This window comes from Sinanaerobacter sp. ZZT-01 (assembly GCF_035621135.1).
In the GTDB taxonomy this organism is placed as follows: Bacteria; Bacillota; Clostridia; order Peptostreptococcales; family Anaerovoracaceae; genus IOR16.
The window spans coordinates 633,064-748,406 of sequence record NZ_CP141728.1 but is presented as its reverse complement, the minus strand read 5'-3'; the positions used below and the strand labels follow the sequence as shown (position 1 = coordinate 748,406).

The window sequence follows — 115,343 nt, the reverse complement described above, 5'->3', positions numbered from 1 at the left end:
AAATGATAAAAGAACGCATTCGTTTTAAAGAATTCTGTTTTATACCAAGTGGCATTGAATGGCATTCAAAGTGGAAGAAATTAACGCCATCACAAAAAGCCTTTTGGGGGCTCAAGCATCGCAGAGCAAGATTCTCAACGCTCTTTGGCTTATGGCTTCATGCTATGTCAGGTACAAAGGAGTTCCATTTGAAAAAGGTATCCCCTTCGCAACGAAAGGGGTATAAAAGTAAATATGAATATCAAATTAAAGAGCTGACAGAACAGCTTTTTTTTGTACAGAAAAATAATATATCTTCTAGGAGTGATGTGAATGAAAGACTGGTTTTTTTGATGGAGCAGTTGAACCGGACAACCGACTGGAAGCAGAAAAAGGAAATTGAAAAGGAGATGGGGCCTTATCAAAAATTACTAAAGAACTTAAATAAAATAAGAGAACGGACTATTATACCAGATGTGAATTTTGATAGGAGTTCACAAGAGGAAATGTCGTCTAAGTCGTCTAAGGTGAAGCATACCGATAGGCGATTGTAAAAAAGGAGGAGCTAAGATGCAAGATCATGGTGCAGATGCAGCTACTGTCGTTGCCAATGCGTCGGTAGATATGAGCAAGGAAGCGTTGCATATAACAGCAGAGCTAATGAAATTTTTATTCTTGAAGGCACGTGAGGGCTCACGGATTAAAGCTGGAGAAACAAATATTGACAAGTTAATTCAGTCACTGGATGAAGGAGATCGAATTAAAAGTGCCGTAATTGATCCAAGCCATGCAAATGAGATCGCGAAATTGTCTAAACAACATGGAGTGGTTTACGCTATGGTGGAAAATCAGGAAGGACAAATGATTGTCTACTATAAAGAAAGTGAAGCAGAACGGATGCAGCATATCTTTGAAGATATTCTTCAGGATAATGTAAAGGAAGAAACGGATTCAAAGCAAGAAACTTCTTCTGAAGAACCTGGCACACAAAAGGAAGATGAGAGCAAAACGGTAGAATCAGAAAAGAGTAAGAGCAAACAGGAAACTAACAAAGAAATGGGCGTAGTGGAGCCAGATGATCAGCCTATACGTAGTGCAGACGAATTGTTCCAAGTTGGAGTAAGTCAGCAAGAGTTTACTACTGTTATTTTTAATCAAGATAATCCAATGGATTTTGTGGAAATTTTTTTTGATGTAGATGGGAATGCCCAATTTGCCATTTACCAAAATGGAGAGCTGCTATCAAAAGATGGACTGCCAACGCAGGAGCAGGCACGCCATGAAGTGGATTCGTATGTGCAACATGGAAGCTTTCAAATAAAAGGTTCATCTTATAAAGAAAAAGAATTACTACAGATGATACAGCAAGTGACTGAAAAACAGAAGGAAAAACAGCAGTTGCAAATGAAGCAGGAGGAGAGAGCTTCCTTCATGGATAAACTGATGCAACAGCCCGCTTGGATGGATGGGAGCTTACACGTGGTATCTGATGCACAAAATCCCAACAATTTCATTGCTGTGTACAAGGAGCTGGAGACCAATGAAGCCGGCATTGCTACGAAGAATACGGTACAGGTATATACAGATGGTATAGAGCAGATAGGGGCTGATCCAGTTAAAGCATTTGCTGGATATGAAGAATATAAGCATACGGAGCAAACTGGACGAAGTGCAGCAAAGCATTTTAATAAGCTACAACAACAAAGTCAGCAACTCATGAACGCAAAGATAGAAAAGATAGAGCGGGAAGCTGTGCCAAAGAAATTACCTCCAGAAACTCATGTTATTTTTGATGCAGGAAAGTCCAATCACTTTGTGGAACTAAGGCAGAGTGATGAGACAGTGCAGACATTTTTGCATAAAGGGAAAAGTGTGCTGCAGGTATCCGCTGTGCAGGCGGCAAAGCAAATTAAGGAATATCAGGATCCAATGACTATGGTTGCAAAAGGCCATTATGATCATGATACACTGTATCAAAAAGTAGATGGCATTGCCAAAGAGCAGATAGCAGAGCAGCAATTAGTTGCAGTAGCGGCGGCCAAAGAGGAGAAGCTAAAGGATATATTTGCGGAAATGGCTGGGTTAGATGGTACACTGCATACCTTTATTGATGCAAAAAACACCAATAATCGGATATACATATATAAAGACATTCAGCAAGTAAATGGAGAATTGAAAACAGTCAATCAGAGTCTAGTATTTTTAGATGGACAGAAAGCAAAGGTGCGGCCAGAGGCAGCGTTACAGCAGATGGAAAAGTATCGACATACAGAAAAATCTGGAAAAGGTGTGACTGGTCAATTTGAAAAATTGCTGCAATCAGATGAGATGAATTGGACAAGGAAAAAAAGCAAAGGTGACGTTGAGCTAGGAACAGAGGGGGATGGCGCAGAAAAGAAACCGCTGGCAGAGTATGAAAAGGCAGTAGCAAAAATTAAAGCTACAAGGGAAGCAAATATGGTACCAGAGGTAAAACTTTCAATAGGCTCCAAGGAAGCTTCAGTAAGGGGTGAGCGGTAATGGCAATTACAGAACAAGAGCGGCGACGTAAGAAACGGCGGTCGGATTACATCTTGATGGCAGTCAGCTACGTGCTGGGCAGTTATCTGATGCTGCACATAGGCGTGTGCTGGCCAGCATATCTAGAGTTCAATTTTCTGTCAGATTTGAATGCATTGCTGTATGATGCCACTACGCACATGCAGCTCTATCCACTGTCCTTTGCTGGTGCCAGCTTAGAGCCGTTCAAGTGGTTTACATTTATTGCGTTCATGGGAGTCGTGTGGTATATCAGTAGCAGGAAAAAGCTAATGCCCGGTAAAGAGCATGGCACGGCAAGGTGGGCAGAAAAAGAGGAAGGCAAGCGGTTGGCGGATAAGGTGTTTAAAAACAATATTATTTTGACGCTTACGGAGTGCCTCAGTTTAAACTCAAGGAAGATTCGTAAGAATGCCAATGTACTTGTCATAGGAGATTCCGGTGCTGGAAAAACCAGATCCTATGTAAAACCTAATCTCATGCAACTGCACACCTCTTATGTAATCACAGATCCCAAAGGAGAGATTTTGCAGGACACCGGGAAAATGTTAGAGAAAAATGGCTATGAAATTCGTGTCTTCAATTTAGTAGATATGGCACATAGTTACTGCTACAGTCCATTTCACTATATCGAAAAAGAGGAAGACGTGATGAAGGTAATCTCTTGTCTTATCCGTAATACCACACCATCCAACAGCAGCGTCAATGATCCTTTTTGGGAAAAGGCAGAAACAGCGTTATTACAAGCGCTGTTTTTCTTTATTTGGTATAAACTACCAAAGGATGAACAAAATTTTAACACTGTTTTACGTTTGATTCGAATGGCGGTGGTGGATGAAGAAGATAGCAGCTTTGAATCAGATCTAGATATTTTATTTGAACAGCTACGAAAGGAGGATCCCGATAACGTAGCGATTTGCCAATATGACATCTTTAAAAAGGCAGCAGGAAAAACAGCTAAGAGTATCATTATCTCTGCGGGTGTCCGTTTAGCGATCTTTAATATTCCGGCAGTGGCAAATTTAACACAGCAAGATACGCTGGATATTCGACAGCTGCCAGAGAGAAAGATGGCATTATTTCTTATCATTCCCGATTCGGATAAGACTTTTAACTTTATTGTGGCCATGATGTACACGCAAATGTTTTTGTTGTTTTCCAACATTGCATTTCGTAGCAAAGGCCGAAGGCTGAAGAATCATGTACGATTTATTTTGGATGAATTTGCAAACATCGGAGAGATACCGGACTTTTCAGAGCAGGCATCTACTATGAGAAGCAAAAATTTTAGTGTGACTATTATTTTGCAGCATCTGGCACAGCTAGAGGAGTTGTATAAAAAAAGTTGGAAAGCTATCGTCAATTGCTGTAACACCAAGTTGTATCTAGGCGGTGATGAGCAAAGCACTACAGAGTATTTTTCCAAGATGCTTGGAAAGGAGACCATTGACGTACAGACTGGAAACCTTACTAGAGGTAGGCATCGGTCGGCAACTCAAAATTACAACAAACAGGCCAGAGAACTCATGATGCCAGATGAGATTGGTCAGATGCCAGATACGGATTGCTTCGTATTGATCAAGGGAGTACATCCGTTTTATTCACAGAAGTATGACTTGACCAAGCATCCCAATTACAAGCTGCTGTATGATGAAGAGGAGCATCCAGAAAATTTCTTTGACTATAAAAGCATTGTTACACCAGTGCTGCAAAAAAAGGATACTATGCGAGAGACAGTGAAGCAGCAGAAAGTGAAGAAAGCAGATCCAAGTATTAATTTAAAGGAATTACAAGTTAGTGTGGAAGGCATACAACAAATGCGATATGCCTTAGAATATGAATTTTAGTATATGCATATATGGAGGAAGAACATGAATAAGGGACAAGTAAAAAAGAAGTGGAAGAATGAAGTAATCAGTTTTTTTCTGTTAGCAGGATGTGGAATTGTCAGCGTATGCAGCAACCCAACTGTAGTTTTTGCAGCTGCGAACACTTCAGGCTTTGATAACTTTATTAGTTTCATTTGTGAGTGGTTGGTAAAGATTGGTGTGGTAATTGCGATGATTGGAGGCATTCAAATGGCCATCGGATTTAAACAAGAAGATCCAGATGCTAAGGTAAGAGGGCTGCAGACTTTAGCCGCTGGATTTATGGTGGCAGCCATTGGACAGGGTGGTACCAGCCTGTTTGGATAAGGAGGAGTGATGCTATGTTTGGTCTTGACGATCCAATGGAAAGTTTCAAAAGGACATATGGAAATCTCAATGACATCGTGCAAAATATCATTGACATTCTGACCATGTCCCCAGAGTCCAATCACGCGGTTTGGGCTAGTATTGAGAATGTATTTAATGTGTTGCTACCGGTGGGATACTCAGTAGCAACTATTTTTATTTTGATGACCTTTGTGAACCAAGCGATGCTTTTTAAGCTAAATAACTATGAGCGAATTGTAAAGCTCTTTTTAGTATTTACCATTGGAAAGGTCATTTTGGAAAACAGCTTTGATTTGATGGGATGGCTATATAGTGAAACTGCCAATTTGATGCTGCAGGCGGGTAAGATTACACCTATGGAAAATTTAGTGGATATGAATGAGCTGGAAGCACATATGAGCCAGATGAATAGATTAGACCGTTTTATCTTCTGGACACAGAGTTTACCGACAACGGCCATTGTGAGCCTCATCAATACTACGGTTAACGTATTTGCATACGGCAGGTTAATTGAATTGTATGTGTATATGGCACTGGCTCCATTGCCCCTTAGTACGGCGGTATCGGAAGACCATCGCAGCATTGCCAAGTCCTTTTTCCAGTCGTACATTGGTGTATGTATCCAGGGCTTTATTATGCTGCTCTGCTGTATTATCTACACGGGACTTGCCATAGAGTTTAAGGATCCTACGCAGAATGCATCAATGATGGGAGGGTTTGGCGGCTATTTGTTAGCGTCTATGGTATTGCTTCTTGTGCTGGCCAAATCAGGAAATTGGGCGAAAGAAATTGTTGGTTTAAGGTAAGGAGGACTGGATGATTGAAATTAAAATACCAAAAGAGATACGGAAATACAAAGAAACATTTTGGATGGGGATGACATTGCGGCAGACCATCTGTGCCGTGGCGGCTTGTGCGATGAATATACCGTTGTACCTATGGCTAAGTGATTATATAGGAAGAGACTTAGCTGGATGGATTGTGATGTTTACCACCACGCCGTTGGCCTTAATCGGCTTTTTTACCTATAACGGTATGAAATTTGAAAAGTTGGCCTGGTGTGTGTTTCGGTTTAATTTCCTGCCACAAAAGCGGAAATACCAAACAGAAAATTTATTTGCATACCTGATCCAAGAAACGGAGGATGAGGATGATGAAATGGAAAGAAAGTAAGCAAAGAGCCGTGCAGCACAAAACTAAGAAATCGACCAAGAAGAAAATATATACAGCACAGAAGAGTATTCCGTATATGGAGTCCTTTGAAGACGGTATCTTGCAAATTGGAAAAGAACAATATTCAAAAACTTTCTTGTGTAGGGATATTGATTATCAAACGGCACAGCAGGAAGAGCAAGAGAGCTTATTTCTGAAGCACTGTGCCTTTTTAAATGGATTTGATGCTGCAGTAGATGTGCAGATTACTATCAATAATAAATCCATTAACAAAGTAACATTAGAACAGGAAATTTTGCTGGCAGATCGTAATGATAAATTGCAAAATTACCGGGAGGAATATAATGGTGTACTACGAAAGAAAATGACTGCAGGGAAGAATAACATTCGAAAGGAAATTTATATGACCTGTAGCAGCCAAGCCGAAAAGCAAGAAAAAGCCAGAGATTACTTTACACGCCTAGAAGCAGAAATGAGCGGAAGCCTTAAGAAGATGGGCAGCCAAATGTGGGATTTGGATGAGCAGCAGCGGTTGGAGATATTACATGATGTGTATCGCAATGGCAAGGAAGGCGAGTTTGGTCTAAACCCTGCAGTGGTGCAAAAACGCAGAGGAATTTCCAGCAAGGACATCATTGCTCCAGATGGGATAGAATTTAAGAGAGATCATATCCTCTTGGGAGATAAATATGCACAGGTATTGTTCTTAAAAGATTTTCCGTCCTATCTTACAGATCGCGTCTTAGCAGATCTTACCGATCATCGGTTTAACATGATGTTGTCTATGCACATAAAACCCATGAATCCAGAAAATGCATTGAAGCTGGTACGTAAAAAACTGGTTGGTATGGAGGCAAACAAGATGCAGAAGCAGAAAAAAAGCTTAATGGCAGGTTATATGGAAGCCTTTATCCCATACCATCTGCGAAATGCATTGAAGGAAGCACAAGAGCTTTTGGATGACATCGTCAGTAAAGACCAAAAGCTTTTTTTTGTATCCATTGTGATGCTGCATATTGCGGACACCCAGGAACAGCTAAAACAACAGCGTGAGGCAATCGAAGCTGCAGCTAGAAGAAATCTGTGTCAAATCGGGGTATTGAATTATCAACAAGAGGATGGCCTCACAGCAGCGTTGCCAGTAGGCAAAAATAACTTAGAGATTAGCCGGTGTTTAACTACAGAGAGCACCGGTGTTTTTATGCCCTATTCCAGTCAGGAACTGTGGCATAAGGATGGCATACACTACGGAATCAATGCAGTGTCTGGTAATTTAATTCATTGCAATCGCAAGCTCTTAAAAACACCTTCCGGCTTTTTCTTTGGAACACCAGGTTCGGGAAAAAGCTTTTTGGCCAAGCTGGAAATGATTCACGTGCTGTTAAACACCGATGACGACATCATCATCATTGATCCAGAGCGAGAGTATACCAAGCTGGTGCAAAACTTTGGTGGCGAAGTCGTCCTGATTTCTGCAGCCTCTAAAAATTATATTAACCCGATGGATCTAAATGAAAACTATGGAGACGATGAGGATCCATTGCTATTAAAGTCAGACTTTGTGTTATCCCTGTGTGAAGTATTGGTAGGCGGCAGGGATGGCCTGTCTCCAGGACAGAAATCCATCATTGACCGTTGTATGCGGCTGACCTATATGGAGATGATTCAGCATGACTATGACTCAGCCTATACACCTACCTTAGAGGATTTCTACTGCAAGATGAAGGAGCAAAAAGAGGAAGAAGCACAGGATATGGCTACTGCACTGGAATTGTATGCGCAAGGCAATTTGAAGGTATTTAGTCATAAAACAAATGTTAACGTGAATAACCGGCTGGTCTGTTACGATACAAAGGATTTGGGCAAGCAGTTGAAATCCATGGGCATGTTGATTGTTCTGGATGCCATTTGGAACCGAGTTGCAGCCAACAGAGAAAAAGGGAAACGAACCTGGCTGTATGTGGATGAAATGTATATTTTCTTTTCCAGTGAGTATTTAGCCATTTTCTTTGACGAAGTGTACCGACGCTTCCGAAAATGGGGAGGAATCCCTACAGGAATTACGCAAAACATAGCTCCAATGATGAAGTCTACCATCGCGCAAACGATGATTTCGAACTCTGAATTTATTGTCATGCTGAATCAGGCTGCTTCGGATAGAGAAGCCTTATCGGAGTTATTGAAGATTTCCGATTCTCAGCTCTCTTATGTGACCAATTCGGATCCAGGGGAAGGGCTTTTATACACAGGAGGAAGCATTGTGCCGTTTATCAATAAATTTCCGAAAAATACTCAACTATATCGCATGATGACTACAAAGGTGGAAGAGGTGAACCAGCCAGATACCGAGCAAGTTTGGACGGTGTAGCAAATGGCAGCAATTAAGGGAGGAAAAGTTAGAAAAGAGCAAACCTTTCATTGTCATGGAGAGGCAAAGCGGAAAGATATTCGGACTGCCAGTAAAACCATTAGTCGCAAATCGACCTTTTGGAACCGAAAGAACAACCAAAAGAAAAAAGACAATACGCTGCATCGACATGCCATAAGGTCTGAATTACGGCGTGCATTGAATACCGACAGTGGCACCACAAACACTTCTATGGGGGCAGTATTACAAGGAACAGCAGCAGTTAGGGAAACCTTTGTGGGTGGCCGTGGTGTCATTCGGACAGCAAAGCGTGTGAGAGATATAACAAAACAGGTCAAGCATTATAAGATGTTGCATCCCAAAGAGAAGTTGTTGCAAGTGAATTTTCGAAAAAGACAGCTTAAGGTATTGGGAAAGGATCAAAAGAAACAACTGGTGAAAGGAGGCATCGGTCTTACAAAAGAATTTGGCAAAAACACTAAGGAAGCCATTGTTGCATCTTTGGATTCTTCTGGGACTACCAATACAGGCGCAGGGAGTATCCATATGACTGTGAGAGCCACGGAAGTCACAGTTGATACCATACGCACAGGAAAAAAGGTATATAAAACAGCAAAGCGCATTCGAGAATTTCACCAAAAATCCAAGGCTAAGAAAAAGGCTGCAAAAGTGGCTGCCTCAAAGCTTCAGCAAGGGACAAAAAGAAAGCTGTGGAAAGTGGCCGGAGATGCGGTTAAAAATGTCCTTATGCGGCAACCAGTGGTAATTGCAGCAATTTTGACAGGGGGAATTTTATTTAGCTTATTAATATCCGTGATGGCTTCGTCTACCTTTAGTATGGCGACCATGAATTTCATCCTAATGGATGAAAAAACAGCAGCAAAATATCAAGTAGAAATGCAGAAATTAGAGGATTCATTTCAGAAAAAAATTAATGACTATCAAAAGAAACCAGGATATGATGATGTTCGCATTGATTATATGTGTGAATCAGGAGAATTGAAACCAAACTGGGCAGAACTGTTAGCTATTATGGCAGTGGAATTTGAGCAGGATTTATCTTTCTTACCGGAGGAGCAGCGGCGCATGAGCGAGCTGTTTAATATGATGAATGTGATAAAAACCAGAACAGAGCATTTTTTTTGTTCTGGCTGCTGTACATGTGGACAATCTGCATTGCATTGTCATGGGAATCATGTGCGACTCATCGTAGAGGTATATGCATACGGTATGGATGAGATACCGCTGAATCTAGACGAGGATGAAATGGAATGGGCGAGAAACCTTGCCACTTCTGATTTATCGGATCTGTTTCCTGCTATTTGCCCACCCAATGAGACCATACCACCAGAGATTTTGGCAGACTTAATTGCCAATGCACCTAGCAGTTGTGTTACAAGAGAGGAAATTCGACAGACCGCATTAAGTTTAGTAGGGCGCGTCAAGTATTTTTGGGGTGGTAAGTCTGCGGCCGGATGGAATAAAAGCTGGGGTAAAAGTGTCAAGGTAACGTCACCAGGAGATTCAACGACAGGGACGTATCAGCCATATGGTTTGGATTGTTCTGGATTTACGGATTGGGTGTATAAGACTGCAGGAGTTGGTAATTTACTTTCCGGAGGTTCTGCTCATCAATGGAATGTCAGTTATCCAATATCTGAGAAAGATTTACAGGTAGGTGATTTAGTATTTAAACAGCCGCCTGGAACAGGCAAAAATCATGTAGGAATCTACGTGGGAAAGAATGAAAGTGGAAAAAAATTCTATTGTCACTGTGCCTGGACTCAGGGCGTGACGGTAGACAGCTACAAGGGGTTTAAATATTTCAGGAGGCCCTATGTAAAATTTGATGAGCCAAAAGGAAAGGGGTTGTAAATTGAAATTTATAAGAATTAGTATTTTGGTATTACTTCTATCTTTATCCTTTTTCTGTCTAAGTTTTGCGGATAGTATGGGAACCGTCATATTAAATGTAGAAGCATATCCGGAATTCGATAGATCAATTATGGTAAATTTGATTGGAAAAGAGGGAGATAATTATTTGATGGTTGCTGAACCGGTGAATGATTGGGAATACGATATGGAACTTCCTGAAGGAAGCTATATTGTGGAGTATGTAGGGGTAGATGACATAAAGGAAGATGCGTATAAATTAGAATATGAAGAAAAGATAAGTGTCAAATCTGGCTTAGCAACAGATTTTAAAGTGGAAATTTCTCAGGCTAAGATAAAAACAGAAAAAGGAAATCAGGAACAAAAGATTGAGGGACGTAAAAATTTAAAACAAATTATAAAAGGCAGTACACCAAGTCTAATTTTTATAGGCGTTGCAGCACTGCTATTAGGTTTGATTAAATATGGGAAGGAGAAGAAAGAATATGGCGGTTAAATCAAGAGAGCAGCAAGTTGCAGATGCAAAAAACCGATTGGATAAACTATTTTTGAAAAAGGAACAAATAAGCCGGCAAATTAAGAAAGAAGAAAATTTCATTAGACGACTTATTACTGAACAGCAGGAAGAAAAAGCAAGGGCAGTGATAAAGCGCATTGAAATCAGCGGTATTGACTTAGATGATGTTTTAAATGAATTGCAGCGAAGAAGCAATAAGGAGGGATAGCAAATGTATGGAAATTTAATGCGTTTGGTGAATGATGTGATTTTAACCACTGCAAATGTGAAAGGAGAACCCCGCAGTGTTTTAAACAACCGTGTGGCAATTAAGGTTAAGGATAAGACGACCTTTATTGACATTGTTGCATGGGGAAGCCTTGCAGAAGTAATCGGAGCATATCTTGCTAAGGGTGATGAATTTTACGGGGAGGGCGAGCTTCGCAATGCTGCATATAAAATTAAGCTGCCGGAAGGAACGGAAAAGGAGATCCAAGCCGTATATCTGTTGCTGGATGAAATTCAGTTCACGCACGGGAATAAAAGAAATAAATCTGAGATTAAGGAGGAACCGGGTGAAATACAGTGAAAGTCGGCTTTACCGCTTTTTCTCTCATTGAATAAGAAAAAATGCCACAGTATAGGCGTGCTGTGGCATTCTTTTTCTCAAGTTTCAGCCATGCCGACAATTTGATGGCTTACGCATGGACATAAATCGGGCGGCTGCGCAATCGCTGATTGCTTTCGTCCGTTTTATGATTTGTTATTTCTTCAAGTACCTACATTGTACACCGAATGAAAGGTTTGTCAATGTTTTATGAAAGGAATGGTTTATTTATGGCAAATGCAATCTTTGAATCTGGGCGTTTTTATGCTGGAAATGCAATTTTTGATACAGAGCTTTCCGCGAATGCAAAGCTAGTATATTTATATTTAGTAAAATGTGCTGATTGTTTCGGAAAGAGCTGGCCGGCACATAAAACAATCGCAGATTCATGCAGCTTAAGCGTTACATCCGTCAAATCTGCATTGCAGGAGCTAAAGGATGCAAAGAAACTCACGGTATCGTTTCGATACCGTGAGCAGGGTGGAAAGAGCTCCAACCTTTATATGATTATGGATCTCAGCAAAGAAAAGAACTTTGCTGCAAGTCCTCTGATTTTTACCAAAGCGATTTCATCTAAAGCAAAGCTGATCTATTTTTATCTTTGTCGTTGCGCGGGTAAGGAGGGAACTTGTTTTCCAGCTCACAAAACAACTGCTATGAAGTGCTCTCTTGGCTTCAGCACGGTTCGAAAGGCAATTAAGGAATTAATTGATTGTGCAATCATTGCTGTTAAAACTCAATTTCGTAAAGACAATGGACAAACCAGTAATTTATATACTCTAATAAAAATGGCAGTAGAGAAGGTATCATCTGGGTGCAATGTTGTAGGAAAGAAAACTGCAAAAAAGATTCAAAAGAAATCCTCAAAAAAGGAAAAAAGACGAAACAAAGGCTTATATTTTTGGCTAAAAAATCACGTTAGCTTTTTTAGAGCAGGGAGCATAGAAAATATAAAGCAGGGGGGCTGCTATAATGCGTCTATGAAAGAACTTAACCCAAATTAAGTCTACTAAGAACGAAGGTATTAAAGAATAAAGGTAAGAAAATTAAAATTTTCTACTATGAAATATTATTGACAGAGAAAGAAAATAATGTTGAATATTGGAAATATTTAGGGTATAATTAATTTGAATTTTTATAATAATTTTAGATATTCGACAAAGGAGAACAGAAGGGTGAAGTATTATTTAGTGGAGAGAGAGGGGCTTGGATGTTTTAATTTAATAATTTGGGACGTGCTATTTACCGTGGCAGTTATCTATGCAATCTTTAAAGAAGTTTTCCCCAATATTCATCCTATCGTAGGGTTGTTCCTGGGAATCATTGTTTGTATCATATTGATTGTTTTGATGAAAAGACGTATTATAGGGAAGATAATAAGATAATACAAGTGATATTTGGAGTAGGATGGGGATATTTATTTTATAGCATTGCCGATAGTTTTATTGAATGGAGCAAGACAGACAAAGTATGGAACACATTTTTTATAATTTTGTTTTGTCTTATAGGAATTCTTTTGCATTTTGTTTCTCACACAGAGATGATCGGAGATGACCATGAAGATAACACAGCAAAGTATGCGTATAAAAACCAATCATCATATAAGGAGACTGTAGGAAATTATTATACGGGTAATTCTTATAGAACGGAAAATTCTAATGAAAAGAGTGATACTTCCGATTACCAATCAACTTCAAACAGCCAATCCAAGAGTCAATTTAATCCGTTTGCAGGATGCACGACAAAAGAGGAACTAAAAATTAGATATAAACAATTAATAAAAAGCTTTCATCCAGATTTGGAAATGGGGGATGAAGAAGCAGCTAAATTTTTAAATAACGAATATGAGAGGTTAATGGAAGAGTTTGAAATGTAGCTGTGTAGCAGGCCTGAAGATATTTTCCTACATAGCTGAGTAGTAAATTGAAAGACAACGTTGAAAGCGCTGTCTTTTTTTTGTTGTTAAAAAGAAAAGCGTGATGGAGAGAATTTCGGATCAACTCGTTCTTAGCTCCATTGCTTCATCCACCCTAGTAAAATCAACTTTCCATTTCTTTCTTTAAATTTGATCATAAAGATTTGTAAAAAATAAAATGGCATTTTAGTTTCTTTCTTAAGCGTTCCTTTTGAAATCAAGTATATCATCATGTGCATCCACTTGATCTAGTCTCTTTAGCATTTCAATGTATTCGGTTGCTTTCTTTTTTGCTTCTGGAGACAATTCATCAAATGTGGATTTTTCGGGTTGCGGGTGCCTCTCAGAATCCATACCTAGTATATAGTCAATTGATACGTTAAAGATTTTAGATAATACACGAAGTGTCTCTGCAGTTAAAGGGATTTTTTCACTCTCATATTTTGATATTGCGGAATCTTTAACGTGTAATATTTTTCCGAGCTCAGATTGCGTTAACCCTTTTTTTTCTCGCAGCATTTTTATTCGGTTCAATGGATCACCTCCAATTATGATTATAAATTATAACAATTTCCATATGGGAAATATATAGATTTTCCTATATGGAAGAATATACATAAAAATCACTTGACACTTTCTCGACAGGAAACTATAATAAAACTAACAGCTTTCCTGGCAGGAAAGTAAAAAATAAAAGGAGTGAGTATATCATTGAATACAGTTCTGAAGGAATTGAGGCTGAATAGCCATTTGTCACATAAAGAAATGGGACAAGTGATAGGAAAAACTGCCTCGGCATATTACAAAAAAGAGCAAGGCTCCATTCCTTTTTCTTTAAAGGAAGCAAAACTAATTGCCGATTTTTATAAAAAAAGTATTGAGGATACTTTTTTTAATAAAATAAACGGCATATCTAAGACTTATTCATCTTTGGATTGCTCATCTAAGTGATGAAACAGATTACTTATTCACTTCCGGATTATCCGTCCGGCCGAGCAAGTAGTCAACGGATACATCGAAGTAATCGGCAAAAAGAATCAATTTATCCGAAGTTGTATTACGGCGACCATGCTCTATACCGTTAATGGCTTGTTTGCTTAATCCGACTAGCTCTCCTAGCTGCACTTGTGTAAGGTTGTGTGAGCTGCGAAGCATTTTTAATCTTTGAGACAAATTATTATCTGACATAAAATAAATCCTCTTGACTGTATTCTAAAAGGATACTATAATAAAAATGAAAAAGTATTCTTTTAGGATACTAAAAGAGGAGAAAGGAGAAATCATGAATACGGAAACAAGATTAAAACAAGAACGCTTGAATCGCAGATGGACCCAAGAAGACATTGCTAGAAAGCTTGGTATATCAAAACAGACTGTCTGCAATTGGGAAAAGGGAAGACGATTCCCACGCAGACCCGTTCTTGATAATCTTGAAAAATTATTCGGTTTAAATTATCGGGAACTGTTTGCACCAGTTTCCGATGAAGATCCTTGCTCCTCGACCAATTAATTAGATTTTAACACAGCATTAAAAAAATGTCATAAAAAAATAACGACAAAGTCCCCTTTGAGTAATATATACCCTGAACCGTGGAGCTCTCTTGCAGCTCCCCGATTGAAGGTATATGTAGGGATACATATGGCATGCTCAGGTAGGCTGAACCTTGGAAACTGAATAAAGAGAATGCAGACCGTACCGGCAATGCGATGACCGAGAGGGAGCGTAGCCAAGTTGACCTGGACAACAGAGTACATAGATGCGGAGCATTGATATAAATAAGAAAATGTTTTAATTAACAGTAGATAATTTGCGGCGAAAGAGATTTCGCCGTACCAATGTGCTGTTAGTAATAAAAGGGAGGGGTAGTATGGGATACCAAGAAAGCTTGTTATTTATTGAACCACAAGAATATTTTGATTTAATGATTAAAGCATATAAAGAAGCACGTGGGAAAAAATATTATGATATTTTTAAGGCAGAGCCCAAATCTGTAATTACTTTAAGACGACCACTGATGGGCATGCTAGAGGGAACGAAATTACTATGGGTGTGTGGATCTCGTTGCTTTCATTCTGAAAGTGGTATTTTTGGAAAACCGATTATTCAAAATCCGCTGCAATCATACGTTATAAAGATTATTCCTGTTGAAAAAATGTTTCAATATGATGATGAAAAACTGAATGGAATTGTGCTTTCTGATATTTCAAAAAGTAGCGAGAACCTTTACCTGAAACGTGAGAGTATTGATTTTTATGTGGAAAAATTGAATTGAATTGTTCTTGACATATTTTTTAGTTTTACATATAATAATAGTATTAGGTGGGTGACCACCGATAAGTAGCTCGCTACCGGCGAGGAGAATAAATACACCGTGAATAATTCTACTTTTATAAGTTCCACCGCGCGCCGTTTAGCGGGATACAAGAGTGGCGGACAATGTAGTGCAGCCGCGCGCCGTTTAGCGGGATATAAGAGTGGCGGACTTATAAGTTTTTTAGAAATCCTCTAATTTAGGGGATTTTCTTTTTTTGTTCTGATAGGAGGTGGTACATTGGAATTAGTTTTGGGACGATTATACTTTTTACCAGATTCTTTTTTCAATGAAGCTAAAGATCCTTATTTAAAGCATAATAAGATAAGTGGAGCAAGGCCTCACTATCTTGCACTTTTAGATCAGAATGGATTGTGTTGGATGGTACCTTGTAGTAGTCAAATAGATAAGTATAAAGCCATTATACATAAGAAAGAAGAACAACACAAAGAGCCATTAGGTATACAAATTGTAAAGATTAAAGGTATATCAACAGTTTTGTTGTTTCAGGATATGTTTCCCGTACGTCCGGAAGAAATCAAGGACTACTATCATCGTAAGGACAGAGGCCCGATGGAACTGACGAACAGGAAGCTAGTAGAGAAGTTACATAGAAATGCAGAAAAAGTAATATCGATGTTACGATCCGGTATACATTTTACCCCAACACAACCGGACGTAATTAAAATTGAGAAACACTTATTATTAGAAATACAAAGGGAGAAAGAAGAAGGACAAAAACGTCCTTCTCTGGATCAACAAATAGAAAGAGCCTTTAGGGAAAATCGGAAAACGGAAAAGAAATACAAGCAAGAGAAAGAAACAACGAGGCAAAGGTGAGCAGAAATGCTCTTTTTTTATTGTGGTCAAGCAGAAAAAGTAGATATGCAGCATAAGTTACTAAATAAACAGTATTTGTAGGGGGTGTTAAGGATGGCAAAGGATACAACAATCATTTGTAAAAGCATTTTCAAAAGCGGCAGCAACAAAACTTTGAAAACGGAATTTACCGGAAAATGGATTGAACTGATCAATCAGATGGAAAAGAATAAGGCCAGCGCCGCAGGGACAAGGTGATTTGCAAACCATTTTGAATCGTGTATAATCATGATGTAAAAATGGTTTGTTTTTTATCGCCTAGTAATAGGGAGATAAAACAATGAAAGTTGCGATATATTGCCGGTTGTCGGAGGAAGACAGAAACAAGCAATTGGAGACCGATGACAGCGAAAGCATTCAAAACCAAAAATCCATGTTGATTCAGTATGCCATGGAACAGGGCTGGGAAATTTATAATATTTACAGTGACGATGATTATGCCGGCTCCGATCGCAATCGTCCGGAGTTCAATCGACTTTTGGATGACGCTAAAAAACATAAGTTTGATATTGTGCTTTGCAAGACACAATCAAGATTTACAAGAGAACTGGAATTGGTGGAAAAATACATACATGGGCTTTTTCCGCTCTGGGGAATTCGCTTCGTGAGCATTGTTGATAATGCGGACACGGCGAATAAGGGAAATAAAAAGTCCAGGCAGATCAATGGACTTGTAAATGAATGGTACCTAGAAGACATGTCCGAGAATATTAGGAGTGTTTTCACAGTAAAACGGAAAAAGGGATACCACATTGGATCATTTGCTTTATATGGGTATAAAAAGGATCCTGATCAAAAGGGGCATCTGATGATTGATGAAGAAGCTGCCGAGGTTGTTCGGGAAGTCTTCACTCTGTTTTCGCAAGGGTATGGGAAAACTGCGATTGCACGGCTTCTAAATGATAGAGGCATTCCTAATCCGACAGAATACAAACGCCTGCACGGTTTGCGTTATCAGCAGCCGAAGAATCAAAACAGTACCTTATGGAAATACTTCGCGATTGCGGATATGCTGGAAAATGAAATTTATATTGGCAATATGGTACAAGGCAAATATGGAAGTGTATCATATAAGACCAAGCGGAACAAACCTCGGCCGAAAGAGCAGTGGTATCGGGTTGAGGGAACACATGAAGCAATTATTGAACGTGCATTATGGGATCGAGTGCAGGCTCTATTAAAACAGAAAGCCAAACCGTTTCTTATCGGAAAAATTGGCTTGTTTGCTCGTAAAGCACGCTGCATGTATTGCGGATACACCATGCGTTCTACGAAGAATCATGACAGACATTATTTGAAATGCAGCAGCCGGCATGTGGCAAAAGATGCTTGTATTGGTTCCTTTATTTCGGTTGATCGATTGGAAAAGGCTGTGATTGCAGAGCTGAATCAGTTATCAAAGGAATACTTGGATAAAGATGAACTGGAACGTAAGGTAGAATTTAATCATAATCTCAATGAAAAGAAAGCCAAGTTAGAAAAAGAGAGTGAGAACTATAAGAAAAAAATAGCAGAGTATATAAAAGGTACAAAAGAGCTTTATTTGGATAAGGTAAAGGGTGTTATTTCCGAGTCGGATTACATAGAGTTTTCAAAGGAATTTTCAAATGATAAGGAGCGACTTGAAAAGCTGATTGCAGATTCGGAATATAAAATAGCTGTCATTGAAAGCAAATTAAAAGTCGGTGACAACCGCCGGCAGCTTATCGAAAGATACACCAATCTTGAAAAGCTGGATCGGGAAACCGTTGAGAAATTGATTGACTATATTTTAGTCGGCAAGCGAGATCCAAAAACAAAGCAAGTACCGATAGAAATACATTGGAATTTTTAAAAGCTCCTTGCATACGGCGCAAAGAGCTTTCTTTTTGAAGCTGTGGTTGTTCTTGTAAGATTGCACCATCTGCTGCCATATCCTCTACTAAATCAGTAATTGCATCTCCCTTGGAAGCAAAAGCGCAGGCACTAAATGGTGTGCCAGCAGCGGATTGCGGATAAATTCCAACTGTATGATCTACGAAATAAGGTTCAAAACCTTGCTCTTTAATTTCTTCAATCGTTAAATCGCGCGTCAGCTGATGTACAATTGTGCTGACCATTTCTAAGTGAGCTAATTCTTCGGTGCATCGATGGTGTACGTGAACTATTATTTTGGCAGTAATGGGTATAATTCAAGGGAGAAGGCACGTTCTTTGCCAGAATATCGACCGCCTTCATTTTTTATATAAATAACTTTTTTTAATACACTTTTTAATAATTGATTTTTTTCATGAGCACTGGGTAGCGCATTATATAGTTGTAAGATATTTTCAATCTTAACAATCATATCTTTATAATCTATTTTCTTATCTTTCTGTTTTAATTCTGAGTTTAATGCAGCTATAGTTTGTATAATCTTTTGCTGCTTCTCTGCTAATTTCTTGGAACGTTCTAAAAATATATCTATTGTGTAAATTTCTTGTTCAAGCAGGTCATGTAAATTTTCTATTTGCTTATTTATTATGACTTTTTCTGACTCTGCTTTTTTTATCGCTCTGTAAATCACCTCATTAGAATCGGGATTTGATGCATTAGGACTGTTACTATCAAAGTTGATTTTTAATTCCTCTAACCAGCTGCTAAGGGAGTCAAGAAGCTTTTCTTCAACAATGTATAAGTAGCTGCTTACATTATTACAATTTGAATCTCTGCAAATAAGGGTATCTGCTTGACCATTCAAATATGGTCTGCGTACCATTTTTTTGCCGCAGACACCGCATTCGATTAGACCTGCCAATGGATTTTTAATAATAGCATTATTTGAATTTAATCGGGGACGGATATGATTTTCTCTAATTCTTTGGGCTGCTTCCCATACTTCTTCATTGATAATCGGTTTATGCAGGCCTTTTATGAGTATCGCCTCTTTGTTGCGGGGGCGACTTTTTACAATCTTTCCAGCAATAACATTTTTAACCTGCATTCGACCATTCCAGCGTACAAGGCCTATGTATACAGGGTTTTCCAATATACCGCGAATGGTTGCAGGAGACCAGTATTCTGTAGTGAGTGGCTTGTATCCCAGGTGATCTAATCTTTTTGCGATTAAGTCGGGACCCATACTGTTATTTACATAAAGATCATACATAAGTCGTACAGCTGCACTTTGATCCTCAACTGCTTCTAAAGTGAACCCTTTGTCATGTTCTAATTTTTTTCTTTCATATCCATAAGGAGGAATATTTCCTACATATTTGCCTTCTTTAATGGAGGCAACTCGGCCAGATTGCAACCGGCGATTAATTGTTTTATACTCCCGCCGACTCATAAATAATCCAAATTCAAAGTATTCTTCGTCAAATTCATTGTTTGGATCATATGTTTTCATTGGAGTATAAATTTTTGTTCCCGAATATTTAAAGGCTTGGGCAACGAATCCTTGATCTAGGGTGTTGCCTCTGGCAAGACGTTCTATTTCCATTACGAGCACACCAGCCCAAAGGCCTTGTTCTACTTCGCCTAAGAGATGCTGCATTACAGGTCGGCTTGCAATTGTTTCCCCAGAGACTATCTCGGAATAAATTTTCGTTATAGTTATATTCAAGCGTTTAGAAAGGCTCAATAATATTTTTTGATGCCTTGCTAATGTTTCCCCTTCCCCATGCGCCTCCGCTTCTGCGTCCGCTCTTGATTTTCTGAGATACATACAATAATCCATTTAAGTTCTCCTGTGTTTGACAATTGATATAGTTTCTTTATGTAATATAAACTAGAAAAAAGTTGTAATGCAACTACAACTTTTTTAATTAATTATCTCTACTGAAATATGATTTTTAGTTAATTTTCTGCTGTTTCTCTAAAAGATAAGTTGCTCTTTCTAAAAGAACCCCTCGATTAAAATTATTCAGAAAATTAAATAAGCGAAGCAAATAATATTGTTGCTTTGATAAAGAAATTGTTCTTGTATTAGAATTACGATTATTGCTACAGCCAAGAAGATAATCAGTGGATACATGGAAAAACTTAGAGATAGCGATCAATATCATATATTCGGGTTCTCGGCCTTCTTTTTCGTAACCTGCTATAGTAGAACGAGTAACCTTTAAAAGGTTTCCAAGTTCTTGTTGAGTTAATCTTTTTTCCTTCCTAAGTGCAATCAAACGTTCAGCAAAAACACTGCGATTTTTTTCCATATAATTTCTCCAGATTATTAAGTTTAATTATAAAATTTATTATAAAATAAAACTTTTTTTTAAAAGTTCCTTTTGAAATCAATTACGTCATCATGAGCACCTACTTCATCTAACTTCTTAAGCATTTCAATATACTCATTCGCTTTTTTTTTCGCCTCCGGAGATAATTCATCCAAAGCGGATTTTAATTCCGTAACTTGTGGATGCCTTTCTGTTTCCATTCCCAATATATAGTCAATTGAGACATCAAAGATTTTAGAAAGTGTGCGCAGCGTTTCTGCCGTTAAAGGTATTTTTTCACTTTCATATTTTGATATTGCTGAATCTTTAACATGCAGTATTTCTCCAAGCTCTGACTGCGTTAATCCTTTTTCTTCGCGAAGTCTTTTTATGCGATTCAATGGATCACCTCCAATTATAATGACATATTGGGTTTCTATTAAAAGCTAACATATAACAAATTTCCACATTTTTCTACTAAACCTCTTGCTTTTTATATATACCGGATTCTTTTTCAATATCTAAAAGTGTCCGGCCGCGTTCTAACCATGCAATTCTATTTTGCATTGATAATCCATTATATATCTTTATAAGTTCATGTATCTCGGGAGATAATTCGTTTTTTGTTACCGATAGATTTTTTTTTATATTTGTTTGGCCTAGAAGATAATCAACAGAAACATTAAAAAAATTGGCAATAAGGCAAAGCATCTCATGATCAGGTTTTCTAGTACCTTGTTCATAATTGCCTATTAAACCTCTAGATACACCAAGTTTCTCTGCGAATTTTTGTTGTGATTCAAATCCCTTTTCTTTTCTAAGTGCTATTAATCGTTCAGCAAAAACCCCACGGTTTTTCTCCATATTATCACCCCATAGTGAACATTATAAAAGATTCCCTACAATATTTCGATAAATGAAACGAAAAGTTTCTTTTTGCTATTGACAGAAACAAAACGTTTCTATATATTAATACTTATGAAACGAAATGTTTCAATTGGAGGAGGAAATGAGGACTAAGTTGATTCAGTTACGAGGTAAGAATTCCCGGAATTTAATATCTAAAAGACTTGGGATATCTCCTCAAATGTTAGGGGCAATAGAAAATGGAAAAAGAAATCCATCTCTAAATATTATTTTGAAAATGTCAGAAACATATGATGTCACATGTGATGATATTATTAAAATTCTTAAAGATAATAAATAATGGCGATAGTAGCATTGGAATGACAGGAAACTGCTTCAGCATATTTCAAAAAGGAGCAAGGGACCATTCCATTTTCCTTACAGGAAGCGAGAAGCATTGCTCTTTATTTTAATATGAATATTGAGGATATATTTTTTAAGAATAGGTAGCTATTTATTCACTTCCGGATTATCCGTCCGGCCGAGTAAATAATCAGTAGACACATTAAAATAATCAGCTATAATTGCTAATTTATCAATTCGAGTAGTAGTTCGACCTTTTTCAATTTCATTAACTCCTTGTTTTGATAAATTTATAATTTCACCCAATTGCGCTTGACTAAGATTATGTTCTTTACGAAGAAAAATTAATCTTTGTATAAATAAGTTTTGATTAAACATAGTTAGAAATACCTCTTGACAGTACAATTAGAATGTACTAAACTATAAAACAAGGTACAATTAGAATGTACCGAAAAGAGGAGAAGGGAGATACCAACGTGACTTTGAGATTAACACAAGAGAGATTAAAAAGAAACTGGACACAGCAAGAAGTTGCAGAAATGGTAGGTACAACAAAACAAGCTGTCTGCAATTGGGAAAAAAATAGAAGCTTTCCACGTAGACAAGTTCTTAATAATCTCGAAAACTTATTTGGACTAAGTTACAAACAGCTATTTGCGGTAGCTGATGATATCTTTTTCTCCTCGACCAATTGATTAGATTCTACCACATTTTCAATGAATATAAAAACTATCTTTTTCTCCTTTATATACCCTGAACCGTGGAGCTGCTTTTGCAGCTTCGTGATTGAAGGTATATGTAGGAATACATATGGGTTTTGCTTAGTATCGCTTTGGATCATCCGTCCGGCCAAGTAAGTAATCAACAGATACGTTGAAATAGTCGGCAAGCTTTATTAATTTTTCCGCAGTAGTGGAACGATATTCACGTTCAATATTGTTTATTGCTTGCATAGATAAGCCGACTTTATCACCTAAAGCTTTCTGACTTAAATTATGTAATAAACGTAATTCTTTTAAGCGAGTCGCTAAACTTGAAATCATAATAAAAAAACCTCTTGACTACTACACTAATTGTGTAGTAGTATAAAAATGAAAATACACTTATAGTGTAGTTTTGAATAAGGAGAAAGGAGTAAATATGAATAGGCTAAAACAAGAACGGAAAAGGCTGGGATTAACACAAAACGATTTAGCTAAAAAAATCGGTGTGTCGCCACAGGCGATATGCGAATGGGAAAAGGGAAGAAAATTTCCTCGCAGACCTGCTCTTGACCGTCTTGAAAATCTATTTGGTTTAAATTATCGTGAGCTGTTCGCAGCAGCTTCCAATGATGATCCTTTCTCCTCGACCAATTAATTTAATTTTAACATAGTATGAAGGAATTTCCATAAAAAAATAACGACAAATAACTTATTTATATATAAATGACGAATAATGGCAAGCCATGAGAGCGTACTGTGTTGCAGGGAGGTGAGACAATGGCAGTAGTGATGGAATATACAACAAGTGATGGCACGACAATCAAAATTAACGATGAGGCATATAGGGATAAAACGGAAGAAGAATTGCAGCGGGTACGAGAAAACATACATAGGGTTGCCAGTCGATTGTTTTACGATTCCATGTGCAGTGAAAGAGAAGGCAACGTACGGGGATAATTATGGTTCATATTTAAGTTTTCTCCTTTTATATATCCTGAACCATAGAGCTGTGAGAGCAGCTCTGTGATTGAAGATATATGTAGGGATACATATGGCTAGTGGCAGATCTGGCATAGTACGGTTGAGAAATAGGACTTGCCATCTCAAGTAGGCTGTACCTTGAAAATTTAATAAGCAGCATCTTAAATGAAGTGTTTAAGAGATACCGCGAGGATCTAGCTGTAGGCTATGCCTATAAACACATCATGATTTTTAAGGTTGTGATGAAGCTAAGGAGCGGCGGTAGCGTTTGTATTGTCTTAGACATGGAGATACACAGAAGTCCACCCCGGGAGGGTGATGGGTTACATATAAATCGGGTCCGTAAAACAGCTGTGTACAATAGTTTACACCATAGTTCTTGAGGGACTATTGTGCGATGATATGAGCCGGTAAAAGAATTGTGGAAACGACCGAGGCTATGTATGTAGTGTGAATGTTTGAGATGTTCCCATGTTGGGGGTGTGGGTGTGTACAAATACAACAATTTTATAGGAAATAACGTGGGAGGCATATTGTTATGTCTTCCACGCAATATTATTTCTATTTTTCCAAATAAATGTTATTATTGGAAAGAGAGGTGCCGCATGAAGAATTATGAAGTAACATACAATCTTAAAGATATAAAATCAGAAGGCGATAACCAATGGGAAAATGCATCACCTTTGTTTCGAATAAATAATATCCGAAATAATTTAATATTTTTAGAAAATAGGTTTGCAAATGTTCTTATTTTGTATATAATATAGAAAAGCGGTGATCCTCTACCAGATAATGAGGGACGAAAAAAGCGGTGATCCTCTACCAGATAATGAGGGACGAAAAAAGCGGTGATCCTCTACCAGATAATGAGGGACGAAAAAGGTTAGGAAGGGTAGATTCCCTTCCTTTTTCCATAGAGGTAGAAAAGTGAATAAGTTAAAAATATATAATGTAACGGATAAGTACATAGACTTTCTTCGACAATATGACATTAGAATTCCTTATAATAAAAAGGGCAGAAGACCATATATAGGAGTGGTACTTCAAATAAAAGAATTTAATTATTTTGCACCATTATCTTCACCAAAGCCAAAACATTTAATAATGAAAAATAAAGCCGATTTTATTAAAATTAAGAGTGGGGAACTTGGAATTATTAATCTTAATAACATGATTCCAGTTCCAAAAGAAGAAATAATACTGTACAATATCATGGATGAAGAAGATACAAGATATCAAAATCTACTTATTAAACAAGTTTTTAGTATAAATAAAATGATTAATACAATATTAAATAAAGCTACAAAGTTACATGATAACGTTGTAAGAGACACGAATTTTCTTGATGGTCGTTGCTGTAATTTTAAATTACTTGAAGAAAAATATATAGAGTATTGTAGAAGTAAGTTCTAACCATTTCTTCTAAATATTTATATAAAATCAATCTTACCAAAGGGTAAGATTTTTTTATTACAATTAAAAAAGACTCACAGATAACTTTTGCCGGTTGATGTGAGCCTTTTACACAATCTCCACTCAATAAATTAAATTTAAAGAGCAGCTTTCGTTCATTATAGCAAAGCTGTTTTTTAATTACAAGTAAAAAATAATTAAAAGGAGGATTTGCTAATGAATTTATGGGGGATTTTTTTTACATTTATCTTTTGCCCACTTTTATTTGGGCTTACCTGCTTACTGGATACGTTAGATACGGAGTTTTCTGTAAGCAAGGCTTCAAAGGAAGGAGCTGTGATTGGAAATGATTAATAGAAACACAAGATTGTATGCTGCATATGGCAGCAATACAAATTTAGAACAAATGGCGATGCGATGCCCGAACGCTGAAGTTCTTTGCATAGGTACATTAAAAGGTTATCGCTTAACTTTTTGTGGGAATAAGCACGGATCAGGTGTCGCAAATATTGAATTGGATGAGCACAGCTCAGTGCCAATTGTTTTATGGATAATTACGCCGTCTTGTGAAAAAGTCTTGGACATTTATGAATGTTATCCAAGAATATATAAAAAAGAGATAATAGATATTGAGACGGAATATGGAACTGTTAAAGCAATGATATATGTAATGAGCAAAGATTACGCAAACAAGCCGGCGACACCAGGAGGTCGGTATTATGGAGTTATACAAAAGGGTTATGAGGATCATGAATTAGACATTGTGCCACTTATTACGAGCTTATATCGTGTTTCGCAGGTGGCTTTAAAACTTAGTAACAAAAAAGGAAATATATTATTTTAATTGAAAAAAATGTAATATAAAGAACTTTGCGCTCATTGGGCGCAAAGTGGGGAGGAAAGGAAAATGGGAAAAGTATATGCGATTATTAATCAAAAGGGTGGCGTAGGAAAGACGACGACGGTATTTAATATGGCAGCAGAAATGGCAGAGCAAGGGAAAAAGGTTCTAACCATCGATATGGACCCGCAAGGATCATTGACGACTTCTATGGGACAAGTACCGTCAGAGCTGGAATATACTATTGGTGATTTGTTTATGGAACTGATTGATCGGAAACCGTTACCGGATATTAAGGACTATATATTAAGCCGGGGAAAGGTGGAATATATTCCAGCAAATCTAGCACTTTCGGTTGCAGATGCCTCTATCCAGAGAGTTATTGTAGCAAGAGAATATCTACTTAAGAAAATCATTGCTCCGCTTCGATCACTGTACGATTACATTATCATTGATTGTCCACCTACTCTTGGATCTTTGGTGGTCAATGCACTGACAGCAAGTGATGCCTTAATCGTTCCAATTAAAGCAAATGATATGGACACCAAAGGTTTTGACTCTTTAATTGACACTGTTGAAATGATTAAAATCGAAACTAATCCGAGTTTAAAGATTGAGGGTGTTTTGCTTACCATGTTTGATGAACGGTTGCTGGAAGCAAGAGATGTACTTAAAACATTAGAGGGAAGCTGTGAATATTTCAGTATTCCGATTTATAGAGCGAAAATAGGAACAAGTACCAAAGCAGCAAGAGCGTTTCGTCAGAGAAAGACCATTGCGGAATTTGATATAAATTCTAAAATATCATTGAGTTATAAAGAATTTGTAAGGGAGGTATTGGCTGATGAATAACAGTAACAGCATTCGGCCTAAATGCCTTGGTGATACAAAACAAAGCTTTGAGGAAAATTCAAAAAAAAGAGTACAGGCCTTAAGAGGGATTATGAGCCCTGGTGCACAGACGGCAAATACAGACAATTATACTATGCTGCCTATTTCCCAATTGCAAGAATTTAAGAATCATCCTTTTCAGGTAAGACAAGATGATGAGATGATAGAATTGGTAGAATCCATTAAGCAGGTTGGGGTAGTAGAACCAATCCTTGTTCGATGTACTAGCGAAGAAAATTACGAAATATTAGCTGGGCATCGAAGAACGGCTGCCGGAAAGATGGCAGGGCTAACAGATATACCAGCAAAAATCATGAATGTGGATGATGATACTGCAACCATTATTATGACGGATACTAATTTAAAGCAGAGAGAAAAAATATTACCTAGTGAAAAGGCGAAGGCTTATGCGATGCAGATAGAAATCTATAAAAGACAGGGAAAGAGGACAGATCTAACTTCGTGCCAAGTTGGCACTAAGTTAGATGCTGGGAAAATTGTTGCAGATAATAATGGAGATAAGAAGCGAAATGTGTATCGATATATTCGCTTAAATCAATTGATTCCTGATTTGTTGGAAATGGTTGATGAGGAAGATATTTCATTTGGTGCTGCCTATGAACTTTCTTTTTTAAATCAAGAAGAACAAGGTATTGTATTAGATGGTATTTGTAATGCACGAATTAAGAAGGTGTCTATAGAAATGGCTGAGATATTACGAAAGCTGTCTGAAAATAGTGAGTTAACAGAGCAAACACCTTTTGAGACATTATTAAAGGAAGAAAAAACGGAGACACCAGCTTTTGATCCAATAAAGCTTTTTAAAAAAGCGACTGCCAGTGTGAACAAAGCAATCAAAAAGGAAAAGATTCTGCAAGATTGTTCTGTGGATACGAATGAACTGGAACAAGTAATTATGACCGCAATTAAGGCTTACGTTGTGCAGAAAAAGGCAGGAAAAGAAGCTGAAAATACCGGTAATGAGTTTTAAATGTCATAAGTTTAATATTACCGCCTTGTAAGTGTAAAGATATTGTTATTCTTTTCTTGTTACAATAGTAAAAGTAATATATATATTACCAGTAAGAGTCTATAAGAGGAAATATGTGAGTATGACCGGTAACGGGCAAGCGAATATATTTCCTCGGAGTAATGCATAAATTAAAGGTAAGCAATTAGAGGACACGACGGGAATCCGTCGTAGGAGGGTGGGTACGCACTCCGTGTCCTCTAATTGCATGAACGGGAGAAATGAGTTTAATGGCTGAATTAAAATGCAAAAAATGTGAGCACATGAGTTTTGAGAATCATAATGGAAATCCAAATAGATATTATTGTAATGCTGCTAGAACAGAGTGTACACCGTTCAAACTAATTTGTAAGACTGAAAGACACGGCACTGAGTTTACTAGAAAAACAACTCCCAAATGGTGTCCGTTAAATAAGCCAAACTAAAGATTATTTGATAAGGAAAAGAATATGAAATATATATTTATAATTATACTCCCTTTAATAGTAATATATTTAGCTTTGCGTATCAAAGAAAAAAAGAACAGAAATAAATACTTACCTATAGTAGATAAAATAAAAAGTGATGAACAGAAAAAATATATTATTCAGCAATTAGCCCTAGGAGAGGAAATCGCAAGGCGACAATTTATGTATGAATGGACAGCAGATCTGATGAAACTAAAAGAAAAAGTTATTACTGAATCAGAATCGTTATCTATTCAGGACATTAATTCTATAAATGATAATATAGGACAAATATTTATTGTGAGAGGAGATTAAAGAATGTTCGCCTTTTTAATAAAAGTTTACATGGATCAGCCGGAACTACAGCTTGCATCCAGGACAAAAAGTAAATAAAAGTAGTGCAGAAAAGGCATATATGAAGTTTGGGAATGTAGTTTGAAGAAAGTAGGAGGAAAATTTATATTGAGAAAAATAGCAAGCGAGTTAGACAATGTGTCACTATTACAACGATATACAAATATTAGTCAGAGCATAGAACATATTATTCCAAAAATTAACTTTCAAGAGTTAAGAGAATTTAAACCATCAGACCTACCAACTTTTACGCAAGACAAATATGCAGGCACATATGCTGAGATATTATGCAGGATGGGTGAAAATGAAGAAAATATTGCGGTTGCTTTAAGAGCTAACCCTTTGCTTAAATACAAAAATGGGGAAGAATTATACTTCTGCAAGGATAAATGCAAAGTTTGTAATAAAGAGTTTTATCCACAAGATTTACAAGATGGAATATGTACTAAGTGTCAGAAAACTAAAAGATAGTGTATCTGACTGGTAAATAGAATTTATCGAAAAGGTAAGCAATTAGAGGACACGACGGAAATCCGTCGTAGGAGGGCGGGTACGCACTCCGTGTCCTTTAATTGCGTAAGGAGGAGAGCCTATTGGATAATAGACACGACGACGTGAGTCTTGAACGTCTTGCGCAGGTTTATATTGAGCTTATAGATAAACTAAGTATAGTGAAAGATTCTCCATCTAGAGCTATTGAACTTGATACTGGAAAAAAGCTCTGTGTTGTTACAAATAATGGACGTTTTATGAATTTTCGTTCCAATGATTTTAAAAAGGTACTTTTAATGCTAATTGAATCAAGTCAACTTCCGAAATACATGTCTACATTTCGTACATTAGAATGGATTGTATGCAAGTCTGGTCGATTTACTAATGTGCAGTTTATTGATGGCAAATCAGTCAGAGTAATTACAGTGGATTGTGACAAGTATAAGTTATTAAAGAAAATGGAGAAGAAGAAATAACCAAAGATTAACTTTGCACCCCTTGGTGTAAAGTATGAAGAAATTTGGATTCTGATAATTATAAGCACATCACGTTATAAAATTGTTATAGAGATTTAACTTCATGCCAAGTTGGCACGAAGTTAAACAATATGGAGTGAAGGGAAAATGGATAATAAAATAAGAGTGAAGAGGGAAAAAGCATGAAAGAAAGTAATCATGAGAAGAAAGGTGGGAAGCTGCCTGAAAAGGTAATAAGAATTGATATTGTTAAGGTGGATCATGGAAGAAAAAAGCTATGTCAATGCAAAGAGCCTCACTATACAATTGACTATGTAAATAAAATTGTATGGTGTGATGATTGCGGTGCCATAGTAGATCCACTCGACGCATTACATTATTTAGCAACGCATTATGAACGTTTAGTGCAGCAGACAGAGAATTTGTTAAAACAAAGGCAGGAAATTGCTAATTATAAACCGCATCTTGTAGTAATAAAAGAATTAGAACGATATTACAGAAAAAATAAATTTAGCATGGTTCCTTGTTGCCCTAGATGTGGAGAGCCTTTCGATTTATCAGAGATTCATAGTTGGTCAAATAGAAGATTTTTAAAGTCAATAGATTAAATTAGGAGCAAATAAAAAATATAAAGACATCGCGCCCATTGGACGCGATGTGAAAATTGAGATAAATTCTAAGTTCTTAATCTAATGATAATTTGGTTCTTTTCTGTATCAATGACTTTTTCAATTTCAAGTGGAGTACCTGTTTCATCAAGAAAATTACATGCTACAACTTCCTTGATGCCAAGATTAACGGAATAACTAGAAACATAACCATTTCCACCTTTCTTTGGAGATAACTTAATTGGCTTTGTTTCCACGACTTGACCTCCATTCTTTCCATGCAAGGAGAGTTGCAGCAATGGATAATGCGATTATCGCTATGGTATAATATTTACCAAAGTCGAAAAATAAGTTGGCTGTGTTCATGGTAGTAATTAGTATGAGTAACATAATCAGCATATTGACTTAATGAGTAAGATTTTATATAGTGGGATTAGAGGGGAGTGGATTTCCCCTCTATAGAGCTTTTACCTAAAATCTCTTATCAAAGTGATTATTGCGATAATCAGGTTGATGGTTGCTGTCAGAAGCAATATTGTTGGTAAAGGCTCTTTTTTCTTTGATTTTTTCTTACTCATTTTTACCCCCTTTCTATAATATTATTATACATTTACGTAACGTAAATGTCAATATAAAAAGAAAAATAATTCCAAATATTTTAACAAGAACCTCAAAGTTAATGCCTTTGAGGTTTTGTATTTACAAATCAAAATTTTAGAGGTGAAAAATATGAACGAAGAAACAATAAAAAAATATGACAAGGTAAAAATGAATGATAAATACTATGTGCCTGAAAAAAATAGAGATAAGACGTTTAGTGTAATAACAGAGCCGCAGGAAGTATGCGGAACGTTGTCAGTATGGCTGGAAGGTTATAGAGGCTGCTACGCAGTTGATGGATTAACAGTTGTGAGCAGACCTATTATAAGTGCAGCGGGAACACCTCTTCAGGATGATGTTTCAGTTATAGAGTTTAGCAGATAAATTAGAATTTGTAGGTGAATTATGAAAAGAATTATAAGAGTATTTCCGGAGCGTACAAGCTACACACCTGATGATGATTATGTATTCATTGGAATGCCGCCTTTCATCATTCCTGAACATGATGAAATACATATCTCATGTGCTTTTTCATGGGACAAGCAATATGCCGCAGAACTGGCTTTTCAATGGGAAGGAAGAACGAACAAGCCTGTGAAGTTAGGCGGTCCGGCTTTCGGTGGCCCTGTGGAAGGATTTACACAAGGTCTTTATTTGAAAAGCAATATCATATTTACAACAAGAGGCTGCAACAATAACTGCCCATGGTGCATAGTGCCAAGCCTAGAAGGTAGGATAAGGGAGCTGCCGATATGTCAAGGAAGTATTATTCAGGATAACAATTTTCTTCAAGCTTCAAAAGTACACAAAGATAAAGTATTTGAGATGCTAAGAAGTCAAAAACAGATATGTTTTAAGGGAGGACTTCAAGCGGATTTACTTGACGATCACTTTATAAACGGAATAACGAGCCTGCGAATACAAGAATTATGGCTTGCTTGTGATACAGATAATTCATTACCTAAATTTAAAAAAGCATGTAGAAAATTAGCAAAAGCGGGGTTTAACCGTAACAAGATTTATTGTTATGCGCTATCTTACGGTAAGAATATGGATGCAGACGAAGCACGCTGCCGTCAGATATGGGAAGCAGGAGCAATGCCGTTCATGCAATTGTTTAGAGATTTCACTGATGAGAAAACAGAGTATAGCAAAGAGTGGAACGCCTTTCAGCGATCATGGAGCAGACCGGCTGCTATAAATGCTCATATGACTAGGGGCACAGATTTTAGAAATTATGGAACGTAGTTAAATGCGGATTGAATGGATGAAAGGAGGCAAAGGAGAATGTTAGTAGAAATTATTATCATCTTATCAGGCATAGTAGTTTTTTTAGCTATGTTTTTTTATATAAAACAGCAAGACGAAAGTATTCTATTTAAAGAGCAAGAAATAGAATTTTTAAGAGCTGAGGTGCAGCATTTAAAAGAAAGGGAGAGACCTATTATCAATACTCTTGAACAAGCTGAAAGTGCATCAGAAGTTTTCTTAGGAACTTTAGGCGATTGGTATAAAAACAATATTATTCCTGTAGAGAACTTTGACATTCATTTTACTCCAAATGTTTGCAGAATAGAAAAGTTTATAGATATAAACGGTAAGGTTATGGTAAATATGTGGTACGGCAGCGAAATATGATGAGGAATTAAATATGAGAGAAAATGAATTTAGAGGTAAGCATATTCACGCAATGGATGTAAACAAGCATTTAGACGGCACGTGGGTGTATGGGTATTTATCAGCAGATAATTACATAAATTCATCAGTTTACATAGGCGAAATAATGGTTGCACCTGAAACAGTAGGGCGATATACATGCAAATGTGATATATCTGGCCAAGAAGTATTTGAAGGAGATATTATTGAAAGTCATATAGGAGGACAAGTCCTTACTAATAACTTAGTTATAAGGTATGGGGTATATCAAGCTTATTGTCCAATAGACAAATGCTTTATGGACAGTGTAGGCTTTTACGCTTCCGGAAAAAACTTGCCGGATATGCCCATTGGACGGCTGGAGGAGTATGCCAAAGTAATTGGAAATATCATTGATAATCCAGAATTAGTGAACTGGTAAGTTAGAATTTACAGGGGAAGTGAAATGGCAAAACGTAAAGAGACGTTGGAAATAGAAAAAGCACTAAATGAAATGTGCAGGGATAAAAGAATTTATGGTTGTGAAGAAATTACCATAGGTTTTGTAAATAATGGTTATGGTGATGAAATAGTGGATTTTATGACAATGGATAGCAAAGGCATTATACGTTGTTATGAAATTAAAGTCACCATACAAGACTTGAAATCAAGTGCTAAAAAATCATGGTATGGACATTATAATTATCTTGTAGTATCAGATGCTTTATTAAATAAGATTGGTGATTGGGAAAAATATAAGCCTAACCACGTAGGGCTTATTAGGGCATATGAATTAAGATATCACGGTGCATGGCAGATGGTAACAGTCTTTAATCCAAAACGACAAGAAATAGACCAAGAAACTAACAATATACTTAAAGAAAGTATTATACGCAGTATGTTTTATAAAATGCTTAAATATAAGGATTCATCTGATATGGATAAAGCTAATGCTTTAAAAAAAGAAGTGATACGTGCAAATGAAGAACGAAAAAAAGCGGAAAAACAATATGTTGAACTTAGAAAAAATGTAAAAAGATATGAAAGAGCAATGAGAAAAATAGAGGGAAAACGAGTTTATTTTGAGGATGTTGTAATTAATAAAATGAAAATAGCAGGAATGGAACTTCCTCAAGAAAACTAAAAATTTAGTGGAGGTAAATAAGGATGATTATAACGGCAAAGATAGATATTGACGTAGAAGAAAGTGGTTTAAGTTTGAATAAGATTAAAGATAATCTTATAGCTTTTACTAGAAACTTAATAGTTAATGGTGCTGAAAATGAAGAGATAGGATTAACTTTACTCGAAGTGTCTTATACAGAATTTTCGAGAAAATGCACAGGAAAACATGATGTTAACGGAGAACTGTTGTATGAAGGTGATATATTAGAAAGTCTTGCAGGTGGACAAATAATAGAAATAAGATATGGAAAATATAGTGCTTATTGTCCTGCTGATAAAAGCGTTATGGATGGAGTTGGGTTTTATGCAATAGCAGAAGGGTACCCTGAAATGCCGATTGGAGACACTGAAACGTATGCTAAGAAAATTGGTGATATTTACAGTAATCCTGAACTGGCAGTACATATGGAAGCGGACATTTAAAAATATAATTTAAGGAGTTGCTGTTGAGATGAGTGATATTTTAGAGAAAATCAAGAAGCTTCAGGTACTTGCTGAGCGTGGTCTTGACGGTGAAAGGGAAAATGCTGAGAAAATGGTAGAAATTCTTATGAAAAAACATGGAATTTCTACAGTAGATTTAGAAGAAGAAAAAGAAAATTACTACTTATTTGCATATAACGGTAAAACTGAAAGACAACTACTTATTCAGGTAAGTAATGATTAAGGTACTTGGAAGAGATTCTAAGATGTATAAGACACGTCATACAAGGCAGAAATTAGGTGTGTACTGTACTCCGGCTCAGAAGTTAGAGTTGGAATTGGAATATGATTTTTATAAAAGAAAATTCAATGAAGATATGGAGCTTTTTCTTGAAGCATTTATTCAGAGAAATAAAATCTTTCCTGTAGATGTATTAAAGGCTCCGATTGATAAAGAACTGACTGCAAAAGAAATGCAAATGCTTTGGATAGCAGAAGTTCTAGAACGACATGAAAGAAAGTGTCTCTTAGAATAAAATTAGAGGAGTGTACAAATGGAAAAGTTTTTTAAGATATTAGAGGAAAGTTGTTTTCATAAGGAATGTGTTGAATGGGATGAAAGCTTAAAAAAAGCCAATAAGATTTTCAATGAAATGTGTGATGTGTTTGGGATTGAAGCACAACAATATGTGCCTTATAAAGATGCAATTGCAATTCTTCCGACCGAAAAAGATGAAGACAAATTTGGTAAAGTTTTAAAGAAAGATTTTGATGGCATTAGATACTTTAAGAAAAATAGTGAATTACATAAATGGTGGTGTGAAAAGATAAAACAAGAAAAAGTTGAATGCTTGAAAAGACCATCTCCAGGATCTTGGATATCATGTGGTGGTGGCAGATTTTCTACAAGATTGTTTGATATAAAAGAGATTTGGTATGGATCATATTCTTGTAATACAGACTTTAAATTACCGGATGGATTAAAAGAAATGAAAGCCAGTGAATTTTATAAAATGATTGAAGATCATAACGAATCCTTAGAGAATTAAGCCGGAAGAGAGAAAACTAAAAATTTAAAAAAAGAAAGGGAAAAACTCATGGATGGTTTTCAAAAAGGAATTATACAAGAATTTTGGAAGTGGATATTGGCACATCAGGATAATGAAACTGTTGTAGAATATGACGGAAATAGGGAATTATGTATATGGGTAGATATTAATGATTTAGAAGAATTTGTAGATAGATATATTGCGGATTCTGAAAGTAGACTGGAAGCTACTATTTTTAACGGACATATTTATATTAAATTAATAGAATTTTTAGGCGGTTATGGATTTAGTATGAATGACGTTTGGAAGCTAAGACCAAATAACTTAGTACAAAATTTTTAGAGATAACAAGTGACATATTATTTGGCAAGATAAAAAAACTTAAAGGAGTGGGCACATTGAATTATATAACACATTCATTAGGTGGTGTGGCTGCGGGCTTTGCAGTTATATCAGCAACAGGAATCAGTGATCCTGTGCAGCAAACTACAGTAGTGACAGGGGCTGTTTTAGGATCACTGTTTCCAGACATAGATCATAGAAAAAGCTGGATTGGACATAAGGCTCCAATTGCAGCAGAAGTGGCTTCGGGCTTGTTTAAGCACCGGGGCTTTTTACATACGCCGGTTTTTATACTACTTATCTGGATCCTGCTTTCTGCGGGAATTCCGATCTGGTTTGGAGGATCACCACAGTTGCATCTTGCGATACTATTTAAACAGGGCTTTGTTCCTGGTATGTTGTCCCATTTAATATTAGATACTTTAAATATACAAGGAATCATGTGGCTTTGGCCAATATCAAAAAAACGGCAGCATATCCTACCGATTCGAACAGGGAGTTTAGGTGAGGCTGCCGTTTGCGCGGTGCTGAGTGCTGTGCTGCTTGGACAATATAATATATTTTTTTAATGAGGGAGGTATCAAGTGAGACAAGAGATTAAAAGGAGAAAAGAAAAAAGAACCCCCGCTGCGCCGGTAAAGGAATATAAACTCACTGCGGAGGAATTGATGTTGTATCGAGACGGAGGAACTTTGGGTTCTCAGAAACCAAAGAGGAGGAGAGCGTAATGTTTAACCTTCAGGTGTATGATGAGGTATTAAGAGATCAGGTAAAAAGAAAGAAACTTTCCGAAAAGACTAGAAGTGGATACTTACATAAAATTAGAGAGCTAGAAGAAAATTTCGAGGAAGGTCATTCATCAGCTGAAGCATTAGAAAAAGTAATCCGCAAGTTGTGTGATGGAAATCAGCAAATTGCAAAATATATCACTGCGATTAAAAAATATGAACGAGATGTACTTGGCAGCCCGAAAATTTTACTTTACGGTGAGCCATTGGAAAGGCTGCGGCAGATGCAACCTAAAAATAAATCAGCTAAGAAGCTTAATTATTCAGAAAAAACTTATATAAAAAAGTTTAATCGAATTGAGAATGAAAAGCTGAAGCTTGCATTCCGTTTGCAAGAAAAATCAGGCTTACGTATTAGTGAAATTGCAGAACTTCGAGCTAAAGACATTCATTTTGATGAAACAGGTAGAATTTTTTTGAGTGTAAGGAACGGAAAAGGGCGTAAACAAAGAAAAGTGGAGGTGATTGAAGATTCATACCTAAGAGAACATTTATCGGCGTATACGTGCCAATTTGAGGCAGATGAAAAGCTATTTTACTCTGCTAGTTATATGATGAAAAAAGCAGGCGAATATGGAATGGAAACACATGATTTGCGACGTATTAATGCTAGGGAACGTTTTCGTGCAGAACGAAATTTAGGAAGTACGAAAACAGCAGCTAGACGGGCAGTTGGAAAACAACTTGGGCATAGTAATCCAAAGACAACAAATTTATATTTGGGAGAGGAATGGAACGAAGAAAGGGGCGAGGTAAGTGGCGAAATCGAATCTTGACAAAGGCGATCAGCAGCTTGAATTGGTTGGTAATTATCTAATTAACTTTTTTAAAGGTGTAGGAGCTGGAACAAAGAAAATATTAAAAGAACAAGGGATGATGGTTTTATTTGTGATTGTTACACTAGTTAGTGGAGCAATTTTTTATTTGCGGGCAAATATTGCACTGCATTTTATTCCTAATCAGGAATTTCATATTTTAAAAATTGCACTTTTGCTTGTACCGGTTTTACCGGTTCTTTTTCTTTATATCATTGGTACAAATGATGAAAAATCAGAAGATTTTGAGCAGAAATTTGCACAAATTAAATTTTGTGGGAAAGACGGTTCTTATCCAAAATTCAAAGAAAAGGAAAAGAAGGAGGATGGGAAAAAGGTGATTTATTCCTTTTTTTCTCCATCTATAGAGCTTCAAGTGTGGGAGACTCGTAAAACAGAACTGGAAAATGTTCTGGATTGCAATATCCTTAAAATTGAGAATGCGAAAAAGAGCAAGCAAGTCGTCCGGCTGCATGCTGTGCCGGCAGAGATAGCAATTAGCGAAAATCTTCCATGGTCTGATGATTACATCAAGGAGAAGGATTGGCTGCTTTGCTTAGGGCAAGGTCTTTTGGATGAAGCAGTCATTGACTTGAACAAATACCCACATGCATTAATTGCCGGTGTAACAGGTTCCGGAAAATCCGTAAATTTGCGCTGCTTGCTCTGGCAATGCGTGAAAAAAGGCGCAAAAATTTATATGTTCGACTTTAAAGGTGGTGTTGAGTTCGGCAGGGAATATGAGCAGTTCGGTGAAGTTGTCACCGAACGTCAAAGAGCTTTGGAAATTTTAAAAGTACTTGTAAAAGAAATGAAGTTACGTTTAAAGCTGTTTCGGGAATGTAACGTAAAGAACCTGGCCGAATATAATGAGCTTCATCCGAACCGGGTACTATGCAGAATCGTCGCTTTCTGTGATGAAGTTTCGGAAATGCTGGATAAAACAGGACTTCAAAAATCGGATCAGAAGATCTATCTTGAAATCGAAAAAGAAATGGCATCTCTGGCGAGATTAGCAAGAGCAGCCGGCATCAATATGATACTTGGAACCCAGCGGCCGGATGCACAGGTCATCGCCGGACAGATTAAAAACAATCTACCGATCCGGATCAGCGGGAGAATGGTAGATAAGCACGCCTCAGAAATGGTGCTAGGAAATACAAAAGCCAGCCAGATGGGAGATACATTAGGGCGTTTCCTATATTCTGTTGGAGCAGACACCTACGAATTTCAGGCATTTAATTTTAGTGACAGTAGCCTGACTCCGGGAGATTACCAAGTCGGAGAAATGCTACTAGAACAAAGTCACCATAAATATGAAATGGATGATGACAACAGCTATGAAGAAGAATTGGAAGAGGATTACGAAGATGGCTTTGAAGACGAAGAAGAATTTGAATTTCAGGGATTTTGAAAGGAGGCATCTACTTGAAGTTAAAAAAGGATAAGAGTAAAAAATCAGAAAAAATAAAAGAAAGTTTAGAAGCGGTTGAAAGAATACGAAGTGATCGCTTAATGAAGATAGGAAGAATCCTGCTTTGGGTAGTGATTCTTTTTTTATTGGTGAAAGGTGTGATTGGAATTTTATCACCCAGCAGTGAAAGTCGGCTGCAAAATATCGTAACCGATTACCAGCAGAAGGCAGAACTGCGGGAAACAAACCAAATCCGGGCTGCATCCTTTGCAGAAAGCTTTGCTTATGAATACTATACCTTTTCCGGAAAGATGAATAGTGATTATGAGAAGAGAGTTTCAAGTTATTTAGCAAAGAATTTGGAATATAAAGCTCCTGTTGCAGGAGAGGTAGCAGCAACTGTAAAACAAGCAACAGCAACACAAATTCGTTATCTGAGTGATACACAAATGGATATTGATGTTCATTTAGTTGTAGATTATACGCCACTTAAGGAAGGAGCCAGTGCAACTCAGAAAAATATTTATCTTCGTGTGCCGGTGACTATGAATAAACAGGGGGGTTATGCAGTAACTTCTCTTCCATCGTATGTCCCACAGATAAGAGCAGCAAACATTGATCCGGTAGACTCTTATGATGGTGAGCAGGTAGCAACAAAGCAAGTGCAGAGCATCAAAGATACTTTAAATAGTTTCTTTACGTCATATTACGAAGGAAGTAAAACAGAATTATCGTATTATCTATCGAGTGGAAGTAATGTAACTGCAGGCATTGAAGGGACCGTGCAGTATAAAAAAATAGATTACATAACTGCATATCAGGATCCACAGAGCAAAGAGTATTTGGTGGATGCTACGATTACGTTATCGGATGAAATGCAGCCAATGCAGCAGAGATTGTTTTTAAGGCTGCAAGCTGCAAAAGGAAGATACTATATCAAGAATATCAGTACACGGCCGCTTTGATACTATCTGCGGAATAGCTGATATATAACTATATTTTAAGTGTTTAGGCGGTTGATCGTTTTAGAATCAACCTGTTATGGAGGAAAAGAATGAAACATACATTGAATGAAAAGAAAAAAAGTGCATTTAGAACAGCAGAATTAGTCGTTTTAACAGTGATTGCATCAACTGCAACCGTATTTGCCGATGCAACTAGCGTTGGTCAAAATTTCGGTGAATGGGCGATGGGACAGATATGGTGGGTGGCATTGGCTATCGTCGCATTTATGGCTGTGAAGTACCTCATTAAAAAAGCATGGATACCTTGCGGAATCTTTGTATTAATCGGAAGTATGATACTGGTTGTGATTAAAAATCCGGAGAAGTTATCCTCAATTGGAGAAGCAATGTTTAATATTATTTTTAAATAAAAGGGTGATGTCATATGGAAGATAAGCTATTACTGCGAACGTATAATAAAGCTTGGAAGTTCGAACGAAAGGTCTATGCAATTGACAACATACGGCTTCCGTTTCCAATTAATCCGGACGAACTGATCTATTTAGTGATAGGATTTCTATTTACACTATTACTTCTTAAGGTGCTCCCGTTTTTAAATGCAATTCCGTTTTTCATAAGATATTTGGTAATACCTTATGGACTTATGAAATTCCTAACCAAGAAAAAATTCGATGGGAAATTGCCACATATGTTCTTGATTGGTTATCTGGACTACATAGGGTTGCCAAAGAAAATTGCTCGATTTCAAGCAGCAAAAACATACCCACAGGGGAAATTTTCTCCTGTGGTTTTTCGTACTCCTGAAATCATCAATTTGACGGAAGAATTAGTGTTTGAAAGAAAATCTAAGAAAAGCAGAAAGGGGAAGCAGAGATGTATCAATTCCCAATAAAATACTATGAAGACAACATGATTTTTAACGAGCAGAACAAAGATTGCTGGGCCTGCTACAAAGTCAAATGCTTCAATTATGATTTTTTATCGACAGAACGTAAAATTAATATGCTGAATCGATTAACAAGATTCATTGCTAATGTTGGTTCAGAAGCAAAAATATTGATGATTCCGGTTGCACAGGATACGAAAAAGCACTATGCAAATCTTATCAATTCTTTATCTAAGAAGGATCCGCTGTATGATGCTGCAAAGGAGCATGCAGTTGGAACACAAATATATTTAGATGAAATGACAGAATTGAATGGGAGCAGTAATGATTACGAGGTATATGTCGTTGTTAAAATATCCAAACGTCCAACGATGGGCGAGATGGTAGATCAGCTCTTTAAAAGACCGATAAAAACATTGGAGGAGTTTCTAGGAGTAGAGCGAAGAGAAATCTTACTCAGTGAAAAAAAATCATTTGAAGAAGCGGCAGAAGCTTGGTATCGAGAAGAAAATAAGCGACTTGGGCTTATAAAGACAGATGCAGCAACGACGCAATGGCTAATCAAGCGAATGCTGCGCCGTGGTATTTCTGAATCCGTATCCTTAAGAAAAAATAAAGATGGAACCGGTTGGAAACCTAAAAAACAAATTGTGATTAAGGATGGTGAAAAAGCGATTCGTCCTTTAAAACGAGATATTTTAACCTTAACAGAAGGAATGATTGAGCCGTCATATAAATATGTCAAAGTAACAAACAGTGACGGTAAGGTTTCTTATCAGACATTTCTCACGATGGCGCATATACCGGATGGACTCGTTTTTCCCGGGAGTGAATGGCTGTTGATTTTGCAAGACTATTCGGTAGCATGCGAGGTTTGCATGCACATTAAGACCGTAGAGTTTCGAGAATCCATTCGTAAGATTTCTGGAAAACGGCGGGAAATTAAAAGTCAGATAGAGCATGTAGCAGAAAACGACAGTGTGCCGGACGATTTGTTTGAAGCATCACAAAGTACGGATGAATTGGAGTCAGAATTAAAAAAAGCAAGAGATCCTTTGACGGAAGTATCTATTGCTATTTGTATTGCTAACGAAGATGCAAATATTTTAGAAGATAAGGCTACTTTTATCAAGCAGCGTTATGAGGATGCTAATTTTATGATAGAACGGCCTATGACCGACCAATTTAAGCTTTTCATGGAATTTATTCCGGGAGCTGGTCGTTATGTATCCGATTATGTATTGCCGTTGCCGCCGCAGACAGTAGCCGGTTCCATGTTTGCTGCTACAAGGATGCTAGGAGATACGGAAGGGCCTTTTATTGGAACAACGGGTGTAAATATGCATCAGGTCTTTTTAAATATGGCTAGAGCCTGTCTTTTAAACCGTTCCGCATCAGCAGCACTACTCGGTACTTTAGGCGGTGGTAAATCCTTTAATGCGAACCTGTTAGCGTACCTAAATGTTCTTTACGGAGGAGCAGCGTTAATTTTCGATCCAAAGGGAGAACGTTCGAACTGGATTTATGATCTTCCGGAGCTTTCGGAATTCATTAGCATTATTACGCTTTCTGTGGGTGAGGAAGATGTTGGGAAACTAGATCCTTTCCTGATCTATCGAGACAATATGTCGGAAGCCGGAGAGCTTGCACAAAACATTATCTGTGAACTCTTTAAAATACAGCCGAAAGATAAAGAATATACAGTTTTACTGGAAGCAATCAAATGGGTAAAGGAAAATGAAAATCCGTGTATGTCTGGATTAGCCGAATACTTAAGGAATTTTCCAGAAACAGATGAGCTGAAAGAAACAGCAAGCTTATTGGCAAGAAAAATTTCCATTATTCGAGAAGCGGGGATGGCAAAACTTTTGTTTGGAACCGGAAAGGAAAAGGGATTGAGCTTTAAAAATCGGCTCAATATCTTACAGATACAAAATTTACAAATGCCGGATCCAAGTACACCAAAGGAAGATTATACCCAAGAAGAAATCTTATCTTCTGTGCTTATGCTTCCGATTGCAAGCTTTGCAAAGAAGTTTGCAATGTCTGACAAGAGTATTTTTAAGTTGGTTTTATTTGATGAGTCGTGGGCATTGTCGTCCACACAGATGGGAATTAAGCTGATGAATGCGCTTGCGAGAATGGGACGTTCTCTCAATGCCGGGTGTATCTTTATCGGCCATTCTGTAACTGATTTGAAGGGTGATGGAATTAAAAATGCCATTACCTATAAGTTCTGTTTTAAAACAACGGAAATTAATGAGATCAAACGAGTGTTGAGTTTCTTAGATTTAGAGGAAACTGATGATAACATAAAGACTGTAATGAATTTAGGAAATGGACAGTGTCTGTTCCAAGATTTAGATGGACGTGTCGGTATCCTGACATTTGATGCGGTTTACGAGCATCTGATTGATGCGTTTAATACAACACCAAATGCGGGAAACGCAGCATGAAGGAGTGAGGAGGTATGAAAAAACGAATTATATTAATCCTGACCTGCATTGCGATCCTGATCTTAGTGTGTTCTTCGGCGGTCATCTTTGCGGCAGACAGTGATCTTTATAAAAACATTGATGAAACAGCAGCGGAAAGCAATGAAGATTATTTTATAAATTATCGAGACAACTACCAGCTGGATACGGAAAAAATGAGTGTATTTAAAAACATTGGAAGCGTTATTTGTGATTTGTTTTCAAATATCTTATTTGCCATTCAAGTCTTGCTGGCAAAGGTCACAATTTCCTTATTTTCATTCTCATTATCCAGTAACATAGCGGTGATGCTTGGAGGGTTTTTAGAGCCGTTTATCATAGCAATGCGTGGCTCAATGTGGGACACATTTGCGGCAATCGGGATTGTATTTGCCGCTTTTTTATTGCTTTTAAAAATGATGCAAAATCGAACGGCACAGGCTTTTTCAAGTATGGTTGCTTTGGTCTTTATCATAATGCTGGCATTTGCATTTTATGCTTATCCAATTAAGCTTCTTGAGGGTGTCGATACCGTAACAAGCGGTGTTTGCGAAACTGTCATGGAAGGACCATATAAAGAAACAGTAGGAGGGAAGACGGGAGAAGCAAAAGGCAAGGCTGCGAGTCTTTGCTGGAATCTACTTGTTCATCAGCCATGGCAGGTATTGGAGTTTGGTAGTGTAAAGATGGCAGAACGCCATGAAGCAGAAATATTAAAATTAACACCGGATTCAGAACAAAGAAAGGATGCTGTAGAAAAATTAGCGAAATCTGATCAGCTTTTTTCAAAATCCTTTGGGTATCAAGTAGGAAGGTTAGTTACAGCCATTATTTTGTTGATGTTTACTCTTCTTCTTATGATTATTTTAATGGTATTTTCCGTTTTAATTATTGGGTATCAGTTTCTGGTATTAGTTTATTTGCTCCTTGGCATTTTCGTATTTCTTGTGGCTTTGCTTCCCAATTTTGGATTACCACTAGTGAAACGATGGGGTGGTCGTATCATAAGCATTTCTTTCGTTCGTATTTTGGTTGTTTTTTTCCTCAGTATGACTCTTGTTTTTATGGAGGTAATTTACAAGTTTAGCGATGAATATGGGTTGATTACAAGTATATTTTTAATCCTAGTTATCGTAGCATCCATTTGGTTCGAACGGTTTCGATTGCTTAATCTGTTTTCTAGTTTTCAATCAAATAACAGTGTACAGATGCCCCAAAGTATGAATAAAGCTTTGGATCAGGATTTTAACGCGGTGAATAGTTCAAGACAGATGTGGCGTAAAATGCATAATCAGACTGTCGATGAGCAGTCTGAGACGCGAATCCCAGAATCAACCGGAAAAATGAGGACCGAAACTGTGGGCAGCCGGTTTGGTGGAGTCGAAACACCGAATATCAATCGAATCAGTGACAGTATGAGAGATTCATCCGAAAACATGACAACGGCAGTTAACGACATGGGAAGATATTTTCGTCAAGCGGAGGAATTACTTCAAAAACAATATGAAATATCTAAAGAAAAAACCGAGGATAATGCCGACAGAAAACAGGATGACGTGGAATACGGTAATTTTGTAAAACGTACTGATTCAATACGAAAATCAGGCGGCGATCATTTCGATCAACGAGATGTTTCTGCGGTTGCTCATATCTTACGAAGTACAGAAATGCAGGGTGGAAATATTAAAAATGTGGTAGCAGATGGCCAGGCAATTTATTGGGATAAGAAAAAAGAAGTAAAGCGGCCAACCAATTTAGGAGCAATAAGAGAACATATAAAATCTCCCGCTGGGAATATAATTATGAATGAAAAATCAAAGGAGCAAATGGGAATCGCATTTTTTAAAGCTAATTTTGGTGATGAGATGGGTGAGGATTGTTACGAAGCTGCAGCAAAGAAATATGGTAAAAATTTTGTTGACGAATATAATTTTTCTAACTTTACATCAAAAGAAAAAAGAGATTCGAATACAAAAAGAAAGGCAAGCTATGCGGAAGTATTAAAAGAGCTGGAAAAAGAGAAAAGAAAACGTACAGCCAAAGCAGATAACTCTACAACTACTCAGAAAATGCGTAAAAACGAGGTAAACAATGAATGAAAGAAAGAGTTACCAAGAGTATAAAAAACAGCCCAAAAGAAGAAAAAACAGAAAACTTAGAAGGGCATTGCTTGCGATTACAATGCCTTTTATTATGATTTTCCTTATTCTAACAATGCTATTTATTTCAATGGCTAGTGTAATGCCTTCAATCGCAGATGGTATGGTGGACGATTATAAGGTGGCAGCAGAGCTTGTGGGCTGTACTTGGCAGGAGCTTCTTGTTTATGATACCGTTCGATTTGACAATGACTTAGAGGATGTAGATCCATTCTTATCTGCGGTCGATTTTCTAAAGCTGCACTTTGAAAAATGGATTTGGGTTGAAACGGATGATGGTGGTTATTGGAAGGAAGTACAAAGCGGCGACTTGGTGTCACCTTCTTCAATTTGCTCTTGGCTAACTATTCCAACTGAGAGCGATATTCGTACTATCCTGGATGCGGGAAAACGAGTATCTGAGAGTGGCAGCAGCGATGTAAAGTGGATTATCCAGTTTTCAAATAAAGATTTGGATGAGCTGATTATCGAAAAGGAATTTGATGAAGATCAGATTGAATGGGTTGACATGTTAATGACAGCGGGAATCTTAGATGAGATGTTTGGTGATCTTTATGATTTGCCGGATTACATTGACACAACGGAAGGGGGGTATTTTGCATGGCCGACACCAGAGCTTCATACTGTGACATCCAAATTTGCATCTGTAAGGGTGCATCCAGTTCTTGGTATTAAACGTGCGCATAACGGTGTGGACATTAGCGGAAGTAATGCTATGGGATCGCCGGTGATTGCAATTGAAGACGGAACCGTTATTTATGTTAATCTATCTGGAGGCGAACGTGGAATCAATATCAAGGTGCAGCATAAGATTGGCGATGACATTTGGATCTCCCGGTACCAGCATTTATCTGCGGCCAAAGTGGAAGTAGGAGATGAAGTAAAGCTTGGGACTGTCATCGGTGGTGTAGGAAATACAGGAATTGGAACCGGACCACATTTACATATTGAGATCACCTATAACGGTGTGCTAATAGATCCGCTTTCAGTAATTCAATAGAAGGGAGGAAATGATTTGGCAAGTATACTTATGGCTGTAGGTAATAAAGAAATAGAAAAAATGATTTCAGATTTTACAGAGATACATCATTTAGAGTCGGTAGAGGATTTGAATTTAATTCAAGATGTCATATCATATGAAAACTATGATTTTGTTCTAATAAATACACTTCTATCCGAGAAAAAAGCTATTCAAGCAGCGGCTTTTATTCATGAGAAGGATTTTGATAGAGATAGACCTAAAATTATTGCATTGATAAAGGATTTTGAGCAGCGGAAATTGATTGCTCAATTAGTTGGGCTAGAAGTAAATGCGTTTGTCACATTCAATCAGTTAGAGTCAATTCAAAGCTATATCAAAGAATATCCAGAAACCTTTGATTGGAATATTTTAAGTAATAATTACTTTACACCACAGGAAACAACTAATAGTAATAACACTAGACTTATAGGTGCTGTTACTATTGGTATTTTTAATCTAGCCCATGGTGCGGGTGCAACAACATCGGCGGTCACCATAGCAGAAGAACTTCAGAGCCAAGGCTTTGAAGTAGTGGTAATATCCATGGATGACAAGACAGATTTACATTATCTTGATAAAAAGAAGAAAAAAGCTACTTACATCATTCCGCAATTAGCAGATAAAAAGATAGAAGTTTTGGCAGCTTACAAAAGTGGTTGTCAGTTCATTCTTTTAGACTTTGGTAATTTGTTTGAACTTTCACCAACAGGGCAAAGAAAAACGGAACGATTAGCGGATAAGGAATACGAGATTGAAGAATTTTTTCGTTGCAATTATAAAATTGCAGTTGGATTTTCTGATGAATGGAATGTAGGGAAATTAAATTATTTCATAAATAATCCGGTATTTGATGATTTGGAAACTTTTATATTTTTAATCCGAGGATTAACGGATCGGATTGCCAAACAATATAATTTGAATTTTTGCAGCTCCACAGATACTGCATTAGAAATCTTACTTATGTGGTTAGGAATCGAGCAAAATAGAGAAAAAGTGAAAGGAGAGAAGAAATCAGTCTTTTCTTTTTTATTTAATTATTGAGGGGAGGAAGAAGTACATTGGAAAACAAAAAATATGGGATAAGAGTCGTCTTATTAGCAGTGCTAGTAGCAGTAGGAGCACAGGCGATGACTGTTTTAGATTTTGATCGTAGTACAGCGTATGGGTATAGTGTTGACAAAGTTTTAAGTAAGGCGGTTACTGACTCAAAAACAAGCTCTAACAATAGTTTTGATCAAAAGATGGAATATACAGATGCAGATGGATATAAAGGATCACTTGACAAAAATGGAGCTAGTTTTTTGAAAAGTGGAAGCTATAACCCAGGGAGTCCAGGGCATGTGCATACTAGCAGTTGCGAGACATATAATTATGTGTGTTGGAAGTGTGGGTATACTACCACCTACGGTCATGGGCACGGGGCTGGTTACTGCGTCAACTGTAAAAAAGACAGTTGTCTTAACCAGGGGAAAGTATTTAAGTGTGGTATGTATGAGGGACAAGGATATATCCCAGCATCAGACACAAGAGTATGGCAACAGAATTACTCTGGCACAGCAACAAAAACGGTAACTGAATATCCAAAACTAACTAATCTTACGATTCTTAAGCAGCCAAACAAAATCAGCTATAAAGAATATGAGGACTTTAATCCGGAAGGTATGGTTGTACAAGCCATCTATGCAGATGGTCATCAAGAGGAAGTAACAGGTTATACGCTTTCTAAGAAAACAAATTTGGATCCTTCGGTAACCAGTATTCGCGTCACATTTTCTGAAAATGGTGGTACAGCTTATGCCGATGTTCCGATTACAGTAGCAAAGCTCACTGAGATAGAGATTACGAAATTACCGGACAAACTAGAATATCTCGAAGAATTAGTCAATATAGACTTAGAGGGTGGAGAACTGACACTGAAATATGAGGATGGCACCATAAGTGTTATACCTCTTACGGATGCGACAGTAGGCTCACATGGAACTGCCATTGGTGATATTAATATAGAAGTTACATATAAAGGCTTTACGACGACTTACCAGGCAAAGGTAAAAGCCAAATCACCGGTGCGTATAGAAATCATTGCTCCACCGAAAAAAACAGAGTATATCGAAGAATTACCGTTTGAATCTGAGGGAATGACGGTGAAAGCATACTATGATAATCTCACAGAAGCAATGGTAGACAATTTTATTATTACAGATGGAGACAGCTTGACGTTAGGACAAAGCTTTGTGACCGTGTCCTATACGGAAAACGAAGCCACCGTAATTTGTCAGCAGCCTGTAACTGTACGCAAAAAACAGCTGGTGTCCATTGAAGTGAAGAGCTTGCCAAAAAAGACAATCTATGTATCAAATCGAGATCACTTAGATATATCTGGAGGGAATCTCTTACTCCATTATGATAATGGTACAGAAAAAGAGATGCCGATGGAACTTACTATGATGAGTGGTTTTGATAATACCATCTTAGGAGAGCAAACCATTACCGTAGCCTATGAGGATAAGAGCACTACATTTATGGTGATTGTAGCCAAAGTTAATCGCATTCGGGTGAGCAAACTCCCAAATACAACGGATTACCTTGAAGGGTTAGTAAATATAGACTTAACCGGTGGGGAACTAACATTGGATATGGAAGGCGGGTATATGACTAGCATTCCACTAACCGAGGCGACCATTGATCACTATGGTTCATTGGTAGGATCTCAAGAGGTAACGGTGTCCTATGGTGGATTGAGTACCACATTTCCAATTAAAGTTCTAGCGAAGTCCCCGGTGAGTTTGGAAATTGTAAAACCTCCAAATAAGATGGATTATATTGAAGAACAATCCTTTCAGTTTGAAGGAATTGAAGTAAAAATTACATACAATAACCACACAACCGACATTGCTAAGGAGCTTTCCTCTTCTGACGGAACAAATCTGAAATTTGGGCAAGAAAGTGTGACCATTTCCTATACCGAAAATGGTGAAGTAGTCACCTGTCAGCAGCCTGTTACCGTACGAAAAAAGCAAGCCATTGGCATTGAGATTCTGCCGGAATCCAAAAATAGCTATACTATGGGTGAGTTAATTAACTCAGGAGACATCAAAGTAAATGTAATCTATGACAACGGAACGAAATCTCCGGTGCCATCGGAAGAATTAACAATTAAGGGATATAAGCCAGATGAAGCAGGAAATCAAACTATAACAGTGCATTATAAAGAATTTGCATCAACCTTTGATATTACAGTAAATCGAAATAGCCGCAGCTCCGGGAAAGAAGAAAATAAAGATGGCCCATACATTAAAGCCAAAGAGCCTGATGATGCAAAAGATGCGATCATCTCTGCGGGGAATGGGACCATTAAAGTAACGGTTAGCGAGCTACATCCGGAGATGTACTTGGTGGTTCCTGTGCCGGAGGGAAAAGTGGCCAGAAATCTGTTAGATAATACTATTCCATCCTTTCAGACCATGATAGACGGGAAATTATATGTCAAAATTAGTAAGGATGCAGAGTTTGAATTTATCGACAACGATAAGGACTTCGTAGACATCAACCGCCATTGGGCGAAGAAAGAAATACAGAAAGCTTCCGCTAGAGAAATATTTGCCGGAGTAGGAAAAAGAAAATTTGCTCCAAATGAGAATATGACCAAAGGGATGCTCGCAGCAGTATTACATCGTTTAGATGATAATAAACCAGTAACTTCTGATTATAAAAAGCAAAAGTGGTATGACAAATCTGTAGCGTGGGCAATTGAAAATGATATTGCAGAAGAAAAAAGCATCGGGACGTTTCATCCGGAATCGGATGTGACGAGAGAAGAATTGGCAGTTATGCTTTACAAGTTTGCTAAATACAGCGGTGCAGATGTCACCACATCTAAAGATGCACTACATTGGATGACAGATAATGATATTCTAATTGGACGACCAGACGGTGCCTTAGATCCGGATGGCTTCGCAACTCGTAGTGAAGTTGCAACTATGCTAAATAAGAGCATCGTTACGATGCTTATTGATCAAGGAGAGGGTAAATAACCTTTCCTTTTTTATTTAACTGAGGAGAAGAACTATGCTATTTAAGAAAAAAGAAACACCAATGCAAGAGAAGGTAAAGCTTCGAAGAAATCCAGGGAAATATTTAAAAAATAAAAAGCTATTAAGCTTACTGTGTATTGTACTGGCAGCAATACTTTCCTTTGTCGTCTTGCCAAGACTTTATGAGAAACAAGCAGATACAACCACTGTTGTTACCGTAACGGATACCATAAAAAAAGGAGAGATCATTAAGGCAAATAAAGTAATTGAGAAAAAAGTAGGGGCATATGGATTGCCCTCCAATGTTATAAAAAGTATGCAGAAGGTAGACGGTAAAGTTGCAAAGGTGGATTTGCTTGCCGATGATTATATTACCGATGCAAAAATTGGTGATTTTGTATCAGATCCAATCATCGAAAATATTGTAAAACAGGGAAAACAGCTTACCACCATTACATTACAATCCAATGCTGCGGGGCTTGCCTCTCATTTACAAAAAGGTGACATTGTTAACGTTGGAACAGTCCGAGAAACAGATTCGGGATTTCAGGTTATCTTTGAACCATCTTTAAAAGGAATGCAAATTTATGATATAGAGAACGCCGATGCGGTCAGCGTGGATGATGTCAAAGCATCCAAAGCCGATGCCGTTGATGCAATACCTCAAACCATAACATTCATAGCTACTGAGGAGCAGTCACTAAAATTGATGGGTGCAGAGTATAATGGGAAGCTGCATCTGACGCTTGTAAAGAGATAGGAGGCAGAAATGAGCAAAATTATTGCAGTTTATGGCAGACCGGGATCAGGAAAAAGTACACTGGCAGCTAATTTAAGCTGTGCTCTGGCAACTAAAAACCAAGTGGTAATTCTAATTTCTGCTAATCTGGATTACGGCGGGATTCAGACCTTTTTCGGAGAAAGTATTCCGGAAGATCAGGGAATTTTTGCTGCATTGGCCGATACAGCAGAACAACCACAGCGGATGCTTACTCCATGCAAAAATAGAGAGAATATTTTTCTTTTGGGAGTTCCGAATAAAATTACAAAACCCTGTATGGAAGAACTCTATGAAAACAGAACAAGACGATTGTTTCAACAGCTTCAAGTATGCTCAGACTATATTGTGATTGACTGTACTGGTTATTTGAGAGAACCAATGACTAGCTTGGGATTATTTTTGGCAGATCAGATACTTTGCACCTATACCCTGTCTTCAGAAAGTGGATTATGGCATCAATCCATGCAGAGCTTTTTTGAACGGTTTCATATCAAGGAACTGGTAAAGCCGGTGATTGGAGAGTGGAACATAGGGTGCAGCATACATGAATTTCTTCAGCTTTATGGGCTTACCGATACCGTACAGCTTCCTGCCGTAGAGGATGCTGTGGTATTTCAAAACAGCGGGAAGCTGATTTATGAAATGAAGTCCAAGGAGGCAAAACAATATCGAGCTGTGGTGGAGCAGTTGGCGGAGGAGGTACAGTAGATGGCAGATCGGCTTATTGCACTGGAAAATCTGATGTATCAGAAAAATATGGACTACCTGAATCAGCAAAAAGGGATACAGGCGAAAAATTATCCGGAAATCAAAGAACGGATGCAGCATATTATCAGCACAAATCATGCAGAAGAGTTAGCAAGAGATTGGACGGATAAAGAAAAACGGCCACGACTGGTACAATTGATTATCCACTATTTAAACGTGGAACGCTTGGTAGATAATGAGTTGTCCGTAGAAGAACTCGCACAGCGCATTTATGAAGACATGGCCGGCTTTAGCTTTATTGAAAAATATTTGGAAGATGCTGAAGTGGAGGAAATAAATATCAATGGTTCGAACAGTACAAGAGTAATCTATAAAGATAAAACGGTACTCGTGAGAGAGCGATTTGAGACAGCAGAGCAATGTGCGAATATCGTTCAAAAAATGGCACGTTCGGGAGGTGTCATTTTGGATGGTGCACAGCCTTTGGGTGATTCTTACATATCCAAAGGTGTACGTATGTCAGGGGCAATTTCTCCATGTGTAGACACAGAAGTAGGAGGAGTAGCTTCTATCCGAAAACAGAAGAAGTCCGGCATTACAAGAGAGACTCTTATCGAGTCAGGGACAGTTTTGCTGGAAGAATTGGACTTTATTACTACCTGTTTAGGCAGCGGCGTTTCAATGGCATTTGTAGGGTCCACCGGGTCTGGGAAAACATCCAATATGAATTATGTCTTGGGAACGATTGTTAAGGAGACTCGTGTTTATACCATTGAGGATACAAAGGAACTGGATTTGCCGATTGTGGATCAAGAAGGCTTTGTTATTAATGATGTGGTACAAACCTATACCAAGCCGGGAGCAATTACAATGAACGACTTGTTAAAAATGGCTCTGCGGTTTCATCCGGATATTATTGTTCCTGCAGAAATGCGTGGAGAAGAGGCTATGACAGCGCAGGAAGCAGGACGTACGGGGCATACCATTGTTTCAAGTTTACATGCCAATAGTGCAGCAGATGCTTACGACAGAATTTTAACTATGTGTATGGAATCCGGTACTCGATTATCGGAAACACGCATGTTAAAAAACATTGTAAAAGCATTTCCCCTCATGGTCTTTTGCAAGCAATTAAAGGATAAGTCCAGGCGATGGATGGACATTTTTGAGGCAACCGGTGTGCAGGATGGAGAAGTGGTTGGACACAGCATCTATCGTTTTGTTATTGACCATTCCGAAAAGGACGAAGTAGGAAACGTGTTAAAGGTACACGGAGTGCATCGCAGAGTAGGATGCATTTCTGAGAATCTGGAAGAAACTTTGCGTATGAACAGTGTAGACGAAGAATTCATTAAGCGATATTCCAACACGAGAAAGGAGAAGTAAGATGCTGGGGATCATTTTTTTTCTTCTGGTAGCTGCTATATTACTGATGCAGACTTGGCATATTTCCATCCCGAAAGTAGTTCACCTTTCTTTCAGAGACAATGCAGCGAAACGGAAACGAATTTATATCATTGCAGAAAATGCCCTCAATCCAGTGGAGAGAATCATGGTAAAAGTGGACAGTCTCTTAAAGAAAATTCATAAAAGCTGGAATTACTTTTATAAGGTTGTAGCTGTTTTTTTCTTAGCCGGATGTATGTGTGGAATCGGCATCTTCAGGGATGTGACGCTCTCCCTTTTCGCTGGAGCAGCCTTTACGCCTCTAGCATATCTGTTCTTGCTGTTTCGGACCATGTCAGCTAGACGAAGAGAGCTGGAGGAACTAGAGAGTGTTATGTCCATTATTACCAATGCCTATCTAACAAGTGATGACATCATTGGAGCATTTCAGGTATATGTGGAAGAGAAGAATCGCTATGTAGATGAACGGTTTCGAGAAATTAATCCCTTTGATGAGTTTTTAACAGATGTACTTCTGATCAACCCTAATGTGGAACGAGCATTGATTTTGCTGGACGGAAAGATTGACAATCGGCACTTTCATGAATGGGTTAATAAGCTATTGCTTTGTATGAAAGATAGAAGAATGAAATTTAACCTACAATCCACTCTGCGGGCAATGAATGATCAGAAAAATATACAACAGGAAAGTGATACTGCGATGATGACGGCATGGAGAAATTATCTCATGACTGTAGCTGCTATGTTCTCTGTAATACCAATTTTGAAATTCGTTAATGTGCAATGGTTTCTCACTTTGACCCAGACCGTAATTGGGAAGGGATTTGTGATTGCAATGATTCTGACTTCGCTGCTGACAGCAGCTTATGTTATGAAAATCAATCGGCCAATTGAATAAGGAGGTTGTTATGTTACTGACACTGTTACAAATTACTATTGTATTGCTGGTGATTAAGGCTCTTGACCTAATTGGGCAGCATTACAACAAGGAGCCGCCAAGAGCTGCTACTAGAGCATTTCGAGGAACTATAAAGCCGAAACGCAATATAAAAGAAACGTTACAAGAGGAATTGGTGATGCCAATTGCAAGGAAGATTACTCCATGGATCAAACTGGAGGAACGACAGGCGGCAGAATGGAAGCTGCGGCTTGCCAGAGCTGATATAGATTGTAGTCCCCAGGAATATGTAGCTAGGGGCATTACCATAACAGGAATGACGTTTCTATTTACAGTAGTGGGACTGTACTTAGGTGGCTTGGTCATGTTTATGCCTATAGGAATCTGCATTGTTGCGATTTTGGGGTATCATCAGTTCACATTGTGTCCTGATATTTTAAAACAGAAAAAGGAGAAAATTTCAAAGGGATTACCCGGATTTGTAAGGGCAATCCTTTTTAAATTGAAGGAAGCACGGAGTTCTCCAGATCTAATTGGTATATTTGAAACTTATTTAGAGGTCGCAGATTCGGCTTTTCGATATGATGTTTCGCTCCTCATTATGGAAATGAAGTCAAAGAGCATTGAAACGGCATTGAGAAACTTTGCTAATCGGATTGGATTGACGGAAGTTAATTATCTGTGCAATACGTTAATTGGCGTGACTCGTGGAGAAAATCAGGAGCTGGCGTTAGATCGTTTAGCTAATGATATGGATCTGCGGGCAAGAGAGAATCTGAAACGGGAGTTGGATAAGCGTCCGGGAAAAGTTACGGTGGCTACGCTGCCGCTTGTTGGTGTGGCTATGACCGCCATGCTGTATGTGATTATTGCCAGCATTAGCTCTGGCTTAGGAAAAATGATTTAATTTTAGGAGGAAATGAAAATGAAAGTAAAAGCTATGATGAAGAATGTGAAAGAAAAGTATAACAAAGCGTGCATTGGTTTCTTTTGTAAGCTACAGAAGGATGAATCCGGCATGGCAGGGTGGGAAATCCTGCTGGCAGCATTAGTAGGAATTGTGATTGTGGGATTGCTGTTAAAAGCAGTTAGCCCTACAATATCCAACCTTTGGGATTCCATGGTAGACAAGTTTAAGTCCTTGCTGACTGTTTAGGTGGCAAAATGAGAAGGAGAAAGTTACAGGCTTTTCAGCGATGGAAAGCCTTCTTTTCCGGTAGAGAAGGTGAACTGCTATGGGAACCAATCGTAATCATGCTGATTATTGTCATTATGATTTTGAACTGCATGAATTTGCTTCAAATGATGGTGAAATACCAGCATGTGCACTATATTGCCAAGGAGCTTGCGCAGACCATTGAACTGAATGGACAGGTTACAAGTGATGTAAAGGAGCAGCTTCGAGATTTGAATGATAAATTACAAACGAATGCAAAAATGACCGTGGAAAATATAAGGTATCTTGATTCTTCTAAGAAAATACAGTTTCGAGATTCCTTTACGGTAGTGGTGGAGGACAGTTATGATATGACTATTTTGACACCGGCATTTTCAAAACGGCCGGTTGTATTAAAAATCCCTATAAAAAGTACCATTGAGGGAATGTCTGAAGTGTATTGGAAGGATTATTAGCAATGAGGAATTTATGCAAGGATAAGCGGGGAGACTTACTCATCACCACACTAGCTATTTTCGTTTTGCTGCTTGGTATGGGAACCTTTGTAGCAGAGTATCTTAAAGTAAATGGTATCAATGATCATTTAGAAACAGAGTTGAATCGAGCGGTAAACCTATCCATTAAAGAAGCCATGTATGATAGTTATCGGCAAGATTATTTAAACAAGCTAGATCCTAATGTGGCAAAAGATAAGTTTTACCGATATTTATATGAAGATCTCGATTTAGATTCCAATATGGAGAAGCATCAACCAGGTCAAAAAAAATATGCTTACAAAGTAGAAATTCAAGATATAGAAATCGATGGAGAGAACGCAAAAATGAAGGTAAAAGCGGTTGCAAATGTACCATGTGTATTTGTAGGACTGCCGGATTGGCAGCTTCCCATTAATGTAGGAAGCAGAAATATGAGGGTAGATGGAAAGTAATCAACCAGCTGTAATAAAATGAGGGGAGAAGATAGTGTGCAGAAAATAAAATGGATATGGTTTCGGATTCGTGAATACCCTGGATGGTGGTTGTTTGTAATTTTTTTGCTGGAGATATTTTGGGTTATTGCGGAAGCGATAGTAGCAATAAAGAAAATTATGGTATAATGTGCTAAGGATTACCGTTTGGCGGTTGGTCACTCCCATGAAGGGGGGATGCTATGGTTACATATGAAGGGTTATTTGCCTATTCGGGTGTGATTATAGGGGTTATCACCATTTGCTTGATGATATACCTCAAAAAATAGCAACGACCGCTTAAACCTGAGAATTTAAGCGGTCTACTCTGACATTTCGGACTAGCCGCCAGTCTCAAAAGCGGTAATCCTTTTATATATGTATCATAGCATGTGACGTGGTATGCGTCAAGAATTACCTATTTTAATAAAAATTAAGAAAATTTTGTTTTTTTTGCTTGACTTTTGATTTCTTATTTGTTATCTTTTAGGCAAATAAGACTTTTTTGAAAACAAATTCTTTGAAGGGAAGTTGTAAATTTATGGAGGCACAAGATAGTTGTGTAGAAAGAGAGACTGCTTTGATTCAGCGGTTGATTGAAGTAAGAGCAGAAAAGGGATTATCACAAAGGGATCTTTCTGCATTATCCGGAATAAGGCAATCATCTATTGCCCGTTTGGAAAGAATGAAAGCTACCCCTCAGATCGATACGTTATTTAAGCTATTACTTCCATTAGGGTACACGATTGAGATAGTGCCGTTCAATAAAAATCGGGAAAAAGAATGTATGGAGGAGAAAAAATGAAAAAACGATATATATTATTAGCCGTGACTTTGATTGTCAGCATTACATCTGCTGTTACTGCTTTTGCGGCAGATGCAAAATTTAAAGATACAAAAGTAACTGATTGGTATTACCCATATATGAGCAAAATGGTTGATAAGGGAGCTATCAGCGGGTATCCGGATAAGACCTTCCGGCCAAACAAAACGATGACGAATGCGGAGTTTATTACCACCATCGTCGCAGCGACAGTAGGCAAACAAGATAAAACTGGCCAGCATTGGGCAAGTGGCTATTTCGAGGCAGCAAAGAAAAATGAGATGCTGATTGGGGATGAGATGCAGCAGTCAGATTGGAATAAACCGATTACACGTCAGAAGATGGCGGTTGTCATAGCAAGAACTACAGAAAAAGTGCTAAAGGAAGAGCCAATTGCCAATGCAGATAAATTTAAAAATGAAATAAAGGATTATGCAGGACTTTGTGACTACTGCAAACCATATATTTTGCAAGCTTACGGGAAGGGTATCATATCAGGTTATCCCGATGGGACCTTTGGAGGAAGCAAAACTGCAACAAGAGCTGAGGTTTGTTCTATGCTGACAAGGATGCTGGAGCCGGCAGATCGAACCACCGAAAAAGTGGTGGATAAAGACAAGACGGGAACAATCAAGGATATTATTACAAATTCACAGGATATTTTTGGGGGAAAACATCTGACCACATATGTAATCTCTGATCCGAAGCTTTGGAATATGGAACTTGGGGAGGATGAATTTTCAAAGCATGTTATTATGAAAGATCCTGGATTGGAATTTTTCGTAATCAATGGGAAAGCAGTTGATTCTTTTTGCTCAGTAAAAATGAGGGATGGGCGCTTTGCAATAGAATATGAATTACTATTGCATAAAGAGAATATGCAGGGACGTGCACCAATAGACATTACAAAAGTAGACTACATTGGCAGCTATGATACAGTTAACCCAGTGCTGACTCTAATACCAAATCCATTTAAAAAATAAATATTTAAAAGAGATAAATCGCCTGCTTTTTTACAGGCGATTTTCTTTTGCAAAGAAAGGATAACAATATGAGAAAAAGAATCTTTTGTATGCTTCTTAGTTTGCTCATGCTAGGGATGTCAGTTATACCGGTATTTGCAGCAGAAGAAATAAAAACGGAAAAGAAAGTAAAGTTTGTCACCAGTGTAATCTTCATCTGGAGGAATAAGACACAAGAATGGGATCCAGCAGCCCCGCAAGATTTATACACCATTAACACGTCAGCGACTTTAGAAAAAGGCGCAAAGAATGTGAAAATTTATCCTTACGATATGGACAAACATGATCCGGGAACGGCTACGGATGGGGCAAGAGAAAAGATGATGTATGATAAAGAATATATGCCATATGCCGCTTCTGAACTAAGTCTTAAATTAAAAACAAAGCCGGATGCACAAGGAAAAATTATATATTCTTATCAGTTTAGAGTACAGTCTAAAAGGCTTTATAATGTTGCCGATCGATTAAGAAAAGGAAAAGAACAGGAAATACGAGGTCTATTAGGCTACGTTTCTCCGGAAATCGAGAAATTCCTTAGTTATGCGAGAAATAATACCTTGTCGGATGATATGCAGGGGCAGCTTTATTTTATGCCATACGTCATAGAGTGGGATGAACCTGTGGTTGAGGAAGTACCGGAAGTTCCACCATTTGTAGAGCCGGAGCAGCCAACACCACCGGCAGATACCAAAGGCTGTAGTGATGTGATTAAATGGTCAGAAGTAAAGGCACATACTTATTATTGTGGAGGTTGTTTAATAGGTGGAGGCTGCCCCGGACACACCTGCAGGCATGTTTATACGTATCAGACTACTTTAACAGCCAATGCAACAGTTACACCGAATAAATTGAAATCTGGATATGGTTTTGGTGTGACAGTAAATAACAGCATATTTACGAAACAAATCAGTGATAAAGGGGTATGTGGAAAAAGCTTAAAAAAAGCGAACAGTAAAATTCCGGTGCCACCGGCAGCGGTAGAAATAAGAAATGGATGGACAGTAAAAAATCGGCTTGGTACACAATTAAGAACCGTTCAGCTTGAAAAATCTTCATCCACGGCTGTATTCTCAAAATTTACTTGTCGTAAGAATCGTATCAGTGAAATCAAAGAGCGTAAGATTTACACCGATGTAGCACTAAAAGGTACAGGGAAGAAGCCTGTAACACATCCCATTTCGATTGTAATCAGCGGTGGGGGTGTTAATGGAGTACCTTTCTGCAAAACCATCCCGAAAACGATTACCATCAACGGAAATATGTATGAGGATGATTTTACAGTAGATCGTAGGCCATAGGAGAGATGTGATGGCAAATTATGTATGTAAATATGAAGTTTGGCCGGAAAAGGGTGAGTATGCCCTATATCGTAAATTACAAGATCAAGAAGAACGATATTACTTAGATGAGCTAGAGCGACTAAAAAATGTAAAAGGGGAACTTTGGCTTCACTTAGAATCTGGAAAAGATTCTAAGAAGTTAGAGAAAAGAAAACGCAGGTTAGAGGGAGAAACTTTATGAATGTTATCTTGACACTCATTCCTTTTTTTATTTTGGTATATGGTGCATATTGGGATTTTAGAAAAAGGATCATTCCTAATAGTGTGCCTATTTTGCTCATAATATTAGGGGTATTGCAGTGTTGTATCCTTAATACAAACAATATAGCATTGGGAGATCGGATTGCTGGCATTATCTTGCCAGCAATCTTATTGTTTGGACTTTATATTTTTAATTCTAACGGTTTGGGAGGAGGTGATTACAAATTACTAATAGCTATGGGATGGCTTTTGGGATTAGCAGGATTTATAAAATTAATGCTGGTTTCGTGTATTTTATCCATAGTATATTGCGTCATTCACAAAACAAAAACGGTACCGTTTGCGGTACCTATATTTATATCTTATAGTTATCTTATATGCTTTAACTATATAGTTTAAAAGGAGAAGAATACTTTTTCTACTTTATTAGGAACAAAACCTCAACAAGTTTTAATAAAAATATGTGGGGTTTTGTTTTTGTTTTTTGAAAGGAGCCCATCCATGAAAGAAAAGGAAATTGTAAACGTTCTGCGGGTAGAAGGAATTATGGCCCAGGGCTATGGACTAAGTCCCAAAATTATAATGAGAGATAAGAGATTGACATTAGAAGCAAAAAGTATTTATTGTTACTTGGCTTCTTTTGCCGGAAATGGAAATCAGGCGTTTCCGAGCAGAGATATCATGCTGGATGAATTGCAAATGTCAAAAACTCGTTATTATAAACATTTAAAATATTTAATTGATATGGACTATATAAGAGTGGAACGCTTAAAAGAAAAGGGCAATATTTTTGGAAAAAATATATATACCATTGTTTCACTTCCGGATCCACAGGTGCAAGAAGAGCAGCAAGAATCTACTTTAAAAGAGTCTAACCCTACATTGACTCAAAAGAGCAGTCGAGAACAGAAGGAATCTTCTTACGTAAAACCTAGAAAAAACAATATTGCACACTTAAAAGTAAAGGGAAAGTCTAGTGTGCAGGAACTCAGAGAACGTTTGGAGATTGATCGTTTAAAAAAATCAGACACACAACATTCCAATCTAATTGAAGAAATATTTATGGCTATAGAAGATATGGACAGCAGCGAACAAATTACTATCGCTGGTGCAGTTAAGAAAAAGGATGCCATTCAGGAGCTTTTAAATCGCCTCACACCGGATCATATTCGATTGGTGACACATAATGTTTCCGCTAACAAAAAAGGCTTTGTAAACAAAAAAGCGTACCTACAAACGTGCATCGCGAATAGTATCTTTGATATCAATAATAAAAAACGGGAAGCAGAGAATTTAATTGAGAAGAAAAAACAAGAGGAAGAAAGGGAAAAAGAAGCGGCTACTAAACATAAAAAACAAGTCCAGGAATTATATAATACATACCCGGCTTTAAAAGAAATGGATAATCAATTGATTTCTCTCTCAAAGGAAATGTCAAAAGCAATTTTATCAGGGAATGAAGTAACTCATAAAAAACTAAAAACAACCCATAGTGAATTAAAAACTAAAAGAGAACTTTTTGTTAAGAAAAATGGGTTGGAAGGATGCATTTAACATGTATTTTCCCCGATGTCCTCATTTTAAGGACATCGAGAAAAACCTTAAAAAAACCGATGTCCCAGTTTTAAGGACATCGGGAGAAACGTTGAAATTTGAGATGTCCTAATTTTCGATGTCCCTAAAACGAGGACACTAATAGAAACAGTCTTACTAGAAACAGTATATATATCTTAAGTATTACGTTATTATACTAAGATACTTTAATAATAGTCATTCATCATTCAGTCTATAGGGAGAACCGACGGACGGAAGGAGGGAATGATTTTTTTATTGGAATTATTAAAATCGGTTTTAAGAGTTTGTTTTTTAGAAGCAATAGGAAATTACATTAAAACAAAAAACAAACGTCACAAGCAAGAATAGAAGGCTAGAAAGGTATTTGTAGTATGAGTCGAAGTGCAGAAATGAAAAAAGAAAAAAATATAGAACAGATTGCATTATTAGAATTAACAAGAAATGCTCGAATTTTACAACGGCAATTAAAAATCATGCGTGGGATGCCCTTATCCTTAGTGCATCAAAAGCAAGTGAATGAAATTATAAGCAATTTGGAAAAGGAATTTAATATTTATAAGATTTAGAATAGGAGCAAGTTATGAGTCTATGTGAGCGTGATTGTAAGCGTTGTGTTTTACAACTTCAATGCCAAGGATGCTCTTTTTGCGAAATGGCTTTTTGCGCTAGAGATTGCCATCGATGCTTTTCATTATGTCCAAGAAGAGGAGCTTCTTATGCTTTGCTCCACAGCATTGGAGGTGGCGAATTATCTTTATCAAAAAATAACGCAAAGGGTTTACCCTTGAACATACCCGTGCTTCCGGATCATTTGACTGAGCCAATGGATTTAGGTGAAATTATCGGTGTTCATGGAGGTAATTTTCTTACCAGTAACGGTGAAAACGTTGCAAGAGTATATCGAAAGAAAGGAATACAAGAGACCTTAAATCTTAGTAACGATCCAAAAGCAGTGCTGCAATTTTACATTAAGGATCGAACGATAGAAGGATTATGGGATAATCGAAAAGAATTATATAAACAGTTATTGGAGTTTTCTTGGGCTGCAGTAATTGCGCCCAATTTTTCTGTTTATGAAGATGCTCCTAGAATGGATCATTTGTACAATATCAAACGCAGCAGTATTGTTTACAACGAAATGCTGGAAGAGGGACTTCCGGCCGTCCCAGATATATCTTGGTACAACCGCATTGATTTAGATCAGTGGATTCGAGAGATTCGGAAGAATCATATTAAAACGATTGCTTTTAGCTTTCAAACAGTCAGCACACAATCAAAAGCTTCAAATACATGGAGGCATTATTTAATGGGATTTGCCTATTTAGTCAGTCAATTAGATGATGACGTGGAAATCATCATCGCCGGCTTGGTATCTCCGGACCGTCTTCAGATGCTACGAACTGCGGGGAAAAGTAAAAATAGGATCTCCGTATTAAATCAAACGGCTTATATTCAAAGCCGACGCGGAATTTTATCGGAAAAACCGACTGAAAGTGCCGGAGAATTGACAAAAAATCAGATATTGAAACGAAATATAGATTTTTACACACAAGAGTATGAAACAATGAATTTAGGGGGATCTAATTATGCCAAAGTCGAGAAATAACAGCATTGGAAATCGTTCAGAAACTACGACTTATAATGGGAGATCGAATGGAAAACCGATTGGATGGTTTGGAAGTTGATGTAACCATGGAAAGTCGAACTCGTGGATTAGAAAACGTACACGTATCCTTCCTTGGTTCCGGTACGAACGTCAGATCCGGAAGCGGAAATACTTATCATGTTGATATAGATAGCGGTAGCTGCACTTGTCCGGATCATCAGCATCGCCATACAAGATGCCGACACATAGAAGCTGTAGAAATTGCGCAGGGGCAAGTAAGCCAGGGCATAGTGACAGGAAATCTTCAAAATGAAGCTATTTCACCCAATCAAGTTATTGGGGAATATATGGCTCATGAACAGCAATCAGAAATAAATATTTGCCAACAACAGCATCAAGACGATGCTTTCTTTTACAATGATAATCCGGAGCAATTTCGACAGGATATGGAACGTTTGGCAAGAGAGCCAATTCCGTATTATAGAGAAAATGTGTTAAATGGATCTGACGTTACTTTTGGTGTGGAATTGGAATTTATAAATGGTGATAGTAATCCAATTGCAGCAGAGTTATATCAGCGTGGAATTTGCAGCAGCCGTCGAATGCAGCGATATCATTCTCAAAGTAATCCCGGAAAGTGGAAAGTGGAAAGAGATGGTTCCGTTACGAGTGGAAGATTTGGTGGAGAAATCATATCCCCAATATTGCAAGACACACCGGAAACATGGAAACAGATTGAAACAATTTGTGAGGTTGCAAAACGACACGGTGCGCAGGTTAATTATAAAACCGGAGGACATGTTCATATCGGTGCAGAACATACATTAGATGGAAAAAGACAGCGTTGGAGACGCTTTTTTAAAATGGCAGCTGGATTTGAAGAAGTGTATTTCAAACTTTCCGGAGGCGAGCAGGGAAGATTTCGTGGAGGCGGCTATGCACCTTCTTCCAGAGAGCAGAACCGAGACGGAATAACTACACGAATGCCACAAGGAGGGGAAACACATATATTTCAAAATGTTATGGATCAGATTTCTAGGGGAAGATATCAGAGTGTTAACATTCGCCCTTTTAGAGCAAAAAAAACAATTGAATTTCGAGCCTTTAACGGTACTTTAAACCCTGGTATCATTCAAGCAAATATAAAGTATGCTGCTGGACTCATCAACTCCGCGGAACGTTCAAGAATACAATTAAGTGAAAATTTTGAAGTAACAGCTGAAGATCGAAAACGTGGAGAGATTATTAATCAATATGAGCAAAACAGCGGGCAATCTGATCAGGCGATCATGAATGTATTGGATACGGTTTGTTCCAGGAAACAGGATAAAGAGCATCTATTATCGGTACTTGTTCGAAACGAATGGTTTAATAGATAACTATAAAATAGATAAATGTAACTAAATAGTTGACAAATAAAATTAAATCGTGTTATATTCTACGTTAGAAGAGGTGATTATAGATGATGGCAGAAAAAATCAAAATATTGCTTATAAAAAATAAGTTATCGGTTGCAGATTTAGCAAAAGCTCAATCTACAACGCCGCAGAATTTATACAATAAATTTAAAAGAGATAATTTCTCAGAGCAAGAACTTCGAAAAATTGCGGAAATATTAGGAGCGCAATTAGAAATTAATTTTATATTAAAAGATGGGAAACGGATATAGGAGGATTTATGATTCAATTAGTATTTGATGGGCAGAAAGAAATAAAAGAGAAAGAAGGTAACTTCTTGATAGCAACTTTGGATAGGAATATGTATGAGGTAGATTCCTTTAAGGAAATGGCTGCCGTAATTTGTGGGGAAGAATATTTAGATTGTGATTCTGCGGAAACTGAGATGCATCTGCGTATTAATGCTGCTAAAAATATAGGACTTTGGGTGATGACCGCGGAAGAAATAGAAAATGGTTTACTTGATACGGAGGAAGATGAAAATGCTGGGTTTGAGGAGAGCATTATCATTTATGATGAGCGAATCGGTAAAATTCCTTATAGCTATACGGATCCGGTAGTGGATTATGATATTCACGGAGATCCGCAGCTGATCCGTGTGGAATGCGATGAAACTTTTATCTATTCCCTGGAAAAGAATCGCTTAATTGCTGCATGGGAAAAGGTAGATGGGGAATATCAGAGATTTTTACTGACAAAGGACTTAGATGCACTGATTGAAAAAGAGCTGGTTCCATTTAAAGAAGCTGCTAAAAAGCAGGGAAGAGTTCCGCTCCATAAGAAGCTGGGGGAATAAGGGGTAAGTATTTAAAATGTATTCATGGGAGTTTTTATGAAGTATAAAGAATTTTTAACAATAGAAGAAGCTTCTGATTGGGGCGAAAAAATTTATAAAGAATGGTCTAGTCATTATTTAAACAATACAGATATAATGGGCCTATTAGGTAGAAAAACTACATCTCATATGACAGCGCCTATTCAGTATTATTTAGGATATGTTCATAGAAATGTGAATGCTTATCTAAGAGGGACTGAACAAAAAAAATCTCTAAAAATTTCTGCACTAATAGACTTTTTAATTTATTTACTTCTTGATGCACCACGTATTCCTGAAGATATAATTGTGTATCGAATCGTTCCAGATTATTTTATTAGCAAGATGATATCTGATTTCAATAATGGGATTCCTACCTGCGAGGAAGGGTTTTTAAGTACGTCTTTAGTAAAAAATGCACTGCTTTCTAGTTCTGAATGGAAATTTAAAGCTTCACATATACTTCGAATTAGAGTTCCTCGAAATACAGTTGGTATCTATGCTACTTTGATAGAAAGCAGAATAGATGAACAAGAAATGATGCTTTTTCCGGGTGGATTTATTCGTCCTATCGGAGATCCCAGCACACCAACGATATTTTTACATAATTTAAAAAGAATATTTTTATATGAATGTGAGCTTTTTTATTTAGATACATTAGAATTAATATAATAAAAAATTAAATGATATATATAAATGAAGGAATTTTATCATATCGAATATGTACACCATTGATGTGCTGATTCTTCTGTACCGATATCATTTAATATACCAGCGACTTGTCGATACGGCATGGTATATCGCTGTGAAAGATAGCGCATAGAAGCGCCGAGTTCGCCATCGGGTCCGCCGTATTGGGTTAAAATAATTTTAGCTGAGCGTGCGTCTGGTTTGGTTATATTAACCGGATATTGCAGCATTCTTTCATATGTCCACATACTCTTATACACATCCTTCCCATGGCCAAGGTGATTCTACCCACGTCCAAGTGTTTCCGTAAACATCTTCTGGAGTAATCGGGCCAAATTGTTTAATATATGCTGTCGCTGTTTGACTTCTTAAATCGCGATATTTTTTGTAATATTCCAGTGCTGCCTGATCGGTAGGATGGGTATCTAAATACAGGTTAATATCGGTTATTACAAAATCTTGAATTTGTAACCGTCTCATTAAATTTTGTTGTTCTGTCATAACTATCCTATTTCACTCCTATTCCACTGAACGGTAAATCTAAATCAGGGAAAATAGTTCCTCTTTCGAGAGCACGCATCCCCTCATAAGTTCCATTCCACATCTGCATAGGAACATAGGCCATTGCTAAAGGTAATTGATCTAAAGGTAAATTTCCATTAACGGTTTTAAAAACCGGATTGGGAAAATTGTGGTCTAGTGTAATTTCACCAAACTTTAGTGCAAAATCATCCACGATAAAAGCTCCTTTCTATGATAGAAGTTGACTGTTTCCAGTCTTCAAAATTATTCTATGCTTTCTAAAAAAAATGGTGCATAAAAACAGAAAAGCTGTCATATCCTTATTGGATAGGCAGCTTTTCCTGGTAAAAACAGGTATTTGCAGGTTGTTTTTAAACTATTATCATATAATTAAACATTTGTATTTATTGTTTTATTTTTCATTTGTTGTAATTTATATCAAGTTCATCTGATTTATCTTTATTATTTTTAGTTAACGTCTGTAACAACGTCGGCATCGACAAACACAATTATAGCTACAGCAATTCGTGCAGCATCTGCAAGAATTTGAACCGCAGCGACTGCCAACGAGATACCCGACAAGAAGCGGAATAATAGGCATATAACATAACCTCCTCTCTCGGACTCTATTTATTATATGCGTAAAATGGACTCGTTGTGACGAATTTTACTTCTATAAAAAGTAATAAATAATATATTTTCTTTTTATACGGTAAATAGTTTTTTTCTAAAAAAAGGGTAAAGTAAAAAACGGATAGAAGTGAAAATATAAATTGAAATTTAGAGGAATAATAGATATAATAATTGGGCAAGCACGAAAAAGGGAAACGTGTAAGGGCAAGGAGGAATGAAATTGGCAATTACAGATGAAGTAGGTATTGACCTTGGAACAGCAAATGTATTAGTTTATATAAAAGGAAAAGGTGTGGTTCTGAATGAACCTTCCGTTGTTGCAATTAATCGAGATACAAATGATATTTTGGCGGTAGGTGAAGAAGCGCGCCAAATGCTGGGACGAACCCCAAGTAATATCGTAGCGGTGCGTCCTCTTCGGGATGGCGTTATCTCCGATTATGATGTTACTGAAAGAATGTTAAAATATTTTATTCGAAAAACGTGTGGAAATAGCCGGTTTTTTAAGCCTAGAATTATGGTTTGTGTTCCAAGCGGGGTGACAGAAGTAGAAAAGAGAGCTGTTCGGGAGGCTGCAACACAGGCAGGAGGAAAGGCTGTGTTTCTTATGGAAGAACCGGTGGCAGCGGCGATTGGTGCAGGGCTTGATATTGCTAAACCAGATGGCGTGATGGTCATTGATATTGGAGGAGGGACTACAGATGTAGCGGTTATTTCTTTAGGAGGAATTGTAACTAGCTCATCCGTAAAAGTGGCAGGTGATAAGTTTGACGAATATATCATTAAGTACATGAGAAAAGAGCACAAGCTCTATATAGGAGAGCGTACTGCTGAAGAGATGAAAATGACAGTCGGAACTGCATATCCTCGTGAAGATATTGTTGTGAAAGAATGCCGGGGAAGAGACCTTGTAACAGGTCTTCCAAAATCTGTGGAAATTACATCCAAGGAGATGATGGAAGCTTTAGATGAACCTTTACAGGTAATCTGTGAAACGGCACATGCCGTTTTAGAACGGACGCCTCCGGAATTGGCGGCAGATATCAGCAACAGTGGCATTTATATTACAGGAGGGGGCGCCTTGTTGTACGGTGTTGACCGTAGAATTCAAGAGAGAACCGGTATTCCTGTTATCATTGCGGAAGATCCAAAATCATGTGTTGCAATTGGAACCGGAAAGGCATTGAATTCAATGGATGCCATTCAGAATAACGCAATGAACCGAAAAAAATCATTTATTTAATGCGGCATTGATCAAAGAGTAAATCAGAGCTGTCTCAAAGTAGCGTAATATATTTGCTGTTTTGAGACAGCTTTTTATCTGTAGGAAGTAGTATCTTCTATCAGATAAAAAGCAGATTGTAGATATATAAAAGTCTTTGATTATTTTTTATTTTTCACTTTATAAATAAATTTTATCTGTGTTTTTGAGAAAGGTTCATTTACCTTTGATTGAAGGAGGAAATATTTTTTGGCAAAATTGGAATTGATTGCAACCGCAACCTTTGGACTGGAATCGGTGGTAAAAAGAGAAATTGAGGCTCTTGGATTTAAGATTATAAAATCAGAAGACGCAAAAATCACATATATAGGAGATGAGAGAGCCATTGTGACATCAAATATATGGCTGCGGTGTGCGGATCGTGTTCTATTAAAAATGGGCGAGTTTAAAGCAGATTCATTTGAAGAACTGTTTCAACAAACAAAGGCACTCCCTTGGGAGACGTGGATTACAGAAGATGCAAAGTTTACCGTAACAGGGACTTCGGTAAAGTCAAAGCTGCATAGCGTTCCGGCCTGTCAATCGATTGTAAAAAAGGCGATTGTCGAAAAATTGAAGGAAACCTATGCTTGTGAACAGTTTGCAGAGACCGGGGCAGAATATACAATTAAGGTTACAATCTTAAAAGACAGAGTAACGATTACGATTGATACGAGTGGAGCGGGGTTGCACAAGCGAGGATACCGGGTTAAAGATGTGGCAGCACCAATTAAGGAAACGTTAGCATCCGCCCTGGTGCAATTGTCATTTTGGAAAGCCGGGAGGCTTCTGGTCGATCCGTTTTGCGGTTCTGGTACCATTGCTATTGAAGCAGCGATGCTAGCACGAAATATTGCACCGGGCTTGCAGCGAAAGTTTGCAGCAGAGCAGTGGAGCGGCATTGAAGAAACCTTATGGAAAGAAGAGCGGAAAAAGGCATTTTCGGCAATTGACTACAATGCTGAAGTGCGGATTACAGCTTCGGATATAAACCCTACTGCGATAAAAGCAGCTATGGCAAATGCCGAAGAGGCTGGTGTTGATGACTGTATTTCTTTTTCAGTTCAGCCTGTGGCAGAGGTTAAGGCAACAGAGCAATACGGAATTATGATAGGAAACCCTCCATACGGAGAACGAATTGGAGAAAAAGAAGAGATCCAAAAAATTTACAAGGACCTTCGGAAATTCTTTACGGAAAATCCGACATGGTCCCTGTATTTGGTTACTTCAGATAAAGAATTTGAACCTCAATTCAGAAAAGAAGCAGCAGACAGACGGCGTAAGCTCTATAACGGAAGAATTGAGACTTGTTACTACCAGTATTATGGGGATAAACCACCGAAGAAACAGTTATAAATGGATTAGGAGAGATACGCTTCTAAAGCCTGTACTTTTATGGATGATTTTCTTTTCTCCTGCTGTTCAATTTTGATAGCTAGAAGAAAAGCTTTTACCGTATCCATGCAGGTAAGAACGGGAACATGGCAGTCGGTTGCTTTTCTACGTATATGAAAAGCACCGCTCTGTGGATCATTTAGATGCTCAGGAACATTTACAACGAGAGCCATGTTTTTGTTTTGTATAGCTAAAAGCACTTCTTCCTCGGAAAGAATAGAAGCCGGTATCCTATGCTGATTTAAGAAGTTGACCGTTCCTTCTGAGCCAGAAACAGAAAAACCATGTGCACGGTATTCCTTTATTATATCAGCCGAAAATTCCGTTTTTTCACTGTCACGAAGGGAGATGTACAAATTGCCTTTCTTTGGAATCAGAACACCAGAGGCAAGAAACCCTTTGTAAACCGCATCGGAAAATTCGGAATCAATCCCAAGTACTTCTCCGGTTGATCGCATTTCCGGTCCTAGAGCAACGTCCATATCAGCAAGCTTTTCGCTGGAAAAAACGGGGATTTTAACCGCATGAAGTGCTCGGTTTTTAAAAAGACCAGTTCCGAACCTCATATCCTCTAGTTTGCTGCCGAGCATAACATCAACAGCAAGCTTTACCATTGGAATTCCAGTTACTTTGCTCAAAATCGGTACAGTCCGTGATGCACGTGGATTTACTTCAATAACATAAATTTCTTTTCCGTCATATGCATATTGAATATTGATAAGCCCTTTGACGCCTAATGCCCTTGAGATTTTTTCTGTATAGGCGGTTAATGCGCTGATTATATCTTCCGAAAGCGTATATGGTGGATAGACAGAAATGCTGTCGCCAGAATGAACGCCTGTTTTTTCGATGTGTTCCATAATTCCCGGGATTAGGATGTCTTCGCCGTCAGAAATGGCGTCGACTTCAATTTCTTTTCCCTGAATGTAGCGGTCGATCAGAACCGGATGTTCAGTGGAGAGGGAGACTGCTTCTCGCAAATATTTTTCAAGCTCCGCATCATTGTATACAACTTGCATTGCTCTTCCGCCTATAACATAGGAAGGACGAACCATCAGCGGGTATTGTAATTGGGAAGCTGCGGAAAATGCCTGCCCAATTGTTGTGACAGAAAAGCCTTTTGGAGTTGGAATGCCCAGTTCTTTTAAAAGGCAGCTGAATTTTTCCCGGTCTTCCGCAAGGTCGATGGAAGCATAGCTTGTGCCAAGGATATGAATGCTGCGTTCTGCCAAACGCTGTGCCAAATTAAGTGAGGTTTGGCCTCCAAATTGTACGATGACGCCTTCCGGGCGTTCTTTTTTTATCACATTCATGACATCATCCATATGAAGCGATTCAAAATAAAGTTTATCGGAAGTATCAAAATCAGTGCTGACTGTTTCCGGATTGTTATTAATCATAATCGCTTCGTATCCGGCATTTTGTAATGCCCATATACCATGAACACAGCAGTAGTCAAACTCAATTCCCTGCCCGATACGAATCGGTCCAGAACCGATGACGAGCACCTTTTTTTGATCGCTGATTTGACTTTCATCTTCTTTATCAAAGCAAGAATAATAATATGGTGTATGGCATTCAAATTCTCCTCCGCAGGTATCGACCATTTTATATACAGGGAAGATATCATTGTAGATCCTTATATCCTGCATGGCAGCACGATGAAGCTTCGATAAATCTTTTATTTCCTGATCGGTAAAGCCCATTGCTTCTGCTTCAAGCATCAGTTTTGGAGTAAGAGGGGAGGCAGCAAGGGTTTGTTCCATGTCAGTGATTCGTTTGAGAGCGGTTAAAAACCAAGTGTCTATCTCTGTTTGTTCATGAAGGGCATCGATGGTCGTATCTCTTCGAAGAGCTTCCGCCAAAGCATAAATGCGCTGGTCATTGGGAACGGATAGCATGGTTGAGAGTTCTTTTTTGGGAAGTGCTTGAATCCATGGTATGCGAAGACCGTTGTTCTTATTATCAAAGGATGTTAAGGCTTTCAAGAGTGCATTTTCAAAGGAATTGCTGATTGCCATAACTTCACCCGTTGCTTTCATCTGTGTTCCTAGTTTTCTGGAAGCAGTTTGAAATTTATCAAAGGGCCATGTCGGAACTTTTACGACGCAGTAATCCAAGGTTGGTTCAAAGCAAGCACTCGTATCACCTGTCACATAATTTTTCAACTCATCAAGATGATAGCCAAGGGCGATTTTTGCAGCGATCTTTGCGATCGGATAACCAGCAGCCTTGGAAGCGAGTGCGGAGGAACGGCTGACTCTCGGATTTACTTCTATGACGATGTAATGGTTACTTTTTGGATCTAAAGCAAACTGTATGTTACAGCCACCTTCAATTTTTAAACTGCGGATGATTTTTAAAGAAGCATTCCGCAACATTTGATATTCGGTATCCCGTAGTGTTTGAGACGGAGCCACGACAATGCTGTCTCCGGTGTGAACACCGACCGGATCAAAATTTTCCATATTGCAGATAATGATACAATTATCCTTAGCATCCCGCATTACCTCATATTCAATTTCCTTCCATCCTGCTACAGATTTCTCAAGAAGGATTTGTCCAATACTGCTGTTCTCCATTCCAATTTGACATTGAACCTTTAATTCCTCATTGTTATTTGCAAAACCACCGCCGGTACCTCCTAGGGTATAGGCAGGTCGAATGATCAAAGGGTAACCTACTTTCTCAGCAAATGTTTCACATTCTTCTAAGCTTGTTGCAATGATGCTTGGAGGAATTGGCTCATCAATAGTAAGCATCAGTTGCCGAAATTCTTCGCGATCTTCTGCTTTTTGAATGCTTTCTTGATTGACACCTAGGAGAGACACATTATATTTTTTTAAAATACCTTTATCTGCAAGGTGCATAGCGAGATTTAAGGCCGTCTGCCCGCCGAATCCGGCAAGAATCCCGTCTGGTTGTTCCTTTTCAATAATCTTTTCTAGGAATTCTAATTTGAGAGGCTCGAGATAAACTCGATCTGCGATACCGGGATCAGTCATAATAGTAGCCGGATTGCTGTTGACCAATACTGTTTCAATTCCTTCCTCCCGAATGGCCTTACATGCTTGGGTACCGGAATAATCGAATTCGGCAGCTTGCCCGATTATGATTGGACCGGAGCCGAGTATCAGTATTTTTTTTAAGCTTAAATTTTTAGGCATAAAGTTTGTCTCCTTTCATTAGTGTGACGAAACGGTCGAATAGGTAGGAACTGTCATTCGGACCGGGTGAAGCTTCTGGATGAAATTGTACGGAAAAGATTGGTAAGCTTCGGTGGCGCATTCCTTCCATCGTGCGGTCATTCAAATTAATATGTGAGATTTCCATTCCTGTAAGCAAGATGCTTTCTGGATCAACAGCAAAGCCGTGATTTTGAGAAGTAATGCTGCTGCATCCTGTATCTTTATCAAAAACACCGTGGTTTGCACCGCGGTGTCCGTACTTCATCTTGTACGTACTTCCGCCGACTGCGTGTGCTAGAAGCTGGTGTCCCATACAAATTCCAAAGATAGGAAGCACCGAAAGCAGTTTCTGAATTTCACGGATGGCTTCGTCAGCCTCCTGTGGATTTCCGGGACCATTGCTCAGAAACAAGCCATCAGGCTTAACGGACATAAGCTGCTCCGCTGTTGTTTTATAGGGAAATAAATAAAGATCACATTCTCTTTTTTTCAGCTCTTCCAATATACTGGATTTTATACCAAGGTCCAATATGCAGACCTTTGGACCATTTCCTCTAATATGCACCATGTCTTTTGTGCCGGCAGTCTTCATATAATCTTGTGTAAGCGTTGTTTGATCGCATAGTTTCTTTGCTTGTGCAATTGAGATTCCTTCATTGCTCAAGACACATTTCATCGACCCAAATTTTCGGATTTTTCGAGTGATCGCTCTGGTATCCATTTCAAAAAGACCAGGAACTTTTTGATGAAAAAGCCACTGGTCAATGGTATCAACAGATTTATAATTGGAGGGGTGAAAGCAAATATGCTTTGCAATTGCACCGAATGCATGGATTTTTTCCGATTCGTTTTCCGATTCGGCAATACCATAATTTCCGATTAGAGGATATGTAAAATTAATGATTTGCCCGGCATAGGAGGGATCGGTGAGAATTTCCTGATAACCGGTCATTGAAGTGTTGAATACTAATTCCCCAACTGAAGTTTTTGGGAATCCAAATCCTTCCCCTTGGAATATGCTTCCGTCTTCTAGATATAATAAACCCTTCATACTCTATATTTCCTTTCTTATATTTATAAATTAATTCGTATAATTATACATAAATAAAAATAATTATTCAACAAATAAAATAAAAAAAAGCGTAATATACTATATATTTTATACATGAATAATCGAAGGAGAGGGAAAAAGTATCATCATAATAGATGGTATACGTCAAGTCTGTAAAGTTAGGTATACAGAAAAGAAAAAGGACCTTTTCCAATTGGGACAATGCAGAAGCAACAGTAGATATAAAGAATCAGATAAAATTTTAAAAGAAGAATAAAAATAGTAGAAAGCTTTTGATATAAGGTGACAAATAAGGTATGATTTGTTTATATAAATTTCTCGTTTTGTTACAACAAACAAGTTTATTAGACATTGACATCGGTTTTTTAAAACCATATAATATGGTTTGTAAAAATATATTACATTTTGGATAAAATGAAAGGTTGAAAAGGAGCGTTTGATATGAGATATGAGGAGTTCATAAAACAAACTGTAGAGGAATTTGTAGGAGAAGGCGTTATATCGGGAGATGCATTTCCGGATATGGAACTTTATATGGATCAAGCAGTACTTTTTATTAATAAACATTTAAATGCTTATAAGAGAGAAGAAAAAGATAAGGTGATGACAAAGACTATGGTCTCTAATTATGTAAAACATCATTTGATTCCAAGACCTAAAAACAAAAAATATACGAAGGATCATCTTATTTTACTAACCCTAATTTTCTATTTAAAGGGAACCTTCCAGATGGAAGAGATTCAAACCTTAATGAAACCACTGATTGAAAATTATAATTCGGAATTTGATGAAAAATTTGATTTTTATAAAATTTATAATAATACATTAAACTTATATAAGGAAGAACAAGGTAATTTACTTTCTGAGGTAACAGGGGATATCGATCGAATCAAGAAAAACTTAGATGATGATGAACTTGCGGATGATGACACTACTGAATTATTCATGCTGATTGTAAATCTATCGATGAAAGCAAATGCACAGAAGTTTTTAGCACAGAAGTTAATGAATGAGTACTTTAATAAGGATAAAAGTAAAAAATGAAAATAACGGTCAATCATCGAAGTCAAACGCCGATTTATCGGCAAATTAAAAATCAGATTAAAGAAATGATATTAAAAGAAGAATTGCAGGATGGCTCTGCACTTCCTTCTGAGCGTGTCATGGCTAGGATTGCCGATGTGCATAGAAATACTATTATCAAAGCGTATAATGAGCTAAAGGCAGATGGTTTAATTAGTGCATCCCAGGGGAAGGGGTACCGTGTAACCTATCGTATTATGGATGAACTTGATCTGAGCCAAAATGAAACAAATAAAAAAGAGGAAGAACAAAAAAAGAATGAAAGTATTTTGTGGTCACATCTAATAAGACAGCCAGTTTTGGACTTGGAGACAACATTTGATGATTTGTTTTCTAGATCTTATGACAATGGAAATATTTCTTTTGCTGGAGGAATTGCGGCACCCGAATCTTATTACGGAGCCGATTTGGGCTTAATTTTAGAAAAACTAATTGCAGACTCAAAAGAGAGCAAAGATGATCTGTATGCCTATACACCGTATCAGGGACTTTTTGAACTGCGTCAGGCTATTTCTGTATTTTTGCAGGGAAAAGGAATCAACGCCAGACATGGAGAAATTCAAATTGTATCAGAAACCAATCAGGCCATTGACTATTTGACCGAGTTATTTATTGAAGAGGGGGATGTGGTTATTACGGAGGAACCCATCTCTCCGGATGTTTTTCGTGAGCTTCGACTAGCTGGTGCAAAAGTAATTACTGTGCCGATGGATGAAGAAGGAATGCTCACAGATTGCATCGAGCCCTTGATTGTAAAATACCATCCTAAATTCATTTATGCAAATTCAAGCTACCATGATCCGACTGGGATTATTATGAGCCTTCGAAGGAGAAAAGCACTTCTGAAGCTGTCTTATCGGTATCAAGTGCCAATCATTGAGGATGACGGTGCTTCGGAAATTTGTTATCAGCAAAATCAAACTCCATCTTTAAAAGCACTGGATACGTGTAATTCTGTTATTTATATTTATTCCTTTGCCTTAACCTTTGCACCTGGCATTCGACTGGCTTTTGTAGTAGCACCCCGTGTTGTTATTAAAAATCTCAGCCATTTAATCTCTTTGCGTTTAATCAGTTTTGACAGTCTGTCACAAAGACTGCTTTGCACATATATGAAAAACGGGATGTATCAAAAAAATCTGAAAAGTATCTGTGTCGATTACAGGAAGAAGAGAGATCGGATGTGCGAATGCTTAGGAGCAGCAGAAAAATTAGGTGTCGAATTTAAAAAACCGGAAGGTGGTGTGTATATTTGGTGCAAGCTGCCTGAAACTATGAATTTAAATCACCTGCTTACATTGGCAGGAAAAAAGGGAGTAACATTCATTCCCGGCGGTGTATTTTTCCCATATGGCACAAAAGGAGAGCAGTACATACGGTTGAACTATTCTTATCCGGGATTGGAGCAGATTGAAAAGGGAATGGGCGTTCTTCTTGAAGCAATGGAGCAAAGTTTAGAAAAAGACTGAATTTGAAGTGGATTTCAAAAGATGATAAGGGGAAAACAAAAAAACATCAAATTTTTTATGACTTTGACATAGTTTTACAAAAATTTTAACTGGCACACGCAAAAAAAATAGGACTGGTACTTTATTTTTATGGCTAATATAGTATGATTTTGTTAAAGATGTATCAAACTAATACATGTACATGACAAAAGAAATTCCCTTACGTGTATTCGTGCGATAAACTAACCTAAAAGAAAGAATGAGAGAGGTAGAAAAAATGGCAGTAAATTTAAAAGGAAGAAGTTTCTTAACATTGATGGATTTCACTCCTAGCGAAATCAGATACATGCTTGATTTGTCACATGATCTGAAAGCAAAGAAGAGAGCCGGAGTTGTAAACCATGTATTGAAGGGAAAGACCATCGTATTGTTGTTTGAAAAAGGCTCTACAAGAACAAGATGTGCATTTGAAGTAGCTGCTATGGAAGAAGGCGCAGGCGTTACTTTTCTTGACAGCGGAAGCTCTCAGATGGGCAAGAAGGAATCCTTGGAAGATACTGCAAAGGTTTTAGGAAGATTCTATGACGGAATCGAATACAGAGGATTTGACCAAAAGGTTGTAGAAGATCTGGCAAAGTTCTCCGGTGTACCGGTATGGAACGGATTGACTGATGTGGATCATCCGACTCAAATTTTGGCTGACTTGTTGACGATTGAAGAGCACTGCTCCAAGCCGTTAAACCAGGTTAAGGTTGTTTTCTGCGGCGATATCCGTAACAACATGAGCTATGCATGGATGTATGGTTGTGCAAAAATGGGCATGCATTTCGTTGCATATGGACCGGAAGAATTAAAGGTAGACGAAGCTGTTTTGGCAGAAGCAAGAGAAGTTGCAAAAGAAACTGGTGCTACCATTGAGATTTGTCATGATGCTTCCTGCTTAAAAGGTGCAGATGTACTTTATACGGATGTTTGGGCTTCTATGGGAGAAGAAGACAAGATTCCGGAAAGAGTTCGTATGCTTACACCTTATAAGGTAACGATGGAAATGATTAAGGAAACAGAAAATCCAGATGTATTGTTCCTTCACTGCTTGCCTTCATTCCATGATTTCGAAACGACGATGGCAAAAACACAGAAAGAAAAGGGATATGACATTCGTGAAGTTACGGATGAAGTATTCAGAAGCAAGCACTCTGTTGTATTTGATGAAGCAGAAAACAGAATGCATACAATCAAAGCAGTTATCGTAGCAACAATGGCATAATCTGTGGAATAATAACGAACCACAGCGTACGCGTAGGCTGTAACCCTGAATATGTAGCGGGCCGGAGGAGCGGGAGTCTTTCGGTCTGCAAAAATAGAAGGAATGGTGACAGAATGAAACCGGGAGTTAATATTTATTCCGAAATCGGAAAGTTGAATAAAGTAATGCTGCATAGACTGGGGCCAGAAGTAGAAGGATTGGTTCCGGATAATTTTGAACGACTATTGTTTGATGATATTCCTTACTTAAAAGTTGCACAGCATGAGCATGATTGTTTTGCTGATGTGCTTAGAGAGAATGGCGTTGAAGTTGTTTACTGCAAACAAGAAGTTGTAAAAGCTTTGCAGGATAAGGAAGTTAGAAAAAAATTTGCACGAGAATTTGTTGAGGAAAGCAATATTGTTTCACCTTATGCAAAGGACAGCATTTTAGAATGGTTAATGGATAAATCCGTAGAAGATATGGTGGAACAGTGCATAAAGGGAATTAAGAAGACCGATGTGCAGGTAAAGGCACCCAACTCTTTTGCAGGTATCATTGCAGAGGGGTATCCGTATTATACAGACCCGATGCCAAACTTATATTTTACAAGAGATCCGGGCGCTTGCATTGGAAATGGCGTTTCTGTAAACTGCATGCATACGGAAGCGAGAAGAAGAGAATCTCTTATGCTGAAATACGTATTTGAGCATAATAAAGAATTGATGCCTGAGGGAACGCGCCTTTGGTATCAGCATGAAGGTCCAAATCCAATTGAAGGCGGAGACATTTTAGTGCTTTCCCCTGAAATTTTAGCGATTGGTCTTTCTCAAAGAACTTCTGCGGAAGCAATCAGCATTTTGGCAGAAGAGGTGTTAAAGAGCGAGAACAGTTTTAAGAAAATTTTGGTATTTGATATTCCAAAACGTCGGGCATTTATGCATCTTGATACGGTATTTACGATGGTTGATTACGATAAGTTTACGATTCACCCGGAAATTGAAGGGCCATTGCATTTGTATGAGATTACTTTAGGTAAAGATGGAGCGTTACAGTTTGTATCTGTAACGGATACATTAACAAATCTTTTGAAATCCGAATTAAAGCTCCCCGCTGTGGAATTGATTCGCTGCGGAGGCAATGATTTAATGGCAGCACAAAGAGAACAATGGAACGATGGTTCTAATACATTGGCAATTGCTCCGGGTGTAGTTGTTACTTATGACAGAAACTATATTACAAATGAAATACTAGCTAATTACGGGATTAAGGTACTCACCATTCCTAGTTCTGAGATTTCCAGAGGCAGAGGTGGCCCAAGATGTATGAGTATGCCGATTAACAGAGATTAAGTGATAATAAGGTTTGCACTAGAAGAAGGCAGAATCGCTTAAATGGAGGATAAAATGAAAGAAAAATTAGTAATTGCTCTGGGTGGGAATGCATTACAGGATTCAAAAGGTCCTGCAACTGCAGAAGCTCAGCTTGATGTAGTAAAGAGAACTTGCGAATACATTGCTGAAATTGTGAAAAAAGGGCATGAAATTGCAATTGTTCATGGCAACGGCCCGCAGGTTGGAAGAATTCTTTTAGCATCTGAGACTGCAAAAGATGTTACTCCTGCAATGCCGTTTGATGTTTGTGGTGCAATGAGCCAAGGCTACATTGGATACCATATTCAACAAGGTTTAAAGCAATCACTCAAAAAGATTGGAAAAGACATCCCAGTTGTTACTTTAGTGACGCAGATGGTTGTGGATAAGGAAGATCCGGGATTTAAGAATCCTACAAAGCCAATTGGTCCATTTTATTCCGAAGCAGAGGCAAAGGAAATGGAAGCAAAAGGCTATAATATGAAAGAAGATGCAGGAAGAGGCTTTCGTCGTGTCGTAGCTTCGCCGATTCCATCTAAAATTTGCGAGATCGATTCTGTAAACAGATTATGGAATTCTACCATTGTAGTTACCTGTGGCGGCGGCGGAATACCGGTTGTTGAGACAGAGCAGGGCTTAGAAGGCGTAGCTGCTGTAATTGACAAGGATTTTGCGGCAGAATTATTGGCAGAGCAGACAGGCGCAGATGCCCTGATGATCTTGACAGAAGTTGAGCAGGTTGCAATTAATTTTAATAAACCGGATCAGAAGAATTTAGCAGAGCTAACAGTAGAAGAAGCTGAAAAGTATATAGAAGAAGGTCACTTTGCACCGGGAAGCATGCTTCCAAAGGTACAGGCAGCAGTAAAATTTGCAAAAGCAAACCCTGGTAAAAAAGCAATTATCACTTCACTTTATAAAGCAGTAGATGCTTTAGAAGGAAAAACAGGGACCGTAATTACTCTATAAAAACGATACCTTTTATACTCTCATCTAAATATAGCAAAAGAAGAAAACTGGTACATCTAACCTGGAAAACAGATGTATCAGTTTTCTTTTTTACCACTTAAAATGTAATAAAAAGATCCTTCTATTGCAGACAGTTTCAATAGAAGCTTTAATTTTCGTATTATCTTGACAGATGAAAAAAAAAAAAGTTATAATAGCGAGGATTTGAAGTTTTGATTATTTACGAGGCTAAAATACAAGATAGGAGATATTATGAAATTAACAAAAAGGAAGATGAATGATACGATTTGGATACTAACACTTGCGATCTCGATTTTATTGATTTTTGTTGGAAACCGTATCGTAAGCAAAGACTTGGATTTATTTGTAGAAAGTGACTCTGCTGCTGCGAAAGCGAATGTAGTAGAAATAATTGGAGAACAGCAGAAAGATTATTCACTTGGAGGACAGGAATTTAAAAATCGAGCCATTCTTTTTAAATGTAAGATCCTAAATGGTGAGCAAAGAGGGAAAACCGTTACTGTCTCTCAAATTCTTGATGAATCGTATGCGCCGTTAAAAGAAATTGAGCTGAAGGATAAAGTGATTATTTATAATTATCCTTCGGAGGAATTTGGAACAGAGTGGGTTTTCGGCGATTTCGCAAGACTTAATGTCATTATTTGGATGTCGCTATTATTCTTTGTATTGATGATTATCTTAGGTGGAAAAAAAGGAATCAATACCATTCTATCCTTATCACTGACTTGTCTGGCTGTATTTGCAGTTTTTATTCCGTCGGTATTGAATGGTTATAATATTTACATAACTTCATTGCTTACATGTATCTATACCATTATAATGACGCTGCTGCTTGTAAACGGTATGGGAAAAAAAACGCTTGCAACTATTTGCGGGTGTGTATTTGGTGTTATTGTGTCTGCCTTACTGACAGTCGGAATGGATCAATTTTTATATATGACAGGATACGTAGATGAACATTCCGTTTACTTACATATGATGAATGTTGAAAATCCAATTGACTTGAAAGCAGTAATTTTTGGCGCAATTGTAATCGGTGCAATGGGAGCCGTTATGGATGTAGCCATGGACATAGCATCTTCCTTATATGAAATACAGCAGCATATGGAGAATATTTCATTTCATAAACTTGTTCGCAGTGGTTTGACAATCGGAAGAGACATTATGGGAACCATGTCAAATACATTGGTACTGGCATACATTGGAAGTTCCTTTTCCAGTGTTTTACTCCTGATTACCTATACAAGCTCTATGACAGAACTTTTGAATCGAGAGCAAATTATTGCAGAGATATTACAAGCCCTAGTGGGGAGCACGGCTATTCTTTTGACGATACCGCTTACTGCGGTTGTATGTGGAATTTTATATACCAAAAAAAGCGAGACATCAACAGAAATTAAAAAAAATGATGAGAAATAGAAATATGAGGAAAATGGGAGTTGAATACATAATACATATCTGATAAAATATAAAAGATATAGACTCCTTCCATATGGTTGGAGTTTGAGATATTAAAGTGTATTATAAGGGGGAAAAGAAATGAAATTTCATACACTAAAAAAAGCATTTGCTTTTGTCTTAATTTTGACTATGGTATTTTCTAGCAGCCTCACGGTATTTGCTGCGGAGACATCTACTCAAATAAAGGTTCAGTTGAACGGTGAAATGATTGATTTTACTGATGCGGCACCTAAAATGGTAAATAGCCGAGTAATGATACCATTCCGTGCAATTTTAGAAAAATTGGATGCTACCGTTCAATATGATCAAGAAAAAGAGATGGTAACAGCAAAGCTGGGAGATAGAAACATCTCATTTGCAGTTGGAAATACGGACCTTAAAGTGACAACTGGTGAGCAGACAGAGAGCAAAAAGATGGACGTAGCTCCTTTTGTTGACCAGAAAAACGACCGTACATATGTATCGACTCGTTCTATCGCAGAAGCATTTGGTTATTCTGTAGGATGGGACAATGCAAACAAAGCAGTTATTATCATTGATTTTGATAAAATATTTAAAAATGCCGATAAGGATTTTTCTTATCTAAGCATGCCGTATGCGGTGGAATATGATTCTGAAAAAACATATAAAACGACAGGTACTTTAGATGGAAATGTAAAAATTGCGTCACCGTTAGATGCTAAACAAGCAATGAATGTCGGTTTTTCCGGAAGGTTAGCGGCCTTGCAGCAGCGAATGAATGCAGATATGACTATGAATATGGCTTTGGATTTGGATGCTTTGTTCAAGTCTCAGGATATGACTGAAGAAGAAAAAGCTGCATTAGCACCGATGAAAGATGCATTGAAAAATATTGAGATGCAGATCAAGATGAGTGATTCAGGTATTATGTACATAAAGTGTCCGATGTTATCCAATGTTATGGGAAGCTTAGGTCAGAAAGTTGAAGCTGATACATGGTATAAGATGGATATGAACGCTATGTATGAAGAAATGGGAATGGATTTCCAAAGTATTATGAATATGAGCAAAGGCTTCTCTGGAAATATGAATTTGTCTGAACTTCTTACAAAATTCATCAGTGGCATTTCAGCTGACTTTACAGTTGACACCTACAAAGATGTAAACACCACGTATGCTCTTGCAAAAGAACTTGCTGGAGATGCAGCGTTCAAGACAGTAGGCAATACACATACTTTAACAATTGATAAAAATGCTCTAAATACTGTTCTTGATAAAAAGTTAGGGCTTTCCAAAGAAGCGTTAAAAGAGTTACAGGAATCTGATTTTTCTTGCACAATTCAATTGAATGAGCTAGATGGAAAAATAAAGGATACAAAGGTTAAATTTTCCATTAATTCAAAGGATATTTCTATGGATCTGGATGTAAGCGGAGATGCTTTGAGCTCTGTTTGTAATGTAGTAATGAGTATCCCTAATACAATGGAAATGACGATGAATATGAAAGCAGAATCAAAGGTTTCTACTGAAAAAGTTGACACAACAATTCCTAAAGGAGCAAATGTTGTGGATTACATGAAAACGTTTGAAGGCTTAAACTAAAAGTATGACTGGATTTTAAAAATATAAGAGAAAAGAGGGGATTCAAGGTCAGAATATGGCTTGAGAGATTCCCTCTTTTTTTATTTAATGCTAAAAAGCAAAACGAGAACGATTTTAACCGTTCTCGTTTTGCTTTTATTATCATTAAAGATTTGATAAAGAATATTTTTTATTCATCATTCAATGCCGGCTTTGGATAGTGAACATGTAGAAGATGATGTACATCTTCTGGTTTCATAGCAGAATAAAGACTTTTTACTTGTGGATTTTCATCTGAATATTTGAGCTGAGCGATTCCGTCTGCATTGTAGATGCTTTCTGTCCTCTTTTCACGAGTGAGCCGCCTTTTAGCAATTGGCTGACCGCCGCCGCATACACAGCCGCCAGGACAAGCCATCACTTCTATAAAGTCATAATAGATACTTCCGCTCTTCATCTGCTTGATTAATTGATCCGCATTTTGTAGCCCGTGAGCAACTGCGATTCGAATTTCACGATCACCAACTTCAATCGTAGCTTCTTTTATTCCTTCCATACCACGAACCCCGCAATAGGAAATGGCTTGAAGTGATTCCGAAGTTTTTTCAGCATTGCAACGACGAATTACAGCTTCTGCAACACCTCCTGTGACACCAAATAAGAGTCCGGACCCGGAAGCAAGACCAAACGGCATATCAGGAGATTCCGGCGTAAGGTTGGAAAGATCAATGCCGGCTTCCTGAATCATATACGCCAATTCTTGTGTTGTGATACAAATATCAACATCACGCTTTCCCTTATGAACAAATTCCGGTCTTGAAACCTCTGCTTTCTTTGCAGTACAAGGCATAATTGCGACCATAATGGTTTCTTTATCATTCCACTTTGGTTGTGTAAAATGATTTTTAGAAACTGCGCCGAGCATCTGCATTGGAGATTTACAAGTAGAGATATTATCCAAAAGATCCGGATGCTTGCTTTCAACAAACTTAACCCATGCTGGACAACAAGAGGTAAACATAGGAAATGGACCGCCATCTTCTAATCGTTTCATAAATTCGTTTGCTTCTTCGACAACAGTCATATCTGCAGATAAACTTGTGTCATAGACATAGTCAAAACCTAATCGGTTTAGAGCTGCGAAGGCTTTTCCGGTAACCAGTTCACCGGCAGGAAGATCAAATTCTTCGCCGAGTGCAACTCGGACAGCCGGAGCCATTTGACAGACAACACGCTTATTTGGATCAAGCAATACATCCCAAACTTTTTGTGTTTCCGATTTGATTACCAACGCTCCGGTTGGACAGACTGCTACGCATTGTCCGCATGAAACACAATCGGTATCACTCAGCTTTTTATTAAATGCCGTTGTTACTTGAATATCTGCACCGCGGTAGGCAAAGTCCAAGATACCCATGCCTTGTGTTTCGGAACATACACGCACACAGTCACCGCATAAAATACATTTGCTCGGATCACGAATGATAGAAGGACTCGATTGATCAACAGGATGTATCTCACGGTTATTATCAAAACGAATGTGCTTCACCCCTAAACGGGCTGCAAGAGAGCGAAGTTCACAGTCATCGTTTTTTTCACAGACTGTACAGTCTCTGCAATGGTTTGCCAAAATAAGCTCCAGAATCATTCGTCTATGCTTCAATAATTTTTTTGTATTTGTCTTAATAGACATTCCGTTTTTTGGTAGAGTAGAGCATGCAGCCATAACTGTGCCTCTTTCATCTTCTACCACACACATACGGCAAGCACCATAAGTACTTAGAGAAGAGTGATAACAGAAGGTTGGAAGGTGAATTCCGGTTTTTCGAATAACCTTTAATATATTTTTTTCGCCCTCAAGTTTTACTTTTAGGCCATCAATCCACATAAATTCATCGTGGTTTGTTGTTGCAATTGTATTCATTGTCTATACCTCCTCAATGGCCGCAAAGCTGCAAGCGTCTTTACAAGCACCACATTTTATGCACTTCGCTTGGTCAATGACGAATGGCTCCTTAATGGTGCCACTGATTGCATTAACCGGACAGCCCCTCGAACATTTAGAACAGCCCTTGCATTTATCGGCTACGATAACATAGGAGGAAAGAGATTTGCAGGTTTTTGTCGGACATTTTTTATCCACAATGTGAGCCAGATATTCGTCGCGGAAATACTTTAAGGTACTGATCACCGGAAGCGAAGCGGTTTTTCCAAGTCCGCAAAGTGCGGTATCTGTAATTGTTTCTGCCAATTCTTCTAGGAGATCAAGGTCCTCCAGCGTTCCTTTTCCCTTTGTAATATTCTCTAAAATATTCAGCATACGAAGCGTACCTTCTCTGCATGGAACACATTTCCCACAAGACTCCCTTTGTGTGAAACTCATGAAGAAACGCGCAACCTCGACCATGCAAGTATCACTGTCCATAACAACAAGTCCGCCAGAACCAATCATTGCACCGGCTGATTTCAAGGAATCAAAATCAAGAGGAAGATCGAGATGTTCCTTGTCAAGACATAGACATCCACCGGACGGACCGCCGATTTGAACGGCTTTAAAATCTTTTCCGTTTTTAATACCGCCGCCAATCTCATAGATGATTTCTTTTAAATTGGTGCCCATAGGAACTTCTATCAGGCCCGTGTTGTTTACATTTCCGGTTAAGGCAAATGCTTTTGTTCCCGGACTGCTTGGTGTACCCATTGAGCGGAACCATTCGTTCCCATTCAGTATAATACTTGGTAAGTTTGCAAAAGTTTCTACATTATTTAATATGGTTGGCTTGCTGAACAGTCCTTGTTCAACCGTTCTTGGAGGTTTTACACGTGGCATTCCACGGTCTCCTTCAATAGAGGCTGTCAACGCACTTCCTTCACCGCAGACAAACGCACCTGCACCTTGGTTAATCTTAATATCAAAACTAAAATCAGAACCTAAAATATTTTTACCTAATAAGCCCCATTCTCTGGCCTGCTCAATTGCATTTCGAAGACGTGTAACAGCCAAAGGATATTCAGCACGCACATAGATAAAGCCCTCCGTAGCACGTACGGCAACCGCAGCGATAAGCATACCTTCCAACATTCTGTGCGGATCGCCCTCCATAACGCTTCTGTCCATGAAGGCGCCAGGATCTCCTTCATCCCCATTACAGACGACATAACGAGTCGTTTCTTTCTGACGAGCTACCTGCATCCATTTTTTTCCGGTTGGAAATCCGCCGCCGCCTCTTCCTCTAAGCTTTGAGAGAACGACCTCTTCAATCACTTCGTCACTGCTCATTTGGAATAGAGCTTTTGTAAATGCTGTGTAGCCACCAATGCCAATGTATTCCTCAATCGATTCGGCATCGATGAGTCCGCAGTGCTGTAAGACTTCTCTTCTTTGTTTTTTATAAAACGGAATGTCTTTTTCTGTTGTGTGGTTTTTACCATTAAAATGGTAGAGGAGGCGCTTTACCGGTTTTCCTTTCAGAATGGTTTCTTGGAAAATTTCTGCTACATCTTCTTTGGTCACCTTTACATATAGAATGCCATAGGGTTCAATACGTACCAAAGGACCCATTTCGCAGAATCCGTGACAACCGCTCTTCTTAACCGATACATGCGGCTTTTCTTCTTTTTCAAGCTGAACATCGACAAAAGAAAAATTTCCTTTTTTAATGATTTCTTGGAAAGCTGCATAGATATCTAAGGAACCTCCGGCAACACAGCCGGTACCACCGCAAACTAATATTTTTTTGTGCTCTAGCTTCAAGGCTTTCGCACAATCCATTTGCCTTTTTTGGAAGGCAGCCAATGATGGAATTTTCATTCGTTGACCTCCTCTTTTAAGTGCTTTAATAATTCTCTTGTTTTTTCCGGGGTCATGGCTGGATATACTTTATCGTTTACCGTAAGAACGGGAGCTAATCCACAGGTTCCCAGACAGGAGACCGTTTCAACCGTAAAATTCATATCATCCGTCGTGTGCTTTTTATCACTCAATCCCAATGCTTTACGCAGCTCTTCTAAAATTGGAATTGATTTGCGAACGTGACAAGCAGTACCGTCGCATACTTTAATTAAATATTTCCCTTTTGGCTCCAAAGAGAAATTATCGTAAAAGGTTGCAACACTGTAAACTTTTGCTTCACTTAAATCTAATTGGCGAGCGACATAAGTCAAAACTTCTGGGGGGAGATAGCGGTATTGCTTTTGTACATCCTGCAAAATAGAAATGATGGCAGATTGTTTTAATTCATGGGTTTTCAGAATCAAATCAACCTCCGGATACATACCTTTTTTCGGCATAGATTTCGTCCTTTCTAGTCTACTAAAATAAGATAAAAATTAATTAATATCAACAGTATATATACAGGAAGATGACTTGTAAAGAAATTTATAAATAATTTAGCGAAAAAAGAAGAAATGCACCACTTATATTTAATAAAAAAGAAATAATGTAAATATATTTTTGTGAAAATGGTAAAATGCAGGAATAAATTCAGTATTTTTACGAATCGAGATTACGTAATTTTTTCATCAGAAAGAGCTTGAGGATAGCAGCAACAGGAACAGCTAGAAGCATGCCTAAAATGCCCCAATAATAGCCGCCAACCGTAACTGCAACCAAGACAAAAACAGGGTGAAGGCCGGTACTCGAACCGACCACCTTTGGAGAAATGATTGCGCCGTCTATTTGTTGAATTACAAATAGTACCAATACAGCAAAAGCTGCTTGGCTGAAGCTGCCGCTTAATAATCCCACGATTGCAGCAGGAATCATACCTAAGATTGGTCCGAAATAAGGGATTATGTTTGCAATTCCGGCAAAACAGCCGATTAAAACAGCAAAGTCAAGTCCGACAATAGTCAAACCAATGGAAGATAAGATCGCAATAATAAGACCATCCAATAACTGCCCACGTAAGAATCGACCGATAACAACATCAACTTCTCTCAGCGTTTCACTGAACTTAGAGCTTTGCTCCATCGGAAGAAGTAAGTGTAAGGTTTTTCTCCATAAACGCAGAAAAAAGTCGCGATCTTTTAATAAATAGAAAGAAACAACAATACCTAAAGCAAAGTTTAAGATGCCATTTCCAATATTTGCAATGAAATTGACAGCGGCATCTGCATTAAAAATTTGGGAGAACCAAGTCAGAATATGATTGATAGTTTCCTGCCAGTTTGTATCCAAGCCGCTGTTTGGTATCTTTTGCAGAATGTCATAAATGATTTTTTCATATTCCGTAAAATAAAGAATCAGATTGTCTAACATGCTTTGAAGACTGAAAAATACAACTTGTCCTAAAATTAGTACAGTAAATGCATAGAGGATTAAAAGAAGGATGCTGAGAATTAAAAGGAAGGTCAATAAAATACTGAAAATTCTGCTCCTTTTTTTAAAGCGCTCTAATAAAATCGGATCTTTTGTCTTTGGATGAAAGAATTTTCCAATCAATCGGTCGTCAATCATTTCAACAAGAGGACTTAGAAGATAGCAAAGCAACAATCCAATGAGAAATGGAGAAAAAGCACTGATTAAACTTCCAATCGCAGAATTTATGCTTATAAGAATGGAAGAAAAATTAGAAATAATAAGATATATAATATATAAACAAATAGTAGTTATGGATATAAAAATACTCGCTTTAGTGTATTGCTTATCCTTGAGAATTTCTCTGAGTCGACTCATGATTGAAACCTGCCTTTCTATTATAATATTATAAACAATAATACTATACTTAACAATTACTTTTCATGAACAAGGAAACAATATTCAAAAAAATATCAGAATTGCTTATATCGACGGGCACCTTCTTTTGACAGATTAGTAACTTTCGCATGCTTTCCATGAAATATGAAAGCAATTGAGCATTGTGGATTTGTGCAATGAACGAATTTTGAGGCGGCTGAAATGGGATTAAGAGGGCGGTTTTCTTACATGAAAGCATAGGAGAAGATAGTGTGGAGATATTTCAGGGCTTAATAGCTAAGATGGATGTCGGCAGGTTTTTCCGCTTGTGATCCGCGCACATCGCCTGACAGGAGATTTAAGGGGGAAAGTCACTTTTGCCGAAAAAAACTGTAGAATTTGTACAAAAGGACAATATTTTCTCAAATGCAGAAATGGTCAATTTTATGTTATTTTAGGGAATGAAGAAGAGGATAAATACATTATTTTTTCCAATGAAAACGAAATTGATGCTTAAAAAATAAATAGATAATAAACAAATAGAGATGAAAACATTAGGATTTACGGAATTGACAAAATTTTATTTTGCCTAGACTCATAGCCTTGATTATTCTACTTTTTCGTACTATAATGAATCTTGTATGTATATGTTCGTTCACGTGATGGTTAGCTAGTGAAAAAACATTCAATAAATTTTATGAAAAAGGAGAAGTATATCATGGGTAAAAAAATGAAAACCATGGATGGAAACACTGCCGCAGCATATGTATCATATGCTTTTACAGATGTAGCAGCAATCTATCCGATTACACCTTCGTCCCCAATGGCAGAAGTAGTGGACGAAATGGCGGCACATGGCGAAAAGAATATCTTCGGACAAGAAGTTAAGGTTGTAGAAATGCAATCTGAAGCAGGTGCGTCCGGTACTGTTCACGGCTCTTTGGCTGCTGGTGCTTTAACAACAACTTATACAGCATCTCAGGGACTTCTTTTAATGATTCCTAATATGTATAAAATCGCCGGCGAATTGCTTCCAGGTGTATTTCATGTATCGGCAAGAACTTTAGCTGCTCATGCACTATGTATTTTTGGTGATCATTCTGATGTTATGTCTGCAAGACAAACTGGTTTTGCTCTGCTATGTTCGTGCTCTGTTCAAGAGGTTATGGATCTTGGCGGAATCGCTCATCTTGCTGCAATTAGAGGCAGAGTTCCTTTCTTACATTTCTTTGACGGTTTCAGAACTTCTCACGAGATTCAAAAAATTGAGCTAATCGATTACAAAGATTTTAAAGAGATGGCAGATTTAGAAGCTGTTCAGAGATTTAGAGACAATGCCTTAAACCCAGAACATCCTGTAATTAGAGGTACAGCTCAAAATCCAGATATCTTCTTCCAAGCAAGAGAAGCAGCAAATAAGTTCTATACAGAACTGCCTGCAATCGTGGATGATTATATGCAGCGGATTTCTGCATTGACCGGAAGAGAATACCACTTATTTGATTATGTTGGTGCGCCGGATGCAGAAAATGTAATCGTAGCAATGGGTTCTGTCTGTGAAACCATTGAAGAAACGATGAATGTGCTCTTAGAAAAAGGCGAAAAAGTCGGACTGGTTAAGGTTCGTTTATATAGACCATGGGCTCCGGAATACTTAAAAGCAGTTATGCCGAAAACTGTAAAGCGGATCGCTGCTCTTGATAGAACAAAAGAACCGGGAGCAATGGGTGATCCTCTTTATATGGATTTAAAGACTATGTATTACAATGAGGAAAATGCACCTGAAGTTTACGGAGGCAGATACGGACTTGGTTCGAAAGATACTGTCCCAGGACAGATTGTTGCGGTTTTTGATAATCTAAAGGCGGCACAGCCGAAGGATCAGTTTACAATCGGCATAGTTGACGATTTGACAAATACTTCGTTGCCTACAGTTGATATCACAACAGAGCCGGCCGGTACGGTAAGATGTAAATTCTGGGGACTTGGTTCCGATGGTACCGTTGGTGCAAATAAGCAGGCAATTAAAATTATCGGAGATAAGACCGAGTTATATGCGCAGGGATATTTTGCTTATGATTCAAAAAAATCTGGAGGCGTAACTATTTCTCACTTACGTTTTGGTAAGAATAAGATACAGTCTACTTACTTAATTAACGAAGCAGACTTTGTAGCATGCCATAATCAGGCATATGTACACCAGTATAACGTGTTAAAGGGATTAAAGAAGAATGGTAACTTTGTATTGAACTGCAACTGGGATATGAAGGGCTTGGAAGCAAATCTGCCGGCAAGCATGAAGCAGTACCTTGCAAAGAACAAGATTAATTTTTACATTATTGATGCAGTTGCCATGGCAGAAAAAATCGGCTTAGGCAATCGAATCAATATGATTATGCAGTCTGCATTCTTTAAGCTCGCAGATGTGATTCCGGTAGCTGATGCAATTGGCTATTTAAAAGAATCTATCGTTAAGACTTACGGCAAAAAAGGCGAAAAGATTGTTAAGATGAACCAAGATGCTGTAGATATGGGCGTAAATGGATTGACCAAGGTGGAAGTTCCTGCTTCCTGGGCAGAAGCGACGGATGCAGACGGTGAAAAGAAAGAGCTTCCTGAATTCATTGCAGAGGTGCTTGTTCCTATGAATCGTCAGGAAGGTGATGACCTTCCGGTTAGTGCATTTGAAGGAATTGAAGACGGAACGTTCCCATCCGGAACTGCTGCATATGAAAAGAGAGGCGTTGCGGTACATGTTCCGGAATGGAATCCAGATAATTGTATCCAATGTAATCAATGCTCGTTCGTATGTCCACATGCTACAATTCGTCCTGTATTAATAGATAAAAATGAAAAAGCAGCAGCGCCTGCAGGCTTCAAAACCGTTCCTGCAAAGGGAAAAGGTTTTGAAGAATTGGAATATAAAATACAGGTTTCTCCTATGGATTGCTTAGGCTGCGGAAATTGCGCAGATATTTGTCCTGCGCCAAATAAGGCTTTGGTTATGAAACCATTTACTACACAGGAAAGCGAAGCTGAAAACTGGAACTACGCAATGAAGATGCCGATCAGAGACAATCTGATGGCAAAGGAAACGGTAAAAGGTAGCCAATTTGCAAAACCGTATATCGAGTTTTCCGGTGCGTGCGCTGGATGCGGCGAAACACCATATATTAAGCTTGTAACACAGTTATTCGGTGACCGAATGATGATTGCGAATGCAACCGGATGCTCTTCTATCTGGGGTGCTTCGGCTCCATCTATGCCATATTGCAAGGATGAAAACGGAAGAGGTCCGTCTTGGGCGAATTCTCTGTTTGAAGATAATGCAGAATATGGACTTGGAATGGCTACTGGTGTAAACCAGATGAGAGAAAAGATCAAGGTAAGCATGGAAGCCTTACTTGAGAAGAATATTCCTGCAGAACTAAAAGCTGCTTGTGAAGAATGGCTTGAGAATATGAACGATGGAGCACGTTCCAGAGAGCTTAGCGACCGCGTTATGGCTGCTATGGAAGCTGCTTCTTTAGATGCAGAAGCGAAAGAAGTTGCAGATGAAATTGTTGCGAAAAAAGATTTCTTGGTTAAGAAGTCCGTATGGTGTCTTGGCGGAGATGGATGGTCTTACGATATTGGTTATGGAGGTGTAGACCATGTACTTGCTTCCGGTGAAGACATCAATATCTTAGTATTTGATACGGAGGTATATTCCAATACAGGAGGTCAATCTTCTAAGGCAACGCCTACGGGTGCGATTGCTAAGTTTGCTGCTTCCGGTAAGAAAATTAAGAAGAAAGACCTTGGCATGATGGCTATGAGCTATGGCTATGTTTATGTTGCTCAGGTTGGCATGGGAGCAGATAAAAATCAGTTCATTAAGGCTGTAAGAGAAGCAGAAAATTATCACGGACCATCCTTGATTATCTGTTATGCACCTTGTATCAATCACGGTATGAAGAAAGGTATGGGAAAGACGCAGGAAAATACAAAAGACGCTGTTAACTGCGGATATTGGCAGCTTTACCGGTTCAACCCTACTTTGAAGGAAGATGGAAAGAATCCATTTACTTTAGATTCAAAAGAACCGAAGGAAAGCTTCCGTGACTTCATCATGGATCAGGTAAGGTATAATTCCTTAGCTAAGGAATTCCCTGATATTGCAGAAGAATTGTTCGATCTTGCAGAACGAAATGCGAAGGAAAGATTAGACACTTACAAGAAGATGGCAGAATGCTATTAAAAAATATTATTTTGTATTATATTTTTACCGGGAGATGGCAATCGCCATCTCCCGGTTTTTTATGTATTTTATTTAATTGGATTAATTAAATACTCTCACTCTTTTGCAAAAAAAGATTATTTCTGATTGAAGCGCAAAGTTCGATCTTATTTTTATTTTTTTCTCAAGAATTGTTAAAAAGCACCTTTTGATTCTAGAAAAAAATGTGGTAAAATGAAGTGAATTGAAAGAACTTTTTTACGTAGAAATACGTCTATAAAATAGAAAACATACAAAAGGGGAGAAAGAATTTGAGAAGATCAATGGCAATTGGTATTGTGGCAGTATTATTATGTGGGTTAACTGTTTTTGCGATGGGATTAGAAAATAAAGCTATCATTTCCGAGCAGGATAATAAACAGTCCCAGTCAGATGATGAAGAGGTCGAAGAACAACAAAAAGCAGAAGAACCGAAAGAAAAGGATGTAGTTGAAGCCGATGAAAAGAGAGAAGAACCAGAAATCGTGCCAGCCATTAAACAGGAAATATCAAAGACAGAATTAGAATCAGTGGACAACCACTATTTTGATGATGCTGCATTTATTGGAGATTCTAGAACAGAGGGGTTTCGACTACATGCAGGATTGACAGAATCTGCTTATTTTACAGCAAAAGGATTGAATGTAAAGGATGTTTTTGATAAACCTTTAATGAAAGAACAAAGTGGGACAAAGACGATTGCCCAGGCTCTGCGTGAAAAAGCATACAATAAATATTACATTATGCTTGGCGCAAATGAATTGGGATGGGTTTATACTGATATTTTTACTGATAAATATGGACAAATTATTGATTTGATTCGAGAAATTAGCCCGAATGCAATCATATATGTACAGTCGATTCTGCCAGTAACGGATGAAAAATCTCAATCGGATGCGATTTACAATAATACGAATATTGTACGTTTTAATGAATTACTGAAAGGATTGGCGGAAGAAAAAGGTGCTGTTTATTTGCGTGTCAATGAAGCCGTTCAAAAAGAGGATGGAGCTTTACAAGAGGAGGCAACAACAGATGGTGTTCACTTAAATAAAGAGTATTGTGTAAAATGGATGGAATATTTAAAAGAACATATAGAAAATAAGAATCTGGGAGAAGGTAAAAAATGACAAAACGAGTTTGGAAAATAAGTGGAATTTTATTGTTGATAGCAGCAGGGTTGTGTGCTTGCGGAGAGAAGAGTGAAGTTGCCTTGAATATCAACGAGGTCGCAGAGGCACTCCAATCGGGAATCACGTTTGAAGATCAGATGAACCAAGTAGAGCTTCCGATTTTTTATGCATTATATAATTTATCAGAAGAAGAAGTCGACGATGCTGTTATGATAGGCAGCACCGGCGCAACTGCAGAAGAAATTGCTGTGATTAAAGCAAAATCAGAAGATATGGTGGATAAAGTAAAAGAGGCAGTTTCGGAGCGTGTGGAATTTCAAAAAGAAGGATTTGAGAATTATGTACCGAAAGAATTGGAAAAATTGTCTGATCCTATTATTGTAACTAAAGGAAACTATGTAATTTTATGTGTATCGGAAGATAATACCAAAGCACAAGAAATTATAGATGAATATATAACGGAGTAAAGAAGCATGGTTTTTTCCAGCATAGTATTTTTATTTTATTTTTTACCGCTAACAATCCTATCCTATTATATAGGCCCCAGAAAAGCGAAAAATGGGATTCTTTTTGTCTTAAGTCTTGTTTTTTATGCATGGGGTGAACCAGTTTACATATTTCTGATGCTTTTTTCTATTTCGTGTAACTTTGTTTTAGGCCTGATTCTAGAGGCCTCAAAGCAAAGAGCAGAGAAAAAGAAAAATCACAAAGAGCCAAAAATTTGGCTCTTTTTTGCCGTTGCTCTTAATGTTGGACTTTTGGTTTTCTTTAAATATGCAGACTTTTTAATTATGAATAGCAATCACCTGTTGCATACAGATTTGAAACCATTACTGCTTCCTCTGCCGCTGGGGATTTCTTTTTATACCTTTCAAGCGATGTCTTATTTGATAGACCTTTATAGAGGAAAAGTGGAGGTGCAGAAAGACTTTATTTGCTTTGGCACATATGTAGCGCTTTTTCCGCAACTAATTGCTGGACCAATTGTCCGATTTTCAGATATTGCAACCCAGTTGAAGGAACGAAAAGAGAGCGATTCTTTATTCGCGAATGGAGTGCGCCGCTTTTCTGTTGGATTATCGAAGAAAGTTCTTTTAGCGAACAATGCTGGACTCGTCTTTGATCAGATTGCAAAGCAGCAAGGGGAAAGTGTATCTGTTTTATCTGTTTGGATTGGTATTCTTATGTTTACCTTCCAAATTTACTTTGATTTTTCCGGTTATTCGGATATGGCGATCGGTCTGGGGAATATGTTTGGTTTTACTTTTCCGGAAAATTTTGACTATCCTTATACCTCAAAGAACATTACTGAATTTTGGAGGCGATGGCATATTAGTTTGGGAACTTGGTTTCGTGAATATGTCTATATTCCTCTTGGCGGTAACCGAAAAGGCTTAAGGCGTCAGATCTTTAATTTATTGGTGGTTTGGGCACTTACGGGTATTTGGCATGGAGCCAGCTGGAACTTTATGATTTGGGGGCTGTATTTTGGCGTTATCTTGATTTTAGAAAAAATATTTTTAATCAATTGGTTAAAAAAAATACCTGTTATTTTTCAATATGGTATTACCTTTTTTCTTGTAATGATGAGCTGGGTCATTTTCTCTTTTGATTCACCGCATCAAATATTTTGGTACTTTCAGTCGCTGTTTGCATGCAACGGAAATAAAATCATCGATTTACAAGGGCTGTATTTACTAAAAAGTAATTTTATATTGTTGACGATCATGAGCTTTGGTGTTACGGCATTTCCAAAAAAAGTAGCTGCCTCTGTTCGAAGTTACCTTGTGGAGACAAAGATAGGAACTGTTTTTTTCTGTGGATTGCAAATGATAGGAATGCTCTTTTTATATGTGATTGTAATTGCATTTTTAGTATCCTCTTCCTATAACCCGTTTTTGTATTTTCGGTTTTAAAAGCTTTTATTTTGAATGAGGAGTAACCTATGAATGAGAAGAATATAAATAGAATAACGGTCTGGGTATTTTTATCTCTTATTATTGGTTTCGCGATCTGTAATCATATCTTGCCACAGATGTCATTTTCAGAAAACGAAAACCGCAGCCTTGTTTTATTTTCAAAACCAAATGTAAAAGAGATAAAAAATGGTCGCTGGATGAAAAGTTTTGAACAATATGCTTCAGATCAGTTTTTATTCAGAGATAATTTTATGAGAATAAAAACAAAAACAGATAGGATGCTTGGGAAAATGGATAATGGGAAGGTGTATTTCGGAAAGGACGGCTATTTAATCAGCATGGACCGCCCAGATCAAAGACAGCAGGCAGCAAATAGTTCATTATTGTGTACTTTTATAAAACGTATGGGCGTGGCAGAAAAACAGAAAAACCAAATCTCTGTTTCTATATTAATGCTGCCGTCAGTGAGCAGTGTGGAGTGTGAAAAACTTCCGCAGTTTACGCCTGTGTTTGAAGAAGAAAGGGAAATCAAGAGATTAGAGGAGCAGATTAAACAAATCAGCCAGAATGCAATTTTTGTAGATGGAGCAGCCCCTCTTTTATCTGCTAAAAAAAATGGAACGCAGCTTTACTATAGGAATGATCACCACTGGACTACCTTTGGGGCTTACGAGGTGTATCGCTATTGGGCAGAAAAAAATGGATTCGTTCCTTATGATAAAGAGGCATTTCAAATCCGCCTAGTGAGTGAAAGTTTTTACGGAACAAATCAAGCGAAAGCACTCGGTGCAGAGACCGTTGCGGACAAAATTTACTCCTGGACATTTATAGATGAACCGAAATATTCAATAGAGATACCTGCAGAAAATCTAGTGAAACATTCCCTTTATGAAGAATCGTTTTTAAGAAAAAAAGATAAGTATGCTTATTTTTTAGGAGGAAATGTCGGAGAGATGCTTATTCATACACCGATTAAAAACGGCAGAAATCTGATGGTAATTAAAGATTCCTATGCCAACTGCTTTATTCCGTTCCTTTGCGGCCATTACGAGAGTATTACAGTCATCGATCCACGCTATTATCGAGGCGTAATATGTGATACAATACAAGAAAATGGAGTGAATGAAGTATTGTTTTTATATAGCTTTCTGCAATTTTCAAATGATCGTAATTTTGTTTACGGTGTGCGTTAGTTCTTCAATATATTACTTCTTTATGGTACAATAAAGAAGTGGAGGATATGGAAATGTTTTGGAATAAAGGGAGTCAAGCAGAAGAAAGGAAAGATAAAAAAAGCTGGAAGAAGGAGCAGTATTGGATTGCTTTTGCAGTTCTTATTTCTCTTGTAATTTTCTTTGCAGCACTCAGCTTTCGATTTCCGATATCTTCTATAGCAGGAGGAAGAATAGAGAAAAAGCAGGCAAAGATTACATTTGCACTGAAAGAAGCGGATCAGTTGTATCAAGCTTTTTATTATGATGAAGCATTGGAACGCTTGCAGCAAGAATCTGATTTGATTACAGATGATGATTCGGATCCGATTGTTTTAAAGATGGAAGAAATCAAGAAAGCGAAGGATGCATTAGTAAAATATGAGGGACCCGTTCACCATGTTTTTTTTCATAGCTTGATTGTTTATCCGCAGCTGGCTTTCGATAACGTAGGTCATTCGGCACAAGGCTATAATATGTGGATGACAACGGTCAGTGAATTTAAAAAGATGCTGCCGCTTTTATATGAGCGAGGCTACATCTTATATCCGCTGGAAGCTTGCATCGAAGCGAATCCGGATAAGCAGGGAGAAGTTCAACTGAAAGATATCTATCTGCCGCCTGGGCGAATTCCTTTAGTTATATCGATTGATGATGTGAACTATTATGATTATATGAAACCGGATGGGTTTGCAAATCGTCTGGTTCTTGGAAAAGATGGAAAAATTTGGACGGAAGTCATTACGCCTGAAGGAGAAACCGTTTGCACAAGAGATGGAGATGTTATGCCGATTCTTGATGACTTTGTAGCTGAAAATCCTGGATTTTCTTGGCGTGGGGCAAAAGGGGTCATGGCATTGACTGGATATGAGGGTGCACTGGGTTACCGAATTACAGATGATCTTCCGGAGGAAGCAAAGTGGCAGGAAGAAGTAAAAGCCATTGCAGATGTGATGAAAGAGAATGGCTGGGCGTTTGCATGCCATAGCTACACACATAACAGTAAGTGGTTTCGAGAAGGAAAAGCTACGCTGAAACAAGTCATTTATGATACGGATCGCTGGAAAGAGAAAATTGAACCGTATATTGGAAAAACAGAAATTTACATATCACCATTTGGTTTTTCATGGAAAAATGACGACCCGAGATACCGTTATATTATTGAAAAGGGTGGATACCATTTATTTTGCCCTGTAGGGAATAGTCGTAAATTCATACTAAATGGCGACAATATTGTAATGCCAAGAATCAATTTGGACGGGTATACTATGAATGTAAGGCCGGGAGAGGTAGATACTTATTATTTTGATGTCAATCAGGTTATAAGTCCGGAAAGACCGTCTTTAAACTTATAAGGTTTTTATGAAATGAGAAAGGACTGTTAAATCAGTGGAGGTGAATGGAAAATGAAAAATAAAAAAATGAAAATGCTGAGCCTTTGTATATTCCTAGTGGTATTGGTATCTATGATTGTCGGATGTAAGGGAGCGGATACGAATGCAGAAGAAAAAATAAGCAGTGATTTAAAGTTGTATTATGTGAATGACGAATACGTAGCTACCGGAAATGAAGATTTAAATCAAATGAAGGAACCTTATGAGGTAACCATTCAAACCAAGCCAAAAGATGCGTATTTAGAGGCTGTTTCTAAACTAAAGGAAGCACCGCTGGATGGCTATGTTACTATGTTGAGTGAACAAATTATAATCCAAAGCGTAAAAGTAGAAGATGGAACTGCCTTTGTTGATCTTTCAAGTAAAAATTTAAGCGGAGGATCGATGGAGGAAGGACTTTTAGTGAACCAAATCGTTTTAACTTTATTGGATTCCTTTGATGACATCCAACAAGTGCAGTTTACTTTGGACGGTGGAGTAACGGAATCACTCATGGGACATGTAGATGTAAGTAAACCATTTACAGTTAGCGACACAGGGGATGGAAACAAAAAAGTAATGATTGTAGAATAATTAGGGGGATGTTTGAAATAATTGAAACGATTGATGCAATAGAATCATAGTTTAAAAGACGAAAGGGAGAATTCCATGAAAAACAGCAAAGCGTATTTCAGAGGGTGCTTGCTTGGAGGGGCGATAGGAGATGCTTATGGGTATCCTGTGGAATTTTTAAAGCTTGAGGAAATTCGAGAAGAATTTGGGATGGAAGGGATTACAGAACTCGTTTGTGACAAAGAATCTCAAAGGGCACTTTTTTCAGATGACACACAAATGACAACCTTCACCGTAGATGGATTGCTTTGGGCAGATGCAAGGGCAAAGGAGAAAGGAATTTACGCTTATACACCATGTATATTTTTTGCCTTTCAAAAATGGCTTTATACTCAGACGGGAAGTTTTGCGGATGAGACATATAAATTTTTATTAAAAGGAGAGATTCTTGACTGGGAGGGGTTGTTTACAAGAAGGGGACCTGGGACAACCAGTCTAGTGACGTTAGCTGGATGTATCCATGGGAAATACGGAACGATAAAAAATAGAATTAATAATAGTAAAGGATCAGGGGCGGTTATGCGTGCAGCCCCCATTGGATTATATTTCTATAATGATCCTAAGATGGCTTTTAAAATCGGCTGTGAAAGTGGAGCAATCACACATGGAAGCCCCAGCGGATATCTTCCGGCAGGATGCTTGGCTTTTATTATTTCTGGAATCATTCAAGGTAAAGAATTGGAACAGAGTGTTTTTGACGTATTTGCAGAATTAAGAGAGTATGAAAATTACGAAGAAACCTACGAGGTCTTAAAAAAAGCCGTTACACTAGCAAGAGACTCAAAGGATGGCATAGGGAGCAGTGAGCTTCGGCAGGCAGAACTTTCTGATCTGCATTCTTTAGGGGAAGGGTGGACCGGAGAGGAAGCACTGGCAATGGCTGTTTACTGTGCACTAAAACATTCTGATGATTTTAAAAAAGCGTTATGGCTTGCGGTCAATAACGATGGAAACAGTGATACAATAGGTGCGATTTGCGGGAATTTGTTAGGAGCTTATTTAGGAAGTTTGGAAATTCCCTTTTCATGGATTCAAAAAGTAGAACTTTCTGACTTAATGGTACATGGAGCTGATAAAATGTTGGAAGCGATTACATAGAAAAACTGTCTCAGAGAGACCTTCTATAATACGAACAAATAAGGATAGAATAGCTGTCGGGTTTATAAAAAGTAAACAAAGACAGCTTTTTATTTGATTTCGTAAATATGATTATGCTCTTTTCTTGAAAAAGCTTGCCATACTGGTATAATATAGTCAACAGTATTAAATAAATAAAGAGTGCGGAGCGAATTTTCCATTTTGAAAAAGGTAGAAACCGCTTTTATGTTAGGAGATTTTTTATGAAACAGAATGAAGTGAGAGACATTAATTTAGCACCGTTGGGGCGACAGAAAATTGAGTGGGTTCGAAATAATATGCCGCTTTTAAATGGCTTAGAGGAGCAGTTTAAAAAAGAAAAACCATTTGATGGAGTAAAGATATCCTTGTCAGTCCATTTGGAAGCGAAGACGGCTTATCTTTGCGAGGTTCTTGCAGCAGGAGGCGCGGAGATGTCCGTAACCGGAAGCAATGTATTATCAACACAAGACGAAATTGCTGCCGCTCTGGCTGTAACCGGAATGAAAGTATATGCTTATCATGGCGCTACTGCGGAGGAATATAATCGGCATATTGAAATGGCTTTGGAGCACGGCCCGAATATCGTTATTGATGACGGAAGCGATCTGATCAATATGCTTCACAATAAAAGAACTGACTTATTGAAAGATGTTTGGGGTGGCTGTGAAGAAACGACAACAGGTGTCATTCGCTTGAAGGCGATGGAAAAAGACGGTGCATTGAAGGTACCTATGGTTGCAGTAAACGATGCAAAATGCAAGCATATGTTTGATAATCGTTATGGAACAGGGCAGTCCGTATGGGACAGCATCATGCGTAATACCAATTTAATTATTGCAGGAAAAGAAGTGGTAGTCGGTGGTTACGGATGGTGTTCCAAAGGTATTGCAATGCGTGCAAAAGCATTGGGAGCACGGGTCATCGTTACAGAGGTTGATGCGGTTTCTGCCGTGGAGGCAGTTATGGATGGCTTTGAAGTTATGACGATGGAGAAGGCTGCACCGCGTGGTGACATCTTTGTTTCGGCAACAGGCTGTAATCAAGTCATTACAGTAAAATATATGCTCAATATGAAAGATCGTGCTATTTTAGCAAATGCAGGTCACTTCAACGTAGAAATTGATATGGAAGAGCTGGAAAGAAAAGCGGTTGCAAAGAAAGAAACTCGTCCAAACATCATGGGCTACTGGCTGGAAAATGGAAAGTGTGTCAATGTAATAGCAGAAGGTCGTTTGGTAAATATTGCGGCAGCAGACGGACATCCGGCTGAAATTATGGACATGAGCTTTGCAGTGCAGTGCTTGAGCGCAATGTATATTTTGGAAAATCGCGGGAAGCTGGAGAACAAAGTAATCGATGTTTCAAACGAGATTGATAATTTAGTTGCAGAGCGGAAATTAGCGGCATGGGGAATCCAAATTGATAAGCTGACTTCTCAGCAGGAAAAATACTTATCCAGCTGGAATTTATAGAGTTGGGACTGAAAGAAATTTACAAAAAAGAAGTAGGGCATTGCGTTTTGCAATGCCCTTTTTTTGCAAATTACCTGATACACGATGTAAGACTATCTTGTATAGCAATTGCAGAAAATGATAACCAGCAATAAGAAGAAAAATAATAAACTGGTATCAATACCCTCTCCGCGTAGGAGACCACATCCGTCTGACATTATTAATCACCTGCTTTTTTAATATTTTATATGTGTGTATTATAAAGTATTCGCAAATAGTCAAATGTGTGACTTAAAATAAAAAAAGGTTTTATGAAAAATAAAACCTTTTTTTTTATACTTTTATGAATTCATTTATTGCCCCATTTAGCCAATATCTTGAAAAGCTTGTGCAATACGACCTTGAACTTGTTTTAGACCCATAATTTGCTGGATTTCCCACAGATCAGGAGAATTGGTGCGTCCTGTGAGCGCTAGGCGGATCACGTTGCTTACATGTCCGACATGCCCCTTGTATTGATCTGGATTTTTCTTAAAGTCTTTTGGTTTAACCGCATAGCCTAAATCAGACGTAATGGTTCGAATTTTTTCAAACCAGTCTTCTTGACTGTCAGATTCATCATAAACTTGGAAGTAGCGGTTGAGAATTTCTTTTACATCCTTAAGAGGAACCTCTTTTGGATATTCATCTTCGATAATAAAATGCTCGTCAAAGAAATAACTGATAAAATGAAAAATCTGACGGCAGTAAATGAAATCTTTACGAGGTTTGTTACCTCCCCGGTCTATGGAAAGAATACGGAGCATTTGCTCTTCTTTTCCTGCCATCATTTCAGCAAGAGCCGGCTGGTAAGCTCTGGACCATTGCAGCAGGAAGAAAAAGATTTCTTCTGCACTTAATTTTGCCAGTACCTCCTTGCTGACATCATTCAATTTATCTAAATCAAAAAGCGTACCAGAATTACTCATTTTATCGGTAGTAAATTTAAACTCATCGATTTGCGCATCTGGATTTGCTAAACGAAATTCTTCAAAGTTTGAATTCAATATCGTAAGTAAATATTCTCTTACTGCAAACGGATGATAACCTTCTTGCTTATAATATTCCAAGGAAAGTTCGGGATCCTTTCTTTTTGAAAGCTTTCTTTTCGTTTCTCCATCCATTTTCATAAGAACGGTCGTATGGCAGTAAATTGGAAGAGACCATCCCAAAGCAGAAAATAAAGCGACATGAATCGGTAGAGAGGAAAGCCACTCTTCACCACGTACAACGTGCGTTGTACGCATGAAATGATCATCGACTACATGGGCAAAATGATAGGTAGGAATTCCTGTTCTTTTTAATATTACAACATCCTGATCATTTTCTGGCATTGTCAGTTCGCCTCGGATACCATCTATCACGGTAAAGTGACTGTCTGGATTTCCATTTGAACGGAAGCGTACGACATAAGGTTGTCCGGAAGAAATTCGATCGACGATTTCTTCAAACGTTAAATCTCTATGCTTTGCCCAAGTGCCGTAGATACCAGGGTTTAATTTTTGAGCTTCTTGTTTTAATCTAATTTCTGCGATTTCTCCCTCTGTTAGAAAACAAGGATAGGCTAAGCCTTTTGCAACTAAATGCTTTGCAAAGCACTGATAAAGTTCTCCGCGCTGGCTTTGGTAATACGGACCATAATCACCGGTTTCGCCGCCGATTCCAGCACCTTCATCAAAATGAACACCAAAATGATGCAGTGCATTGATCAGCATAGGAACAGCACCTTGTACTTCTCGTTTATCATCCGTATCTTCAATACGAAGAAAGAAGACACCGCCGCTCTGATGAGCAAGGCGTTCTCCTGCAAAGGCGCCATAAAGATTACCGAGGTGAATAAAACCAGTCGGGCTTGGACCAAGTCTCGTAACTTTTGCACCCTCAGGTAAGTTTCTTACGGGATAGATTGTTTCATAATCTTCAGGTGTTTTTTTGATCTGAGGAAATAGTAAATTTGCTAATTTGGTATAATCCATTTTTTCACTCCATTCTATATTGCGTTTCTGTTGATGCAAGATGGCTGCGGCAACAGGAATTTTGTACAATTAAAAAAATTATATAAAGAGATATAAACCTTGAATTGACTTAAACTTAAAAGATTTTAGACATACTCTAATTATTATATACTGGAAAAACTTATATTTCAATAAAAACAAATGCTGTAAAATGAATAAGGAAAGCCTCTTTGTCGATAAATAAGAAAATACTTTTTTGGTTAAAATAGATGTAGTTGGAAAAGGAGAGAAAAGATGAAGGCACAAAGGCTGGCAAAGGGGCTGCGCATCATTGCTCAGTTTGAAACGCCATCGTGGATCACGAGATATTTTGCGTATAAAGCAGCGGAACTTTTGGAAAGACAGGCAGATGAAATAGAAGAAATGAAAAATACGATACAGCCAGTTCGCTGCGGAGAATGTGCCAGAAGAGCAATTTGCATTTTCTGGGATTTTCGATATCAAAAAAATAATTATATGGATTACCATGATTTTTGCAGCAAAGGTACGCGCTGAAGAAAAATGAGATTTAAAAAAAATTACTTCTATTAATCAATCATTGGTTCCTTTTAGGTATAAAAAAACGCCTGCGGTTAAACAGGCGTGAGTATTTATAATTTAATTAATAACATCTACGGCAGCAGCACCAGTAACATTTACAGCAACAACAGCAACAGCAACGGCAACGAGTGCGGCGACACCAGTAACGAGAGCAACACATAATCGCACCTCCCTTCGCTGGGTTACTAACATAATATGTATGGTAATATAAAAAAGTGATTTTTATTATGGATATATTTACCTTTTTCATGAAGAATCGATAATTATGATTAAAATAAGGTCTGGTGGTAATAAAAAAAGAGGCACACAAACAACATGTTCCTCTTTTTCACTTTATTTTATGTTATAAAAGACATCTATGCATGATCTTTTTCTAGTTACTAAATGCATCTGACATTTCTGTTGCGAATTCGATCATTCCGCCAGTCAGTGCGTTTATAATTTCTGTGTTATCTTCAAAATCATCGATCTTCCATCCATCTTCTGTTTTTGTAAGATTTATCTGGGCTGTTTTTTCATAGTCAAAAGTAGCGTCGTTTAAATGCTCGGACAGCGTATTTTCCATCAGTTTATTCATTTCTTCATCCGAAACATCTGAAAAAATCATGGAAAGCGCTTTTTGAAAATAATCCGAAACAGCGTTCGTAAAAGCTACTTTAAAGTTATATGTTTTTACGCTAACATCAACTGTAGCCTTATCTCCATCAATCTTTTCGTTTGAAAGGGTATATTCAAAGGCTAATAGCTTCTCTTTTATTGTTGACATGAATTCCTCACTGAGGGATTCGGTATCAACACCTGTGGAGTTAAAGAAGTTCGACAATTCGGTATCGCCAGAATAGAGTTCTGAAATAGTTGCGGTATCGTTTTTCTTGAGTGTGTCCATATAGGAATTGACGACATCAGTCGGAGTTGGATCCACCCCACAGGCAACAATGGATAAGCACAAAATAACTGCGAGTAAAATGGTAGTTAATTTTCTCATATTTTCCTCCAAATTTTTTAAAATAACTAAAATATTGTTCAATATAGATTCATATAGAATGAGTACTAGATTATGATAAATACTTTTTTTAATAGAGTAATCCACTGAAAATAAATCTAATAAAACCTTTTTTCGAGTGGGAATTACGAGATGTGTGTGCTTAATAGGTGCATTTAAGCAGTGGAACAATGAAATATAACAAATAATATAAAAAACTAAAAGCTGAATATCGTGTTGCATTTGTTTGAAAATGGCATCATTTTATGCAACATGTTTTAATTTTTGATTAAATATTTCAAAAGTCCAACCGTTGAAAAGCAAAGAAAAACCGCTATTTATAGCGGTTATCTGCTTGGTATCCCGTAGGGGAGTCGAACCCCTGATTCCACCGTGAGAGGGTGGCGTCTTGACCACTTGACCAACAGGACACATCCTTTTTAAATTATCTGTATCAGACTTTAACTATTATAATCGTTTTTCTTTTATTTGTCTATGGTATTTTTAGAAGTTTTTTGATAAAATGTGTAATAACATCTTTTTCGTATTAACTTTTTCATGACGGAAAGGATAGGGAAATCATTGAAAAAGGAGATGAAATACATGAATCAGTATAAAAGTACAAGAGGCAGTGCTGAAACGAAAACAGCGGCACAAGCGATTATCAAGGGGATTGCAGAAGATAAAGGTTTGTTCGTTCCTGAGCTTTTTCCTAAGCTTTCCGAAAAACCGGAGGATTTCGTTTCCTTAGATTATAGAGAAGTTGCTTACCGTGTATTATCTAAATTTTTAGATGATTATACAGAAGAGGAATTGAGATACTGCATTGATTCTGCTTATGATGATAAATTTGAAGCGGAAGAAGTGGTTCCGTTAAAAAAAGGCGGGGAGGCATATTTTCTTGAGCTTTACCATGGAAAGACTGCTGCCTTTAAAGATATGGCGCTTTCTATTTTGCCTTATTTATTGACAACTGCAATGAAAAAAGAAAAGGAAGACAATAAAATTGTAATTTTAACGGCAACCTCTGGAGATACAGGAAAAGCAGCATTAGAAGGATTTGCAGATGTTTCCGGGACTGAAATTGTCGTATTTTATCCAAGTGAAGGGGTGAGCCAGGTGCAGGAGCGGCAGATGATTACTCAGCAAGGCGAAAACACCCATGTTTATGCAATTCGAGGTAATTTTGACGATGCCCAGACTGGTGTAAAGAAAATTTTTAGTGATAAGGCTTTTTCAGAAGAACTGGAGAAGATGGGGTGTAAATTCTCATCTGCTAATTCCATCAACATTGGTCGATTAGTTCCTCAGGTAGCTTATTATGTATGGGCTTACGTACAATTGATAAAACAGGGGGTACTGCAGGCAGGGGAACCGATGAATGTGGTTGTACCGACAGGAAATTTTGGAAATATACTGGCTGGCTATTATGCAAAACAGATGGGCATTCCGATTCATAAATTCCTTTGTGCATCCAATGAAAATAAAGTACTGACTGACTTTATCAATACAGGGATTTACGATATTCAAAGAGATTTTCATATTACAAATTCACCCTCAATGGACATCCTTATTTCCAGCAATTTGGAACGCTTACTTTACCATTTGTCAGGTGGCAACGGAGCAGAGATCAAAGAGTTGATGGAAAACTTGGAGAAAAATAAAAAATACGAGGTAAGCAGTACAATCAAAGAAGGATTGGCTGATTTTTATGCCGGCTTTGCTACAGAAGAGGAAACGAAAAAAGCAATCGGTGATTTGTATGCACAAGATCATTATTTAATGGATACGCATACAGCAGTTGCATATAAAGTATACGAGGACTATCGAAAGGAAACAGGAGATAATACGCCAACGGTTATCGTCTCAACTGCCAGTGCTTATAAGTTTGCAGATAGTGTTGCAGATGCAATCGGTTTACCGAAATTTGCAGATGGTTTTGCATATATCAATGCACTGAATGCAAAAACCGGAGTCCGTGTGCCAAAAGGACTTACTGGCTTAGAGAACAAACAAGTACGGCATACAGGTGTGGTAGATAAAGATGCACTTTCGGAAGCAGTAAGGGAATCTCTTAAATAAATCGAAGATGAAAAGTAATAAATAAAAGTGAAGAGCAAAGCCGATTAAGAAATAAGGTTTTGCTCTTTTTATGATTACATAGGAAATAGCCTCCTACTTTTCTAGTACAGCGTAGAATAAAAAATTGATTGTACATTCTTATGACAGTAAAAAACCATAAGAATTTGTATATTCGATAAACTATAATATGCTAAAATTTAGTAAGTACAGTTTCGATTCGATCAATTGCCAGATCTATTTCTTCTTCGGAAACCGTTAATGGAGGGAGAATGCGTATCGTCTCATTACTGCTTCCTGCAAGCAGAAGTTTTTGCTCCATACATTTCCTGATAATTTCTTTTGAAGAATGTTTCATCTGCATTCCGATCAGCAATCCTTTTCCCCGAACCTCTTCAATCATTGGATACGTTTCTTGTAATCTCTTTAGTTTAGTAATAAAGTAGGTACTTTTTGCCGGAACATCAGAAAGTAAATCTTTATTAATCAGCTGTTCTAATATCGTAAGTCCACATGCGCATGCCAACGGGTTTCCGCCGAAAGTACTGCCGTGATCTCCTGCTTCAATACAATTGACAGCTCTTTTAGAAGCGATAACAGCTCCAATTGGAAAACCACCTCCCAGACCTTTCGCAATTGAAAGCAAGTCGGGCTTCACATCAAAATACTGGTGGGCAAAAAGCTTGCCGCTTCTTCCCATTCCACATTGCACTTCGTCGAAAATAAGAAGCGCATGGTATTGATTACAAAGTTGCTGTATTCCCTTTATGAACGATTCTGTTGCTGGTATGACACCGCTTTCACCTTGAATCGGTTCTAATATAATGGCAGCAACAGAGTCGTTCATCTGTTCACGAACACTTGCAAGATCATTAAAAATAACTTCTTGGACATTTTCAAGAAGCGGTCGGAAATTCTTCTGATATTTCTCCTGACCCGTAATCGATAGAGAACCCATTGTCCGCCCGTGAAAAGAATTTTTCATATAGAGGATTTTGTTTTTATTTGGAGCAATCTGTGTTCCATATTTTCGTGCAATCTTTATTACAGCTTCATTTGCTTCTGTTCCGCTGTTGCAGAAGAATACTTGATCGAGATTGCTGAGGTCTCGAAGTCGCTTTGCTAGATTCAAAACCGTATCATTCCAAAAATAATTTGAAATATTTATTAAAGTGTTACTTTGTTTTTGAATGGTTTCAACTAATGCAGGATGACAGTGTCCTAAAGTATTGACTGCGATTCCGGATATAAAATCCAGGTAGGGATTGCCGTTGTCATCGTAAAGCCAAGATCCTTTGCCGGAATGAAAAGTCAAATCATATTTGGAATAAAAAGGTATAAAATAATTATTTTTCATAGGCAGCTCCATTTCCATCTATTCGTTACATAAAGAATTTTAATTTTAAGAGACACTATAAAACAGATAAAATGATTCGTCAATCATTCTTTTATAAAAACATTAAAAAAATATGTCCTTTTATAGAAAAAGAGAAAATATTAAAAAACTTTAAAAAAGGGGGTTGATTTTTTTCTGAATACCAAGTAAACTAGCAACATTAATGTTGATAGAGGTGCGAAGCAAAAGAAGATGTAAGTCGCCGGCGGGCAATGATTTACATTGGAGGTATCCTTCGCCGAACTGCAGGTTTAGGCATAAATCTGTGGTGGGCTTATAGTTAATAGCTATAAGACTGTCTACGAAAGTAGTTGTGCTATCCTTAATGACCGTAATTTTGATATTTTACGATTTTATATCGTTGATTCAAAAATTTAACGTCAACAAGGGATACCTTGTTGATTTTTTTTTACACTTATGGTTTAGGGGGACAACAATGATAACATGATAAATGATAAGGAGTGAGATTATGAGAAGATTTACTGGATCAATGGTTGCTTTGATTACGCCGTTTCATGAGGATGGAAGTGTGAATTTTGAGAAACTGACAGAGTTGGTGGAATGGCATGTTGCAATGAAAAGTGATGGAATTGTTGTATTGGGAACGACGGCAGAGTCACCATCATTAAATGCGAAAGAAAAAGAAGAAATTGTAAAAAAGGTAATTGAAGCGGCGGATGGGCGAGTACCAATTATTGTAGGGAGCGGTTCCAATAATACGATGCAGGCAAAGGAGGATAGTTTAAAATATGAATCCTTAGGAGCAGATGGACTTCTTGTGATTACTCCTTATTATAATAAAACGAATCAGCCGGGAATGGTAAAGCATTTTACTGCAATTGCAGATGTAGTCTCAACGCCTGTCATTCTGTATAATGTACCTGGTAGAACGGGATGTTCCTTAAGTGTGGAAGCGGTAGAAATTCTGAGCAAGCATAAAAACATTGTAGGAATTAAAGAGGCAAGCGGAGACATTGGATTTGTAAGCTGCATATCTAAATTTATTAACTCACACTTTTCCGTATACTCGGGTAATGATGATATGATTGTTCCGATTTTATCGCTCGGAGGGGCAGGTGTAATTTCAGTATTAGCTAATATTTTACCACTGGAGACACATCAAATTGTGACTTCATTTTTAGAGGGAAATCTTGAATTTTCCAGGAAGATGCAGCTGAAATATATGGATTTGATCCAAGCTTTATTTATTGAAACAAATCCGATTCCAATTAAGGAAGCTATGAATCATCATGGAATGGATGTTGGAGGGTATCGGCTCCCACTTTGTAGTATGGAAAAAGACTCACGAGAAAAACTGCAAAAAATAATGAATATACTTGATTTAGAAAAGGAGGTATCATGAGTAACAAAAAAGTAAGAGACCAAGTAAAAACAGTGATTGTTGGTGCAGGAAGAACGGGAAAAGAAGTTAGGAAGAAAGTTGACGAAGCGGAAGATATGGAGTTGATCGGGGTAGTGACAAGACATGGAGCGGATGAAAAATGCCTTGACTCGTTAGCAGAACTGGAGGAAATACCGGAGGTCATTATCGATTTCAGCAAGCCAGAACGCTTGGATGAAATTCTCCACTATGCAGAATCAAACAGTATCCCGCTGATATTAGGAACGACTGCGTATAGTGAAGAACAAAAAAATATGATTTATAAATTATCGGAAAAGATTCCAATTGTCTACACATCAAATTTTTCATTAGGGATTACTGTTTTGAAGCAGGTGCTGAAACAGATTACTCCGATTCTGAAAGAAGAATTTGATATTGAGGTAGAGGAAATGCATCATAGTGCAAAGCTGGATTCACCAAGCGGTACCACAAAAATGCTCTTAGAGACATTAAATAAAGAGCAGGAATATAAACTGGTTTACGGAAGAAACGGGAATGAAAGACGCGGGAAGGAAATTGGCGTACATTCGTTGCGGGGAGGCACAGTTGCAGGGCAGCACAATATCGTTTACGCCGGGGAAGATGAATTGCTGCAAATCTCTCATCAAGCACATTCCAATTCCATCTTTGCAAAAGGCGCAGTAAAGGCAGCAAAATTTATTCTGCAAAAAAGGAATGGGATATACGATATGAGTGACGTTTTATTTGAAAGGAAAGGATCATAAATGGAAGCAAGCAGAATTATAAAATTTATTCAAGAATCAAAAAAGAAAACGCCGGTTAAGGTATACTTAAAGGAAAGAAAGAAAGAAGCATGTGAGAGAATCACTTTTTCAAAGTGTCAGGTATTCGGACTGGAAGATCGTATTATTTTCGGCGATTGGGAAGAAATCGCACCGATATTGGAAAAAAATTGTGACCGGATTGATGAATTGGTAATAGAAAATGATTGCCGTAATTCTGCAATTGCTTTATTGGATAAAAAAAATATTAATGCACGCATTGAGCCGGGGGCAGTGATTCGTGACCAGGTGCAAATTGGAGATCATGCTGTTATTATGATGGGAGCGGTGATCAACATTGGAGCTCAGGTTGGAGAGGGTACGATGGTGGATATGAATGCGGTGCTTGGTGGTCGTGCAATGATTGGACGAAATTGTCACATAGGAGCAGGTGCGGTCATTGCGGGAGTAATTGAACCGCCAAGCGCAATTCCGGTTATGATCGAAGACGGTGTTGTGGTCGGTGCAAACGCAGTCGTTTTAGAAGGCGTACACGTCGGAAGAGGAGCTGTTATAGCGGCTGGATCTGTCGTAGTAGAAGACGTTCCTGAAAATATGGTTGTTGCAGGTGTACCTGGAAGAATTATAAAAAGCAAAGACGAAAAATCCATCAAGAAGACAGAGTTTGTTCATGCACTGAGAAGCCTTTAAAAAAATAAGACGGAAAGGTTTGATTTACATCCTTTCCGATTTTTTCTTATTATCATATTTTTTAGACTGTAAGCGTAAAAACATCTATCACTTGCATATTTTTACAGAAGTATCTTTATTTTAGGTTTTCCGGTCCAAAGGTTTGGGGTTGTCCATCCGGAACATCCATGTCATTTGCAAGGTGTAAACAGTCGATTACATAGAAGACCAGGCTGAGTACCATGCCAACGATGGTGGCTAGTGCCATTCCTTTTAGTTGAACTTCACCGATTTGAATAAATGCACCGGAAAGACCAGTAACAAATACAACGGAGGAAAGTGCCAGATTTCTGGAGCGGTCATAGTTGACTCGTTCATCAACTAAGAGACGAAGACCGGAGGCTGCGATCATACCGTAAAGCAGGAAGCTGATTCCACCCATGACCGGAGTTGGGATTGTCTGAATTGCACCGGCTACTTTGCCGATGAAAGCTAAGCAGATAGAAAAGATACCAGCGCCGCCGATTACGTAAACGCTGTAGACCTTTGTCATGGCCATAACACCGATATTTTCACCATAAGTAGTTGTAGGAACGGAGCCGCAGAAGCCGGATAACATGGTAGAAAGACCATCTCCAAGCAGTGTTCGGTGCAAGCCCGGTTCTTTGATTAAGTCTTTTCCAACAATTTTACCGGTTACGAGCTGGTGCCCAATGTGTTCTGAAACAACAACCAGAGTTGCAGGCAGGATAATCATAATTGCGCTCAGATTAAATGCCGGGCTCTGGAAATTCGGCAATGCAAACATAGAAGCGGTTTTCATTGGAGTAAAATCGATGATGCCGATAAAGTAGGAGGCGGTATAACCAACGATAATGGCGATCAGTATAGGAATGGCAGCAAAGAATTTACGGAATAACACTGATCCGAAGACTGCGGTTCCTAAGGTGATGATGAACACCGCAACAAATCTTGGATCAATTTCAGTGTAGCCATTTTCGGGATCTAAAATTAAACCTCCCATTCCAGCTGCGGTACCGGCTAGCTCTAATCCAATTAATGCAATGACGGGACCCATTGCAGCAGGCGGTAAAAGTATGTTAATCCACTTTGTTCCAAAGAATTTTATAATAATTGCGGCTATACAAAAAAGGCCTCCGGATATAATGAAACCGCCTAAAGCGTATTCAAATCCGAGGTCTGGATTAGCCATAATCAGTAAAGTTGGCGAAATAAAAGCAAAGCTGGAACCTAAGAAGGCTGGCGCTTTGCCTTGTGTAATCACTATAAATAACAGAGTACCGATACCATTCATCAATAGTACGATGGCGGGGTTGAGACCGAATATTGCCGGAACTAATACGGATGCACTAAACATTGCAAATAAATGCTGAATGCTAAGAGGAATACCCTGTGCCAGTGGGACTCGCTCTTCTACTTGGATGACTTTTCTTATTTCGCTCATATTTTTCTCCTTTTTCTCTCATTAACTCAAACTTGAAATATAATATCACCAGTTGAATAAAAATGCAAGAGAAAAAATAAAAAATTACTAAAGCGTATTTTGCTATTTAGTAAAAAAATAATGGTTTTTAGACACAATAAAAAAGCAAACGAAAATAAAACGCTTGCTTTCCGATTTTTTGAATTTTTAATTAGAAACAAGGACAGAGACAATCCGTACAAATGTAGCATTGCAAAAGCTTGCAGAGCATGTCGTCATTTCGGTTGTAGCCTCTTCCGTAAGAAGCGTTGCGATAGGCTGGTCCGGCATTTACAATTGTATTTAGCGCACGTTGATATTCAAAATTATTTGGGTCCATAGATACAGCCGTTTTAATTTTAGCGGAGGCATCATCGTACCAGCCTTTTCGATAAGAAAGAATACCACTTAAAAAGAACCATTCGGCATTTCGATTTGAAATTTGTGCAAGCATCTGTTCTGCAGCCGGTAGGTTACCTAGATCTAAATATCGGCGGACCTCCATAAATTCTTGTGTCGGGCGGGTGCTTTGTCCTCCTGCGCTTTGATAGGAAGTGCTATTGTTAAAATTGTTAGAGTTCGCATTTTTTGCCAGTGCATCATATGCTTCATTAATTTCCTGAAGCTTCTCTTGTGCCAAATCAGCTAGCGGATTGTTTTGGTAGCGGTCCGGATGGTATTTTTTTACAAGCTCTTTATAAGCAGTTTTGATTTCATCTTGAGAGGCATTTTGACTGACTCCCAGTACCTCATAGGGATTCTTCATGTTTGGTGTTTCCTTTCTGCAATACCTTGTCCGTTTGATGAAGCAAACCAAGGTATATGATATTTTCCAAAATTCCTTTATTTTGTTTTAATTCTAAAAGCGCCAGAGCTTTACTAATTTCTGATAAATATTGAAGTAAATTAAATTCCACTTGCTTTTCAATACGTATTTTAAATGCAGGAAGACTTTCCGCTCCTTTTTTATAGGAGAAACGACTAAAAAGGGGATTATAAACATTTTTTGTTTCATCTTTTTCTAAATCATCAAAGGCATCAATCAGATAAATCCATTTTCCAAGATGATACCCGATTTGCTTTAGAATCAAACGATCGGATTCTTTTACAATCAGGTGATTCTCAGAAAAAAGAATTTCTGTTATTTTTGCAAACGGTTCTGCGACTTGATCGAGACTGGCGCAGTTTTGCTTTTCCAGATCAGCAAGTTGTGATAAATGTGCTTCGATTTTTTGACAGCGTTCTGCTTCTGAATGAAAAAGTTTATGAAGCAAAGGCTTTGCAATTGCTTGTCCAAAAGCAGCTAAAAGGTTTTTTTCATCAGAATAATCGTCTTTCAGTTTATAATATGCCAAAAGCAGCATCGTATCAGCTGCATAGTCAATTGCATCGCTGTTACGCATAATATTCTTTTTTTTAATAGGGTGAACAAGGCAGTGTTCTTTCTGGATTATTGGTCTTTCTTCAACAATGGCAGATAAGAGCATAGCTAGAAAAACAGCATCATAATTCAGAGCAAGCCTCGGGATTTGACCATAGCGGCGCCCAATTGATTTACAGATTCCACAGTAATAAGCACTGTAGATATCATACTCATACATTTTGAGTTCGGATTTTTCTGCTATAACATAGCCCTGCATGTAAAATCTCCCTTAAAAAATAGTAGAATATATTATATCATATAATTTGTCGGTTTTTGTGATAAAAATGTGAGCATGTCATAAAGAAATTTAATTTTTTAAAGTGTATGTGTTTTTTTTTACTTATTTTGTTTAATTGGAAAATATATATTACATGAAAAGAGTCGTGTGCTTAATTTTAGAGGAGAGTAAATATGACGGGACGTTGTCTTGTTTTGGTGCTACAATAAAAATAAAAGCTGCGTATGGAGTATATGGAGGAAGTATGATGCTTGAAAGAATACCAAGCGAAGAAGAAATGACGGCATTAATTGGAGAATCTCTATTTTATATCTGGTTAAAGATGACAGAGTTGATAGAGTCTAGGTATGAAATGGAGCGTCTTTGGAATCGAGGCGGGAAAAAATGGATGTATGAATATAAGTACCGTAGAGGAGGTAAATCCTTGTGCGCCTTATATGCAAAAGAAAATGTGATTGGGTTTATGATTATTTTCGGAAAGAATGAAAGAGCTAAATTCGAAGAAAATAGAGGCGATTACTCAATAGAAGTACAGAGAGTTTACGATGAATCTACCACTTACCATGATGGAAAATGGATGATGTTTGAATTAATGGATACATCACTATTACCTGATATGGAAAAGTTATTACGAATCAAGAGAAAACCGAATAAAAAATAGTAAATCTTATTCCAATCAACGGGATAATCGAATAGAAAAAATTAAAACTGGGTATGCTTACAAATATAAAAGTTTTATATCGGAGGTAAGCGAATGGAAATCAGCACACAGGATCGTTTAAAGAAAACGTTGTTGGATACCCAAGAGCGGGTACGTGATTTTATGCATTTTTCAGATGAAATGCAGGATAATGAAATGGGAGATTTTTTTCGTCAATATGCTTTGACAGAGGCAGAACATGCTAGAAAACTTCAAGAGTATATTGAAATAAATCAATGAGATTGTAAAAAAAATAGGCGTCGAAAAAGGCGTCTATTTTTTATATCTTTTTTATAAGGAAGTAATTGTTTTACAACTTTACATGGCGAGTGACTTATTGTTTCACACGTCTTGCGAGCTTAACAGGATTAAAGTCTATAATAAAAGCGTCTGCCATTTAGGCAGACGCAAAATCTCTAAC

At 37.9% G+C, this 115,343-nt stretch carries 125 protein-coding genes, 1 tRNA gene, 2 pseudogenes and 1 riboswitch (2 of these 129 only partly in view); of the genes and pseudogenes, 101 read left to right on the top strand and 27 right to left on the bottom strand.

Annotated features, from left to right (window positions below):
* The 13 genes from U5921_RS03750 to U5921_RS03690 all read left to right on the top strand — a co-directional run.
* Window positions 1-533, top strand: the final stretch of a protein-coding gene (locus U5921_RS03750; protein WP_324825140.1) for a relaxase/mobilization nuclease domain-containing protein. 703 nt of this gene lie to the left of the window's left edge; only the last 533 of its 1,236 coding nucleotides appear in the window; its start codon lies off the left edge, out of view; its stop codon occupies window positions 531-533.
* Between the two features lie 16 nt (window positions 534-549).
* Window positions 550-2,499: a DUF3801 domain-containing protein gene (locus U5921_RS03745; protein WP_324825139.1), complete on the top strand. Its 1,950-nt coding sequence runs from the start codon at window positions 550-552 to the stop codon at window positions 2,497-2,499.
* Window positions 2,499-4,364: a VirD4-like conjugal transfer protein, CD1115 family gene (locus U5921_RS03740; RefSeq protein ID WP_324825138.1), complete on the top strand. Its 1,866-nt coding sequence runs from the start codon at window positions 2,499-2,501 to the stop codon at window positions 4,362-4,364. Before U5921_RS03745 ends, U5921_RS03740 begins: the two co-directional genes overlap by 1 nt.
* 24 nt (window positions 4,365-4,388) lie before the next feature.
* Window positions 4,389-4,712, top strand: a complete 324-nt coding sequence (locus U5921_RS03735; protein WP_324825137.1) for a hypothetical protein — start codon at window positions 4,389-4,391, stop codon at window positions 4,710-4,712.
* Window positions 4,713-4,726: 14 nt separating this feature from the next.
* Window positions 4,727-5,539: a hypothetical protein gene (locus U5921_RS03730; RefSeq protein ID WP_324825136.1), complete on the top strand. Its 813-nt coding sequence runs from the start codon at window positions 4,727-4,729 to the stop codon at window positions 5,537-5,539.
* A gap of 10 nt (window positions 5,540-5,549) precedes the next feature.
* Window positions 5,550-5,906, top strand: coding sequence for a PrgI family protein (locus tag U5921_RS03725; RefSeq protein WP_324825135.1), 357 nt, complete (start codon window positions 5,550-5,552; stop codon window positions 5,904-5,906).
* On the top strand, window positions 5,884-8,274 hold the full coding sequence (locus U5921_RS03720; RefSeq protein WP_324825134.1) for a VirB4-like conjugal transfer ATPase, CD1110 family: 2,391 nt from the start codon (window positions 5,884-5,886) through the stop codon (window positions 8,272-8,274). The genes U5921_RS03725 and U5921_RS03720 overlap by 23 nt, the downstream gene beginning before the upstream one ends.
* A 3-nt stretch (window positions 8,275-8,277) precedes the next feature.
* On the top strand, window positions 8,278-10,149 hold the full coding sequence (locus U5921_RS03715; RefSeq protein WP_324825133.1) for a C40 family peptidase: 1,872 nt from the start codon (window positions 8,278-8,280) through the stop codon (window positions 10,147-10,149).
* Window position 10,150: 1 nt separating this feature from the next.
* Window positions 10,151-10,663 carry a hypothetical protein gene (locus tag U5921_RS03710; protein WP_324825132.1) on the top strand — a complete coding sequence of 171 codons (513 nt, stop codon included), beginning with the start codon at window positions 10,151-10,153 and terminating at the stop codon, window positions 10,661-10,663.
* Entirely contained in the window at window positions 10,653-10,892 is a 240-nt protein-coding gene (locus U5921_RS03705) for a hypothetical protein (protein ID WP_324825131.1), read from the top strand. The genes U5921_RS03710 and U5921_RS03705 overlap by 11 nt, the downstream gene beginning before the upstream one ends.
* A 3-nt stretch (window positions 10,893-10,895) precedes the next feature.
* Window positions 10,896-11,252: a single-stranded DNA-binding protein gene (locus U5921_RS03700; RefSeq protein ID WP_324825130.1), complete on the top strand. Its 357-nt coding sequence runs from the start codon at window positions 10,896-10,898 to the stop codon at window positions 11,250-11,252.
* Window positions 11,253-11,500: 248 nt separating this feature from the next.
* Entirely contained in the window at window positions 11,501-12,274 is a 774-nt protein-coding gene (locus U5921_RS03695) for a helix-turn-helix domain-containing protein (protein WP_324825129.1), read from the top strand.
* Window positions 12,275-12,597: 323 nt separating this feature from the next.
* Window positions 12,598-13,146, top strand: coding sequence for a hypothetical protein (locus U5921_RS03690; protein WP_324825128.1), 549 nt, complete (start codon window positions 12,598-12,600; stop codon window positions 13,144-13,146).
* Window positions 13,147-13,383: 237 nt separating this feature from the next.
* Here U5921_RS03690 and U5921_RS03685 read toward each other — a convergent pair whose 3' ends face one another.
* Window positions 13,384-13,719, bottom strand: a complete 336-nt coding sequence (locus U5921_RS03685) for a helix-turn-helix transcriptional regulator (RefSeq protein WP_324825127.1) — start codon at window positions 13,717-13,719, stop codon at window positions 13,384-13,386.
* A 177-nt stretch (window positions 13,720-13,896) separates the two neighbouring features.
* Here U5921_RS03685 and U5921_RS03680 point away from each other — a divergent pair, with 177 nt between their 5' ends.
* Window positions 13,897-14,136, top strand: a complete 240-nt coding sequence (locus U5921_RS03680) for a helix-turn-helix transcriptional regulator (RefSeq protein WP_324825126.1) — start codon at window positions 13,897-13,899, stop codon at window positions 14,134-14,136.
* Between the two features lie 9 nt (window positions 14,137-14,145).
* On the opposite strand, the gene U5921_RS03675 is transcribed toward U5921_RS03680, so the two are convergent.
* Window positions 14,146-14,373, bottom strand: coding sequence for a helix-turn-helix transcriptional regulator (locus U5921_RS03675; protein ID WP_324825125.1), 228 nt, complete (start codon window positions 14,371-14,373; stop codon window positions 14,146-14,148).
* A 94-nt stretch (window positions 14,374-14,467) separates the two neighbouring features.
* Here U5921_RS03675 and U5921_RS03670 point away from each other — a divergent pair, with 94 nt between their 5' ends.
* The 5 genes from U5921_RS03670 to U5921_RS03650 all read left to right on the top strand — a co-directional run bounded on the left by U5921_RS03670 (window position 14,468) and on the right by U5921_RS03650 (window position 18,210).
* Window positions 14,468-14,695 (top strand): helix-turn-helix transcriptional regulator, encoded by a 228-nt coding sequence (locus U5921_RS03670; RefSeq protein ID WP_324825124.1) that lies wholly within the window; start codon window positions 14,468-14,470, stop codon window positions 14,693-14,695.
* A 358-nt stretch (window positions 14,696-15,053) separates the two neighbouring features.
* Window positions 15,054-15,458, top strand: a complete 405-nt coding sequence (locus U5921_RS03665) for a hypothetical protein (protein WP_324825123.1) — start codon at window positions 15,054-15,056, stop codon at window positions 15,456-15,458.
* A gap of 279 nt (window positions 15,459-15,737) precedes the next feature.
* Complete coding sequence (gene cptIN, locus U5921_RS03660) at window positions 15,738-16,337, top strand: type III toxin-antitoxin system CptIN family toxin (protein ID WP_324825122.1); 600 nt, start codon at window positions 15,738-15,740, stop codon at window positions 16,335-16,337.
* Window positions 16,338-16,430: 93 nt separating this feature from the next.
* Window positions 16,431-16,574 (top strand): hypothetical protein, encoded by a 144-nt coding sequence (locus tag U5921_RS03655; RefSeq protein WP_324825121.1) that lies wholly within the window; start codon window positions 16,431-16,433, stop codon window positions 16,572-16,574.
* An 82-nt stretch (window positions 16,575-16,656) separates the two neighbouring features.
* Window positions 16,657-18,210, top strand: a complete 1,554-nt coding sequence (locus tag U5921_RS03650; protein WP_324825120.1) for a recombinase family protein — start codon at window positions 16,657-16,659, stop codon at window positions 18,208-18,210.
* A gap of 79 nt (window positions 18,211-18,289) precedes the next feature.
* Here U5921_RS03650 and U5921_RS03645 read toward each other — a convergent pair.
* The 5 genes and pseudogenes from U5921_RS03645 to U5921_RS03625 all read right to left on the bottom strand — a co-directional run.
* Window positions 18,290-18,523, bottom strand: a pseudogene (locus U5921_RS03645) (manganese catalase family protein); the annotation flags it as partial.
* Entirely contained in the window at window positions 18,523-20,061 is a 1,539-nt protein-coding gene (locus U5921_RS03640) for a recombinase family protein (protein ID WP_324825949.1), read from the bottom strand. The gene U5921_RS03640 and the pseudogene U5921_RS03645, both read right to left, overlap by 1 nt.
* 127 nt (window positions 20,062-20,188) lie before the next feature.
* Window positions 20,189-20,548, bottom strand: a complete 360-nt coding sequence (locus tag U5921_RS03635; RefSeq protein WP_324825119.1) for a helix-turn-helix transcriptional regulator — start codon at window positions 20,546-20,548, stop codon at window positions 20,189-20,191.
* A 59-nt stretch (window positions 20,549-20,607) separates the two neighbouring features.
* Window positions 20,608-20,949: a helix-turn-helix transcriptional regulator gene (locus U5921_RS03630; protein WP_324825118.1), complete on the bottom strand. Its 342-nt coding sequence runs from the start codon at window positions 20,947-20,949 to the stop codon at window positions 20,608-20,610.
* 76 nt (window positions 20,950-21,025) lie between these two features.
* Complete coding sequence (locus U5921_RS03625; protein WP_324825117.1) at window positions 21,026-21,412, bottom strand: helix-turn-helix transcriptional regulator; 387 nt, start codon at window positions 21,410-21,412, stop codon at window positions 21,026-21,028.
* A gap of 145 nt (window positions 21,413-21,557) precedes the next feature.
* Between U5921_RS03625 and U5921_RS03620 the strand changes: the two genes are divergently transcribed.
* Window positions 21,558-21,755 carry a helix-turn-helix transcriptional regulator gene (locus tag U5921_RS03620; RefSeq protein WP_324825116.1) on the top strand — a complete coding sequence of 66 codons (198 nt, stop codon included), beginning with the start codon at window positions 21,558-21,560 and terminating at the stop codon, window positions 21,753-21,755.
* Window positions 21,756-21,904: 149 nt separating this feature from the next.
* Here the strand turns inward: U5921_RS03620 and U5921_RS03615 are convergent, their stop codons facing one another.
* On the bottom strand, window positions 21,905-22,135 hold the full coding sequence (locus tag U5921_RS03615; protein ID WP_324825115.1) for a helix-turn-helix transcriptional regulator: 231 nt from the start codon (window positions 22,133-22,135) through the stop codon (window positions 21,905-21,907).
* 65 nt (window positions 22,136-22,200) lie between these two features.
* On the opposite strand from U5921_RS03615, the gene U5921_RS03610 reads away from it, so the two are divergent.
* The gene (locus U5921_RS03610) at window positions 22,201-22,452 is read left to right on the top strand and encodes a helix-turn-helix transcriptional regulator (protein WP_324825114.1); all 252 of its coding nucleotides are present in this window, start codon (window positions 22,201-22,203) and stop codon (window positions 22,450-22,452) included.
* Window positions 22,453-22,578: 126 nt separating this feature from the next.
* Here the strand turns inward: U5921_RS03610 and U5921_RS03605 are convergent, their stop codons facing one another.
* Complete coding sequence (locus U5921_RS03605) at window positions 22,579-22,800, bottom strand: helix-turn-helix transcriptional regulator (RefSeq protein ID WP_324825113.1); 222 nt, start codon at window positions 22,798-22,800, stop codon at window positions 22,579-22,581.
* A gap of 97 nt (window positions 22,801-22,897) precedes the next feature.
* Between U5921_RS03605 and U5921_RS03600 the strand changes: the two genes are divergently transcribed.
* From U5921_RS03600 to U5921_RS03545, 12 genes are all read left to right on the top strand, one after another.
* Complete coding sequence (locus U5921_RS03600; protein ID WP_324825112.1) at window positions 22,898-23,116, top strand: helix-turn-helix transcriptional regulator; 219 nt, start codon at window positions 22,898-22,900, stop codon at window positions 23,114-23,116.
* 122 nt (window positions 23,117-23,238) lie between these two features.
* Window positions 23,239-23,418: a hypothetical protein gene (locus U5921_RS03595; RefSeq protein ID WP_324825111.1), complete on the top strand. Its 180-nt coding sequence runs from the start codon at window positions 23,239-23,241 to the stop codon at window positions 23,416-23,418.
* 629 nt (window positions 23,419-24,047) lie between these two features.
* The gene (locus U5921_RS03590; RefSeq protein ID WP_324825110.1) at window positions 24,048-24,209 is read left to right on the top strand and encodes a hypothetical protein; all 162 of its coding nucleotides are present in this window, start codon (window positions 24,048-24,050) and stop codon (window positions 24,207-24,209) included.
* A gap of 160 nt (window positions 24,210-24,369) precedes the next feature.
* Window positions 24,370-24,855 (top strand): type III toxin-antitoxin system ToxN/AbiQ family toxin, encoded by a 486-nt coding sequence (locus U5921_RS03585; RefSeq protein ID WP_324825109.1) that lies wholly within the window; start codon window positions 24,370-24,372, stop codon window positions 24,853-24,855.
* 216 nt (window positions 24,856-25,071) lie between these two features.
* Entirely contained in the window at window positions 25,072-25,209 is a 138-nt protein-coding gene (locus U5921_RS03580; RefSeq protein WP_324825108.1) for a hypothetical protein, read from the top strand.
* On the top strand, window positions 25,202-25,699 hold the full coding sequence (locus U5921_RS03575; protein ID WP_324825107.1) for a gamma-glutamylcyclotransferase family protein: 498 nt from the start codon (window positions 25,202-25,204) through the stop codon (window positions 25,697-25,699). The genes U5921_RS03580 and U5921_RS03575 overlap by 8 nt, the downstream gene beginning before the upstream one ends.
* Before the next feature lie 63 nt (window positions 25,700-25,762).
* Entirely contained in the window at window positions 25,763-26,548 is a 786-nt protein-coding gene (locus tag U5921_RS03570) for a ParA family protein (protein WP_324825106.1), read from the top strand.
* Entirely contained in the window at window positions 26,541-27,578 is a 1,038-nt protein-coding gene (locus tag U5921_RS03565) for a ParB/RepB/Spo0J family partition protein (RefSeq protein WP_324825105.1), read from the top strand. Before U5921_RS03570 ends, U5921_RS03565 begins: the two co-directional genes overlap by 8 nt.
* A 488-nt stretch (window positions 27,579-28,066) precedes the next feature.
* A complete protein-coding gene (locus U5921_RS03560; RefSeq protein WP_324825104.1) occupies window positions 28,067-28,378 on the top strand; it encodes a hypothetical protein in 312 nt (103 codons plus the stop codon).
* Between the two features lie 147 nt (window positions 28,379-28,525).
* Window positions 28,526-28,888, top strand: a complete 363-nt coding sequence (locus tag U5921_RS03555) for a hypothetical protein (RefSeq protein ID WP_324825103.1) — start codon at window positions 28,526-28,528, stop codon at window positions 28,886-28,888.
* Between the two features lie 122 nt (window positions 28,889-29,010).
* Window positions 29,011-29,385 carry a hypothetical protein gene (locus tag U5921_RS03550; RefSeq protein ID WP_324825102.1) on the top strand — a complete coding sequence of 125 codons (375 nt, stop codon included), beginning with the start codon at window positions 29,011-29,013 and terminating at the stop codon, window positions 29,383-29,385.
* Between the two features lie 182 nt (window positions 29,386-29,567).
* The gene (locus tag U5921_RS03545; protein ID WP_324825101.1) at window positions 29,568-29,993 is read left to right on the top strand and encodes a hypothetical protein; all 426 of its coding nucleotides are present in this window, start codon (window positions 29,568-29,570) and stop codon (window positions 29,991-29,993) included.
* A 68-nt stretch (window positions 29,994-30,061) separates the two neighbouring features.
* On the opposite strand, the gene U5921_RS03540 is transcribed toward U5921_RS03545, so the two are convergent.
* The gene (locus U5921_RS03540; RefSeq protein WP_206457909.1) at window positions 30,062-30,250 is read right to left on the bottom strand and encodes a hypothetical protein; all 189 of its coding nucleotides are present in this window, start codon (window positions 30,248-30,250) and stop codon (window positions 30,062-30,064) included.
* A 472-nt stretch (window positions 30,251-30,722) separates the two neighbouring features.
* On the opposite strand from U5921_RS03540, the gene U5921_RS03535 reads away from it, so the two are divergent.
* From U5921_RS03535 to U5921_RS03325, 43 genes are all read left to right on the top strand, one after another.
* Complete coding sequence (locus U5921_RS03535) at window positions 30,723-30,977, top strand: hypothetical protein (protein WP_324825100.1); 255 nt, start codon at window positions 30,723-30,725, stop codon at window positions 30,975-30,977.
* 21 nt (window positions 30,978-30,998) lie between these two features.
* The gene (locus tag U5921_RS03530) at window positions 30,999-31,841 is read left to right on the top strand and encodes a hypothetical protein (protein WP_324825099.1); all 843 of its coding nucleotides are present in this window, start codon (window positions 30,999-31,001) and stop codon (window positions 31,839-31,841) included.
* A gap of 39 nt (window positions 31,842-31,880) precedes the next feature.
* Entirely contained in the window at window positions 31,881-32,231 is a 351-nt protein-coding gene (locus tag U5921_RS03525) for a hypothetical protein (RefSeq protein WP_324825098.1), read from the top strand.
* 13 nt (window positions 32,232-32,244) lie between these two features.
* The gene (locus U5921_RS03520) at window positions 32,245-32,670 is read left to right on the top strand and encodes a YopX family protein (RefSeq protein ID WP_324825097.1); all 426 of its coding nucleotides are present in this window, start codon (window positions 32,245-32,247) and stop codon (window positions 32,668-32,670) included.
* 24 nt (window positions 32,671-32,694) lie between these two features.
* On the top strand, window positions 32,695-33,372 hold the full coding sequence (locus U5921_RS03515) for a hypothetical protein (RefSeq protein WP_324825096.1): 678 nt from the start codon (window positions 32,695-32,697) through the stop codon (window positions 33,370-33,372).
* Between the two features lie 23 nt (window positions 33,373-33,395).
* On the top strand, window positions 33,396-33,836 hold the full coding sequence (locus U5921_RS03510; protein ID WP_324825095.1) for a YopX family protein: 441 nt from the start codon (window positions 33,396-33,398) through the stop codon (window positions 33,834-33,836).
* 28 nt (window positions 33,837-33,864) lie between these two features.
* Entirely contained in the window at window positions 33,865-34,080 is a 216-nt protein-coding gene (locus tag U5921_RS03505; RefSeq protein WP_324825094.1) for a DUF2786 domain-containing protein, read from the top strand.
* Window positions 34,081-34,102: 22 nt separating this feature from the next.
* Entirely contained in the window at window positions 34,103-34,372 is a 270-nt protein-coding gene (locus U5921_RS03500; RefSeq protein WP_324825093.1) for a hypothetical protein, read from the top strand.
* 18 nt (window positions 34,373-34,390) lie between these two features.
* Window positions 34,391-34,885 carry a hypothetical protein gene (locus U5921_RS03495; protein ID WP_324825092.1) on the top strand — a complete coding sequence of 165 codons (495 nt, stop codon included), beginning with the start codon at window positions 34,391-34,393 and terminating at the stop codon, window positions 34,883-34,885.
* A 48-nt stretch (window positions 34,886-34,933) separates the two neighbouring features.
* Window positions 34,934-35,227 carry a hypothetical protein gene (locus U5921_RS03490; RefSeq protein WP_324825091.1) on the top strand — a complete coding sequence of 98 codons (294 nt, stop codon included), beginning with the start codon at window positions 34,934-34,936 and terminating at the stop codon, window positions 35,225-35,227.
* Between the two features lie 56 nt (window positions 35,228-35,283).
* Window positions 35,284-35,796, top strand: coding sequence for a metal-dependent hydrolase (locus U5921_RS03485; protein ID WP_324825090.1), 513 nt, complete (start codon window positions 35,284-35,286; stop codon window positions 35,794-35,796).
* A 15-nt stretch (window positions 35,797-35,811) separates the two neighbouring features.
* Window positions 35,812-35,955, top strand: coding sequence for a hypothetical protein (locus U5921_RS03480; RefSeq protein WP_206457900.1), 144 nt, complete (start codon window positions 35,812-35,814; stop codon window positions 35,953-35,955).
* Complete coding sequence (locus tag U5921_RS03475) at window positions 35,955-36,791, top strand: tyrosine-type recombinase/integrase (protein WP_324825089.1); 837 nt, start codon at window positions 35,955-35,957, stop codon at window positions 36,789-36,791. The genes U5921_RS03480 and U5921_RS03475 overlap by 1 nt, the downstream gene beginning before the upstream one ends.
* A complete protein-coding gene (locus tag U5921_RS03470; RefSeq protein ID WP_324825088.1) occupies window positions 36,772-38,244 on the top strand; it encodes an FtsK/SpoIIIE domain-containing protein in 1,473 nt (490 codons plus the stop codon). Before U5921_RS03475 ends, U5921_RS03470 begins: the two co-directional genes overlap by 20 nt.
* Window positions 38,245-38,258: 14 nt before the next feature.
* Window positions 38,259-39,209: a conjugal transfer protein gene (locus U5921_RS03465; RefSeq protein ID WP_324825087.1), complete on the top strand. Its 951-nt coding sequence runs from the start codon at window positions 38,259-38,261 to the stop codon at window positions 39,207-39,209.
* Between the two features lie 89 nt (window positions 39,210-39,298).
* Complete coding sequence (locus U5921_RS03460; protein WP_324825086.1) at window positions 39,299-39,619, top strand: hypothetical protein; 321 nt, start codon at window positions 39,299-39,301, stop codon at window positions 39,617-39,619.
* Window positions 39,620-39,633: 14 nt separating this feature from the next.
* Complete coding sequence (locus U5921_RS03455; RefSeq protein WP_324825085.1) at window positions 39,634-40,101, top strand: TcpE family conjugal transfer membrane protein; 468 nt, start codon at window positions 39,634-39,636, stop codon at window positions 40,099-40,101.
* Window positions 40,083-42,551, top strand: coding sequence for an ATP-binding protein (locus U5921_RS03450; RefSeq protein ID WP_324825084.1), 2,469 nt, complete (start codon window positions 40,083-40,085; stop codon window positions 42,549-42,551). The genes U5921_RS03455 and U5921_RS03450 overlap by 19 nt, the downstream gene beginning before the upstream one ends.
* Window positions 42,552-42,565: 14 nt before the next feature.
* Window positions 42,566-44,668: a CD3337/EF1877 family mobilome membrane protein gene (locus tag U5921_RS03445; protein WP_324825083.1), complete on the top strand. Its 2,103-nt coding sequence runs from the start codon at window positions 42,566-42,568 to the stop codon at window positions 44,666-44,668.
* Window positions 44,661-45,728, top strand: a complete 1,068-nt coding sequence (locus U5921_RS03440) for a M23 family metallopeptidase (protein ID WP_324825082.1) — start codon at window positions 44,661-44,663, stop codon at window positions 45,726-45,728. The genes U5921_RS03445 and U5921_RS03440 overlap by 8 nt, the downstream gene beginning before the upstream one ends.
* Before the next feature lie 15 nt (window positions 45,729-45,743).
* Entirely contained in the window at window positions 45,744-46,790 is a 1,047-nt protein-coding gene (locus U5921_RS03435) for a hypothetical protein (protein WP_324825081.1), read from the top strand.
* 17 nt (window positions 46,791-46,807) lie between these two features.
* Window positions 46,808-49,780: a bacterial Ig-like domain-containing protein gene (locus U5921_RS03430; RefSeq protein ID WP_324825080.1), complete on the top strand. Its 2,973-nt coding sequence runs from the start codon at window positions 46,808-46,810 to the stop codon at window positions 49,778-49,780.
* Window positions 49,781-49,814: 34 nt separating this feature from the next.
* Window positions 49,815-50,540 (top strand): Flp pilus assembly protein CpaB, encoded by a 726-nt coding sequence (gene cpaB, locus U5921_RS03425; RefSeq protein ID WP_324825079.1) that lies wholly within the window; start codon window positions 49,815-49,817, stop codon window positions 50,538-50,540.
* A gap of 9 nt (window positions 50,541-50,549) precedes the next feature.
* Window positions 50,550-51,269 carry an AAA family ATPase gene (locus U5921_RS03420; RefSeq protein ID WP_324825078.1) on the top strand — a complete coding sequence of 240 codons (720 nt, stop codon included), beginning with the start codon at window positions 50,550-50,552 and terminating at the stop codon, window positions 51,267-51,269.
* A complete protein-coding gene (locus U5921_RS03415; protein WP_324825077.1) occupies window positions 51,270-52,655 on the top strand; it encodes an ATPase, T2SS/T4P/T4SS family in 1,386 nt (461 codons plus the stop codon).
* Window position 52,656: 1 nt separating this feature from the next.
* Entirely contained in the window at window positions 52,657-53,574 is a 918-nt protein-coding gene (locus U5921_RS03410) for a hypothetical protein (RefSeq protein ID WP_324825076.1), read from the top strand.
* Window positions 53,575-53,584: 10 nt separating this feature from the next.
* A complete protein-coding gene (locus U5921_RS03405; RefSeq protein WP_324825075.1) occupies window positions 53,585-54,481 on the top strand; it encodes a hypothetical protein in 897 nt (298 codons plus the stop codon).
* Between the two features lie 18 nt (window positions 54,482-54,499).
* Entirely contained in the window at window positions 54,500-54,730 is a 231-nt protein-coding gene (locus U5921_RS03400; RefSeq protein WP_324825074.1) for a hypothetical protein, read from the top strand.
* 8 nt (window positions 54,731-54,738) lie between these two features.
* Complete coding sequence (locus tag U5921_RS03395) at window positions 54,739-55,206, top strand: DUF4320 family protein (RefSeq protein WP_324824320.1); 468 nt, start codon at window positions 54,739-54,741, stop codon at window positions 55,204-55,206.
* A gap of 2 nt (window positions 55,207-55,208) precedes the next feature.
* A complete protein-coding gene (locus tag U5921_RS03390) occupies window positions 55,209-55,679 on the top strand; it encodes a hypothetical protein (protein ID WP_324825073.1) in 471 nt (156 codons plus the stop codon).
* A gap of 36 nt (window positions 55,680-55,715) precedes the next feature.
* Window positions 55,716-55,847 carry a hypothetical protein gene (locus tag U5921_RS03385; RefSeq protein ID WP_324825072.1) on the top strand — a complete coding sequence of 44 codons (132 nt, stop codon included), beginning with the start codon at window positions 55,716-55,718 and terminating at the stop codon, window positions 55,845-55,847.
* Between the two features lie 391 nt (window positions 55,848-56,238).
* Window positions 56,239-56,502, top strand: coding sequence for a helix-turn-helix transcriptional regulator (locus U5921_RS03380; protein ID WP_324825071.1), 264 nt, complete (start codon window positions 56,239-56,241; stop codon window positions 56,500-56,502).
* Window positions 56,499-57,503 carry an S-layer homology domain-containing protein gene (locus U5921_RS03375; RefSeq protein WP_324825070.1) on the top strand — a complete coding sequence of 335 codons (1,005 nt, stop codon included), beginning with the start codon at window positions 56,499-56,501 and terminating at the stop codon, window positions 57,501-57,503. The genes U5921_RS03380 and U5921_RS03375 overlap by 4 nt, the downstream gene beginning before the upstream one ends.
* Before the next feature lie 68 nt (window positions 57,504-57,571).
* A complete protein-coding gene (locus tag U5921_RS03370; RefSeq protein ID WP_324825069.1) occupies window positions 57,572-58,840 on the top strand; it encodes a hypothetical protein in 1,269 nt (422 codons plus the stop codon).
* A 10-nt stretch (window positions 58,841-58,850) separates the two neighbouring features.
* Window positions 58,851-59,063, top strand: a complete 213-nt coding sequence (locus tag U5921_RS03365; protein ID WP_324825068.1) for a hypothetical protein — start codon at window positions 58,851-58,853, stop codon at window positions 59,061-59,063.
* Complete coding sequence (locus U5921_RS03360) at window positions 59,060-59,482, top strand: A24 family peptidase (RefSeq protein ID WP_324825067.1); 423 nt, start codon at window positions 59,060-59,062, stop codon at window positions 59,480-59,482. Before U5921_RS03365 ends, U5921_RS03360 begins: the two co-directional genes overlap by 4 nt.
* 102 nt (window positions 59,483-59,584) lie before the next feature.
* Window positions 59,585-60,637, top strand: a complete 1,053-nt coding sequence (locus U5921_RS03355; RefSeq protein WP_324825066.1) for a helix-turn-helix domain-containing protein — start codon at window positions 59,585-59,587, stop codon at window positions 60,635-60,637.
* A gap of 410 nt (window positions 60,638-61,047) precedes the next feature.
* On the top strand, window positions 61,048-61,224 hold the full coding sequence (locus tag U5921_RS03350; RefSeq protein ID WP_324825065.1) for a hypothetical protein: 177 nt from the start codon (window positions 61,048-61,050) through the stop codon (window positions 61,222-61,224).
* Between the two features lie 14 nt (window positions 61,225-61,238).
* The gene (locus U5921_RS03345; RefSeq protein ID WP_324825064.1) at window positions 61,239-62,264 is read left to right on the top strand and encodes a DUF4417 domain-containing protein; all 1,026 of its coding nucleotides are present in this window, start codon (window positions 61,239-61,241) and stop codon (window positions 62,262-62,264) included.
* Between the two features lie 47 nt (window positions 62,265-62,311).
* Complete coding sequence (locus tag U5921_RS03340) at window positions 62,312-63,643, top strand: amidoligase family protein (protein ID WP_324825063.1); 1,332 nt, start codon at window positions 62,312-62,314, stop codon at window positions 63,641-63,643.
* 83 nt (window positions 63,644-63,726) lie between these two features.
* Complete coding sequence (locus U5921_RS03335) at window positions 63,727-63,933, top strand: helix-turn-helix domain-containing protein (RefSeq protein ID WP_324825062.1); 207 nt, start codon at window positions 63,727-63,729, stop codon at window positions 63,931-63,933.
* A gap of 8 nt (window positions 63,934-63,941) precedes the next feature.
* On the top strand, window positions 63,942-64,517 hold the full coding sequence (locus U5921_RS03330) for a hypothetical protein (RefSeq protein WP_324825061.1): 576 nt from the start codon (window positions 63,942-63,944) through the stop codon (window positions 64,515-64,517).
* 36 nt (window positions 64,518-64,553) lie between these two features.
* Window positions 64,554-65,207, top strand: coding sequence for an ADP-ribosyltransferase (locus tag U5921_RS03325; protein ID WP_324825060.1), 654 nt, complete (start codon window positions 64,554-64,556; stop codon window positions 65,205-65,207).
* Between the two features lie 62 nt (window positions 65,208-65,269).
* Here the strand turns inward: U5921_RS03325 and U5921_RS03320 are convergent.
* From U5921_RS03320 to U5921_RS03310, 3 genes and pseudogenes are all read right to left on the bottom strand, one after another.
* Window positions 65,270-65,473, bottom strand: a pseudogene (locus tag U5921_RS03320) (manganese catalase family protein); the annotation flags it as partial.
* Window positions 65,474-65,477: 4 nt separating this feature from the next.
* Entirely contained in the window at window positions 65,478-65,726 is a 249-nt protein-coding gene (locus tag U5921_RS03315; RefSeq protein WP_324825059.1) for a spore coat protein CotJB, read from the bottom strand.
* 7 nt (window positions 65,727-65,733) lie between these two features.
* Window positions 65,734-65,961, bottom strand: coding sequence for a spore coat associated protein CotJA (locus U5921_RS03310; RefSeq protein WP_324825058.1), 228 nt, complete (start codon window positions 65,959-65,961; stop codon window positions 65,734-65,736).
* 633 nt (window positions 65,962-66,594) lie between these two features.
* Between U5921_RS03310 and U5921_RS03305 the strand changes: the two genes are divergently transcribed.
* Together U5921_RS03305 and U5921_RS03300 are read left to right on the top strand one after the other, a co-directional pair.
* Complete coding sequence (locus U5921_RS03305) at window positions 66,595-67,623, top strand: rod shape-determining protein (protein WP_417765036.1); 1,029 nt, start codon at window positions 66,595-66,597, stop codon at window positions 67,621-67,623.
* Between the two features lie 228 nt (window positions 67,624-67,851).
* A complete protein-coding gene (locus U5921_RS03300; protein WP_324825056.1) occupies window positions 67,852-68,997 on the top strand; it encodes a class I SAM-dependent RNA methyltransferase in 1,146 nt (381 codons plus the stop codon).
* A 5-nt stretch (window positions 68,998-69,002) separates the two neighbouring features.
* Here the strand turns inward: U5921_RS03300 and carB are convergent, their stop codons facing one another.
* Both carB and carA read right to left on the bottom strand, forming a co-directional pair.
* Window positions 69,003-72,203, bottom strand: coding sequence for a carbamoyl-phosphate synthase (glutamine-hydrolyzing) large subunit (gene carB, locus U5921_RS03295; protein WP_324825055.1), 3,201 nt, complete (start codon window positions 72,201-72,203; stop codon window positions 69,003-69,005).
* On the bottom strand, window positions 72,196-73,275 hold the full coding sequence (gene carA, locus U5921_RS03290; protein ID WP_324825054.1) for a glutamine-hydrolyzing carbamoyl-phosphate synthase small subunit: 1,080 nt from the start codon (window positions 73,273-73,275) through the stop codon (window positions 72,196-72,198). Before carA ends, carB begins: the two co-directional genes overlap by 8 nt.
* Window positions 73,276-73,737: 462 nt before the next feature.
* Between carA and U5921_RS03285 the strand changes: the two genes are divergently transcribed.
* From U5921_RS03285 to U5921_RS03255, 7 genes are all read left to right on the top strand, one after another.
* Window positions 73,738-74,340 (top strand): DUF1836 domain-containing protein, encoded by a 603-nt coding sequence (locus U5921_RS03285; protein WP_324825053.1) that lies wholly within the window; start codon window positions 73,738-73,740, stop codon window positions 74,338-74,340.
* Window positions 74,337-75,848, top strand: coding sequence for a PLP-dependent aminotransferase family protein (locus tag U5921_RS03280; RefSeq protein ID WP_324825052.1), 1,512 nt, complete (start codon window positions 74,337-74,339; stop codon window positions 75,846-75,848). The genes U5921_RS03285 and U5921_RS03280 overlap by 4 nt, the downstream gene beginning before the upstream one ends.
* A 256-nt stretch (window positions 75,849-76,104) precedes the next feature.
* Window positions 76,105-77,094, top strand: a complete 990-nt coding sequence (gene argF, locus U5921_RS03275) for an ornithine carbamoyltransferase (RefSeq protein ID WP_324825051.1) — start codon at window positions 76,105-76,107, stop codon at window positions 77,092-77,094.
* Window positions 77,095-77,207: 113 nt separating this feature from the next.
* Window positions 77,208-78,425, top strand: coding sequence for an arginine deiminase (locus U5921_RS03270; RefSeq protein WP_324825050.1), 1,218 nt, complete (start codon window positions 77,208-77,210; stop codon window positions 78,423-78,425).
* A gap of 54 nt (window positions 78,426-78,479) precedes the next feature.
* Window positions 78,480-79,415, top strand: coding sequence for a carbamate kinase (arcC, locus tag U5921_RS03265; RefSeq protein ID WP_324825049.1), 936 nt, complete (start codon window positions 78,480-78,482; stop codon window positions 79,413-79,415).
* Between the two features lie 252 nt (window positions 79,416-79,667).
* The gene (locus tag U5921_RS03260) at window positions 79,668-80,855 is read left to right on the top strand and encodes a YibE/F family protein (protein WP_324825048.1); all 1,188 of its coding nucleotides are present in this window, start codon (window positions 79,668-79,670) and stop codon (window positions 80,853-80,855) included.
* 120 nt (window positions 80,856-80,975) lie between these two features.
* Window positions 80,976-82,460, top strand: coding sequence for a copper amine oxidase N-terminal domain-containing protein (locus U5921_RS03255; RefSeq protein WP_324825047.1), 1,485 nt, complete (start codon window positions 80,976-80,978; stop codon window positions 82,458-82,460).
* 169 nt (window positions 82,461-82,629) lie between these two features.
* On the opposite strand, the gene U5921_RS03250 is transcribed toward U5921_RS03255, so the two are convergent.
* From U5921_RS03250 to U5921_RS03235, 4 genes are all read right to left on the bottom strand, one after another.
* Entirely contained in the window at window positions 82,630-84,363 is a 1,734-nt protein-coding gene (locus U5921_RS03250) for a [FeFe] hydrogenase, group A (protein WP_324825046.1), read from the bottom strand.
* 3 nt (window positions 84,364-84,366) lie between these two features.
* Complete coding sequence (locus U5921_RS03245) at window positions 84,367-86,250, bottom strand: NADH-quinone oxidoreductase subunit NuoF (protein WP_324825045.1); 1,884 nt, start codon at window positions 86,248-86,250, stop codon at window positions 84,367-84,369.
* Window positions 86,247-86,729: an NAD(P)H-dependent oxidoreductase subunit E gene (locus U5921_RS03240; protein ID WP_324825044.1), complete on the bottom strand. Its 483-nt coding sequence runs from the start codon at window positions 86,727-86,729 to the stop codon at window positions 86,247-86,249. Before U5921_RS03240 ends, U5921_RS03245 begins: the two co-directional genes overlap by 4 nt.
* 202 nt (window positions 86,730-86,931) lie before the next feature.
* Complete coding sequence (locus U5921_RS03235) at window positions 86,932-88,116, bottom strand: AI-2E family transporter (protein ID WP_324825043.1); 1,185 nt, start codon at window positions 88,114-88,116, stop codon at window positions 86,932-86,934.
* A 718-nt stretch (window positions 88,117-88,834) separates the two neighbouring features.
* On the opposite strand from U5921_RS03235, the gene nifJ reads away from it, so the two are divergent.
* The 9 genes from nifJ to U5921_RS03190 all read left to right on the top strand — a co-directional run bounded on the left by nifJ (window position 88,835) and on the right by U5921_RS03190 (window position 101,234).
* Window positions 88,835-92,356 carry a pyruvate:ferredoxin (flavodoxin) oxidoreductase gene (gene nifJ / locus U5921_RS03230; protein WP_324825042.1) on the top strand — a complete coding sequence of 1,174 codons (3,522 nt, stop codon included), beginning with the start codon at window positions 88,835-88,837 and terminating at the stop codon, window positions 92,354-92,356.
* Between the two features lie 290 nt (window positions 92,357-92,646).
* Window positions 92,647-93,504: a GDSL-type esterase/lipase family protein gene (locus tag U5921_RS03225; RefSeq protein ID WP_324825041.1), complete on the top strand. Its 858-nt coding sequence runs from the start codon at window positions 92,647-92,649 to the stop codon at window positions 93,502-93,504.
* Window positions 93,501-93,974, top strand: coding sequence for a DUF4358 domain-containing protein (locus tag U5921_RS03220; protein ID WP_324825040.1), 474 nt, complete (start codon window positions 93,501-93,503; stop codon window positions 93,972-93,974). The genes U5921_RS03225 and U5921_RS03220 overlap by 4 nt, the downstream gene beginning before the upstream one ends.
* 324 nt (window positions 93,975-94,298) lie before the next feature.
* On the top strand, window positions 94,299-95,423 hold the full coding sequence (locus U5921_RS03215) for an MBOAT family O-acyltransferase (RefSeq protein ID WP_324825039.1): 1,125 nt from the start codon (window positions 94,299-94,301) through the stop codon (window positions 95,421-95,423).
* 29 nt (window positions 95,424-95,452) lie between these two features.
* Window positions 95,453-96,619 (top strand): DHHW family protein, encoded by a 1,167-nt coding sequence (locus U5921_RS03210; RefSeq protein WP_324825038.1) that lies wholly within the window; start codon window positions 95,453-95,455, stop codon window positions 96,617-96,619.
* 53 nt (window positions 96,620-96,672) lie between these two features.
* The gene (locus U5921_RS03205; protein WP_324825037.1) at window positions 96,673-97,992 is read left to right on the top strand and encodes a hypothetical protein; all 1,320 of its coding nucleotides are present in this window, start codon (window positions 96,673-96,675) and stop codon (window positions 97,990-97,992) included.
* Between the two features lie 51 nt (window positions 97,993-98,043).
* Complete coding sequence (locus U5921_RS03200) at window positions 98,044-98,604, top strand: GerMN domain-containing protein (RefSeq protein ID WP_324825036.1); 561 nt, start codon at window positions 98,044-98,046, stop codon at window positions 98,602-98,604.
* Between the two features lie 75 nt (window positions 98,605-98,679).
* A complete protein-coding gene (locus U5921_RS03195) occupies window positions 98,680-99,741 on the top strand; it encodes an ADP-ribosylglycohydrolase family protein (RefSeq protein ID WP_324825035.1) in 1,062 nt (353 codons plus the stop codon).
* 242 nt (window positions 99,742-99,983) lie between these two features.
* Window positions 99,984-101,234, top strand: a complete 1,251-nt coding sequence (locus tag U5921_RS03190) for an adenosylhomocysteinase (protein WP_324825034.1) — start codon at window positions 99,984-99,986, stop codon at window positions 101,232-101,234.
* Between the two features lie 344 nt (window positions 101,235-101,578).
* Here U5921_RS03190 and gltX read toward each other — a convergent pair whose 3' ends face one another.
* On the bottom strand, window positions 101,579-103,228 hold the full coding sequence (gene gltX / locus U5921_RS03185; protein ID WP_324825033.1) for a glutamate--tRNA ligase: 1,650 nt from the start codon (window positions 103,226-103,228) through the stop codon (window positions 101,579-101,581).
* A gap of 273 nt (window positions 103,229-103,501) precedes the next feature.
* Here gltX and U5921_RS03180 point away from each other — a divergent pair, with 273 nt between their 5' ends.
* Complete coding sequence (locus U5921_RS03180) at window positions 103,502-103,762, top strand: hypothetical protein (RefSeq protein WP_324825032.1); 261 nt, start codon at window positions 103,502-103,504, stop codon at window positions 103,760-103,762.
* Window positions 103,763-104,180: 418 nt separating this feature from the next.
* Here U5921_RS03180 and U5921_RS03175 read toward each other — a convergent pair whose 3' ends face one another.
* Together U5921_RS03175 and U5921_RS03170 are read right to left on the bottom strand one after the other, a co-directional pair.
* The gene (locus tag U5921_RS03175) at window positions 104,181-104,792 is read right to left on the bottom strand and encodes a hypothetical protein (RefSeq protein WP_324825031.1); all 612 of its coding nucleotides are present in this window, start codon (window positions 104,790-104,792) and stop codon (window positions 104,181-104,183) included.
* Between the two features lie 353 nt (window positions 104,793-105,145).
* Window positions 105,146-105,220, bottom strand: a tRNA-Glu gene (locus tag U5921_RS03170).
* 172 nt (window positions 105,221-105,392) lie between these two features.
* Between U5921_RS03170 and thrC the strand changes: the two genes are divergently transcribed.
* The gene (gene thrC, locus U5921_RS03165) at window positions 105,393-106,871 is read left to right on the top strand and encodes a threonine synthase (protein ID WP_324825030.1); all 1,479 of its coding nucleotides are present in this window, start codon (window positions 105,393-105,395) and stop codon (window positions 106,869-106,871) included.
* A gap of 190 nt (window positions 106,872-107,061) precedes the next feature.
* Here thrC and U5921_RS03160 read toward each other — a convergent pair whose 3' ends face one another.
* Window positions 107,062-108,225 carry an aspartate aminotransferase family protein gene (locus U5921_RS03160; protein WP_324825029.1) on the bottom strand — a complete coding sequence of 388 codons (1,164 nt, stop codon included), beginning with the start codon at window positions 108,223-108,225 and terminating at the stop codon, window positions 107,062-107,064.
* 201 nt (window positions 108,226-108,426) lie between these two features.
* Window positions 108,427-108,591, top strand: a riboswitch (Lysine riboswitch).
* Between the two features lie 142 nt (window positions 108,592-108,733).
* Between U5921_RS03160 and dapA the strand changes: the two genes are divergently transcribed.
* Genes dapA through dapD form a run of 3 tightly spaced genes read left to right on the top strand, consistent with a single transcriptional unit; the run spans window position 108,734 to window position 111,099 of the window.
* Window positions 108,734-109,627: a 4-hydroxy-tetrahydrodipicolinate synthase gene (gene dapA, locus U5921_RS03155; RefSeq protein WP_324825028.1), complete on the top strand. Its 894-nt coding sequence runs from the start codon at window positions 108,734-108,736 to the stop codon at window positions 109,625-109,627.
* A complete protein-coding gene (gene dapB / locus U5921_RS03150; RefSeq protein WP_324825027.1) occupies window positions 109,624-110,391 on the top strand; it encodes a 4-hydroxy-tetrahydrodipicolinate reductase in 768 nt (255 codons plus the stop codon). Before dapA ends, dapB begins: the two co-directional genes overlap by 4 nt.
* Window positions 110,392-111,099: a 2,3,4,5-tetrahydropyridine-2,6-dicarboxylate N-acetyltransferase gene (gene dapD, locus U5921_RS03145; protein WP_324825026.1), complete on the top strand. Its 708-nt coding sequence runs from the start codon at window positions 110,392-110,394 to the stop codon at window positions 111,097-111,099.
* A gap of 115 nt (window positions 111,100-111,214) precedes the next feature.
* Here the strand turns inward: dapD and uraA are convergent, their stop codons facing one another.
* The 3 genes from uraA to U5921_RS03130 form a co-directional block, all read right to left on the bottom strand.
* Window positions 111,215-112,543, bottom strand: a complete 1,329-nt coding sequence (uraA, locus tag U5921_RS03140; RefSeq protein WP_324825024.1) for a uracil permease — start codon at window positions 112,541-112,543, stop codon at window positions 111,215-111,217.
* A gap of 190 nt (window positions 112,544-112,733) precedes the next feature.
* The gene (locus tag U5921_RS03135; protein ID WP_324825023.1) at window positions 112,734-113,327 is read right to left on the bottom strand and encodes a J domain-containing protein; all 594 of its coding nucleotides are present in this window, start codon (window positions 113,325-113,327) and stop codon (window positions 112,734-112,736) included.
* Window positions 113,311-114,201: a DUF5685 family protein gene (locus U5921_RS03130; RefSeq protein ID WP_324825022.1), complete on the bottom strand. Its 891-nt coding sequence runs from the start codon at window positions 114,199-114,201 to the stop codon at window positions 113,311-113,313. The genes U5921_RS03135 and U5921_RS03130 overlap by 17 nt, the downstream gene beginning before the upstream one ends.
* A gap of 268 nt (window positions 114,202-114,469) precedes the next feature.
* Here U5921_RS03130 and U5921_RS03125 point away from each other — a divergent pair, with 268 nt between their 5' ends.
* Complete coding sequence (locus tag U5921_RS03125; RefSeq protein WP_324825948.1) at window positions 114,470-114,883, top strand: DUF3788 domain-containing protein; 414 nt, start codon at window positions 114,470-114,472, stop codon at window positions 114,881-114,883.
* A gap of 93 nt (window positions 114,884-114,976) precedes the next feature.
* The gene (locus U5921_RS03120) at window positions 114,977-115,162 is read left to right on the top strand and encodes a hypothetical protein (RefSeq protein ID WP_324825021.1); all 186 of its coding nucleotides are present in this window, start codon (window positions 114,977-114,979) and stop codon (window positions 115,160-115,162) included.
* Between the two features lie 176 nt (window positions 115,163-115,338).
* Here U5921_RS03120 and U5921_RS03115 read toward each other — a convergent pair whose 3' ends face one another.
* Window positions 115,339-115,343 carry the final stretch of a hypothetical protein gene (locus U5921_RS03115; RefSeq protein ID WP_324825020.1) on the bottom strand. The gene runs 301 nt beyond the window's last position, so the window shows 5 of its 306 coding nt (coding positions 302-306); its start codon lies off the right edge, out of view; its stop codon occupies window positions 115,339-115,341.

Bases quoted from the DNA above. Each gene is read 5' to 3' on its own strand.
- U5921_RS03205 (WP_324825037.1), top strand. From the start codon at position 96,673: ATGTTTTGGAATAAAGGGAGTCAAGCAGAAGAAAGGAAAGATAAAAAA.
- U5921_RS03395 (WP_324824320.1), top strand. From the start codon at position 54,739: ATGAGAAGGAGAAAGTTACAGGCTTTTCAGCGATGGAAAGCCTTCTTT.
- carB (WP_324825055.1), bottom strand. From the start codon at position 72,203: ATGCCTAAAAATTTAAGCTTAAAAAAAATACTGATACTCGGCTCCGGT.
- U5921_RS03390 (WP_324825073.1), top strand. From the start codon at position 55,209: ATGAGGAATTTATGCAAGGATAAGCGGGGAGACTTACTCATCACCACA.
- U5921_RS03530 (WP_324825099.1), top strand. From the start codon at position 30,999: ATGAAAAGAATTATAAGAGTATTTCCGGAGCGTACAAGCTACACACCT.
- U5921_RS03700 (WP_324825130.1), top strand. From the start codon at position 10,896: ATGTATGGAAATTTAATGCGTTTGGTGAATGATGTGATTTTAACCACT.
- U5921_RS03315 (WP_324825059.1), bottom strand. From the start codon at position 65,726: ATGACAGAACAACAAAATTTAATGAGACGGTTACAAATTCAAGATTTT.
- U5921_RS03180 (WP_324825032.1), top strand. From the start codon at position 103,502: ATGAAGGCACAAAGGCTGGCAAAGGGGCTGCGCATCATTGCTCAGTTT.
- U5921_RS03260 (WP_324825048.1), top strand. From the start codon at position 79,668: ATGAAATTAACAAAAAGGAAGATGAATGATACGATTTGGATACTAACA.
- cpaB (WP_324825079.1), top strand. From the start codon at position 49,815: ATGCTATTTAAGAAAAAAGAAACACCAATGCAAGAGAAGGTAAAGCTT.
- U5921_RS03565 (WP_324825105.1), top strand. From the start codon at position 26,541: ATGAATAACAGTAACAGCATTCGGCCTAAATGCCTTGGTGATACAAAA.
- U5921_RS03475 (WP_324825089.1), top strand. From the start codon at position 35,955: ATGTTTAACCTTCAGGTGTATGATGAGGTATTAAGAGATCAGGTAAAA.
- U5921_RS03460 (WP_324825086.1), top strand. From the start codon at position 39,299: ATGAAACATACATTGAATGAAAAGAAAAAAAGTGCATTTAGAACAGCA.
- U5921_RS03345 (WP_324825064.1), top strand. From the start codon at position 61,239: ATGAGTCTATGTGAGCGTGATTGTAAGCGTTGTGTTTTACAACTTCAA.
- carA (WP_324825054.1), bottom strand. From the start codon at position 73,275: ATGAAGGGTTTATTATATCTAGAAGACGGAAGCATATTCCAAGGGGAA.
- U5921_RS03605 (WP_324825113.1), bottom strand. From the start codon at position 22,800: ATGATTTCAAGTTTAGCGACTCGCTTAAAAGAATTACGTTTATTACAT.
- U5921_RS03525 (WP_324825098.1), top strand. From the start codon at position 31,881: ATGTTAGTAGAAATTATTATCATCTTATCAGGCATAGTAGTTTTTTTA.
- U5921_RS03570 (WP_324825106.1), top strand. From the start codon at position 25,763: ATGGGAAAAGTATATGCGATTATTAATCAAAAGGGTGGCGTAGGAAAG.
- U5921_RS03160 (WP_324825029.1), bottom strand. From the start codon at position 108,225: ATGAAAAATAATTATTTTATACCTTTTTATTCCAAATATGATTTGACT.
- uraA (WP_324825024.1), bottom strand. From the start codon at position 112,543: ATGAGCGAAATAAGAAAAGTCATCCAAGTAGAAGAGCGAGTCCCACTG.
- U5921_RS03220 (WP_324825040.1), top strand. From the start codon at position 93,501: ATGACAAAACGAGTTTGGAAAATAAGTGGAATTTTATTGTTGATAGCA.
- U5921_RS03195 (WP_324825035.1), top strand. From the start codon at position 98,680: ATGAAAAACAGCAAAGCGTATTTCAGAGGGTGCTTGCTTGGAGGGGCG.
- U5921_RS03445 (WP_324825083.1), top strand. From the start codon at position 42,566: ATGAAAAAACGAATTATATTAATCCTGACCTGCATTGCGATCCTGATC.
- U5921_RS03735 (WP_324825137.1), top strand. From the start codon at position 4,389: ATGAATAAGGGACAAGTAAAAAAGAAGTGGAAGAATGAAGTAATCAGT.
- U5921_RS03520 (WP_324825097.1), top strand. From the start codon at position 32,245: ATGAGAGAAAATGAATTTAGAGGTAAGCATATTCACGCAATGGATGTA.
- arcC (WP_324825049.1), top strand. From the start codon at position 78,480: ATGAAAGAAAAATTAGTAATTGCTCTGGGTGGGAATGCATTACAGGAT.
- U5921_RS03365 (WP_324825068.1), top strand. From the start codon at position 58,851: ATGGCAAATTATGTATGTAAATATGAAGTTTGGCCGGAAAAGGGTGAG.
- U5921_RS03625 (WP_324825117.1), bottom strand. From the start codon at position 21,412: ATGGAGAAAAACCGTGGGGTTTTTGCTGAACGATTAATAGCACTTAGA.
- U5921_RS03580 (WP_324825108.1), top strand. From the start codon at position 25,072: ATGAATTTATGGGGGATTTTTTTTACATTTATCTTTTGCCCACTTTTA.
- U5921_RS03375 (WP_324825070.1), top strand. From the start codon at position 56,499: ATGAAAAAACGATATATATTATTAGCCGTGACTTTGATTGTCAGCATT.
- U5921_RS03340 (WP_324825063.1), top strand. From the start codon at position 62,312: ATGGAAAACCGATTGGATGGTTTGGAAGTTGATGTAACCATGGAAAGT.
- U5921_RS03455 (WP_324825085.1), top strand. From the start codon at position 39,634: ATGGAAGATAAGCTATTACTGCGAACGTATAATAAAGCTTGGAAGTTC.
- U5921_RS03670 (WP_324825124.1), top strand. From the start codon at position 14,468: ATGAATACGGAAACAAGATTAAAACAAGAACGCTTGAATCGCAGATGG.
- dapA (WP_324825028.1), top strand. From the start codon at position 108,734: ATGAGAAGATTTACTGGATCAATGGTTGCTTTGATTACGCCGTTTCAT.
- U5921_RS03355 (WP_324825066.1), top strand. From the start codon at position 59,585: ATGAAAGAAAAGGAAATTGTAAACGTTCTGCGGGTAGAAGGAATTATG.
- U5921_RS03640 (WP_324825949.1), bottom strand. From the start codon at position 20,061: ATGTATCTCAGAAAATCAAGAGCGGACGCAGAAGCGGAGGCGCATGGG.
- U5921_RS03510 (WP_324825095.1), top strand. From the start codon at position 33,396: ATGATTATAACGGCAAAGATAGATATTGACGTAGAAGAAAGTGGTTTA.
- U5921_RS03280 (WP_324825052.1), top strand. From the start codon at position 74,337: ATGAAAATAACGGTCAATCATCGAAGTCAAACGCCGATTTATCGGCAA.
- argF (WP_324825051.1), top strand. From the start codon at position 76,105: ATGGCAGTAAATTTAAAAGGAAGAAGTTTCTTAACATTGATGGATTTC.
- U5921_RS03620 (WP_324825116.1), top strand. From the start codon at position 21,558: ATGAGGACTAAGTTGATTCAGTTACGAGGTAAGAATTCCCGGAATTTA.
- U5921_RS03595 (WP_324825111.1), top strand. From the start codon at position 23,239: ATGGCAGTAGTGATGGAATATACAACAAGTGATGGCACGACAATCAAA.
- U5921_RS03600 (WP_324825112.1), top strand. From the start codon at position 22,898: ATGAATAGGCTAAAACAAGAACGGAAAAGGCTGGGATTAACACAAAAC.
- U5921_RS03215 (WP_324825039.1), top strand. From the start codon at position 94,299: ATGAATAGCAATCACCTGTTGCATACAGATTTGAAACCATTACTGCTT.
- U5921_RS03675 (WP_324825125.1), bottom strand. From the start codon at position 14,373: ATGTCAGATAATAATTTGTCTCAAAGATTAAAAATGCTTCGCAGCTCA.
- dapD (WP_324825026.1), top strand. From the start codon at position 110,392: ATGGAAGCAAGCAGAATTATAAAATTTATTCAAGAATCAAAAAAGAAA.
- U5921_RS03720 (WP_324825134.1), top strand. From the start codon at position 5,884: ATGATGAAATGGAAAGAAAGTAAGCAAAGAGCCGTGCAGCACAAAACT.
- U5921_RS03190 (WP_324825034.1), top strand. From the start codon at position 99,984: ATGAAACAGAATGAAGTGAGAGACATTAATTTAGCACCGTTGGGGCGA.
- U5921_RS03210 (WP_324825038.1), top strand. From the start codon at position 95,453: ATGAATGAGAAGAATATAAATAGAATAACGGTCTGGGTATTTTTATCT.
- U5921_RS03245 (WP_324825045.1), bottom strand. From the start codon at position 86,250: ATGAAAATTCCATCATTGGCTGCCTTCCAAAAAAGGCAAATGGATTGT.
- U5921_RS03130 (WP_324825022.1), bottom strand. From the start codon at position 114,201: ATGCAGGGCTATGTTATAGCAGAAAAATCCGAACTCAAAATGTATGAG.
- U5921_RS03505 (WP_324825094.1), top strand. From the start codon at position 33,865: ATGAGTGATATTTTAGAGAAAATCAAGAAGCTTCAGGTACTTGCTGAG.
- U5921_RS03590 (WP_324825110.1), top strand. From the start codon at position 24,048: ATGAAGAATTATGAAGTAACATACAATCTTAAAGATATAAAATCAGAA.
- dapB (WP_324825027.1), top strand. From the start codon at position 109,624: ATGAGTAACAAAAAAGTAAGAGACCAAGTAAAAACAGTGATTGTTGGT.
- U5921_RS03420 (WP_324825078.1), top strand. From the start codon at position 50,550: ATGAGCAAAATTATTGCAGTTTATGGCAGACCGGGATCAGGAAAAAGT.
- U5921_RS03400 (WP_324825074.1), top strand. From the start codon at position 54,500: ATGAAAGTAAAAGCTATGATGAAGAATGTGAAAGAAAAGTATAACAAA.
- U5921_RS03610 (WP_324825114.1), top strand. From the start codon at position 22,201: ATGTACCGAAAAGAGGAGAAGGGAGATACCAACGTGACTTTGAGATTA.
- U5921_RS03270 (WP_324825050.1), top strand. From the start codon at position 77,208: ATGAAACCGGGAGTTAATATTTATTCCGAAATCGGAAAGTTGAATAAA.
- U5921_RS03515 (WP_324825096.1), top strand. From the start codon at position 32,695: ATGGCAAAACGTAAAGAGACGTTGGAAATAGAAAAAGCACTAAATGAA.
- U5921_RS03330 (WP_324825061.1), top strand. From the start codon at position 63,942: ATGATTCAATTAGTATTTGATGGGCAGAAAGAAATAAAAGAGAAAGAA.
- U5921_RS03285 (WP_324825053.1), top strand. From the start codon at position 73,738: ATGAGATATGAGGAGTTCATAAAACAAACTGTAGAGGAATTTGTAGGA.
- U5921_RS03305 (WP_417765036.1), top strand. From the start codon at position 66,595: ATGAAATTGGCAATTACAGATGAAGTAGGTATTGACCTTGGAACAGCA.
- U5921_RS03545 (WP_324825101.1), top strand. From the start codon at position 29,568: ATGAAAGAAAGTAATCATGAGAAGAAAGGTGGGAAGCTGCCTGAAAAG.
- U5921_RS03440 (WP_324825082.1), top strand. From the start codon at position 44,661: ATGAATGAAAGAAAGAGTTACCAAGAGTATAAAAAACAGCCCAAAAGA.
- U5921_RS03665 (WP_324825123.1), top strand. From the start codon at position 15,054: ATGGGATACCAAGAAAGCTTGTTATTTATTGAACCACAAGAATATTTT.
- U5921_RS03255 (WP_324825047.1), top strand. From the start codon at position 80,976: ATGAAATTTCATACACTAAAAAAAGCATTTGCTTTTGTCTTAATTTTG.
- U5921_RS03715 (WP_324825133.1), top strand. From the start codon at position 8,278: ATGGCAGCAATTAAGGGAGGAAAAGTTAGAAAAGAGCAAACCTTTCAT.
- U5921_RS03125 (WP_324825948.1), top strand. From the start codon at position 114,470: ATGCTTGAAAGAATACCAAGCGAAGAAGAAATGACGGCATTAATTGGA.
- U5921_RS03405 (WP_324825075.1), top strand. From the start codon at position 53,585: ATGTTACTGACACTGTTACAAATTACTATTGTATTGCTGGTGATTAAG.
- nifJ (WP_324825042.1), top strand. From the start codon at position 88,835: ATGGGTAAAAAAATGAAAACCATGGATGGAAACACTGCCGCAGCATAT.
- U5921_RS03500 (WP_324825093.1), top strand. From the start codon at position 34,103: ATGTATAAGACACGTCATACAAGGCAGAAATTAGGTGTGTACTGTACT.
- U5921_RS03370 (WP_324825069.1), top strand. From the start codon at position 57,572: ATGAGAAAAAGAATCTTTTGTATGCTTCTTAGTTTGCTCATGCTAGGG.
- U5921_RS03745 (WP_324825139.1), top strand. From the start codon at position 550: ATGCAAGATCATGGTGCAGATGCAGCTACTGTCGTTGCCAATGCGTCG.
- U5921_RS03325 (WP_324825060.1), top strand. From the start codon at position 64,554: ATGAAGTATAAAGAATTTTTAACAATAGAAGAAGCTTCTGATTGGGGC.
- U5921_RS03450 (WP_324825084.1), top strand. From the start codon at position 40,083: ATGTATCAATTCCCAATAAAATACTATGAAGACAACATGATTTTTAAC.
- U5921_RS03240 (WP_324825044.1), bottom strand. From the start codon at position 86,729: ATGCCGAAAAAAGGTATGTATCCGGAGGTTGATTTGATTCTGAAAACC.
- U5921_RS03415 (WP_324825077.1), top strand. From the start codon at position 51,270: ATGGCAGATCGGCTTATTGCACTGGAAAATCTGATGTATCAGAAAAAT.
- U5921_RS03175 (WP_324825031.1), bottom strand. From the start codon at position 104,792: ATGAGAAAATTAACTACCATTTTACTCGCAGTTATTTTGTGCTTATCC.
- U5921_RS03410 (WP_324825076.1), top strand. From the start codon at position 52,657: ATGCTGGGGATCATTTTTTTTCTTCTGGTAGCTGCTATATTACTGATG.
- U5921_RS03135 (WP_324825023.1), bottom strand. From the start codon at position 113,327: ATGAAGAATCCCTATGAGGTACTGGGAGTCAGTCAAAATGCCTCTCAA.
- U5921_RS03535 (WP_324825100.1), top strand. From the start codon at position 30,723: ATGAACGAAGAAACAATAAAAAAATATGACAAGGTAAAAATGAATGAT.
- U5921_RS03655 (WP_324825121.1), top strand. From the start codon at position 16,431: ATGGCAAAGGATACAACAATCATTTGTAAAAGCATTTTCAAAAGCGGC.
- U5921_RS03490 (WP_324825091.1), top strand. From the start codon at position 34,934: ATGGATGGTTTTCAAAAAGGAATTATACAAGAATTTTGGAAGTGGATA.
- U5921_RS03615 (WP_324825115.1), bottom strand. From the start codon at position 22,135: ATGTTTAATCAAAACTTATTTATACAAAGATTAATTTTTCTTCGTAAA.
- U5921_RS03635 (WP_324825119.1), bottom strand. From the start codon at position 20,548: ATGGAAAAAAATCGCAGTGTTTTTGCTGAACGTTTGATTGCACTTAGG.
- U5921_RS03235 (WP_324825043.1), bottom strand. From the start codon at position 88,116: ATGAGTCGACTCAGAGAAATTCTCAAGGATAAGCAATACACTAAAGCG.
- U5921_RS03695 (WP_324825129.1), top strand. From the start codon at position 11,501: ATGGCAAATGCAATCTTTGAATCTGGGCGTTTTTATGCTGGAAATGCA.
- U5921_RS03575 (WP_324825107.1), top strand. From the start codon at position 25,202: ATGATTAATAGAAACACAAGATTGTATGCTGCATATGGCAGCAATACA.
- U5921_RS03120 (WP_324825021.1), top strand. From the start codon at position 114,977: ATGGAAATCAGCACACAGGATCGTTTAAAGAAAACGTTGTTGGATACC.
- U5921_RS03650 (WP_324825120.1), top strand. From the start codon at position 16,657: ATGAAAGTTGCGATATATTGCCGGTTGTCGGAGGAAGACAGAAACAAG.
- U5921_RS03350 (WP_324825065.1), top strand. From the start codon at position 61,048: ATGAAAAAAGAAAAAAATATAGAACAGATTGCATTATTAGAATTAACA.
- U5921_RS03740 (WP_324825138.1), top strand. From the start codon at position 2,499: ATGGCAATTACAGAACAAGAGCGGCGACGTAAGAAACGGCGGTCGGAT.
- U5921_RS03360 (WP_324825067.1), top strand. From the start codon at position 59,060: ATGAATGTTATCTTGACACTCATTCCTTTTTTTATTTTGGTATATGGT.
- U5921_RS03560 (WP_324825104.1), top strand. From the start codon at position 28,067: ATGAAATATATATTTATAATTATACTCCCTTTAATAGTAATATATTTA.
- U5921_RS03200 (WP_324825036.1), top strand. From the start codon at position 98,044: ATGAAAAATAAAAAAATGAAAATGCTGAGCCTTTGTATATTCCTAGTG.
- U5921_RS03705 (WP_324825131.1), top strand. From the start codon at position 10,653: ATGGCGGTTAAATCAAGAGAGCAGCAAGTTGCAGATGCAAAAAACCGA.
- U5921_RS03380 (WP_324825071.1), top strand. From the start codon at position 56,239: ATGGAGGCACAAGATAGTTGTGTAGAAAGAGAGACTGCTTTGATTCAG.
- gltX (WP_324825033.1), bottom strand. From the start codon at position 103,228: ATGGATTATACCAAATTAGCAAATTTACTATTTCCTCAGATCAAAAAA.
- U5921_RS03730 (WP_324825136.1), top strand. From the start codon at position 4,727: ATGTTTGGTCTTGACGATCCAATGGAAAGTTTCAAAAGGACATATGGA.
- U5921_RS03250 (WP_324825046.1), bottom strand. From the start codon at position 84,363: ATGAATACAATTGCAACAACAAACCACGATGAATTTATGTGGATTGAT.
- thrC (WP_324825030.1), top strand. From the start codon at position 105,393: ATGAATCAGTATAAAAGTACAAGAGGCAGTGCTGAAACGAAAACAGCG.
- U5921_RS03725 (WP_324825135.1), top strand. From the start codon at position 5,550: ATGATTGAAATTAAAATACCAAAAGAGATACGGAAATACAAAGAAACA.
- U5921_RS03335 (WP_324825062.1), top strand. From the start codon at position 63,727: ATGATGGCAGAAAAAATCAAAATATTGCTTATAAAAAATAAGTTATCG.
- U5921_RS03495 (WP_324825092.1), top strand. From the start codon at position 34,391: ATGGAAAAGTTTTTTAAGATATTAGAGGAAAGTTGTTTTCATAAGGAA.